Source organism: Rhodococcus sp. NPDC060176 (assembly GCF_042728675.1).
Lineage (GTDB): Bacteria > Actinomycetota > Actinomycetes > Mycobacteriales > Mycobacteriaceae > Rhodococcus_F.
On the sequence record NZ_JBHWYS010000011.1, the window covers coordinates 1 to 115,343 of the forward strand.

Below are 115,343 nucleotides of genomic sequence, written 5' to 3' on the forward strand. Positions count from 1 at the left end.
GCGTTTCCGGGGTGCGGGACACCGCCGGGGTGGTGCGATGCTCATCATATTGTTCACTGGAACGATGGTGGCCCAACGGATCTCGACAACCTGATTCTGTTGTGTGGCCATCATCATCGGACACTGCACCACACCGAATGGAGAGTGGAGATCGGCCCGGATCGGAAGACTGTGTTCTATCCGCCGATGTCGATCGATCCGTTCCAGCATCCGATCGGTGGGAACAGTCCACCGACAGCGGCGTGAACCTCCACAACTGAAGGCTCGAGCACCGGGGCATCACCATGCCCCGGTGCTCACCGCTGTCTACTGTCAGAACGCTACTGTCAGAACGTGAGCGTGAGTCGCCCGTTCTCGTCGCTGATGTGAACAGTTCGCCCGATCGCCGGCGGGTTGTCACCGCGAAGCTGCGTCAGTTCGGCGGCATTCTCGGGACCAGTGTGACCGGCGACTCGGCGGCCGTCCTGCGTCGTCGCGATCACGAACCCGATCTCAGGCTCGCCGGTGCGGCCGTATTCGACAGAGGCCGTGACTATTTCCGCCGCGCCCGTGTAACCAGTGATCAGTTCCGGAACCTCCGCAGTTAGCGCGCGTGCGTCGGGATCGCCGACGTACCCGTCAGCATGAGCAGCGGCGGACAACAGTACGCAGTGCTGGTAGGTGAGGAATCCACCGTTGCCGTGGACGAGGGCAAGGTTGGCGCCGTCACGAATTTGCCTGGTGACCTCGGCGACGGAATGCAGGGTGTAGCTGTTGAGTGGCCCACCGAAGAACGAGTGACCTCCGGTGACACTCGGGATCGCGGTATCCGGGAGTCCGAGTTCGCGGATCAACAGCTTGGGTACGATCGGGAAGCAGCTGTAGGCATCGACGATGTCGAGTGCGTCGGCACCGACTCCGGCACCATCGAGTGTGCGATGCACGGCGTCATGAATCGCGGCTGAGCTGTCGAAGCTGTTGCGGCTGAGGATGTCCAACGGATCATTCGCACCAGCGCCGCCCCAGAGGTACACCAGTTTGCTTTCATCGATCCCGAACTCGCGGGCCGTCGACAACGAGCAGACGACAACGGCCGCAGCCTGATTGACGAAGGGCATGGCGTTGAGCATCAGCGGGTACGGCTCGGAGACCATCCGATTGCCAGGTCCGACGGTGCCGATCTCGTCTGCCGATCGGATCTCCGACGTCCAGGAGGCTGGATTCTTCGATGCCAGCTCCGAGAACGCGGCGTACATCCTGGCGGACCAGGCGAGCGATTCGCGGGCGCCGTGGCCCTCGGCCGCACTGAAGCAGTTCTCGAAGAGCGGGTAGACGCGCGTCGGCACGATGAAACCGGCGCGCTGCATTTCAGGGCTTCCCAGGTCGGTCGGATCGAATCCGGGAGGCCCTCCGGGCGCTGCCGTCCACCCGATCGAGTCGGGAGCGACTCCGGACTTTCGCAGCGCGGTGCTGCTGGCGTGCGATTCGCCGCCCACGAGCAGAGCAGCCGAGGATTCACCGCGAGCGATGGCCGCGCCGATCCGATCGAGGAGCGCCGCGGGCCAGTGGCCACCGATCGGCGAGGTAGAGGTGACCTTGGGGGTCGCGCCTAATCGTGAGGCAAGCAGCCCGGGGAGATCGTCGTACGACCAGCTGACTGTCTTGATCGCGAACACGGAATCGATCTGTGTTCCCAGTTCAGCGTGTCCACTGTCGTTCAATGCGGAGACGGTGGCATCGTGAATCAGATCGAGAGGTTCGCGGTGCCCGTCGGCTGGGTTCCAGCGCAGATCGCCGACGCCGACGATGACCGGGATTCGTGATGCGTCAACCATCGTGTGCCTCTCGTTGCCGACCCGTAGCCGGGAGTTGCAGTCACGATATCGGGGCCCGCGGTATGTGTAACTCGCGGGTCACAGTCAACATTTTTCAGGTTCCTATTTAGGTATGCCTAACGAAAGTCCTATACTCGTCATCATGACAGCTGTGGCAGAGAGAATTTCGGTGCCCGTGGGGCCGCGTTCCATCGATCACCCCTACTCGATGACAACGGTTACTCTGAAGCTCTCTCACCAGCGGCAGTGGGCACCGCACCGTCACCCTGAACATGAGCTGATCTGGGGAAACTCCGGTGGAATGCTCACGGTTGTCGCTGACGGCATCACTTGGGAGGTTCCGCCTTCGGCCGGACTGTGGCTACCCGCCGGCGCGTTGCATGCCGTGAAGGCAGGTCCGGGTACCGAGTTCTTCTGCACCTACTTCCGGCCTGAGGCTCATGCTGCCCCCTCGGGCGTTCCGGGCTTGTTCGGTGTCAGTGCTCTCCTACGTGAGGTACTCCTGCACATGCATCGGCGGAACATGCCCGACGAGGCGCGTAGTCGCGCCGAGCGGGTGGCATTCGACATGCTGCAGCCGCTCGAAGTTGCTGCGGTGGAGGTTCCGATGCCGACCGATCCGCGGGCGCTGTTCGTTGCCGAAGCATTGGTCGCCAATCCGGCAGACCAGCGGTCGCTGTCGGAATGGGCACTGACGGCTGGCGGCAGCGTCCGTACGTTGACGCGAGTGTTCGCTCAGGGCACGGGAATGACCTTTGCACAGTGGCGAATTCAGGTTCGAGTCCGCGCAGCCCTGACGTATCTGGCTGCTGGAGTGCCGGTTTCGGTTGTCAGTAGGCGAGTCGGGTACGAAACTCCGAGTGCGTTTGTCGCAGTGTTCCGTCGGGTCACCGGTCGTACGCCCGGCAGCATGATGAACAAGGGGAGTGTGGCGCCCGAATCGGTGCCGTACCTTCTGCACGCTTGAGGTAGGTCGCACCGGGCGGTAGTGCCCGGTGCAACCGTCGCGGTCAACGTCGCGGCGCGGACCACGCTTCCCACAGTTCCGCGTACCGACCCCCGAGGTTGACCAACTCGTCGTGAGAGCCTTGCTCGACGACGCGGCCGTCGTTCATGACCAGGATTTGGTCGGCGTCGACGGCCTGTGAGAGTCGGTGTGCCACTGTTACAGCAGTGCGACCCCGGGTCAGGGCCAGCGCGGCATCGTCGAGGACCCTGGCTCCGGCGCTACCCGCTTCGGCGGTCGCCTCGTCGAGAATCAGCAGCGGCGGATCCAGCAATTCGATTCTTGCCAACGCGAGTTGCTGTGCCTGAGTCGCGGTCAGCCGGTGTCCACCGTCCCCGATTACGGTTTCGAGCCCGTCCGGCAGGGCCCGCAGCCAATCCGACGCACCGACGGTATCGAGCGCCGCGGTGATGTCGTCGTCGGTTGCCGACGGGTCAGCCAGCCGTAGATCCTCGGCCAACGTGCCGGCAAAGACGTGGACCTCCTGAGTCACGAGGGCCACCGCGCTCCGAGAAGTCGACCGTGGCAATTCGTTCCGGGGCACCGTCCCGATCTTCACGGTGCCTTCGGTCGGCTCGTAGGTACCCGCGATCAGTTTTGCGACCGTCGATTTTCCGGCTCCGGTTGCGCCCACGAGTGCCGTGACGGTCCCGGCCGGAATGGTGATGTCGATGTCTCGCAGAACAGGAGCGTCGCCGCTGCGGTACGAGAACGTCACCTCCTCCAAAGACGCTGAACTGTCGACAGGTTCATGTGGATCGGACGGCGCGGGTGGCACGGGTGCAAGGGTGACTCCGACCAGTCGAGCCAATGCGATTGTGCCTTCCTGCAATTCGTCGAACACGCTGAGAACCGCGCCGACCGGATCGAAGAGCCGGTGGAAGAACAGTGCTGCGGCGGTGGCGGCACCGATGCTGATCTGGCCGTCTCTTACCAGCCAGAAGCCAGTGATCAGCACGGCGGACAGGCCGATGAATTCGGCGATGTTGAGTCGGCCGAAGAACCTGGTGCGTAGACGCGTGGTCAACAAGCTGAGCCGGACCGCTGCCATCGATCGAGATTCGATCTGTTCCAGGTGGGGCTGAGCCAGACGAAGTGATCCGACGGTATCGGAGTTGCTCAGTGAGTCCAGGAGTTGTTGCGCACGTGCACCTTCTGCCTCCCGCTCCTCGCGGTAGACCGGTGCCGACTTCGAGAGATACCAGCGCAGCGCCTGGATCTGGATGGGCGCCGCGATCACCGCGGCAATGGCGAATCGCCAATCGAGGCTGCCCAATCCGATCAGGGTCAACACGATGGTCAGTGCCGCGGTGGCAAAAACCGGAAGTGCTTCGGATACAGCGCGGGTCACCAAGCGGACGTCCCCGGTGATGCGGGAGACGAGATCTCCGCGCCCGGCTCGTTCGACGTCGCTCTGCGGAAGATCGAGAACCCGGACGACAACTTCTTCGCGCAGGTCGGCGACAACCCTTTCGCCGACGCCGGCGAGCAGGTAGTTGCTGACTCCGACGAGAAGGGAGGAGGCAACCGCGATGGCGACCAACGCGAGAGTCAGCGTGCCGATGCGCGAGACAGCGTCGCCGTCTCCGTCCGTCACAGCGTCGACCATCGCGCCGAGGACCAGCGGCGTGAGCAGGCCGATCGCGGTCGCAGCAGTCAGAGTGACGACGGCGGCGACGGCGGATATCCGGTGCGGACCCATCAACCGAAGTGCTGCGCGACGTGCCTGTTTCGGTGTCGCGGTGGGGAGTAGTTCGTTCACAGCTCGATCACCCGATCGCAGATATCGAGCAGCACGGGGCTGCTGGTCAGAAGAAGAGTCGCGTGAGCACCGCGTACCTCGGCGATCCCGCGTGCAATTCGCGCTTCGGTGACGGAGTCGACGGCAGTGGTGGGATCGTGCAGCACTAGAACTGGAGCTTCGCTCGCCAGTGCCCTTGCCAGGGCGATGCGCTGACGCTGACCGCCGGAGAGCGAATTTCCCTGCTCGGTGACTCGGGTGGCGAGGCCGAGTGGAAGGACCGAGATCACCTGATCTGCGGCAGCGGCGGCGATTGCGTCGTCACTGCGGCTGCCGATCGGTGCGAGTGCCTCGATGTTGTCACCGACTGTGCCGATGAACAGTGCCGCGTCGTGCGGCGCAGCCAGAACATGGGTCCGGAGCTCGTCGATGTGCAGTTCGTGAATGGCGTTGTCGCCGAGATGAATCGTTCCGCTCGAAGGCTCGATTCGACGAGCCAACGCGTCGACCAACGCATCCGCCCAGGCCGCATTCTCGGTGACGATGCCGATGATCTCGCCGCGTTTGACATCCAGGTCGACTGGTGACGCTCCGGCCAACACGACGTCACTCAGCGTCAGGAACTCCGAGTGGTTCAGAGGTGCAGGATCACTCGCGGGAGTGACAGCCTCGCCGGTCCCGAGAAGCGCTGCGACGCGGTTGGCGGAAGCGCGGGCCCGTGCCAGGCCGGCGCCGAAGTAGATGATGTCGATCAACGGACCTCGAAGGAACTGTGCCAGACCCACCACGGCCACGAATTCACCGACCGAGATGCTCCCGGATGCTGCCATCCGTCCACCGACGTACGCGATGACGGCCAGGAAAGCGCCGGCGATCGCCACGTTCGCGGCGGAGTACATCGCTTGGTATCGCTGTGCGCGAAGGGTTGCTTCCAGCGAAGTCCGGCTGGCTCCCCGATAACGCTGCGCTGCAGCGTCTCCGGCGCCGATTCCGGACAGGATCCGGAGCCCCGACAGGAGGTCTGCGGCCAGTGCACCGGCTTTGGCTCCCTGCCATTGATCGGTTTCGGCTCGGCGTTCGAGCGGTCGGCTGACCACCTGCATGAGGGCGAGCACCGGGGGAGTGCCGACGATGACGAGGAGGCCGAGCGGTACCGAGATCACGAGTAGCGAGATCGCTGCGGTCAGTACTCCGCAGGCCGCGGCGAGTTTTGTGCTCAGTGTGTGCGTGAATCCGGCCACCGAACCCGCGTCGGATGTTGCGATCGAGTAGACCTCGCCGGGCATGCGCCGCGGTGACATGCCGTGCGGATCGAGGCCTCGGCGCGCGATGTCCATCCGCAAGCGGTGTGCTCCGTGCTCGGTGACGGAATCGGAGATGCGCGCCGCAAAGCGCCAACTGAGCAACAAACCGGTGAAGAGAATTCCGAGAACGAGGATCCACTTTCCCAGTGCTGCCGCATCGCTGGTCGCCACAGCTCGGTCGATGACCGCACCGATCACCACCGGCACCAACGCTTCCGCGACCTGGTGGCCCGTGAAGCCGATGGACGCTGCCGCCAGCTTGGCTCCGCGTCCGTCGGAGGCGATCGCGCGTGTGATTACCTGGCGCGGCGTGATCGCCGGGCTGGTTGGGGGACCGTTTGTATCGGCCGAAAGAAGTGGTGTCGAAGGCACTGGGTCCACGCTAGGGACCGTGGGCGGTAGTCAGAAGTCACACAGGTGCCAATACTTGTCGTGAACAGGCCATACGTCTGGCGGTGGCCGAATCGCGATAGTAGTTGGCCCCGTTGCGGCGGGGAAGGCATCGACTCATCGACAACACTGCAATAAATTAAGGTCTACCTTACTTAGCGCGGGTTAACTATGTCCGGAAGTCGGATTGATCCTCGTGTTCGGGTCCGGTTCATGTTCCATCGATGTTGGAGATTGTTGTGAGTCTTGTGTTCGGCGAGGTACTTCACAAGGAGTACGTGACCCCGGGAATGGTTCGTATCGTGTTCGGTGGGGAGGAGCTGACCGCGTTCGAAACCACCGGCACCGGCGACGAATACCTGCGTCTGCACTTCCCGGTCCCGGCCACGGGCAAGTTCGTTCTGCCGGCCGAAGATCCGGACGCTCCGCGCGGTTGGCGGTACCCGGAGGGCGAGGAACCGTCCCCGTGCCAGCCGTACACCGTGCGACGGTTCGATACCGAAGCCAGCCGCATGACGATCGACTTCGTCGTTCACGAGGGCGGCATCGCCAGCGACTGGGCACAGAAGGCCGAGATCGGCGACAAGTTGGCGATCGGCGAATCTCGCGGGCTCTACGAGCCGCCGGCCGACGCACGCTGGCAGGTATTCGTCGCCGACGCGACTGGACTCCCCGCACTCGGGCGCCTGATCGAACAATTGCCCGCCGGCATCTCGGCAAAGGCAATCGTCGAGGTGGTGGACGAGTCTCACAAGCAGCAGATCACCTCCGCGGCCGACGTCGAGTTCATCTGGCTTGTCGGCAGCGGCAACGGTATTGCACCGTCGAAACTCCCGGACGCGGTCCGTGCGATGAACCTCCCCACCGATCTCGGATACGTGTGGGTGGCCGGCGAAAGCACGATGCTCCGTGACATCCGCAAGTACCTTCGCCACGAACTGAAGTTGCCGGGTGAGCAGTACAAGGTCATCGGTTACTGGACCTACAAGGCCGAGGTGTGGAACGCGAAGTACGAGGCCCTCGACGAAAGTGTCCGTGCGGCACTCGATGCGGCCTGGGAATCGGACCGCGACGAGGAAGAGATCCGCGACGAGGTCGAGAAGACTCTAGAGAGCGCCGGCTTGTGACCGTTGGATTCGACAAGAGCGCTGTCGACAAGAGTGCTGGCGACAAAAGTGCTGTAGACAAAAGTGCAGTCGACAAGAGCGCCGTCGACAAACACACCGAAGAGCTGATCGACGAGTCGCTGCAAGAGAAGCAGAAGCAACCCGACGGGCTGGTATCGACCAACTCTCGTCGTATGGCAGGTCTTCTGGTGTGCCTGGTAGTGCTCGCCGCCGTGCTCCTTCTGAGCATCGCGGTGGGTTCGAAGACCATTCCGTTCGGCACCGTGATCGACGCTTTGGTGAACTACGACGACTCCAATGATCACGTGATCATCCGCGACCTGCGGCTACCGCGAACTCTGCTCGGTCTGATAGTCGGTATGGCGCTCGGTGTGGCGGGCGGCCTCATCCAGGCGATGACGCGAAATCCCTTGGCTGATCCCGGAATTCTCGGTGTCAATGCCGGCGCGGGGTTCGCGATGGTTGTTGCCGTCGCGGTCTTCGGATTGACCAGCATCTGGTCTTACATCTGGTTCGCTTTCCTCGGCGCGGTGATAGCCACGGCGATCGTCTACACGTTGGGGTCGATCGGCCGAGGTGGTGCGACGCCCATTCGGCTGACCCTGGCCGGTGTTGCCATCGGCTCGGTGCTCGGCGGCATCTCGTCCGGCATCACCCTGCTCAACCCGACCGCCTTCGACCAGATGCGTCAGTGGAATGCCGGCTCACTCAGCGGACGTTCGTTGGAAATCGTTCTGGCCGTTGCCCCCTTCATTCTCATCGGACTCTTCCTGGCGCTCGCGTTGGCGCGCCAACTCAACGCCGTGGCCTTGGGTGACGATCTGGCACGTTCGCTCGGTGCCAACATCACCCGCACTCGTATCCTCGGTGTCATTGCGGTGACCTTGCTGTGCGGCGCGGCGACCGCTGCGGCCGGCCCGATCGGATTTGTCGGTCTGATGGTTCCCCACGTCGCGCGATGGTTCGTCGGGCCAGATCAGCGATGGATTCTCCCGTACACGTTGGTGTGCTCGCCGATTCTTCTTCTCTTCTCCGACGTCGTCGGCCGAATCGTGCTGCGCCCGGGTGAACTTCAGGTCGGCATCGTCACGGCCTTCGTCGGTGCTCCGGTGCTGATCATGCTGGTGCGTCGAAGCAAGGTGAGCGGTCTGTGAGCATCGATTTCGGGCGCCCCACCACGGTGGTGCGCTCACCCAAAGAAGGCTGGTCCGCGCGGATCGACGTCCGTACGGTCACTGTCTGCCTCATCCTCGTTGCGCTTGCACTGGCGATCGGTGTCATCGCCCTCGGCAGTGGTGATTACCAGGTGCCGATCGGGGACGTCCTCGGCGCCCTGTTCGGCGAAGCTCCCGCGCGTATCCACATGGTCGTCGTGGAATGGCGTCTGCCCCGAGTTCTGTTGGCGCTGATGCTCGGTGCGGCACTGGGCATGAGTGGTGCGATCTTCCAGTCGCTCACCAGGAATCCGCTAGGTAGCCCGGACATCATCGGCTTCAACTCCGGTGCGTACACGGGCGCTCTGGTGGTCATCCTCCTCATCGGTGGCACTTATTACGAGATCGCAGTCGGCGCTCTGGTGGGCGGAATCGCCACCGCAGCAGTCGTTTACCTTCTTGCGTACAAACGTGGCGTGCAGGGATTCCGGCTGATCATCGTCGGTATCGCCATCAGCGCGATGTTGGGCTCGGTCAATACCTGGATGATCCTCAAGGCGAAGCTCGACGACGCCATGGCTGCCGCAGTGTGGGGTGCCGGTTCGTTGAACGGTCTCGGCTGGACTCAGGTGTGGCCGGTGGTTGTCGTGCTGGCCATCCTCATTCCGCTGATCCTGGTGTTGGGCAGGCGGATGCAGATGCTCGAGATGGGCGACGACGCCGCCAAGGCGCTCGGCGTCCGGGCCGAACCGACCCGGCTTTCCCTGGTTGTTCTCGGTGTTGCATTGACAGCCATGGTGACGGCTGCGGCCGGGCCCATCGGGTTCGTTTCGCTGGCGGCTCCGCAGTTGGTCAGACGATTGACCGGTAGTGCCGGAGTGACCCTGCTGCCGTCGGCGGCGATGGGTGGAGCACTGCTGATGATCAGCGACTGGGTGGCGCAGCGAGCTTTTGCACCGACGCAGTTGCCGGTCGGCGTCGTCACCGTCTCCATCGGTGGCATCTATTTTGTTTGGCTTCTCGCGCGAGAGGCACGTAAGCAGTGATCGGTGAAGGAACGAGGAACAGTGTGAACGAGACAAGTGCGGCCGCCGTCGTGCCTGAAAGGACGAATCGGCTTCGCGCCGAGGACGTCACGATCGGTTACGACAAGCGCGTCATCTCGGAGCACCTCGACGTCGAGATCCCCGACGGCGGCTTCACCGTCATCGTCGGTCCCAACGCCTGCGGCAAGTCGACGCTTCTGCGTGCATTGTCGCGGTTGCTCAAGCCGACGACCGGCAAGGTCCTCCTCGACGGCAAGGCGATAACGTCGTACCCGGCCAAGGAAGTTGCGAGGCGACTCGGGCTTCTGCCGCAGACGTCGATCGCTCCGGACGGCATCAAAGTCGCCGATCTGGTTGCGCGCGGACGTTATCCGCACCAGAAGCTGATCCGCCAGTGGTCCCGAGAGGACGAGGCCGCCGTCATCAATGCGATGGAGGCAACCAAGGTCACGGATCTGTCGGCCAGACCGGTCGACGAACTGTCCGGCGGTCAGCGCCAACGCGTCTGGGTCGCTATGGTTCTCGCGCAGCAGACCCCGTTGGTGCTGCTGGACGAACCGACGACCTTCCTCGACATCGCTCATCAGATCGAGCTGTTGGAGCTGTGCCGCGATCTGAACGAGAACGACGGACACACGTTGGTGGCCGTGCTTCACGATCTCAACCACGCGTGCCGCTACGGAACTCACATCATTGCGATGAAGGACGGCGCGGTGGTCGCCGAAGGCCCGCCCGCGGAGATCATCACCGAAGAACTGGTGCAGGAGGTGTTCGGCATGGCATGCCGCATCATCGACGATCCGGTTTCCCACACACCGCTGGTCATTCCGCTGGGACGCGAGCGTCAGCGAAACAACGAAGGAGCAAACGTATGACACTCGTCCTGGATACGCAGGTTACCGACACGGAGTGGGCTCAGATCGTCGACCGCATTTCACGACGCCGATTCTTCGGTGGCGCTGCCGGTGTGGCTGCAGCACTGGCGCTGAGCGCCTGCGGAAGCTCCGATGGCGAATCCGACTCGGCCAGTGACACTCTCCCGTACACGTGGGCCGAGTTCAGTGGCGACGTTCCACGCGACCCCAAGCGTGTGGTGGTGCTCGACGGCCGGGTCGACCTCGAATTCGCGATGATGATGGACTACCCGATCGTCGGTTCGGGCAACTTCTGGTTCCCCGACGCCAAGGCGGGATTCCAGTTTCCCGGCCGCACCATCGAGGACGCGAGCTTCGTCAACGTCGCCGGCGACTTCTCCACCAACTTCGAGGCGTTGCTCGCTCTCGAGCCCGATCTGATCGTCATCACTGCGATCGGATACACCAGCGACTGGTACGGCACCGAGCGCTTGTCCTCCATCGCGCCGCTGTTGGTCGTCGGCGACGACGTCGAACCGATCGCCGGACACCCGGTCGACTGGCGAGGTGCGCTGATGGCGCAGGCGAGCCAACTCGACCGGGTTGCGATCGCCGAGGCTTCCATCGCGGAGTACGACGACAAGCTCGCGAGACTGCGTCCGATGTTGCAGGAGAAGCTCGGCGGAAAGAAGATCGTGTTCGGCGTTCAGACGCCGACCGGATTCCTGGTGCACCAGCGGAATCTGCGGATCAGCGTCGCAATCGATGCCGGCCTCGACGTGCTTTTCCGTGACGACGACAATGCAGAGAACTCGTTCGAGTTGTCTTTCGAGCAACTCGACACCTTGGCTCCGGCGGATGTGATCATCGCGCAAGCACGCGATCAGGAAGCACTCGACGCGATCAAGACGCAGCCGACGTGGCAGCGGTTGCCTGCAGTCCAAGCGGGCAACGTGTTGACCAGCGACGCGCGATATAACCAAGGATTTGCGCTGACCGCGGCCATCTTCCTCGACGTTCTCGAGGAAGCGGCCGGGCGAATCACCGCTGGACAGTAATTCAGGCGACGTTGCGGGCCTGGTCGAGTAGTTGTGCAACCCCCTCGAACCAGGCACCGTAATTGGCGTAGGTGTTGGGACGCTTGTCGTCGAAGTCGATCACCTGGTTCGCGGTCACCGCGGGCAGCTTGACGAAAACGGGTGATGCTGCGAACGCTTCCGCCGACTTCGCGAACTGGAAGACGATGTCCGCCGGATAATCTGGGACCTGCTCCCAGCTGAGGTCGGCCCAGCCTTTGTCACCTCCCGGGCCGGTGAACTTCACGCCGAGTTCCTTCAGGTAGCCGAACTGAGCGAGTGCGGTTGTGCCCGCGTACAACTCGGAGCCGTCGCCGTTCAGAGCGAGTACTTCGATGTCGTCAACCTTGCCCGCGGCGGCTCGGATGCGCGCTGCCCCGGATTCGAATGCTTCCTTGCCTTCGCGCGCCGTTGCTGTGTCGGTGTCTCCGCCGAGAGCTTCGGCGAGTGAGGCGTATTCGCTCAACACGTCCGGCGTCGAAGAGCCGGAGAACTTCACACCGACAAACGGTGCAACATCGTTGACGGTCTTGCCCATCGGCTCGTCCCACCAAGTCCATCGGGTCGGGTCGTCGCTGTTTCCGTACCCGATGACCAGGTCTGGGTCCAGCGCCGCAAGAGCTTCCGCGCTGAGTTCACCTTCACGACCGACGACGGTCATCGTCGACTCGTCAGCGTGATCGGTGACGTCGGGATTGCCGACGCCGTAACCGAAGATGCCGACCGGCCGAATGCCGTAGTCCCACAGCGCAGCAGCGGAGTACGCGTCGACGACGATCCGCTCCGGGGCGTGATCGAGGGTGATCGTGTTTCCGTATCCCGTTGTGTAGCTCCAGGACTGGTCCGTCGAACTGGCCTCGGTAGAAGTTGATGCGTCGCTGCTGCCGCAGCCGGTGAGTAGGAGTGCGGCAACGACGGGTAGTGCGGCGAAGCCTGCGAGCCTGCGAGTGATTTTCATGAGAACCTTCCGAACATGGCGAAATAAGCTAGGTAAGCCTAACCTGACATGTTGTTCGGGTGTCCTCAGGGTCAGTTGCTGCCCTGCCACATCTGAAGCCATTCGCTCCAGGACGGGGGAGTGGTCGACGGTTGAGGTCTTCCGTGACGAAGTCCGTCGAGCATGAACTCGAGATAGCGCGTGTGTATTTCGGTGGCGCGAACCCCCTCGATCGGCAGGGTCGGTCGTAGATGCACCGTCATGAGCATGACGTCTGCAGAAGTGAAGTCGGGCGGGACTTCGCCAGTATCGATGCAGATGTCGACCATCGATTGCAGCGCGGCCTCCAATTCTTCTGCGGCGCGGGTGACTTCGGTGTGTTCGGGCAACCTGCCGCCGAGGACGGGAATGAGCGGTCCCACCGATTCGGCAAGGTATCGCGAGAAGAACGTCTTCAGTACGGCTTCATCGGTGTCTGCGTTGCTCACGCACTCTCGTGCCAGGGTGGCGAGGTGGTCGATCGCCCAGACGCGTAAGGATTGCGCCAGTTCCTCTTTGCCGCGGTAGCGGCGATAGATGCTGCCGACGCCTACCCCGGCCCGGGTGGCAATCGCCGATACCGGTGCATTCCAACCCTGTTCGGCGAAGATCTCGCGCGCTGCTCGCAGTACGGTGACGTCGTTGTCTGCGGCTTCTCGGGCGCGTCCGGGGAGGCTCGCATTCTCTTTCGCCATTCCCACAGGCTAGCAATGCGTGGTTTACTCAATCGGAACGGAGTGCTCCGTTCCGATTGAAACCATGATTGGAGGAAGGTGTCGATGACAACCTTGGCGGAGGCGCCCACGCGATCCGGGAGTCGGGTGATCGCCGCACTTGCGGGGGCGGTGCTCGTCTACTCGCTCATGCAGACCATGTTGGTGCCGGCGTTGCCGGTGTTGGGTGAGCATTTTGATACGTCCGTGGCGGTGACCGGCTGGATCCTGACGGCATACCTGTTGGCGGCCGCGGTGATGGCTCCGATCGTCGGGGCGATGGGGGATCGATTCGGCGACAAGCGAGTCCTGGTGATCGTCCTGATCATCTTCGCTCTCGCGACATTTGCCGCGGCGGCCGCCCCGAATATCGGGGTGCTGCTTGTCGTTCGAGCTGTCCAGGGAGTGAGTATGGCGAGCTTCCCGCTCGCGATGGCAGTGCTGCGAAGAACGGTGGCCGGTCCCGAGTTGTCTTCGGGGATAGGTTGGCTCGCTGGGACCTTGGGAATCGGTGCCGGAAGTGCACTGGTGATCGGTGGTGTCATTCTCGAGTACCTCAGCTGGCAGTGGTTGTTCGTGATCACCGGGATCCTGATCGTGCTTGCATTGGTCGCAGTGGTGGCTGTGGTTCCGGGTTCGCATCGCCGGCCGGGTATGCCGACGGACTGGGCCGGTGCCGGCGCTCTGGCGTTCGGGTTGGTGAGCCTGCTCCTGGCGATCACCAAAGCCTCCGAGTGGGGAGTTCTGTCGCTCGGATTCTGGGGTCTGGTGGTTGTCGCGTTCGTCTCGTTCGCAACTCTGATTGCCGTCGATTCCCGCCACGACGCTCCGATCGTCGACATGCGAGTTTTTCGGGACAGGCCGATGATGATCACCAGCGCACTGACCCTGGTGTTCGGGTTCGTGCCCTACATCTTCTACCTCTGCCTGCCGCGGATCCTCCAGGCGCCGGAAACCTCTACGTATGGAAGTGGATTCACCGTTGTGCAGACCGGGTTGGCCCTCTTGCCCGCCGCTGTCCTCGTCTTCCTCGGTGGCCGTCTGACGCCGGCTCTCGCGCGGCGATACGGGCCGCGAGTGCCGGCAGTCCTAGCGCTGGCACTCATGGCGACGGGCGCGGTCGGACTCGCGATCTGGCCGAGCTCGGTGGTTGCGATCGTGCTGTTCTTCTCCCTCGTCGGATTGGGGAACGGCGTGGGGTTCGCGGTCTGTGCTCTGCTGGTTGCTTCGATCGTCCCGCCATCGGAAATGGCAGCGGCCAGCGGTGTCAACAGTGTGATCAGAACCGTCGGTTCGGCGGTGGGTGCTCCGGTGACCACAGCGGTCCTGGCGATCGGAGTTTCCGGCGACTCGTTCGCGGTGGCGTTCGTGATGGGCGCCGTCATCAGTGTTGTTGCATGTCTGCCGGCGATTGCACTTCCCGTGACGAGGGCTGCATAAACGGCTTGAGTTATTGTAGGCTCCCCTAATCGAGACAGCATGTAACTAAGGCAGGGAGAGATGATGCGGCAGCAGTGGGGCCTACAAGCCGCGGCACTCACGCTCGTGGTCAAGCCCGATACGGCCTTCGCCACCCTGCAATCACAAGCCGCGAAGGGGTTCGCATCCGACGCCGACGCAGTCACCCGATGGAAGGCGTTCTCGAAATGACGACAACACAGGAAAAGTCAGCAGACGTTCCACCCGAGGAGGCAAACGCACCGCATGGATCTGCGGCCGAAGCCTCACTGGCCAAGGCCGAAGCGGCGGCGCACAAGAGCGCGCTACGCGAACTCCTTGCGCCAGTTCGCACACGGACGACCATCGCGATGGTGATGCAGGTGATTGCCGCGGTTGCTGCCATCGTCCCGTACGTGGCCATCGCCGAACTGGGCAAGACGCTGATCGTGGGCGGCGACATCGACTCGTCTCGCGTCTGGACGATCGTGTGGGTGGTCGTCTTCGGCCTGGGTGTGCGTGCGTTCTTCGGTGGCGGTGCGTTGATCGTGACGCACTTCGCCGATGTGAATCTCCAAGCTGTGCTTCGACGCCGAATCGCCGCGACACTCGGTCGACTTCCTCTGGGCTGGTTCACCTCCCACTCGTCCGGAACCGTGCGCAAAGCTGCGCAGAACGACATCTCCGATCTCCACTACCTGGTTGCACACAGCGCCGTCGAGACCACCGGAGCGATCGCGGTGCCGCTGGTCGGACTCGGCTACGTGATTTCGATCGACTGGCGTCTGGGATTGGTCGCGATTGCCACGCTCCCGATCTACATGATCGCCTATGCGACGATGACCAAGGACATGGCCGTCAAGATGAGCCGGATGAATGAGGGTATCGCGGCTATCAGCAATACGATCGTCGAGTTCGTCACCGGCATCGCAGTAGTCAAGACTTTCGGTCAGGACAAGCAGTCACATTCTCGATACCGTGATGCCGCCAAGGCTTTTGCCGTTTCGTACGAGGGTTGGGTTCGCCCGATGCTTCGGACCGAGGCGCTGGCCTCGATTGCCTTGAGCGCGCCGGTAGTGCTGGTGGTGAACCTTGGTCTCGGCTCGTGGTTCGTCCACTCCGGGTGGGTGTCACCCATCGACGTCCTGACCAGTTCTCTTGTCGCGATGGTGATTCCGGTATCGGTGACGACCATCGGTTTCGGCATGCAGGCCCGCCGTGAGGCTGCCGCCGCTGCGGCGCGGCTGATCGCGCTGTTCGCAACCGACGCACTGCCGGAAACCGATCATCCGAAAAAGCCCGCGGGGAACGAAGTTCGATTTTCCGGAGTCTCTTTCGCCTACGACGACGGGGCCGACGTTCTGTCCGACATCGATCTGACGCTGCCGGAGGGTACGGTGACGGCGTTGGTCGGGCCTTCGGGTTCGGGTAAGTCGACACTGGCGACGCTCGTTCCCCGATTCCATGACGTGCGTACCGGATCCGTGGCCATCGGCGGTGTCGACGTCCGGGACGTCGCTACCGACGAGCTGTACCGCCACGTCGGATTCGTTCTGCAGGACGTGCAGCTGGTCGAAGCAACTGTTCTCGACAACATTCGGCTTGCCCGCCCTCAGGCGTCGCAGGCCGAGGTGAAGACTGCTGCCGCAGCCGCGCAGATCGACACCCGAATCGAAGCCCTCCCGAGAGGGTACGACTCTGTGGTCGGGGTCGACGCCAGGTTCTCGGGCGGTGAGGCGCAACGAGTCTCCATCGCGCGGGCGATTCTCGCGGACACTCCCGTTCTCGTGCTCGACGAGGCGACCGCGTTTGCGGACCCGGAGTCCGAAGCCGATATCCAAGAAGCATTGTCGCGTTTGACGGTGGGGCGCACTGTGCTGGTGATCGCGCACCGGTTGGCTTCGATCGTGAGTGCCGATCAGATCGTGGTCCTCGACGCCGGGCGGATCGTGGAGAAGGGCACGCACGATCAGCTCGTGGCGAATGGTTCGACGTATGCCCGGATGTGGGCGAGTCACAGTCGGGCCGACTCGATTGAACACAGTCGGGCCGACAGCATCGCAGGTACGTCTGACGCAGCAGGAAAGGCCAACTCATGATTCGCGATCTCTTCCGGATCCTCGGCCCGCAGAATCAGGGACGCTATCGAGAGTTCCTGGTGTGGGCTGTGTTGTACGGCGTGATGCAGGGTTTGGCAGTGGCATTGCTGGTGCCGACCGTGCGGGCACTGTTCGAGCAGGACTGGGGAAGTTTCGTTCGGTGGCTCGCCGCCATGGCTGTGTGCGCGGTGATCAGTTCGATTGCGCATTACCTGCAGGCCATCAAGGGATTCGAGTCGGCGCTCACCCTGCTGCGGACGATGCATCTGCGCCTCGGTGATCACCTCGTCGCGCTCCCTCTCGGTTGGTTCGGTGCCGGCAGACTCGGCCAGGTATCGCAGGTCGCCAGCAAGGGCACCATCTCGGTGATGGGGGCGGCCGCGCATCTGATGACACCGATCATCTCCGGAATTGCCAGCCCGGCAACCATTGTCGTGTGCATGCTGTTCTTCGACTGGCGGCTCGGGCTCGCACTGGTGGTCGGCGTTCCGATTCTGTTCGCAGCAGCACGCTTTGCTTCGGCGATGACCGCCAAGGCCGACGATCAGGCACATGCCGCGGCGGTCGAATCGAACAATCGAGTACTCGAATACGCGCGTTGCCAACCGGTCCTGCGTGCTTTCGGACGCACCCACGGGGTGTACGAACCGCTCGACGACGCGATCGAAGCTCAACACACCGCGGGTCGTTCACAACTGTGGTTCGTGGTGATCGGTTCCGTGGTCAACGGAATCGCCCTGCAGTTCGTGTTCTCGGCCGTGATCATCCTGGGTGCGTTCCTCGCGCTCGGCGGCGACATCGACCCGGTCACGTTGATCGCGCTACTGGGGCTCACCGCACGGTTCATCCAACCGCTGGGTGAGATCGGCGAGTTCGGCGGCGCAATCAGAATGGCACGCAACGAAATCCGTCGGATGTCCGAGATCCTCGAAGTGGAACCACTGGTCGAACCCGAAACCAGCGGGACGGCGACGGGGGAGACAGCCGTGCAGTTCGACGCCGTCGACTTCGGTTACGCCGACGGCGGGCAGGTTCTGCGGAACATCTCCTTCGACGTGCCGCGGAAGTCGCTGACGGCGTTGGTCGGTCCGTCGGGTTCTGGCAAAACCACCGTCACCCGGCTGATCTCGCGCTTCTACGACGTCGACTCCGGGGTGGTGCGTGTCGGCGGCGTCGACGTGCGTGACCTCACGAGCGCCGATCTGATGGCGCAGTTGTCCCTGGTCTTCCAGGACGTGTATCTCTTCGACGACACGTTGATCGCGAACATCCGCCTCGGCCGCCCCGAAGCCACGGACGAGGAAGTCTTCGACGTCGCTCGGATCGCCGGCGTCGCGGAAATCGTCGAGCGACTTCCGCGGGGTTGGGACACCCGCGTCGGTGAGGGCGGGACGGCACTGTCCGGTGGAGAGCGGCAGCGAGTCTCCATTGCGCGTGCACTCCTCAAACGTGCACCCATCGTGCTGCTCGACGAGGCGACGGCCGCGCTCGATCCCGAGAACGAGGCACACGTTCAGCGTGCGATGCAGGAACTCGCCAGCGAAAGCACACTGCTCGTGATCGCTCACAAACTGTCGACCGTCGTGGCCGCAGACCAGATCATCGTGCTCGGTGACGACGGATCAATCGTCGAAGTGGGAACTCACGAAGTTCTGCTTGCCGCCGGTGGGAACTACGCCGCGTTCTGGAATCAGCGCCACCGTGCGTCGGGATGGCGGTTGGTAGCAGGCTGAGCAGGTGGCAGGCTGAGCAGAATGCAGACCGGAAAGAAGACAGGGCGGCCGCCGACGTTGTCGAGAGTGGACATCGTCGAGGCCGCCCTGGCTGGTGATCTGAGTGAATTGACCATGCCGAGTGTGGCAAAGCGTCTGGGCGTCAGTCATTCTGCGCTTTATCGATACTTCGCCGACCGTGAAGCGCTGCTGCGGGCCTGCTCGGATCACGTTGTGCGTCAGACTGTGTGGCCGGACACGGATCGTCCGTGGCGTGAATTTCTGAAGGACCTCTGCGACGTTCTGTGGTCCTCGTTCGAACGCTATCCCGGTCTCGCCCAGGTAGGTCTCGCTGTTCCGGGCACGCCGCCGGCGATAATCGAGATCGTGGAGAAACTGGTCGGTTCGTTGACTGCGCAAGGCTTCACACCACACGACGCGGTGCTGGCGGTGGACTTCATCTCCGAGGTGACGATGACTCAGTTCGCGATGATGGCGGCGCTGGACAAGACTGTCAGTTCCGCGGATTCGCGTTCTGCACGCCAGGCGTATCAAGAGAGTTGGAATGCGTCGGAGTCGTTGATCGAGGGGATCGGCGACGAATCGACGTGGCACGGACGCGGTTGGTTGGACGAGAAGATCACGATCATGCTCGACGGCCTGGAAAAGCGTGTTATCGGCTGACATTTCTACTAGCTTTGAGAGTAATGCCCGTTTATGCGTGATACAGGCTAATGTGCACACATAGGACGGGTGGTTGCTGCACCGGGAGGCGGGGATCATGGATCTCGAAGCGATTGTTCTCATCCAAAGACTCAAGTACCGATACGCACGCGCCTTGGACACCAAATCGTGGGTCGAATTCGCCGACACTCTGACCGTCGACGCCACCGCGATCTACGGAGAGCAACTCAGTTTCGATTCCCGAGATTCATTCGTCTCCTTCCTCGAGAACACCCTCGGCTCGCACATCATCACCGAACATCAATGTGGGCAACCCGAGATCGACGTCGACGGAGACACTGCAACCGGGATCTGGTGCCTTGCGGACACGGTGGTCATCCCCGAGGACGGCATGCTGCTTCGTGGATCGGCTTTCTATCACGACAGATACACCCGCTGCAGCGACGGTGAATGGCGAATCTCCCACACGAGCTACGAGCGCACCTGGGAATCGGTGGTGGCGCTCGCCGACATGCCGAGTTTTCGATTGACGTCCAACAAGTGGGCACTGCTGCAGCAACCCTCGTTCGGTGACTCGATCGTTCGCAACGTCTCCTGAAGCCGCCCGCGATTAGAGTCGGCTCATGGTTGACGCAGATTTCTCGCGGCCGGACGTCCGGGCATGGATTCGCGGTATTCCCGCACTGACCGGAACTCCGCCGCCCGCGCCTGAACGTTTTCCGGAGAACCCAGGAGAGTTGTTCCTCGACTGGCTCCGTGCCGCCGTGGCCTTCGGGGTCGTCGAGCCGCACGTGTGTGCGCTCTCGACCGTGGACGGCGACGGCATGCCCGATTCCCGCTTCCTCATCCTCAAGGACGTGACTGAGGGTGGGTTCTGGTTCTCCGGTTCGGCTGCATCGCCGAAAGGTGTTGATCTGAAAGAAAATCCGCGGGCATCGTTAGCGTTCTACTGGCGTGAGACGGGCCAGCAGGTCCGGATTCGCGGATTGGTACGCGAGGGCGACGACGCACTTCGACGCCGAGACTTCGTCGAACGCTCCGTCACGGCGAGAGCGGTGGCGACGGCAAGTAAGCAGAGTGAAGTGCTCGAAGACTTCGACGCGTACGACACGTCGGTGGCCGCTGCGGAAGCAAGAATCGGCGACGACCCAGGGTTCGTGTCGAAGGACTGGCGTGCGTGGTGCCTCGAGCCGGAGTCTGTCGAGTTCTGGCAGGCAGACTCCGGGCGTCGGCATCAGCGGTGGTTGTACCGGCGTGGCTCGAACCGAGCATGGACACGCGCAGTGCTGTGGCCCTGAATAGCGGGGCCCTGAACAGCTGGGTCGAGCTCAGCTGGCGCTGATTTCCGGCGACACGAGGTTGACGACGATCGACTGTCCGCCGAGCTTGGCGTGGATTTCGGGATGTTCGAACCCCGAGGACAACAGGTAGCTGCCGAGCATCGTGAGCAACTCGTCCAGATCCATCGTGGGATCGGAGGAATGCGTGCTCGAGGGTGAGGCCTGATTCGCGATCAGTTCGGTGTGGGTGAGACGCCCGGCCACTCGAACTGCGGCTACGCCCATCGCGTCGCGCCGTACGACGGTACGACTCCGAGTTTCGAGCGTCCTCGATGATTCACGTGTTGAAGCTGGCACTGAAAGGTCCTCTCCGCTGCTGTGTGCGGCCGTGGTCCGGGAGGGGAGCGGAAACGTGAATGCATCCGACTGCTTGGGTGCGGTCGACAGAAAATCAGCTGTGGCGGTGGCGCTGCCGGAACCGTTGCCAGTGGAAACGCTGCTCGCAGAACCATTACCCGCGGAACCATTACTCGCGGAACTACTGGCTCTCGATCCGTTTCCGGAACCGTTGGGACCCGTTATTCCGTGAGAATTCTTGTCTTCCATTGTTTCGCTCCTGATGCCCGTAAACAGACCGCTGGTTTGCTTAATCGACGCAAACATACCAGGAGTTCGTTTACGGTCGCACCCCTTGTGGAGTTCGACGTTGAATGCGCAGCCACATCGCGAAACCCCACAGTACGAAGAATGCGTAGACCAGATAGAGGATTGCCGACGGGTAGTACCCGGCCCGGAAAAGAAGGGGAACACCGACGGCGTCGACGCCGATCCAGATGAGCCAGAACTCGGTCCAGCCGCGTGCCATGCCGTACGTCGCGAGGATGGAGCCGGTGAAAATCCAGGCCTCCGCCCACGCCCCGTACGAGCCGAGAAGGTCGAAGATCCAGGCGAAAGCGATTGTGCCGCTTGCCATGACGGCGATCATGGCGAAGCGCTCGCGAGTTGTCGCCCAGTGCGGCAGGACTGCGCGACCGGAGTCGCGTGCCCCACGTCGCCACTGAGTCCATCCGTAGACGCTGACAGTGATGAACAACAACTGACGGCCGGCTTGGCCGTAGAGATTGAGCTCTTGCGGCGTGTGGAAAAGCGCGCCCATGAACACCGTGAACAACAAGGCATTTCCGGCTATACCGACAGGCCACGCCCATACCGAGCGTCGTGCGCCGGCGATCGCGGAGCCTATTCCGAACGCGTTTCCGATGATCTCTCGCCAGAGAATCGTGGCGCTGCCGATGTGCAGTTCGGCGTCGAACAGCGCCTCGATCAGGCTCATCAGTCCGCAGCAGCGACGAGGGGTTCGAGCGTCAGATCCGGAAGTTCCTTCTGGATGTACTGCAGGCGCCACTTGTCGCTGACAAGAGCGAGCAGAACACCGTCGGATCGGGTGAAGACCTCCACACCGCGCTGACGGTTCAGCTCGACCTCGGACGCGGCGTCGGTACGACGGGCCAACGCATAGCCGAGGGGTTCCATCTTGGCCTCGACGTTGAACTCGGCCTTCATGCGTGCCGCGACAACTTCGAACTGCATCGGGCCGACGGCCGCCATGACGGGGGAGGCGTCGCCGCGGATGTCGTTGCGAAGAATCTGGACGACGCCCTCGGAGTCGAGTTGGTCGACGGCGCGGCGGAACTGCTTGTACTTGCCTGCGCTTTCGGCGCGCAGGATCGAGAAGTGTTCCGGCGCGAACGACGGAATCGGCGGGAACTCCACCTTCTTCTCGGTGTACAGCGTGTGGCCGGGCGCGAGGGCGGTGGCGTTGACGAGGCCGACGACGTCGCCGGGGAACGCGGACTCGACAGTGGAACGTTCGCGGCCGAACACCGTCTGCGCGTACTTGGTCGTGAAGGGCTTGCCGGTCTGTGCGTGCGTGACGACCATGCCGCGCTCGAACACGCCGGAGACGATGCGCATGAAGGCCAGACGGTCACGGTGCGCGGTGTCCATACCGGCCTGCACCTTGAAGACGACCGCACTGAACGGATCGGTAACCTCGCGCGGCTTGCCGCTGAGGTCTTCGCGGCTTCGCGGCGGCGGCGCCAATTCGACGAGGGTGTCGAGGATCTGGCGGACACCGAAGTTGAGCATCGCGGACGCGAAGATCACCGGGGACGTCTGACCGGCGAGGAACATCTCTTGGTCGTGGTCCTGGCCGGTAGCGGAGAGCAGTTCACTCTCCTCGGCCGCGGTCTCCCACTCGGATCCCTCCTTGGCGAGTGCGGCTTCGGCGTCCATGACCTCTTCGGGGGCGATCTTCGCGCCGCCGGCGGTACGGGTGAAGCGGACGTACTCGCGAGCCTCACCGTCTTCGCCGCGTCGCAGCAGTCCGCGGAAGTCGCCGGCGATGCCGACGGGCCAGTACAGGGGAGTGGGTGTGAGGCCGATCCGCTCGCTGATCTCGTCGAGCAGTTCGAGCGGAGTCTGGCCGGGGCGGTCCCACTTGTTGATGACCGTGATGACCGGGATGCCGCGGTGGCGACACACCTGGAACAGCTTGAGCGTCTGCGGTTCGAGACCCTTGGCAGCGTCGATGAGCATGACGGCTGCGTCGACCGCGGTCAGGACGCGGTACGTGTCCTCGGAGAAGTCGGAGTGACCGGGGGTGTCGACGAGGTTGATGACGTTGATCTGCTCGTCCGGGGTCTCGGACGAGTGGTAGTTGAACTGCAGTGCGGTGGAACTGACGGAGATGCCGCGGGCCTTCTCCATCTCCATCCAGTCCGAGACCGTCGACTTGCGGCCGGCTTTGCCGTGGACAGCGCCTGCCTCGGAGATCTTCTTCGCGTGCAATGCCAGCGCTTCGGTGAGCGTCGACTTACCGGCGTCAGGATGCGAGATGACGGCGAAGGTGCGGCGACGCTCCGCCTCGGCTGACAAACCCTTGGTGGTCGTCGTGACCGCAACCGACCCGCTCTCGGTGGAATCGGGGCCTTCGGTGTCGGACTGGACAGTCGAGTCGGAAGGGACGGTCGAGTCGGACGGGGTAGTCAACGAAGAACCTCTCGAAGTGGGCGTCAGTGCCGGCGACGTGCCGGTGCGCGGACAGGTGGAGAGTGCGGCAGCACAACAGAGAAAGGATACTCGCAGACCACGATGCAATAACCACTGCGGCGTAACACTCGGCGAACGATCGCTGATTATCCAAGTATGTGTGTGTTCGAACACACAGCCATTTGTGTCCTGCGAAGAGTTGCACTGATCGAAGAGTGACACTGACCGAGGAGTTGCGTTGAGCAAGTTCACCGAAGAGATGTATGCGACCGCCGCAGTCACCGACCGCGGCCTGGTGACGGGAGAGCCCGACAACGCTTTCCGTCAGACCTGGGGCGACATCCACCAGGAGGCGCGGCGCATGGCCGGCGGCCTGGCCGAGGTCGGTATCGACCGTGGCGTTGCGATCGGCATTCTCGCTGGACAGCCAGTCGACATCGCGCCTGCCTGCCAGGCGACGTGGATGCGCGGTGCGTCGGTGACGATGCTGCATCAGCCGACCCCCCGAACGGATCTGGGTGTCTGGGCTCAGGACACCGAGACGGTGATCGACATGATCTCGGCAAAAGCCGTGATTCTGGGCGCGCCCTTCGATGCGGCAAAGCCGCTACTCGAAGAGCGCGGCATCACCGTCGTGACGGTGGACGAGCTTCGTGGCGGAACGTCGATCGATCCCGTGGAGACGGTCGAATCGGATATCGCACTCCAGCAGTTGACGTCCGGTTCCACCGGTTCGCCCAAGGCCGTGCAGATCACGCACGAGAACTTCTACACAAACGCATACGCGATGATCAACCGCATCAAGTTCTCCATCGAAGACGACGTGATGGTGAGCTGGCTTCCGCTGTTCCACGACATGGGCATGGTCGGGTTCTTGACGGTTCCGATGCAGGTGGGCGCCGAGGTCATCAGCATCACGCCGATGGATTTCCTCCGCACCCCGGTGCTGTGGGCGGAACTGATAGGCAAGTACGGCGGAACTGTCACGGCCGCACCGAACTTCGCATACTCCCTCTTGGCGCGTCGACTCGGACAGGCAGAGGACGGGGCGGTCGACCTGTCCAGCGTCCGATACATGTGGAACGGTGCCGAGCCGGTGGATCCCGACACGATGGATGCTCTCGCCGCGGCCGGCGCGCGTTTCGGTTTGAACCCGACAGCGCTGGCTCCCGTGTACGGAATGGCGGAAACCACCCTGGCGGTGTCGATTCCGGATCCCGATCAGGGTCAGGTTCTCGACTACGTCGATCCCGATTTCCTCGAGTCGATGTCCCGCGCGGTGCCGTCCAATCGCCCCAATGCGCGCGCCCTTGCGACGCTCGGAAAGATGGTGCCTGACCTCGAGGGACGCATCGTCGACCGTGACGGCCAGGTGCTGCCGGCCCGAGGCGTCGGAATCATCGAGGTTCGCGGCAAGGCAGTCACCCCCGGATATGTCACAGTCGACGGACACAAGCCGGCCCAGGACGCCGACGGTTGGCTCGACACCGGTGACGTCGGTTATTTCACCGAAGAAGGCCTGGTTGTGGTGTGCGGGCGAGTCAAGGACGTCATCATCATGGGCGGCCGGAACGTGTATCCGACCGACATCGAGCGGGCGGCCGGAAGCGTTGCCGGTGTGCGCCCGGGAAATGCAGTCGCCATTCGCCTGGATGCCGGCCAGAAGCGTGAGAGCTTTGCCGTCGCGGTCGAGACCAACGCTTTCGAGGATCCGGAAGAGGTCAAGCGCATCGAGCGCGAAGTGGTCCACGCCGTGGTCGCCGACGTCGGCGTGCGCCCTCGTGCCGTTGCGGTCCTTGGTCCCGGCAGTATCCCGAAGACGTCGTCGGGAAAGCTTCGCCGCGCCAATTCAGCTGCCCTGCTGGGTAACTGATTGTCAGTGCAGACGGTTCTGGGCTGCCTCGAGCCCGAGTTCGAGCAGTAGCTCCACTGCATCCGCAGCTTCTTCGCACACGAGATCGAGTTCTTTTCGCTCCGTGGACGAGAACGGCTTGAGAACGTAGTCCGCCGGGTCCATGCGGCCCGGCGGGCGACCGATCCCGACGCGCGTGCGCAGGTAGTCCTTGGTGGTCAACGAGCTCGAAATGGACCGGAGCCCGTTGTGGCCGCCTTCGCCGCCGCCGAGTTTGAGCCTGACGGTCCCGAAATCGAGATCCAGTTCGTCGTGGACGACGATGATGTTCGCGGCATCGACCGAGAAGAATCGTGCGAGACCGGCGACCGCGCCGCCCGAGAGATTCATGTACGAGCGCGGCTTTCCGAGGATCACGCGTCGGCCGGCGAGGCGACCTTCGACGATCTCGGCGCCACTCTTCTTGTGTACGTTGAACTTTCCGCCCATGCGTCCGGCAAGGGTGCCCGCGACCATGAAACCGACGTTGTGCCGGGTCTTCTCGTACTGCGGGCCGGGGTTGCCCAGGCCGATGACGAGGGCGGTATCTGTGCTCAACGGACGCTACTTTCTGGCTTGTTCTTTTTCCTGCTACGCGCGAACGGCGCGTCACTCCGAATCGGAATGACGCGCCGCGCGCAGTGAGTTCTGTAGGAACCGAGAGGATCAGGCCTCTTCTGCAGCCTCGTCGGCGGCGGGAGCTTCTGCGCCCTCTTCGAGGTCAGCCTCGGTCGGTGCAGCAACGACGTTGACGATCAGGGTGTCAGCGTCAGCCTGCAGGACGGAGCCGGTGGGCAGTTCGAGCTGGCTTGCGAGGATCTGGGTGCCGATTTCGAGGCCCTCGACCGAAACCTCGATCTGCTCGGGGATGTGGAGGGCGTCTGCCTCGATGGAGATGGTGGATGCATCCTGCGCGACCATGGTGCCTGCAGCAGCGTCACCGACGACTACGACGTGAACGTCGATGGTGACCTTCTCGCCCTTCTTGATGACGAGGAGGTCAGCGTGCTCGATGTAGCTGCGGATGGGGTGCACGACGACCGACTTGGTCAGTGCAACCTGCTCCGTGCCCTCGATGTCGAGGGTGAGGATGGCGTTGGTGCCCTGCGCGCGGAGGATGCGAGCGAAGTCGCGAGCCGGCACGTTGAGGTGGCGGGGATCTTCGCCGTGGCCGTACAGAACCGTGGGGACCTGGCCGTCGCGACGTGCGCGGCGAGCTGCGCCCTTGCCGAATTCGGTGCGGACGACGGCGACGAGGTTGTTTTCTTCAGACATGATGAAACGGCTCCTACAACTCACGGGGTTCGTGCTCGGTTTACTGACGTGTGGTTTTGCCTGCGAAAAGGGGGACAGGCGCGCACACGGCCAGGAGCGAAACGCTCGAGCTGAGCCGTAGCCGCGTCGATCACGGTAAACCTGCAACGTGTGGAACTGCTGCGATTCACCCTCGCCGAGACAACTTTGGATACGTTACCGGAGTTTGCTCCTCGCCGCTAATCGCAGGTCGCGGCGACCTGGCCGTGTGGACGTGGTTCGCGTCACATCGAAAGCGGTAGCCTGACGGAGTGACCACCCTGGGGAACGCTCCCGAAGGCAGTCGGCTCGGTGCCGTCGTGCCGGGTACCGATCTGTCGCAGCATGCTCGCCTACTCAGTCGGGTGCACGACGCAGTTCTCTCCGGGCAGGAACCACCGGCGCAGCCGCGGACCGTCGTGGCACGGTCGTGGTCGAGAGTGGCTGCGGGCGGGCTCACACCGGATCACTGCGGCGCGTCTGTTGTCGCTGATTTCTCCGAGTTGGAGTCGAGGCGTTCGCGTACCGCACTGCGCTCGGTTCTGCCCGAGTTGCGAACCACTCTGACCGAGGTGGCCGAGGACGCGGGCTTCATCGTGGTCGTTGCCGACGCCGACGGTGTCCTGCTCTGGCGCGAGGGCGCGAAGGCAGTCAAGCGGGCGGCCGACGCACTCGGATTCGCCGAAGGTGCGCGATGGTCGGAGCAGTCGGTGGGTACCAATGCGATAGGTACCGCGCTGATCGAAGATTCTGCGGTGCAACTCTTCTCGGCCGAGCACTATGCACCGACTCACCACAATTGGTCGTGTACCGGTTCACCCGTGCACGATCCGCGGACGGGCGAGATCCTGGGAGTGGTGGACATCAGTGGGTCCGCAGCCTCGGTGCATCCCACCACCGTCGCGCTGGTCCGCACCGCGGTTCGCCTCGCGGAGGCGACGCTGTGGCGCGAGCACGCAGCTCAGCTCGAGCGCCTTCGTTCGCGGGCAGCACCGTTGTTCGCGGCCGGGACCGGACCGGCATTGGTGGTCGACGAGTTCGGTTGGGTGGCCGGCGCCAGCGGGATAGCCGCGCCCGACCGAGTTGCAGCGCCGAGCGCGGGAAAGCCCGTCATCGTGCCAGGGCTGGGGATGTGTCTGCCCGAGCCCCTCGGGGACGGCTGGCTGTTGCGCACCGGCGTCGGCGGGCCGGTGATCGAGCTGGAGCTGTCCCTCGGCGTATCGCCGCAGGTGACGGTGCGTGGTGACGCCAACTGGACGCGAGCGCTCTCCCCGCGGCACGCCCAGATCTTGAGGGCCCTGGCAGCGGTCGGTTCGGCGGGCGTGGACGCCGCAGGCCTGAGCGAAGTGCTCTTCGGTGATCGCGAGCATGTGGTGGCAGTGCGCGCCGAGGTGTCCAGACTGCGGAAACACCTCGGCGCGGTCCTGCAGACTCAGCCGTACCGCTTTGCCGACGGCGTGCGGGTCGTGGTGATCTAGCGCGCCGCGGTGATTCCGGCGCGTCGTCCGAAGAAGCTGCCGTCGCCGAGGCTGGTTCCGCTGGCGTAACCGCCCGCGCACACACCGGAAGTGCACCGGCCCGCCGCGAACAATCCTGGAATCGGCACACCGGAGACGTGCAGGACCTCGGAGTCGACGGTGGTCTTCAACCCGCCGAGCGTGAATCCGCCGGTGCGTCCGCGCAGATCGATTGCCGCGAACGGGCCGACAATCGGCTTCACCCACTCGCCCTTCTTCCCCAGCACCGGGTCCGACCCTTCAGCCGCGTGCCGGTTGTAGAGGTCGACGGTCGATTGCAACGATCCGGCGGGCAACCCCATCTCGGCTTCGAGTTCCTCGACGGTTTCCGCCACCCAGCTCGGCTGCGCCCGCAACTGCGCACTGGACGACTCGGCATTCATGCCTTCCTCGTATGCAGCTTCGTCGATGACGAGGAATGCCTGGTTGTCCTGCTGAAACAGCGTTGCCTGGCCGATGCGGCCGGGGTAGGTGTCCTCGGGGATGTATCGCTGACCGCGGCCGTTGACAAGAATGCCGCGCACCATCAACTGCGGGTCGCAGAAGAACGCGACCTCGGTGGCGTCCATGTGCGCGGTGTCGGCGCCGAGTGCCTGACCGATCTGGATTGCGCGGCCGTCGTGCGCCTCGATGGAGGCCGCCGGGTGGCCGAAGATGCGCGGTGCATTCGAGCGCACCATCTCGTTGTTGTACGCGAAGCTGCCCATCGCCAGCACGACGCCCTTGCGTGCGCGAATCGCGACGTCTTTGCCGTAACGCTTGGCGGCGACGCCGACAACCCGATCGCCGTCTACCACCAGAGTTTGGACGCGCAGATCGTATTCTGCTCGGACACCGAGCTTTTCGGCCGTCTCGACGAGTGGTTTCATCAGCATGTAGCCACCGCCCCGCTCACCGGTGTTCTTCTCGGACATCTGCGGAACGTGTCCGCGGGGCGCGGGATCGACGAGGGTGTTGAACGGCGCGGCGTTCTCGCCTCCCGAGTACATCAGGCCGTCGTCGTACGGCGGTTCCCAGCCGGGCTGACCCCAGAAGGACTCCTTGAACGGTACGCCGGCATCGACGAGCCAGTTGTAGTGATCGACACTGCCCTCGCAATACGCGTCGATCTTTGCGTCGTCGGTTCCGGGGCCGAGCGCTGCCTTCATGAACGTCTTCATGTTCTCGACCGAATCCTCGAACCCACACGCCTTCTGCAGCGGCGTTCCACCGCCCAGATAGATGAATCCACCCGCCAGCGAAGCTGCTCCACCCCAGCCGCCCGTTCGCTCCAGGACGAGAACCTCGGCGCCGGACCGCGCTGCTTCGATCGCAGCGGTGACGCCGGCGATGCCGTATCCCGCGACGACGACGTCGGCCTCGTAATCCCAGGTGGTGATGTCGGCAACGGAGATCGGTTTGACGGTGGGGTCGGCCATGCGAAGCGTCCTCTCGGAAGGCGAAACTACTGGTCACCACACAGTTGCAGTTTCGACTTCCGCAGATCAGGCAAGGTCCCGGTCAACGGGAGGTTTGCAAACTCCTGACCGCGCCCAGAAATGTGTCCAGGTCGGCTTCGTCAACGAAGTAGTGCGGCGATGCGCGAACTACAGCGTCGAGTCCGCGGGCATCCATGTCGAGGAGCGTGGACCCGCGACCGCTGACGGTGACGGTGATGTTCTGTGCTGCAAGCTGATCCCGAACCAGGTGTTCGGAAATACCGTCGACGGTGAAGGAAACGATGCCGCTCAGATGGGTTCCTCGATCGCGGACTTCGACTCCGGAAATCGCTGCCAGACCTTCCCTCAATGCGCAGGCTCGGGATTCGATCTGCTCCCACACCGTGTCGGTGCCGATCGAGAGCAGATAGTCGGCGGCGACGCCGAGACCCAGGCGCGCAGCGACACTCGTTTCCCAGAGTTCGAATCGTGTTGCATCCGGGGCAGGAACGAAGCTGTTCTCGCTGGTCCATTCCGCTCCGTGCAGGTCCATTGCAGCGGGTTCGAGCGCGTCGACGAGTCCGGGGCGGACGTACAGGAATCCGGTTCCGCGTGGCCCGCGGAGCCACTTGCGGCCGGTGGCGCTGAGCGCGTCGACGCCGAGTTCGGTGACGTCGATGGGCAACTGGCCGACGGACTGGCACGCGTCGAGCAGGACGAGAGAGCCGTGGGCTCTGGCCAATTCGACTACCTCACGGACCGGGTTGATCAAGCCGCCGTTGGTGGGGGCGTGTACGACGGAGACGAGTCGAACCCGATCGTCGAGCATGTTCTCGAGTGCCTCGAGGTCGATGCATCCGTACTGATCACTCGGAATGACCTCGACGCCGGCGCCGGTGGAACGCGCCCGCCCCAGAGCGGCGATTGCGTTGCTCGCGTATTCGACTCCGCTGATGAGGATTCGATCACCAGGTCCGAGTGGAACGGCAGCGTAGAAGTCGTTCCACGCGCGGGTTGCGCTGTCCGTCAACGCGATATCGGTTGCCTGGGCGCCGATGACGCGGGCCAGTGAATGCGGAACAGCAGCCAGTGCGCCGCTCTGGCGAGCAGCGGCGACGTACCCGCCGACGTCGGCTTCACGTCGCAGGTGCTCGATCATGGTGGTCAGCACCGGCTCGGGCGGGAGCGAGGATCCCGCGCTGTCGAGGAACACCTTGTCGAGGCATCCGGGAGTGTCGCGGCGGATCGTGTCGAGATCGAACATGGCACCTTCCGTTCATGTCGGTGTGGTTCAAACTACCTGTGAACGAAGCTGTCCCGATGGAGCGAAGACTGAGCACGGCCGATGCCGTGGTGATCGGCCTCGGCGCGATGATCGGCGCCGGAGTCTTCGTGGTGTTCGCGCCCGCTGCCGCCGTAGCGGGTACCGGGTTGCTGCTCGGCCTGGCGATCGCAGCGTTCGTCGCCTACTGCAATGCGACGTCGTCGGCGCAGCTCGCGGCCAGATACCCGACGTCAGGTGGGACCTATGTCTACGGACGTGAGCAGCTCGGACCCTGGTGGGGGTTTGCCGCCGGCTGGTCGTTCGTGATCGGGAAGATCGCGAGTTGCGCGGCAATGGCTCTGACCTTCGCGACGTACGTTGCTCCTGCGGCCTGGCGTGTTCCCGCCGCGGTACTGGTAGTCGTGGCCCTGGTAGCAGTCAACTACCGCGGAGTGACGCGGACGGCGCAGATGGCCAGGGTCATCGTCGCCGTGTCGACGACGGCATTGTGTGTAGCGCTGGTGGTTGCCGTCGTGGGACCTGGTGCAGTGCGTGAGCTCCCGGACCTCGTGTTCGGGTCGTGGTACGGGATTCTGCAGTCGGCGGGGCTGTTGTTCTTTGCCTTCGCCGGTTACGCCAGGATCGCGACGCTGGGGGAGGAAGTGCGTGATCCGCGCCGCACGATTCCGCGGGCGATTCTGATTGCACTCACCGCCGCGGTTGTCCTCTATGCGCTGGTAGCGGTGGTGCTGTTGGTGACGTTGGGGCCTGATCGGCTGGCGAAGTCGGCGCGGCCCCTGGCCGATGCGGTGGGCGCAGCCGGGTGGAACTGGGCCGTTCCCGTGGTGGTGATCGGTGCCGCGGCGGCGTCGGCGGGGGCGCTGCTGGCTCTGATCGCCGGGGTGAGCCGTACGGCGATGGCGATGGCCCGCGAGAGTGATCTGCCCGTTGCTCTCGCTGCCGTCCATCCACGGTTCGCAGTCCCTCACCATGCCGAACTTGTGGTCGGGGCTGTTGTGATCGCTTTGGTCTCGACAACCGATCTTCGTGGCGTGATCGGCTTTTCGTCGTTCGGAGTGCTGCTCTACTACTTCGTCGCGAACGTGAGCGCGTACAGCCAGCGCGGAGTGGACCGGATGTATCCGAAGTGGCTGCAGGCAGTCGGGGCGGCTGGTTGTGTCGTTCTGGTGGTCACACTTCCGTGGATCGCGGTTGTTTCCGGGGTAGGTGTGGTTCTGGCCGGTTGTGGGTACCGGTGGATACGACTGAAGAAATTCAACGACACGTAACACCACAATGGGTGCATCTCGGACGTAGGCGTTCTATCGTCGGTAACGACCGCGAAGACCGCCCGAAGGGGAAGTCGAATGGTGACAGCAGCGTTGACAGCAGCACAGACCACGCAGGTGGATTCGCGTCCTGCGGCCGAGGCCTACGTCGGTGGTGTGTGCTTCAAACAGGGGCCACCCCGCTTGGTCGGAGCCGAGATCGAGTGGCTGACCAGGCAAGATCCCGGTGGGGAGCGGCCATCCGCCGCGACGCTGGCAAGAGCGCTCGGGCGACACGCACCCACCAGCATCGACCCGGATTCACCGGCGGTTCCGCTTCCTCGTGGCAGCCTGGTCACCGTAGAACCCGGCGGACAGATCGAACTCTCGTCCGCACCGCGCACGTCCGCCCGCGAACTGTGTGACTGTCTCGACGAAGACCGTCGGACTCTCGAATCTCTTCTCGCGTCGTACTCGATCGAAATCAGTTCGGCTGCCGCCGACGTCGCCCGCCCCCCTTCCCGCATTCTCCGGTTGCCGCGTTACTGCGCAATGGAATCCCGCTTCGCCGGGATAGGCCCGTACGGCACCTTGATGATGTGCAATACCGCAGCAGTGCAGGTCAGTGTCGATGCCGGCGGGAGTCCGGAGTCGATCGCCCAGCGTTGGCGGCTCCTCGGGGACATGGGTCCGGCTCTCGTCGCGGCGTTTGCGTGTTCTCCACGCTTGCAAGGGGTTCCGAGGGGAGATTGGGCTTCTCAACGCATGCGGACGTGGCTCGAACTCGATTCCTGGCGCACCGCCGCAATCCCGGAAGCGCAGGACTACGCAGCCTGGGCGCTCGACGTTCCGCTCATGTGTGTGCGAAACGAAGGCGATGATTGGACGGCTCCGCGGGGCGCGACTTTCGCGGACTGGATCGCCGGCGCCCTGGATGCCGAGATCGGACGTCGCCCCGTCTGGGCGGACTTGGACTATCACCTGTCCACGCTGTTCCCGCCGGTTCGCGCTGTCGGCCATCTGGAGGTTCGCTACATCGACGCACAACCGGGAGATTTGTGGCGAGTGCCGATAGCAGCGGTCGACGCGTTGCTGTCCGGGCCAGCCGTGATGCGCGAGGCGAGTGATGCTGCAGCGTCGACGGCCGGGAGGTGGCGGGATGCGGCAGAGTACGGTCTGGACGACGTCGAACTGCGTTCGGCGGCAACATCTCTGATGTCGCTTGCCGCGTCTTATGCGCCGGAGCCACAGTTTGTCCGTCTTCTCGATGCCGCAGCCGAACGGTGTTGTCGCGCAATTGTGCCCGGTGAGAGCGACACATGACGGGGGAGATCACCAAGGAAGCGGTCGAGGCCGTACTTCTGCGAGCGCGTGAGCGGTCGACGCTGCTCACCGACTGCGTCGACGATACCGAATTGATCGCTCAGCATTCTCCGTTGATGAGTCCGCTGGTGTGGGACCTGGCGCACATCGGCAATCAAGAGGAACTCTGGCTGGTGCGCGATGTCGGTGGCCGTGATCCGGTGCGTAGCGACATAGACGAGCTGTACGACGCTTTCAAGCATTCGAGATCGTCGAGACCGACACTTCCCCTGCTCAACCCGGCCGAGGCGCGCGAATACGTACGTACGGTTCGTGGGAAGGTCTGGGATGTGCTCGAAGCCAGCACGTTCGGGCGCACAGAACTCGACGTGGACGGCTTTGCGTTCGGGATGATCGCGCAGCACGAACAGCAACACGCCGAGACCATGCTCGCGACACACCAATTACGTTCGGGGCCCACGGCACTCGTTGCGACACCCGCTCCGCAAGCGGCCCGCATGCCGGAACTCGACGAGATCACCATCGCGGCCGGCTCCTTCGTCATGGGGACCGACGACGAGCCGTGGGCACTCGACAACGAGCGCACTGCACATCAGGCCTATCTCACCGATTTCGCAATCGACAGATTCCCGGTCACCAACGGGCAGTTCATCGAATTCATCGAGGACGGCGGCTATTCCCGACCGGAACTGTGGTCCCGTGACGGTTGGCGGCATCGCGTCGACGCGAAACTTCGTGCGCCTCTGTTCTGGGAACATGACAGTTCGGGTTGGTGGCACGAGACTTTCGGCGTCGAGGCTCCGGTACCACCCGACAAGCCGGTTGTGCACGTGAGCTTCTACGAAGCCGAGGCCTACGCGTGCTGGGCAGGCAAACGGCTTCCCACCGAGGCGGAATGGGAAAAGGCCGCACGGTGGGATCCGGAATCCGGGAGATCACGACGGTTCCCGTGGGGGGACGCGTCCGCAGACGAGAATCTTGCCAATCTCGGTCAGCGCCATCTTGGTCCAGCGGGCGTCGGCTCGTACCCGGCGGGTGCGTCGGCAGCAGGTGTCGAGCAGTTGATCGGCGACGTGTGGGAGTGGACCTCTTCGGGTTTCCATCCGTATCCGGGTTTCCGGGCCTTCCCGTACCGGGAGTATTCGGAGGTGTTCTTCGGCGGTGACTACAGAGTGTTGCGAGGGGGATCGTTCGGGACCGACAGCGTTGCCTGCCGGGGGACGTTCCGCAACTGGGACCATCCGATCAGACGCCAGATCTTCTCGGGTTTTCGCTGCGCCAGAACGATTTCGGGTAGATCCTGACATGTGTCGGCACCTCGGGTATCTCGGGCCGCCGCGTTCGGTTCGTGAACTCATCCACGACGGCGAGAACTCACTGATGCGACAGTCGTGGGCACCTCGCGAGATGCGTGGCGGCGGGACCATCAATGCCGACGGATTCGGCACGGTGTGGTGGAACGACGGAAGGCAGGGGCGGTATCGCAGCATTTCGCCGATCTGGTCGGACCCGACCATCGACGAGACGTTGTCCCACATCGTTTCCGGATCCGTTCTCGCCGCCGTTCGTTCCGCGACGGAGGGGATGGCCGTCGAGATCGGTGCCTGCGCACCGTTCGTCGACGGAACCTACGCATTCAGCCACAACGGAGCGGTATCCGGTTGGCCTGGTTCACTTGCCGAATTGGCGGCAGAGGTTCCGGCCGTCGAACTGCTGAAGATGCCCGCCCCGACGGATGCTGCCTTGTTGTGGACAGTGCTTCTGCATCGGTTGACCTCGAAGCCCGCGGAGGCCGCCGTGACGAGCCTCGTTCACGATGTGGCTGCGGCGGCACCGGATTCACGACTGAACCTCCTGTTCGGCGACGGGCAGGAACTGTGGGCCACGGCCTGGGGCCACACGTTGTACACGCGGGTCGACGAGTCGCGGGCCCTGATCGTCTCCGAACCGTTCGATCGATCGCCGGACTGGGAGCAGGTGCCGGACCGGCACATCGTCTGCGCGCGTCCAGGCCACTTGATCATCACCCCGATACCGATGGGAGAACAATGAAAACCCCTACGCTCGAGGTTTATCTGACACCGGCCGAATCGGTCGACGCATTGCGAGCCGAGGCCAGGGAGGGTCTGACCGCTACGCCGAAGTGGCTCTCGCCCAAATGGTTTTACGACGCGCGTGGAAGTGAATTGTTCGAGGAGATCACGGCCTTGCCCGAGTATTACCCCACCCGTACCGAGCGCGGCCTGCTCACTCGGTACGCCGACGAGATCGCTGCGTTGACCGAACCTGAGATCCTGATCGAACTGGGTTCCGGTTCCTCGGAGAAGACGCGTTTGCTGCTCGATGCGATGACCGCGCGCGGAACTCTGCGAACGTATGTACCGCAGGATGTTTCGGTGACGGCACTGGAAGGCGCGGCGCGGCAGGTCGGTGCCGAGTTCCCCGGCATCGATGTGGTCGGGGTGGTCAGTGACTTCACCGGCTCGCTGCATCATCTGCCCGGTGGTGGACGGCGGGCGCTCGCGTTTCTCGGTGGAACTCTCGGCAATCTCGTTCCGGCGGAACGTGCCGAGTTCCTCTCGGGCATTGCAGCCGTGCTCGATCCCGGTGAGAACCTGATCCTGGGCGTGGGATTGGTGATCGATCCCGCAGTCCTCGTGCCCGCATACGACGACGCTGCCGGTGTGACTGCACAGTTCAATCTCAATGTTCTCTCGGTCCTGAACAAGCAACTGGGAGCGAACTTTCCCTTGGAGGACTTCCGTCACGTCGCGCTCTGGGATGCCGAGAACGAGTGGATCGAGATGCGGCTGGAAGCACTTCGTGAACTCTCGGTCCGGATCGACGACCTGGATCTGGAGATCACTTTCGCAGCGGGCGAGCAGCTGCGCACCGAGATCTCGGCGAAGTTCACCGAGGACAGGATTGCCGCGGAGCTGGCGTCCGCGGGCTTCGGGGTACGGAAGGTGTGGACGGACGAGGATCAGCGCTTCGCGCTGTTGTGCGCGCAGCGGGCGTGAGCGTTCACAAATCGACTCGAAACGCGGGTTTCCGCGTCCGGGAACGACTTCTGTGCGCTCAGTTCGGGCAGCGCAGACCGATTTGTCTGTTTATAGTGAGGCGCAGAACGGTTTCCGACCCGAGGAGAACGCGTGCGTCATCCGAAGCTCGCCGCATTGACCGTGGCCCTGACTGCAGTTCTGGTGATGCCGGTAACGCAGAGCGTGGCCCAACCCTTCCCCTTCGACCCCGGCAGTTTCGGCAACGGAAGCACCGGATCGTTGGGGAGCGACGACCCGGACATACCCATCGAGGACACCCTCCCGCAGCTGTCGGTCACCACACTCGTCGACGGACTCGACCACCCCTGGGACGTAGTAGCGGCCCCGGACGGTGCAATCCTGACCGGACAACGATCCGGCGGATTCTTCGTGCGCCGAAGCGACAACACGACAGGTCCAGTCGCTGCAGATCTTTCGGATCTCTACGCTCAGTCCGAAACCGGCCTCATGGGCATCGCGCTTGCCCGCGACTTCGCTCAGTCGCGCACCTTGTACACCTGCCAGGGGTTCAGCGCTGGGGGAGTCACGGACGTTCGAGTGATCTCGTGGACCGTCGACGCCGGATGGACCGCGCTCACTAGAACCGGAACTGTGTTGCCAGGAATCCCGGTCTCGTCCGGGCGCCACGGGGGTTGCCGAATTCTTGCGGCCCAGGACGGAACGCTGTTCGTCGGGACAGGTGACACCGCGACGCCGAGCGTTCCGCAGGATCCGAATTCGCTGGGCGGCAAAGTCTTGCACATCAACACCGACGGAACTCCGGCGGCGGGAAATCCGAATGCAGGCAGCCCCGTCTACACGCTCGGGCACCGCAACGTGCAAGGTTTGGCCGTGCAAACCGGAACCGGCCGGGTGTACTCGGTTGAGCAGGGCACGAGCGTCGACGACGAAGTCAACCTGCTTACCCCCGGCGGAAACTACGGCTACCGTCCGGATCGTCTTCCCGGAACGTACGACGAATCCGTGCCGATGACAGATCCCGTGCGCGTGCCGGGAGCAATTGGGGCAGTGTGGCGTTCAGGTAGCTCCACGTTGGCCACCGCCAGCGCCGCCTTCACCGGCGGAGCCGCGTGGGGTGCCTGGGACGGTGCACTCGTGATGGGTGGTCTCAAGAGCAAGGAACTGATCTTCCTCCGCCTCAGTGCCGACGGCCGTTCGGTCGACGCTCAGACCTTCGGACTGGTGAACCAGTTCGGGCGCTTGCGCTCGGTGACTCCGACGGCGGACGGCTCGCTCCTGGTGACCACGGACAACGGAACAGGCGACAAGGTGCTGCGGGTGACACCCACGCCCTGATCTTCAGTACCAGGCGATAACCCGGCACGGACCACCGGATCCGCCAGCATGCGTCGGCGCTCCCACCATCACGGTAGCGCCGACGGCTGGAAGTGCGGACAGGTTTGCAAGGGCTTCGACCGCGTACTTTCCTGAGCCCAAAGCGCTTCGGTGAGCCCCGTGGGTCGTGCTTCGGCCTGCGTCGATGCTGAGGGTGTCCGATCCCACGGCGACTATGTCGCGCTCGGACACCAAGAAGTCGATCGCCTCGGGATCGAACCCCGGTGTGTGTTGCACGCCCAGTGCATCTCGATTCGTGAAGGCCCCGCCGGCGCCTGCCCGGGTATCCCAGCCCGAGTTCATCGCCACCAGGCTGCGGGGAGCGATAGTCCCGTGGAGGGTCTCCCAGTCGAGGACGTCCTGGCGGGTGAGCAGTGTGTCGGGGTCGACGGAGGCTCGGGTGCTGATATCGATGACCGCAATCGGCACGACGAGGTCGGCGACCGGGATCTTCTCGACGGTGATTCCGTCCGCACTGGCGTGTGCGGGCGCGTCGATGTGAGTGCCGGTGTGTTCCTCGAGGCGGAGTTCGTTGAGGTAGAAGTTTCCGCCGAAACCAGCGGACCCAAGCGGGCCCAGAGACCCGCCGGCGTCGGCGATCTTCGCCAGGTTCCTCATCTCGAACGAGCGCGCGCCCGGCCACACCGGGAATTCGGGCGACAGCACGTGCGTCAGATCGACGATGGTCCGACCCGCCGGCGCTGCCGACGCAGTGGGCTGCACCGCGCCGGCCACGACGGTTGCGCCTAGCGCCGTAGTGCCAAGTGCCGCGAACATCGATCGTCGGCTGACCTTCCTGCCTTCTCGTCCGATCGATTCGTAGACCTCCGACAACACCTTCGGTGAGCACATCAGAAACTCCAGATCACTGGGATCAACACTGTGGCAACTACCAGGAACCACAACAACATCGGGAGCCCGAGCTTCCAGTAGTCGCCGAACTTGTACCCGCCAGGGCCCATCACCATCATGTTCGCGGGAGTGGCCACGGGCGTCAGGAAGGAGGCCGCGGCAGCGACGGTGACCGTCATCAGAAGAGGCAGCACCGAGATGTCGAGTTCGATGGCGACCGAGATGGCGATCGGCGTGATGATCAGCGCGGTCGCGGTGTTGCTGATCAGCTGACCCAGAGTCGCCGTGACGACAAAGAGTCCGGCCACAACGACATAGGGGCTTGCACCGCCGACGACGTCGACGAAGGCATGAGCGAGTTTTTCGGCTGCACCGGTCTGCTGGATCGCGGTCGAGAGCGGGATCATTCCGCCGACGAGAATCAACGTGGTCCACGAGATGGACCGATGCGCCTGCTCCACGCTGATGACTCGTAGCAGCACCATCGCACACGCAGCGAGGAGTCCGGCTATCGCCGACGGCACCAGTCCGAAGGTCAGCAACACGACCATCGCCGCGACGACGACGAGGGCGATGACCGCGCGGGTTCCCAACGGGGCTGCCTGCTTACGGATCTGGGCAGGCGCGTCGACCACGAGGACGTTCGGATCGACCGCGGTGTGGGTGTCGAGATCGTCCCAGCTTCCTTGCAGGAGAAGCGTGTCACCGGCCGCCAACTTGACGCCCTTGGGGCCGCAGTCCTCACCGGCGCGCTGGACTGCGAGTATCACCAGATCTCCGCTTTCGGTCACCATGCCCGGAAAAGCCCTGTCGCCGATCATTTCCGAGCGTGGCGGGATGATCACTTCGACCACGCCGTCGTGCTTGGTGATCAAGGGCTCTGCGGACGGCGCATCCTTTCCCATGAGCTGATACTGCTTGGCGAGGGTCTTGGCATGCCGGCTCAGGTCAGGCGACATCGACGTCCCCGCACGATGGGGGAGAACGTGAGGACCGAGAAGTAGGGCGATCGCAATCGTTCCCAATACGAGCGGCGCACCGACCAAGGTGAAACTGAAGAACCCGAAAGCACCGGCCCCGGATTCCTCGGCGGCTTCGGAAACGATGATGTTGACCGGTGTTCCGGTCAAGGTGAGCATCGATCCGGCATGGGCGGCAAATGCCAACGGGAGAAGCAGTTGTGACGTCGATTTGCCGAGACGAACCGCCAAGACGACCACCATCGGTACCAACGCTGCTACGGCCCCGTTGACGCTGATCAATGCGGTCAACGCGGCAACCAGCAACATGATCGCACTCACGAGACGGACTCGGGATTCGCCGACTTTCGCCAGCAGTTTCTCGCCCGCCCACGTGGTGACACCGGTGGCGTCGAGGGCTTCGCTGACGACAAAAAGCGCGGCGATGAACACCACCGTGGGATCGCCGAATCCGGCGAGCGCCTGCTCCATCGTGATCACACCGGTGGCGTACAGCGCCAGGGCAGTGCCGATCGCGATGATGCCGACCGGGATTCGGCCGATCACGAACAGCGCCACGACCAGTGCAAGCACGACAAAAGTGATGGTGATGTCATTCACGATTCGTAAAGGTACCTGCTCAGACAGAACGGCCCCGTCTCGCAAGTGAGACGGGGCCGTGGGATGGACGCGAGGAGAATTAGTTGGAGGCGGCGATGCGGGCCTTCTCGAGAGCGGCCAGCGTGCGAAGAACCGTGGCCTTCTGCTTGTTCAGATCGCTCAGTCGAGCGCGAGCCGGCAACCCTTGTGCGAGTTCGGCGACCTTGATCTGCTCGTCGATCGAACCGAGCTGATCGAGAAGCCCCAGAACGCGCGTCTGGAGCGTGTCGATGTCCACGGTGTCTGTCTTGACCGGAGCGGCAACGCGCGTCGCTGTGCCCGTGCTGGAGGGGCGAGAAGCCCGCGCGGGTGACGTGTCGGCGACAACCGTTGCGGCGCGGGGCCGAATTGCCTTGCGAACAGCGGCCGCATCGGGAAGGACGTCCATGCGGATCTCGTTCAGGACTCGGCGTGCCTCGCGTGCGTTGACGCGGTACTCGCGCTCTTCGTCGTCGTCGGACTGCAGCGTGCCGCCGAGCGGGCGCAGACCGTACATCCCGAGGAAGCGCTTGGCGTCGTCGATGATGCCTTCGTTTTCACGGCATTTTCCACAGCGAGGTTCGTTGCGGAACATGTCCACGGAGTTGTCGTCTCCGCACCAGACACAAGATCCTGGGCGCCACCGCCGGATCGTCGGAACTGATGAATTCAGGGAATGAGATTCGGGCCGGGATTCCAGGGTTTGCGCGTCGATCACGACGAGCCACACTAGGCGAAGATTGCGGCGCGGTGAACACCACCCCAACATCGACCTGGGTTTCTCGACGCGGGCGTGATCAAGATCATGCTGTTCAACGCATTTGCTGGTATTCGTGTGTCGCACAGGTGGTTTCATGATGACCGGGTGGTCTGTTTTCGTGGGGTTCGCGAAGACGACTACGGGCGCGTACCGGTGACCGTGAAGTCACAGGTACGCGCCCCTAGTGCAGCGGAAGACTAGGCGCTGCCGTTGAACAGCGAAGTCACAGAACCGTTCTCGAAAACTTCCTTGATGGTGCGAGCCAGCAGCGGTGCGATGGACAGCACCGTCAGCGTCGGGAACTTCTTCGACTCGTCGATCGGAAGTGTATTTGTGACAACAACTTCCTTCGCGCCACACGTCGACAGACGCTCGGCCGCAGGGTCGGAGAGGACGCCGTGGGTTGCGGCGATGACGACGTCACCCGCGCCGGCCTCCTTGAGCACCTTGACCGCGCCGGCGATGGTTCCGCCGGTGTCGATCATGTCGTCGATCAGGATGCAGGTGCGACCTTCGACCTCACCGACGACGCGGTTGGACTTGACCTGGTTGGGCACCAACGGATCGCGCGTCTTGTGAATGAACGCCAGCGGCGCTCCGCCGAGCGAGTCGGCCCACTTCTCGGCGACACGAACGCGGCCCGAGTCGGGGGAGACCACCGTGATGTTCTCGAGGTTGTATCCCGCGCGAATGTGGTTGGCCAACTGGCTGTGTGCGTGCATGTGATCGACGGGACCGTCGAAAAAGCCCTGGATCTGGTCGGTATGCAGGTCGACCGTGATGATGCGATCGGCGCCGGCGGTCTTGAGCAGGTCCGCGATCAGGCGAGCGGAGATCGGCTCGCGTCCGCGGTGCTTCTTGTCCTGGCGGGCGTACGGGTAGAACGGAAGAACGGCAGTGATGCGCTTCGCCGATCCACGCTTGAGCGCGTCGATCATGATGAGCTGCTCCATCACCCACGTGTTCAGCGGTGCCGGATGACTCTGCAGGACAAAAGCGTCGGAGCCGCGAACCGACTCTTCGAATCGAACGAAGATCTCACCGTTCGCGAAGTCGCGCGCGGTCTGCGGGGTGACGCGGATGTCGAGTTCCTTCGCCACCTGCTCCGCCAACTCGGGATGTGCGCGACCCGAGAACAACATCAGGTTCTTCTGGTTGTCGATCCAATTCGCAGTCACTGGTTCATGCCATCCTTTTGTACTTGCCGGTCGATCTGGTGGTGATCTGTGCTGTCAGGTTGTGCAGCCGCTGCAGCGGCGTCGGCTGCAGGAGTTCCGGGTCGATTTTTCTGGACCCAACCCTCGATGTTGCGCTGCGCTCCACCCGAGACGGCAAGCGCCCCAGGCGGTACGTCGTTCTTCAAGACCGTGCCCGCACCCGTGTAAGCGCCGTCTCCCACGACGAGAGGGGCGACGAACATGGTGTCGGAGCCTGTTCGGACGTGCGACCCCACCACAGTACGGCTCTTGTTCACCCCGTCGTAATTGACGAAGACGCTCGAAGCTCCGATATTGCTGTGATGGCCGATGGTGGCGTCGCCGACGTAGGTAAGATGCGGAATCTTCGAATGTTCGCCGATGTCGGCGTTCTTGGTTTCCACGTAGGCGCCGATCTTGCCGTGGTCGCCGAGACGGGTATTCGGCCGGAGATAGGCGAACGGACCGACAGTTGCGTCCGCGCCGATCACGGAGTCGGTCCCGTGCGAGCGGACGACAGCCGCACGCTCCCCGACGCTGACGTTGTCCAAGGTGGTGTCAGGGCCGATCACGGCGTCTTCGCCCACAGACGTCGTGCCGGTCAACTGAACTCCGGGCAGGAGCGTCACGTCCTGTGCGATTCGCACGCCGCAATCGATCCACGTGCTAGCGGGATCGACGACGGTGACGCCGGCACGCATCCACGTCTCGAGGATCCGACGGTTCATCTCGCGGGCAAGTGTCGAGAGCTGCACGCGGTCGTTGGCGCCCGCGACGAGAACCGAATCCGCGATGTGCTGCGCACGAACACGCTTGCCTGCGCGGCGGGCGATCATGATCACATCGGTGAGATAGAACTCGTGCTGTGCGTTGTTGGAGTCGAGAGACGCCAGAGCGTCGCGCAGAGTCTCGAAGTCGAAGGCGTACACACCTGAATTGACCTCGGTGATCGAGCGCTGCGAATCGGTGGCTTCCTTCTCCTCGACGATGGCGTTGACTTCGCCGTCCGTCGTACGAAGGATCCGTCCGTAGCCGGTGGGGTCCAGCGCCGTCGACGTCAGCACCGTTACTGCAGCCGCGGGAGCGGCAGTGTGCTGAGCGAGGAGGTCTGCGATTGTCTTGCCGTCGAGCAGCGGTACGTCGGCGGCTGTGACGAGTACGGTTCCGGCGAAGTCGGCAGGCAGTCCCTCGAGTCCGCAGCTGACGGCGTGCCCGGTGCCCTTCTGCTCGTCCTGAACGGCGACGGTGACGGGGCGGCCCAGTTCACCCGCGACTGCGCTGACCGCTTCGGTGACACGCTCACGATCGTGACCGACGACGGTCACCAGGTGCGTGGGGTTCAGTGAGGTTGCCGCGTGAAGCGAATGTGCCAGCATGCTGCGTCCGGCGAGAGTGTGGAGGACCTTGGGAGTCTTCGACTTCATTCGTGTACCGGCACCCGCTGCGAGAACGATCACGGCGGTCTGCACTGGTTTGAGCTCCCTCTGTCGATCAAGCTGTCGATCAAGCTGTCGATCACGACATGCATTTCCGCTCGGAAAACCCATGTTGTTCACCGGCTCCGCCGCCAGGACTCGAACCTGAACTATCTGAACCAAAATCAGAGGTGCTGCCATTACACCACGGCGGATTGCCACGCATTGCCGAGCCTTGCGGCCGAACGCGCGAAAGAATAATCGCATGCCGACCCGCCGTAGGTCGAACCGCTCCTCCGATTCGGCCCCCGAAGTCCCGATAGGCTGAGCGTCCACAGCAGTAATTTGTGTGTCGGCGAGAGGAAGACAATGGCGACGGTGTCCGGTTCGGGTGGCGGGGATCCAGTTCCCGAACGAGCGACACGGATCCGGATGACCGGTACTCAACGTCGGCAACAACTGATCGAGATAGGGCGGGCACTGTTCGCCGAACGGGGATACGAGGCGACCTCGATCGAGGAGATCGCCCAGCGAGCGAACGTGTCCAAGCCGGTCGTGTACGAGCACTTCGGCGGCAAGGAGGGGCTCTACGCCGTCGTAGTGGACCGGGAGATGTCGCGGCTTCTCGAAATGATCACGTCTTCGCTCTCACAGAATCGCTCGAGAGTTCGAGTCGAGCGGGTTGCGTTGGCTTTGCTCACCTACGTGGAAGAGCACACTGACGGATTTCGGATCCTCGTGCGTGATTCGTCCGTTGTCGCTCCGAGTGGGACGTATTCGAGCTTGCTCAACGACGCGATCAGTCAGGTGGGCTACCTGCTCGCTGGCGACTTCTCCAGACGCGGTTTCGACCCCGGACTAGCAACGATGTACGCCCAGGCGCTTGTCGGCATGGTGTCCACAACGGCTACGTGGTGGCTCGACGAACGGACTCCGTCCAAAGAAGTTGTCGCCGCTCACCTCGTGAATTTGTGTTGGAATGGCCTGACGAATCTGGAAGCCGACCCACAATTGGAGGGTTAACCAGGCGCGCCTGCCACGCAGAGATGGATCGCGGTCTAAGCTGTGTTCGCTGTATCACGATCGTTTGATGGGCAAATGTCTCATTTGTTTGCAGGGTGGGTTGAATGCCGAACCGTGCCTTCCATTTTGACGCTGTGAACGGGTAAGACCAAGGATTCGTTCGATGTGTGGTGATTGGAGGCCGGATCGATGGTGAGGCAAGAGCGGGCAGAAGCCACCCGTGATTCGGTGCTGCGCGGAGCAGCGGGGGTGTTCTTGCGCCTGGGCTATGCCAATGCCAGCTTGAGCGAGATCATCGCCGAATCACAGGTGACCAAAGGCGCCCTGTACTTCCATTTCGGGTCCAAGGAAGAACTCGCGCGGGCGGTGATCGACGAGGGTTCGGCACGTTTCGACGCGAAATGTGAACTCTGGTTGGACCGTCGCACTCCCGCACTCGAGTCGTTGATCGGTATTTCGTCCGTCATCGTCGACATCGGTGCGCATGACGCCATGGTTCGTGCGACTTTCCGCTTGTTGGTCGAGATCGGGGACTATCGGGGATCCGGGCCGGCAACGCTGGATGTCTGGCTCGACATTTACCGCGAACTTGCCAGCCGTGCGGCCGACGAAGGTGATCTGCGTTCGGACGCGGATTCTGCCGATATCGCGCGTTTCCTGTTGGAAGTGGCGTCCGGAGTTCGGCTGATGGCAGCGGCGACCGGGACTGTTCGTGAGCTTTCGGACTCCATGAAGGCATCGTGGAACCTGATACTTCCGATCGTGGTCCCGGAATCCAAAGTGGAGTATTTCAGACAATTCGCAGCTAGGCGTCTCGCCAGCGATCACTGAAAGCACTGGATCTCCGCGCAGCCCCATTGGTGAATTTGTTGCAAATGTCCTGGTAGGGAGATTGTTCTCTTTGTTCTGCATTCGAAACAAACTGAGAGTATGTTTATAGTGTTGATGGGAATCTGGAGGTCCGATCTTGCCGACAATCTTCGGATTGCGGTATGTTCTACCGGTAGCTGAAGAATTGCTGAGTTTGCAGGTTTGTCAGGGCAGGGTGACGGCGTCGACGCACCGGGCAGCATAGGGGGCTGCCCGGCGTGTACGACCCCAAAAGGGGGAGTCAGAAAATGGGTGACACTGCACCGACGCCGATGCTCGACATCGGTCCGCGGATCGGCTGTGACGTCGTGAACGTCGTGGATGTCACTCGAAGTATCGACCTCTTCGGGCGAAGGTATCTCGATCGGACCTTCACTCCTCATGAATTGCAGACGTGCGCCGGGCCGGCCCGGGATCAACGACTGGCTGCGCGTTTTGCTGCCAAAGAGGCCGTTGTGAAGGTGCTCAGGCCGGGTGACGTTCCCGTTCCGTGGAACTCCATAGAAATCACTCGGGCCGAGTGGGGTGGTTGTGGGGTGACTCTGTCCGGCAATGCCGCGGAACTCGCGTGGGCTCAGGATCTGAACGACTTTCAAGTATCTATCTCGCACGAAGCAGACGTGGCCATCGCAATGGTGATCGCAACACGCTCGGGCGCTCGCATCGAAAAGAAGGACGACATCGCTGATGATTGATCAGGCAATTCGGAAAGTGCTCGTCGAGCACGGTCGGCTAGCAGTCGACGTGAGCACGATCGACGGCGAGGCCGATCTTTACGAGTTGGGTTTGACATCGCACGCGAGCGTGAATGTCATGTTGGCGCTGGAGGACTCGTTCGACATCGAGTTTCCGGACGAGTTGTTGCGGAAGAGCACCTTCGCGAGTGTCAAGGCGATAGAGGGCGCGTTGGCAGAGTTGGGTGCTGCATGAACGCTCCGCAAGCGCAGTGCTCCACCGGGACGGCTCTCGAGCGGGCCGTACGGTTAGCCGACGAAGTTGCAGCGGTGTGGGCCGACGAAGTTGATACAGAGGCGAGGTTTCCGCGTGAAGCCGTCGACGCCATGCGAAGCGAAAGGCTGCTGTCCGTCGCGGTACCGAGGGAACTCGGCGGTGAAGGTCTCTCGCTGCAGGAGGTGTCGCAGATCGCCCGCGTGATCGGAACACGCTGTGCTGCAAGCGGAATGATTTTTGCGATGCATCAGACGCAGATCTACTCGCTGGTCAAGCATGGCAATACCGAAGCGCTCCGCGAGTTCGTCGAAGAAACTGTCGACAAGCAATTGCTGTTGGCATCGGCGACTACCGAGCTGGGAATCGGTGGCGATGTCAGCCGGAGTTACTGCGCTGTAGAAGATTTGGGCGGCCATCTGCTACTGATCAAGAATGCGCCCGTCATTTCGTACGGTGAGCATTCCGACGCGATAGTCGTGACGGCTCGGCGAACGCCCGAGAGTCAGCCCAACGATCAGGTTCTCGTGGTGTGCCGTACCCCAGACCTGACGCTCGAACGCACCACCGAGTGGAACACGCTGGGGCTGAGGGGAACTTGCAGTCTCGGTTACATCCTTCGGGCCACCTCGACGCCCGAGATGGTCGCCGACGTACCGTATTCCGATATCTCCACCCACACGATGCTCCCGGTCTCGCACGTCGTGTGGAGTTCGGTGTGGTTGGGAATCGCCGACGCGGCAGTCGAGAAGGCGCGCAAGTACGTGCGTGCCGCCGCCCGCAAGCAGCCCGGAGTCACGTCCCCCGGAGCGCTGCGTCTCGCCGAAGTTGCTGCTTCGGCACAACAATTCGCCGATCTCGTCGACGCTTCTGCGCGTAGGTACGACCGCGCAGTCCGCGCTGAGGCAGGCGCTGCCGATTTCGAGGCGACGGGCGCGGTGGGCTTTTCGCTCGCGATGAACAACCTGAAAGTCACAGCCTCCACTGCGGTGGTGGAAATCGTGGGGCAGACAATGTTGATCTGCGGAATCTCCGGATATCGCGAGGACACCGAATTCTCGCTCGGCCGCCACCTTCGTGATGCGCACGGCGCAGCGGTGATGGTGAACAACGATCGAATCATGGCAGGTTCAGCTCACATGGCTATTGGATACCGGGGAACGCTATGACAACCGAGATTGTGACAACCGAAACCGCGACAATCGAAACCGATTTGGATCGGGCCCGAGCTGCATTTCAACGCGAACTGCTTGTCGAAGGACTTCTCGTAGAGACGGAAGTACCGGGACTGTACGGGCGTTCCGGTGTGTTCGAGGACATCGTCGACGGCATCGATCGAGTGGTGGTTGCAGCGGGGCCAGGCGCAGCTGCGACCCGCCTGCGGTTCCCGCCGGTGTTCCCGCGGAGCAGTTTCGAGCGCACCGACTACATCGCTTCGTTTCCCAACCTCACCGGCGCCATCAACACCTTCGCCGGTTCCAATCGCGATCACGCGCGACTGCTGGCCGATCGCGCCGATGGGCAATCGTGGGATCGCCATCTCGAACCGACCGAGACCATGCTCGTGTCCGCAGCGTGCCATCCCGCCTATGCGCGGTACACCGGAGTTCTCCCCGAAGGTGGGGTATTGCTGGACATCTACGGTTTTTGCTTCCGGCACGAACCGGCGATCGATCCGGCTCGTATGCAAGCGTTTCGGATGCACGAGTTCGTGACGATCGGTGACGCCGCAGCAGCGCGAGCGCATAAAGAGCACTGGATCGAGCGGGGACTCGAGGTGCTCGGCCTACTCGAGCTAGATGCCACCCCAGTGATCGCCAATGATCCTTTCTTCGGGCGCGCCGGAAAGATGCTTGCAGCCAACCAGCGTGAAGAGAATCTCAAGACAGAACTGACAGTTCGGCTCTACGGAGACCTCGACGAGGGCACGGCCATCGTGTCCTCGAACAACCATCTCGACCATTTCGGGGTCAACTTCGACATCCGAACGGCCGAGGGGGAGGTGGCGCACAGCTCGTGCGTCGGGTTCGGGATGGAGCGAATCGCGTTGTCCCTGTTGCGGACTCATGGTCTTGATGTGGCTGCGTGGCCAACTTCCGTTCGTGAACGAATGGGCATCTGATGTCACGTCTCGTCGATATTTCACCTGATCGCTACCGGCCACACGCGTTGCATCAGGACGACCGGGTGTGGGCGCAGACCAACTGCTACACGGATCTGTGGATCGAAGTGTTGCATTCGCTGGGATTGGACCCCGTCCCGGCATTGGCGTGTGCCTTCTCGTCGCGGTTCGACGGGACTCAGTGGACGTTCCTCAAGCTCAAGGCGGAGGACATCTACGCGTTGTACGGAATCGAAGTCGCCGAGATGAACGTCTGGCGGGCACCGCTGATCCATGTCGAGGACAACCTCGCGGTCGGGATGCTGTCGACGGTCGAGGTAGACGGATACTGGCTTCCCGACACTCTCGGAACGAGCTATCACGAGGGGCACACCAAGACCACGATCGTGCCCAATCGGATCGATCGCGTTGCCGGCGAACTCGAGTACTTCCACAACAGCGGGTACTACATGTTGCGAGGTGAAGACTTTTCCGGCGTTTTCGATCTCGATCGTTCCTCACTTCCTTCGTTCGTACCCTACGTCGAACAGATCCGGCTCAATCCGGTTCACGCGACCAATGCCGGAAACATCGCTGAAGTGGCTCGACGGAACGTGGCGGTTCGAGCGGCAGGTAATCCCGTGCGAGAGCTGGGCCGCAGGGTGATCGACGACCTGGAGTGGGTGCAGGGGGCTGGCATGGATGCCTTTCACCTCTGGTCCTTCGGGCTTCTTCGTCAATGCGGTGCCAGCGCGGAGCTGGCGGCGGACGCCAGTGAGTTCCTGGACACTGCAGGTTTCTCCGGGATGGTCGAGGCTGCGCCGGATTTCCGCAAAGTGGCGTCCGGGGCCAAGAGCGTGCAGTTCCAGATGGCGCGTGCCGCCAGGGGCCGCGTGGTCGACCCACGTGAGCAACTCGACGAGATGGCCGTGTCGTGGAAGAGGGCGATGGAAGTCGTTGCCGACACAGTCGGCGTCGACTCGCATCGACACCTGAGGTTGGTCTAGCAGTGACTCGCTCGTCAGCGGACCTGCTGGCCGGCGCGATATGGCGATGCGCTGCAACCGAACCCGGTTCCGTGACCGATCCGGCTGCCCTCGAAACCGTGACCGAGTGGATGACAGCGCCCGTGCCGGGAACAGTCGCCGGCGCGTTGCGTAAGGCGCAATCCGATGCCAGACAGGCAAAGTCTGTTACAGCGTCCTCCGACTGGTGGTTCGTGACTACCGTGGTTACAACCGGTGAGGGGCCGTGGTTGCTCCAGTTCGACGGTGTGACGGCGTTTGCCGACGTCTGGATCGACGGTGTCCTCGTCGCGTCCACCGAATCCATGTTCACGCCTGGGGAAGTGAGCATTCCGGGCGGAGACGGCGTAGGCAAACGTGTCCAGGTGGCTGTTCATTTTCATTCTCTCTCCGCGACTTTGAGATCGAGGCGCCCACGAGGTCGTTGGCGCTCGTCGATGGTCCGCGAACAGGGTCTTCGGTGGATCCGAACCACGATGCTAGGTATGGCTCCCGTATTCAGTGGTGCGCCGGTACCAGTGGGTCCGTGGCGAGGTATCCGGCTGTTGGACAGGGGAGTCGCCACCGTCGTCTCTGCCGTCAAGCAGGCGAGTGTCCACGGCACAACCGGTCGCGTTGCCGTCAGTGCTCGGCTCACCGGCTTGCCGGTCTCGCTGGAGTACGTCACCGTGCGTGTCGGCGAACACTCGCAACAATTCGCTACGGCTACCGGGCCGGACGGATACCTCGAGGTGTCCGGCATCGTCGAAGTGCCGGACGCGCAGTTGTGGTGGCCGCACACTCATGGCCCCCCTTGTACTTATCCGGTCACGATAGAAACGGACGGAGTCGCCGAGCACCTCGGTTCGGTTGGTTTCCGGACGGTGGAAGTTGACAGATCCGATGGTGGATTCCGTTTGTATGTCAACGGCATCCGGGCGTACTGCCGTGGTTCGGTGTGGGTGCCGACTGACCCGATCTCGCTTCAAGGCGACGGCGACACCACACTTGTATTGGAACGGCTGGCCGAGGCCGGTCTGAACATGATTCGAATTCCGGGAACGATGGTCTACGAGAGCGACCACTTCTGGGACGAATGCGCGCGTCTGGGCATTCTCGTGTGGCAGGACATGATGTTGGCGACGCTTGACCCGCCTGACACTGACGAATTCTTCGAACTTGTTGCCGCCGAGGTCACTGCGTTCCTGCGCAGGGTGCGTGGAAATCCAGCATTGGCAGTCTTCTGCGGGGGCAGCGAGACCGAACAGCAGCCCACCATGTTGGGCTTGGTCGATCAACACATTCCGCTCATTCATTCGAGACTGCCGGAGCTGATCTCGACGCTGGCACCTGAACTCGAGTACGTGACGTCGTCGCCCTCCGCGCCTCCCGGGGGGGAGCAATTGGCTACGCATGTCGGAAGCGGGGTCGCTCACTACTTCGGGGTGGGTGCCTATCGTCGTCCACTGGCCGACGTGCTCAGCGCGCGAGTTCGTTTTGCGACCGAATCATTGGCATTTTCGATTCCACCGTCGAATGCGGTGATCGAGAACGAATTCGGTTCGATCGCCGTCGCAGGGCACCACCCGGCATGGAAAGCCGCGGTGCCGCGGGACAACGGATCGTCGTGGGATTTCGAGGATGTTCGGGACCACTACGTCCACACCCTTTTCGGCGAAGACCCTCGTGAACTCAGGTGGTCAGACCCGGAACGCTATCTCGACCTGGGACGCGCAGCTGTATGTGAGGCGTTCGCATCGACGCTCGGCTACTGGCGTCGCCCGGACTCTCGGTGCGACGGCGCCTTGACACTCGCACTGCGAGACCTGGAGCCCGGACCAGGATGGGGGGTCCTCGATTGGAGCGGCAGTCCCAAGGCTCCGTGGTTCGTGCTCCGTCGGAGCGCCAAACCGATCGCGCTTCTTGTCACGGACGACGGTATGGATGGATTGAGGCTCGACGCGATCAACGAGACCGCGAATCCTGTCGTCGGCGAGATCAGGTTTCGAGCACACAGTCGGTCAGGTGTCGTCCCGGTCGACGTCGCGATACCGGTCAAGGTGGAAGCGCATTCAAGTCTGACCTGGTCCGTGGACAGTCTTGTCGGCCGTTTCACCGACCTCACCCACGTCTTTCGGTTCGGGGCGCGGACGTACGACGCCGTCACCGTCACACTCGAAGACGAGGACGGCGGTTTGGTGGACGAAGTGGTGCATCTCCTGGGGGGTCCGGCGCGGCCCCTCGAGCGGTCGGTCGGGCTTGTCGCTACTGCTCGTAGCGTCGGCCGGCCTCGAGGCCTCGGGGACGAAGAGTGGGTCGTCGACGTCACGACGGATGCTGCCGCCCAATACGTAGCCCTCGAACTGCAGGGCTTCGAGCCCGAAGACTCCTGGTTTCACCTCGCGCCGAACGGTCGCAGAACCGTACGTCTACGGAGAACCGGCAAGGCAACGAAGGTGATCGGCCGGGTTCGGGCGCTCAACTCTCACACCAGCGTGGCCGTGACGCCGCCGAGTGCACCGGCCACGCAATCCTCTCCGGCTAAGCGGACGTCGAAGAAGACGAGTGCTAGGGGAAACTGAACGGATCGGACTGCGCTTCGAGATCGCGCACCGATAGAATCGAACCGGCGCACAACTCTGCCTCGGTGGGGATCTTGCGCTCGGGCTGTGCGTCCGCAACCCGTCATCACTGTTCAGGAGCGCGTTCGTTGACTTCCTTGTCCTCTGCCCAGACTGCGCTCGCTGGACTCGCCGAGGTCGCCCTCGCAGACGCCGCATTCACTTCGGTGATCGACGCCATCGGCGCGGCCGCTTTGGACATCGTGGCGCCGCAGCCGGCTCGGCCATTCATCGCTGCTGCTCTTGCCGCTCGGACGCCAGTGCTGCTGGTGACCGCCACCGGTCGCGAAGCCGACGACCTGACGTCAGAACTCACCGAGATGCTCGGCGGAGGTGTCGCGCAGTTCCCGTCGTGGGAAACATTGCCGCACGAGCGACTGTCGCCGAGCGCGGACACCGTCGGGCGACGGGTGGAGGTACTGCGCAGACTCGCCAGACCAGACGATGCCTCGTACGGTTCGCCTCTTCGGGTGATCGTCACCACGGTGCGCTCTCTCGTTCAGCCGATGGCACCAGGTCTGGGCGAGATCGAGCCGATAACGTTGCGCGTCGGCACCGAGATCGATTTCGATTCCGTTCTCGTACGTCTGGTGGAGATGGCGTACAGCCGTGTCGACATGGTGGGAAAGCGTGGTGAGTTCGCGGTCCGCGGCGGCATTCTCGACCTGTTCTCGCCGACGGCGGATCATCCGGTGCGAATCGAATTCTGGGGTGACGAGGTATCGGAGCTTCGCTACTTCTCGGTTGCCGATCAGCGTTCGCTACCGGACGTCGACGTCGATTCCGTGATTGCGCCGCCGTGTCGTGAGCTGATTCTGACAGCTGATGTTCGCGATCGAGCTGCGGCACTCGCTGCTGAGAACCAGGCTGACGCGTCGTTGGTCGAGATGCTGGACAAGATCTCGGCAGGCATCCCCGTCGAAGGTATGGAAGCTCTGCTCCCGGTTCTCAAACCCGGTGAACTGCAACTACTTTCCGATGTTATTCCCGAAGGGGCGCACATCCTTCTGTGCGATCCGGAGAAGGTGCGCACCCGCGCCACCGACCTGGTGCGCACCGGCCAGGAGTTCTTGGAAGCGTCGTGGACGGCGGCGTCGATCGGCGGCGCCGCACCGCTCGACACGTCGATCCTCAACGGCGGAGGAGTCGATCTCGGCGCCTCCGCGTACCGGTCGCTTCGCCATGTTCGCGAATCTGCCGAAGCTGCCGGCCGACCCTGGTGGACGGTCAGCCCGCTGGCGTCGGGAAACGGTGAAGAACTCGAACTCCCGGTTCAGGCGGCACCGCAGGTGCGTGGTTCCGACGACCTGTTGGCCGAACTGTTCGTCAGCCTCCGGGCACACGTGAGCACGGGCGGTCGCGCGGCGATCGTGGTGGCAGGTGCCGGAACGGCAAGCCGCGTAGTGGAGCGACTCGGTGAAGCCGAAGTGCCCGCCAAGATGCTCGACGCCGGCGCTACCCCCGCCCGCGGACAGGTCGCGGTGCTCCGCGGATCACTGCATGACGGCTTGGTACTCGCCGGCGACGACTCGACGCCCGGGATGGTGATCGTCACCGAGTCAGATCTGACGGGCAACCGTGTTGCCGCGGTCGGCGACGGTAAGCGCTTGCCGGCCAAGCGCCGCAATCAGGTCGACCCCCTCGCGCTGTCAGCTGGGGACATGGTCGTGCACGATCAGCACGGTATCGGCCGGTTCGTCGAGATGGTCGAACGAACCATCGGCGGGGCGCGTCGTGAATACCTGGTCATCGAGTACGCGCCGAGCAAGCGTGGTCACCCGGGTGATCGTCTGTTCGTCCCGATGGAATCGCTCGATCAACTCTCCCGGTACGTCGGCGGAGAGTTGCCGGCGCTGAGCAAGCTCGGTGGATCCGACTGGGCAAACACCAAGCGCAAGGCCCGCAAGGCCGTTCGTGAGATCGCGGGTGAGTTGGTTCAGCTCTACGCGGCGCGTCAGGCAGCCCCCGGGCATGCGTTCGGCCCGGACACGCCGTGGCAGAAGGAACTCGAAGACGCATTCGCATTCACCGAGACCATCGACCAGTTGACCGTTATCAGTGAGGTCAAAGCCGACATGGAGAAGCCGGTTCCGATGGACCGAGTGGTGATCGGTGACGTCGGTTACGGCAAGACAGAGATCGCCGTTCGTGCCGCGTTCAAGGCAGTACAGGACGGCAAGCAGGTGGCTGTGCTGGTGCCCACGACTCTGCTTGCACAGCAACATCTTCAGACCTTCACGGAGCGAATGGCGTCCTTCCCGGTGAAGGTGCGAGGGCTGTCGCGTTTCACCGATGCCAAGGACTCGAAGGAAATCATCGCCGGCATGGCGGAAGGTGAGATCGACATCGTCGTCGGCACTCACCGGTTGCTGCAGACCGGAATCCGCTGGAAGGACCTCGGGCTTGTGATCGTCGACGAGGAACAGCGATTCGGAGTCGAGCACAAGGAACACATCAAGGCGCTACGCACCCACGTCGACGTCCTGACGATGTCGGCTACCCCGATTCCTCGTACTCTCGAGATGAGCATGGCCGGGATCCGCGAGATGTCCACGATCCTCACGCCGCCGGAAGAGCGTCACCCGATCCTCACCTACGTCGGTGCGTATGCGGACAAGCAGGTAGCCGCGGCCATTCGGCGTGAACTTCTGCGCGACGGCCAAGTCTTCTACGTGCACAACCGCGTCAGCTCGATCGACAAGGCAGCCAAGAAGATCCGCGAACTCGTTCCGGAGGCTCGCGTCGTCGTGGCGCACGGTCAGATGAACGAGGACACTCTCGAAAAGACCGTGCAGGGCTTCTGGGAGCGCGACTTCGACGTGTTGGTCTGTACCACGATCATCGAAACCGGCCTCGACATATCGAACGCGAACACGCTGATCGTCGAACGTGCGGATTCACTGGGGCTTTCGCAGTTGCATCAGCTGCGCGGCCGAGTCGGGCGTAGTCGCGAACGTGGATATGCCTATTTCCTGTACCCGGCCGAAAAGCCTTTGACGGAAACGGCGTACGACCGACTGGCAACGATCTCGCAGAACTCCGACCTCGGCGCAGGTATGGCAGTCGCGATGAAGGACCTCGAAATTCGTGGAGCCGGAAATGTCCTCGGCGCCGAGCAGTCCGGCCACGTGGCGGGCGTCGGGTTCGATCTGTACGTCAGGCTCGTGGGAGAGGCAGTCGAGGCCTTCCGGGCGGCAGCTGACGGCAAACCGATCACGATGGACGAGGGCACGAAGGAGGTCCGGATCGACCTGCCTGTGGACGCACACATCCCGCCCGATTACGTCACCAGCGACAGACTCAGGTTGGAGGGCTACCGCAAGCTCGCGGCCGCGACGGATTCCGACGGTATCGCTGCCGTCGTAGAAGAACTGGTCGATCGCTACGGCCCACTGCCCGAAGAGGTTCGACGGCTGATCTCGGTGGCCAAACTTCGACTGCTCTGTCGCGAGTACCAGCTGGAGGAAGTCGCCGTCACCGGAACTCAGCTCAAGATCTCGCCCATGGCACTGCCCGATTCCAAACAGATCAGGCTCAAGCGGATCTATCCGAGCGCGCAGTACCGGGCAACGACCGGGCTCGTGCAACTCCCGCTGCCACGTACCGGCGGAGTCGGCTCGGATCGCCTCCGCGACGTCGAACTGCTGCAGTACATCGCGGACTTCATCCTTGCGATAGACGGCCGAGCCGCGGGTGCAGTTCTTGTCGAGGCGTGAGGGCATGATGAAGGCAACATCAGATGACGACGAACGTGCGATCGTGGTCGTGCTCGATCCGTTCCGTCCTATGTCCGTTCCAATCGAGGCTTTGACTGCTCTCAGCGGTCCGGTCGAGATTGCCGAAGATGTGCCGGCGCAGATTCGGATCCGATTTACCGACTCGTTCTCGGGTGCGCGGGTGTTGGTGACGACCGACCTCGAATGTGAGGCGGCGCGCACCAGGCTCCAACTTGGTGCCCGTTTGATTACCAGCGAACCAGTCAAGGGCGACGCACTTGTCGCAGCGACTGCGTTGATGGATCGGATGTGGAGCTTTGGAGGCTGGGAGGTTGCTCAGACTCATGAGAGCTTGTCCAGATATCTTCTGGAAGAGACGTACGAGGTGCTCGATGCGATTCTGGCCGGCGACAGTGAGGCATTGAACGAAGAGCTTGGGGATCTCCTGTTGCAGGTGTTGTTCCATGCTCGGATAGCGGAGTGCGGGCCAACTGCAGGGACAGTTGACATTGACACAATTGCCAGAGCATTGGTGGCCAAACTTTGCCACCGGAGTCCACACCTGTCCGGCGAACCTTCGGAGTCGGTCGACATTGCAGCGCAGGAGCGCGCCTGGGATCAGCGAAAGGCAGAGGAAAAGTTGCGTGCCTCCGAACTCGACGGCATCGCGCAGAGTCAGCCCGCAGTGATGTTGGCTGAACAGTATGTGAAGAGGGCTGTTCGTGGCGGGTTTCCTGAGGACTTGGTTCCAGTTGAGTTGTCGGAAGCGGTTGCTCGGTCACTCGAGGCTGACGAGGCTCTTCGCCGCGAGGCTCAGCGCTTCGCTGAACACTTCCGCGCTGCTGAGTCGATGTTGCGGGCGGCGGCGAGTGAACCGGTGAAAGTGCGGGGCGAGGAGTCTTCGGCTCGCTCGACTGCAGGGTGGGCTGACGCATGGCGATCTCGACGATTCAATTGAGCCGATTGCCATTTTGTAGCTGAGGGGAACATCACCTGCTCTTGAGGCTGCGAAATAAACAAACTCAAGGTATGTTTATCTCCAGACAAGCGAACCGTACTGCTCTGAGGGTGCGGTTAGGAGTACCAACCGTTGGTTCGGTACAAGTCGAGCGAGTGGCGAGCCAGTCACTGTCGGACGACGGGGCGTTCGGCGATTCGCCAACTATTTGCTTGAAGCTATCGTTCGCCGTTGTTGAGATCTGGCGGGGGACGCAACCGGGGAGACAGAGGACCAATGAGCGTGGACACAACTGACCGCATCCAGATATCCGAGCAGGAGCACGCACCGGCTTCAGAGCGACCCTCTGTGACGGTTGTCGTGCCAGCGATGAATGAGGCGAAAAACCTGCCATACGTCGCAGAACGGATGCCTGACGGAATCGATGAGATCGTTTTCGTCGACGGTCATTCGGTCGACGATTCGGTAGATGTTGCCAGGCGATTGTGGCCGCAGGCGACGATCGTAACCCAGACGAGACGAGGCAAGGGAAACGCACTTGCATGCGGATTTCGGGCGGCAACGAGTGACATTGTCGTCATGATCGATGCCGACGGTTCGACGGATCCTGCGGAAATTCCATTGTTCGTCGAGGCGCTGGTGCGGGGAGCCGACTTCGCCAAGGGGACACGGTTTGCGCAAGGAGGGGGAAGCGATGACATCACTTTCTCTCGCAAACTCGGAAACAAAGCGTTGAATGGAATCGTAAACATCAAGTTCCGTGCGTCATTCAGCGACCTTTGCTACGGCTACAACGCATTCTGGCGCCGCCACATCCCCGTAATGAACCTGCCAGAGACGGGTACTGCCGAGGCGCAGTGGGGAGACGGGTTCGAGATCGAAACTCTGATCAATGTTCGGGTAGCCAACGCGGGATTGAAAATATCCGAAGTACCGAGCTACGAGCGTGACCGCATCTTTGGCGAGAGCAATCTCAATGCAGTACGTGACGGATTTCGAGTACTGAGGACCATCCGGAGCGAGCGTCGGGTCCCGCTGAGAGAGACAGCTCGCGCAAAGTAGTCGGCACCTACGAAGGCCCTTCCGTCTGCGAGGCGGGAGGGCCTTCACACGTCCAATCGTCCTACGAGACGATCCGGATGTGTCAACATTGTTGAATGTCTACATCTCGTCCCACCGGTTCCGATCTGCAGTGTCGCTGCGGACACGCAAATGACGCCCACCATCACCTGCGTCCGGGGAGCGATTGCGGGTTGTGCGAATGCAGGCGATATCGGCGCAGCAGTAGTCTCCTGAGTCGAGTCACTCACCGCTTGCTGCGGCGTTGAGGTAGTCGTAAGCTCGCGAATGAGGTATTCCAAATGTGGACAAAATCGAATGCGTCATTTCCTCGCGTACAGAGGCGCGAATCCTCGGACCGATAAGAGCGTGATCGCCCTGCGCGAGCTGTCCAATCTCAATACTGCCGGACGCATTCCGTAGGCGTTGGACCCCGCTGGGACCGCGATTCTCGTTAAACCATTCTTCGTCGGTCGGTGACACAAGCACTGTAGTTGCGACGCCTGCTTCAGCCAACGGCGCGAGGAGCACCTCTGGTACTTGCACGAGACCGATTTGTCCCAAGGCGAGCCAGACCCGATATGGCAATCGGTCACGAATCTTGTCCTTGGACTTGACAGCCCAGTTGTGTACTCGGAGCGCGACGTTTGCCTTTGCGCTTTCTGCATGCTCGAGGGACTGGCTTCGCGTGAACTCGAGTTGTCGGGTAGTCCACCGAAGCGGATTGATGAGTATTGCTCGATTTGCTCCGAGATCTGCGGCAGCGATCGCAGCGCTCCATGATCCGGAGCACAGACCCGCAACAACCAGATTTTCTGGGCGTACGCAGACGTTTCTGGCTACGTCTACTGCATCGGCGCGCTGCTCGGGTGTGTAGATGGTGCTTATTTCCTGATCCTGCGCCACGGTCGTCTCACCAGTTGAAGTTCGGTCGAAGCGGATGGTCGTGATCCCGTAGACAGCCAACTCCCGTGCCAACTCGACCCATAGGCGACTGGGACCGATCCGGTGCTCGGATGCGGTGCCGTACAGAACCAATGTCGGGCCGCCTGGGGCACCTGTGATGGGTGCTGTGTGGACAGTCAGCATATTGTTCGAGCCGACATGGGAGATGTATTCGGTGATCGGGGTCTTGAACCGGCTGTCCAACATCGTCGCGGAATGACGGAAATGTGCAGTGACACTTGTCCTTCGCGAGTGTGTCGAATTGTCAACCCATTTCGCCAGGGAAGACACTGTACGCCATGGTATTTGGATTGCGAAGTCGACTGGCTCGATGAAGGGGATTTGGCCGTCGACGACCACGTGTTCGGCTGACAGCGATTCCACGAGTTCTACTACTTGCGCGGTTTCGGCGTGCTCTGGCCGGGAAGCAACCAGGACCCTTATTGAAGGGTCGATTGGTAGCCCAGCGAGATTCATGCCTGAAAGACGTTGTGCAGCCGATGGGTGAATCGACATGCCGACGAGCGGGACGAGTGGATCGTCTGGATCAGCGATGGCCGTGAGCCGATTCAAAGCCTTCTGCTGCTGTACGAAAGCGCGCCCACGGATGACCGGGTCCCAAAGAACCAGCGTGGTTACCGCTTGTATCCGCGACGCCGCGGAAGTTGCGACCAATGCGCCCACCCGGAGACCGATCAAAATGATCTCGTTGACTCCGCAAGAGCGGAGAAACTCAGCAGCTTCCGAGACCGACGACTCCCACATTTCTACAGCGTCTTCTCGGGTCTGTTCTCCCGATGAGTCGCCTGTGCCTCGGTAGTCGAACCGAAGGACCAACATGCCCTCTGAGCAAAGCTTTTGGGCCAGGAGCATGAGGCCGCGATAGGAGTCGACGTGTTCCTTTCCGATCGGCGGGCACAGCACGACCCCTCCGCGTGCTGTGCCCCCGGACGGTACGTGCAGTGTGCCGAACAATGGCGACGACTCTTTACCGAACCAAGTTGTGAACTTTCCACCATCGCTGACAGCATGCGAAGTGAGTGCGCTGATGTCGGTGTTGGTCATGTTTCCAGCAGCGTTCGGTGACGACCCGATATGGCATGTCGAACTCGCCAGCTCGGTGTGGCCGCGTGCTAACTGCATCTGAATCCTTATGCATCCGAGTGGACTGAAGGGATGCTCTCAAACGAGAACATACCTCGGGACACTTAATCTGCCCAAAAACAAGATACAGGTCTGTTTTGAGAATTGCCACATAGTTGCGAGAAGTCGAATCCTGTCAGCGCTCTACTAGTGTGCTCACGATAGCGAGGTGGTCGGAGTGAGTGATTTCGACGGTTTCGAACGCCGTTGTCGTCAGTTCAGGCGGGACGAGGAGATGGTCGAGAGCGGCGAATGGCGGCCATGACCAGTTCGCGGGGAATGTGCCTTTGTAGGACCGGCCAGCCTGCCTCGCGGCGTCCTGTGTTCCATCGTGTAGCAAATCTCGAAATTGTCTGTGATCGATGGTTGCATTGAAGTCGCCGGCGACAATGACTGGGTTGGGATTCGTATCGAGAAGTGCACGTACCCGTGCGAGGTCGGTGATCCAGCTTGTAGAGTCGTGGTCTTGGATCGGAGCAGTGATATGTGTCGCAACCACGTCGTATTTGGCATTTTTGAATTCGATGGTGCCGGCGACACAGGCGAACCCGAACCCGTTCAATTGTCGGGGTTCGCTGATCGGGAGCCGGCTCCATAGTCCGGTTCCTCGTGCGTCGTGGTCCGGCCGGATGACGTTGAACGGGAAAATTTCGGGCATCCCCGCGGCTTCCAGTGCGGCGGCGAATGCGGGGGTCAATTCCTGCACTGCGACAGCGTCGACTTTGTGTAGTCTCGCTGCTTCGACGACCGCATCTACGTCGGCCGCCCCCTTTGCGACGTTGATCGACATAATTCGCATAGCCTCGCCCGTTCGAGACGGTGTGGCAGGGAGCGCAATCTGTGTGCTGATCGCCAGCATGATCATCGCCAGTCCGGTGGTCGACCCAACCCACTCGCGAGTGGCGAGCAATGTCACTGTTGCAGGCACCATTACGAGCGGTAGGTATGGCACCGCGATCACCAGTGAGAGCAACGCAGGACTGCGTAGCGGCAAGTATCGAAGGATGAGAAGCCCTGCGCTCACGACGAGCGTGGCCCAACATGCCCATTTCAGAAACGTCACAACCTCGGTTGTACCGTATCGGCGAAATGATCGCTGAGACGTTACTGGGGTACATTGGCTCACGACAGTTGGCGGGTGAACCGTCAGTTAACTGGCCGATAAACAGACTGAAAGTCTGTCGATCTGGGCTTTTATGGCGACCAAGTAGCTTGGGTGCCGTGTGTCTAGGGGGTGGTCTGGAGGCGGGCGGGACAGGAATCCGGCCAGCGCAATGATTGGAGACGTGATCATGCTCACACGACATGGCCTCAATTCGAAGAGCGATGCGGTAAGCGTCGTGATGGCTTGCTATTCGATGGAGAGGCTGCAGGGGATCGTTGCTGCTGTTGATTCGATTGCCGCGCAAACCTTGCAGCCTGCGGAGATCATCGTTGCGGTCGACCACAATCGTGCGCTCGCGAACACCTTGCGCCGCGAAATGCCGGGCATCTGTGTGATCTCCTACGAGGACGGGCCACGGGGCGCGTCCGGCGCTCGCAACGCCGGAGTTGCGGTCGTCTCGACGCCCTACACTGCCTTCATCGATGACGACGAGATTGCGGACAGTTATTGGTTGTCCGAGCTCATCCATCCTTTCGCGGACGATCGGGTCGTCGGAACTGGCGGACGGTACAGGGCAGTATGGCGATCGCCAAAGCCCAGTTGGTTTCCAGAAGAATTCGGTTGGGTCGTCGGAGAATCGTTTCAAGGCATGCCGATCGAGACCTCCCGTGTTCGCAACGTCTGGAGCGGCAACATGGCCGTTCGAACGGCGGCGTTCCGCGCAGTCGGAGGATTTCGAGTCGGGTTCGGCAAGAGCGGGGAGAGGTCGCAACCCGAGGACACTGACCTGTGTATTCGAATGGCGGAACTCGGTGACGACTTTCATTGGGTGTATGTGCCGGCCTCGGTGATCGATCACGATATTCCATTCGAACGCAGCACATTTCAATTCTTTCTAGCGCGCTGCTATTCCGAAGGAAAAGGAAAGATCGAACTACGGAACGACCGGAACGGCTCCGAGGAACTCGACGACGAGCGCGAGTACGTGCGTGGTGTTCTCACCAGTGGGCTTCGGAGATATGTGTTCGGTGACAGCGTCTCCCTGTCCAAGGCCGCGACTGTAGTGGCCGGCATCGTCTCGGCAGGTATGGGCGCCCTGTCCGCCATTGTGTGCAAGCGTGGGCAATTTGTAGGGTCGCGATGACGAACAAAGGGGCGCGGATCTACGCAGATGCAGCATCAATGGCTTCGTCTCAGGTCATCAATGCCGCACTCGGCATGGGTTTTTGGGCAGTTGCGGCTGTAGTTCTGCCGCCGGCAGAGCTAGGCGTCATGACGGCGCTGCTTGCGCTCGTCACTGCGCCGGCGATGGTAATCGGTACGGGTGTCGGTGATGTTTTCAATTCGATGATGCCCGCAGCAGGTGCAAGCCTCGGCGCCGTATACCGGCGAGGTCTTCGTGTGTTCTACATATTGTCAATTCCTGTGGGCGTCATTGCAGCAGTCTCTGCGGTTTCCTTCATTCCGGGAGTACGAGGCTCGACTCCGGTTGCCTGCCTGGTGTTTGCGGGCGTTGTCGTCTGGGGCATGTTCATCCTGCAGAACAGCACCTTGACCAGCCTGGACGAGTCGCGGAAACTGCCTTTGATCAACGGGCTCGTCAGTGCTGGCCGTATTGGAGTTCTTCTCGCGTTGGTGTGGTTGGCGAATTGGCAACCGGTGGTCATGTCGACGGTCGTAGTAGGCGGAGTTTCGGTTGTGTTCATGCGGTTGATGATCAGCCGCATCGTCGAACGGCGTTCGTCCACGTCTCCGCGTGGCCTGTGGACTGAAGACAGTGCGTCGGCAGAGGTCGTGAGAATGTGCAGGCAGGCTGTCCCGACTCAAGCCATGGGCGTCGGAGTGATCCTTCTGATGCCTTTTCTCGTTACCGCCTATTCCGGTCCAGTTCAGGGCGCGGTTTTCTCGCTTTCGATGAGCATCGCACAAACTCTCGAATTCGTCGGCTCCGCCATGGGGACTTCCCTTGTGGTTCACGCGTCGAAGAACCCCAGGGAGGGTTCGAAGATGGCATTGGTGCTGTTTGTGCGCGTTTCTCTTCTGGTCGCTGTGGGCGGTGTGCTGATCTCGTTGGGCGCACCGATTGTTTTCGGAATACTCGATCCGGAGTACCTGGATTTGAATGCTGAGCTTGTCGTGATCATCCTCGCGATCGGGTCTTTGATGAGAACGATGTTCGTGGTTTGGTCTGCGTTGCAGCGAGCGAGGCGCGAAATCGGACCGTTGGTGGTCATCAACGGTCTGTTCGCTGGACTTCTCATGGTGGTCTTGCCCTTCGCATGCTCTCTCTGGGGAGCAGTGGGTGCGGCGATTGCTGTCGGTGTGGCGCAGACGGCGGCAAGCATCGCCGCAGTCTTCGGGATAGCTCGGCGTCGAGATGCAATAAGAAGGCGGGTGTTTCAGTATGAGGTTTGAAGAACATGATGAGAATCAAGGCTCCGATCGGCCGGCCACACAGAATATCCGGCGCGATGGACTTCCCAGTCTCGATCCGGTGATGACGCCGACTGCCGGAATCGAACTGTGGGCAGGGGCCATTTGGATCGGTCAGGTCGACGAGTGGGAGCTACTTTCGGCGAGTGTCATCGAATTGGCCGGCGGAACTGCCTACTCACAGGCTCGCCTGCTAGTCTCCCGACTCAACGGATCCTTTGCCTTCGTGGAAGCTCAAGTCGCGAATGGAATGATCAGATCCAAAGAATTGCTCGCCTACTTGCCGGATTCCGATCCGGTGCTTCCCTTGTCGATTCCCGAAGTGTCTGTCACATTGATCATTTGCACGAAGAATCGCCCTGACATGCTCCGTGAAGTCTTGACCTCGCTCTCCGCTCTCGACTACCGAAACTACGATGTGCTCGTGGTGGACAATGATCCTTCGTCTGGTTTGACACCGCCGATAGTGGGCGCTTTCGCCGGAGTTGGGATCGTCGACGCTCCAGAGCCTGGATTGTCCAAGGCGCGAAATGTCGGATTACTAACGGCTACAAATGAATTCGTGGCATTTACTGACGACGATGTCGTGATTGACAAGAACTGGCTCCGTGAGCTGGTCGGTGGATTCGCAGTCGCGGACGACGTCCACCTCGTCACAGGCCTCGTACCGACAGGTGAGGTATCGACTCCTGCTCAAGCGTTTTTCGATCGTCGCGTGAGTTGGTCGAAGAATCTGAAAAGAACAACGTACCGCTTGTCAGATCCCCCTGAGCACGACGCTCTGTTTCCTTTCCGTGTGGGCGATTTCGGGACGGGCGCCAACTTCGCAGTAAGACGATCCAAGATGCTCGAACTCGGTGGATTCGATGAAGGGCTTGGGGTCGGATCGCCATCAGGTGGCGGTGAAGACATCGACATGTTCGTTAGGGTCATTCTCGACGGGGGTGCACTGGTCTACGCACCTGCTGCGCGAGTCTGGCACCGCCATCGCATCGATCCGGCCGGATTGAACAAACAGATGGCCGACTACGGCCTTGGCTTGGGAGCCTGGTTGACGAAACTCGCTATGGATCCACGAATAGCGATCATGCTGGGTACCCGTGTGGTCAAGGGACTTTCGCACTTCGGGAGCGTCTCGCAACCTGAAGAAGGTCAAGTCCGACTTCCATCCGATCTTGACAAATTGCCTTGGATAGAGCGTCGAGCTTTGTTGTGGGGTCCCGCAGCGTTGTTGCGCTCGCGTATGGGGGGGTTGAGAGGGCGACCACTGCTCCCGAGGGGAACGCGCCCGGCGCGCCGTCAGGTGGCAGTTGAATTTCCCGGTGCGAGGCCGATTCGTCGGGCGATCGCGACGGTTGATGCGCGATGGCCGACCGGCGAGCACAGGCTCGCAGTCTTGGGTTTGGTCGGCGGAGTCTGTGGACTTATTGGTGCCGGCCTGGGCGCGATCGGCACTCTCACTGGCATCGCGGTGGCAATTTTCGTTGCGATAGGCCCGGGTGCGGCAATCATGTCGTACATGCCAGATCAGCCAGGGTACGTACGGGTTGCAGCTGTTCCGGCTTTGGGGATTTCGACCGTCGTGCTGATGACATTTCTGATGACCACCGTCGAGGAGTACTATCCGTTTTCGCAGCTCGTGATACCCAGTATCGCTACGGTTGGAGCATCTCTAGTTCGACTCTTCACCCTCGAACATCGCCCGGATGGTTTCGGCCGTGGAAACGTCGTACGTCGTATCGGATCTGTCCTGTCGGGGTTCCGGCGATCATGACGAGTCTGAAAGAGCGTATCGACCGTTCGGCGGCGAAGCCCTCTGATGCTCCGACGGACCGGCTGACGATTGTTGCGGTAGCCGAGAAGACGAGGCGAGATTGGGTTTCGTGGGGGATTCTCGTTGCAGCTCTTGCGAGTTGGTGGATCGCTGTGCCCTCGCTGTCCACTGCGGAGGCGTCGGATTTCGGGCTGTTGTTCGCGGCATCGCCCTTCTTTGCCGGTGCAATCATTTTGTCAGTGATTGGCTTCGCAGTGGCAATGTCGCGACGAAACAACCGTGCAGCGTTCTTTGCGGTGATATCAGTTGCGCTCGTGCAGAGGACTGCAACACTGATTGCGTCGGATGTGCCGCTCTATACCTGGACATACAAGCATCTTGGGGTCACGGATCTGATCCAACGAAGCCATTTCCTGGCGCGAGGTGTCGACGTGTATAACGGGTGGCCTGGCCTATTCACGGCAACGGCTTGGTTCTCTCGCGTTACGGGGGTGCCAGACGTGACGGTTGCGAACTGGTTCGCGACAGCTGCGCATCTACTCATGGTGATTCTGTTCTACTGCATGGCCAGAGCTTGGCGTCTGGATGTCCCGACCGCGATTTCCGCGACGTTTCTCTTCGAAGTGCTCAATTGGGTGGCGCAGGATTACTACGCACCTCAGGCGTTGGCTCTGATCCTTGTTCTGGCGTTCTTAACTCTCGTTGGATCCTCGCGAGATCGACCCAACCTTGTCATCGTCATGATCGTTGTCTTCAGCGCGATAGTAGTCACGCACCAACTCACTCCGTACTGGATGGGATTAATAGTGGTGACCCTCATGGTCTTCCGAATGTTCCGGCCGTGGTGGTTGACATTCGTATTCGCCGCGATCGCGATAGGTTTTCTAGTCTACAACTGGGATAGCGCAGGCGATTTTGCGAAATTTTCGTTCGACGTTACGTCGAACGCGAAGTCCAACCTCGCCGGGGCGAATCTCACGCCGACTGCGGGGCAGGCATTTGCAAGTAAGACGATGCGTTTCCTGACTGTCGGGCTGTTGGTTTCCTCCGCAGTCACGGCATTTGTTATGTGGCGCAGGAAGATGCCCGTCTTCGCTCTCGTGATCGTCGCATTTGCGCCGCTTGCCATTCTGGCAGGGCAAGGCTACGGCGGTGAAGCGATCTTTCGTGTGTATCTTTACTCCTTGGTAGGTTGTTCCTTGCTTCTTGCATTTCCGGTCACCGCAGTGCTCCGTGCGTCCAATGCCGCGAGGGTAAAGCTATTCATCGCGAGTATCGTGCTTGTCGGTGTCACGCTGTCTTCATCGGAAGCGTACTTCGGCGCGTGGTTCGCTTACTTGACCAAACCCGCAGTGGTCAAGGCCGCTTCCGAGGTGCTGGAGTCGGCCGATCCTTATGGCGTACTGAGGCTTCCGTCGCCCGCATGGCCCGATCGACCCAGCCAGGCGTATCTGCGATTGGCCGGTCTCGATCCTAAATTTGACGTGCAGCCGGAGGCTGCGACTCTCTTCTACGGTGCAGACTTCGCATCTGACGATGAGTATGAGACGTTCAATGAATACTTTGTTGCTGATCGCCGGACGACGTACTTCGCAATCTCCGATCAGATGATCTTCTACAACTGGTACTTCGGGCTTTCCCCACGGGACGCGCTGCCGAATCTGGAGGCCCGAATGAGGTTGGACCCGATGTGGAAAGTCTTCCTCGAAGGTAATGGATTCGTAGTCTTTGAACGTGCGGCCGGTCAGGATGAGGGTGGGAACGATGGCTGATCGCAGGTTGCGAGTTCTTGCATCGACGCTGACTCGTGATGTCACGGGCATCGAGCACAGCGTTATCAGGTTGCTCCCTCGTCTTCGCGAGCAGGGCGTGAATATGGTCATGGCCGCGCCCTCTGGTGGTGAGCTTGAACAGGTGTGGAACGAGATGGGACTCGAATTCATACCGATGCCAGATGGACTGCGTGTGGGTCTGCGCGATGCCTCGGGTGTTTCCCAGTCTCCGTCGGCGTTGTTGTCTCAGATCCCGCGGTCCGTCACGTGGATTTCGAGGTTGCTCGGACATGCTCGGCGTGCCGATGTCGTTCATTCGAATTCGCTGTTGTCGCATCTGGATTGCGTTGTGGCTGGCAGGCTGGCACGAACGCCTGTCGTACTCGAAATTCACGACATACTCGACCCGGGGCGAGGTCGTAGTCTGCTGAGTGCAGCTGTTCGTGGAGCTTCGGCCTCGATCGCAGTGAGTAATGCTGCACTGCAGCAACTTTCGAATTCTGCTCAGGGCAAGACGACCGTAGTGCCTCAGGCCGTCGATGCGGTGGCCTTTGCGCCCGGACCAGCAACTGTGCGAGCTGAGCTGACGGACGCTCCTGACTCGGCTTTGGTCGCAGTCATCGGACGCGTCGACCCTGTCAAAGGAATCGACACCTTGATCGAAGCAGTGTCCCAAATACGTGCGCGCGGTCGAGATTTACATCTGGTGATCGTTGGTAGGCCGAGTCCGGGGAACGAACAATATGGCGAGAACCTTCGCAGAAAAGCTGCCGAGCTGGCTCCGGGCGCAATCAGGTTTGTCGGGCACAGGTCTGATGTTGCGTCGGTTCTGCGATCGGTTGACATCCTGTGCGTTCCCTCCGTGCGGGAACCATTCGGGCTCATAGCGATCGAAGCGATGTCAGTTGGTACCCCGGTGGTGGCCAGTCGGACCGACGGTTTCCTCGATTACGTCGTCGATGGGGAGAACGGACTGCTGTCCGTCCCGGGCGATCCGGCAGACGTGGCCGGGAGAATTCTGTCTCTCCTGGATGGCAGCCAGCTTCGTACTCGGTTGGTGGCCCGTGCACGCAGGTCGGTAATGGAGAACCACGAGGTGTCGGTGCGAGCTGATCGACTGATTGACGTCTATCGAAGGGTTGTGAAATGAGTGGGAGTACGCGTGCCGTGGTTCGGGCCGGGATGATTTTTTCGATGGCCTCACTACTATTGGCTACTTCGTGCACCACCGGTGAACCCCGGAGTCCAGTGATGCGAATGGTCTCGAGCGATTTCGGCACAGACGAATTCGATGGTGTTGCAGGGGATTCTCCTGACCCGGCGATGTGGGGATTCGATGTCGGGGGCGGCGGTTGGGGAAATCAGGAGAAGCAGATCTACACAGACAACGCCGAAAACGCGCGTTTGGATGGAAACGGTAACCTCGTGCTCGAGGCTCGTCGCATCCCGGGAGGATTCACGTCGGCGAGGATCGTGACGAGGGACAAGTTTTCGTTCACCGAGGGCACGATTTCTGCCCGGATAAAGTTCCCGATGGCGCAGGGAATCCATCCGGCATTTTGGTTACTAGGCGAGGATCTGGCAACGGTGGGCTATCCGGAGAGCGGCGAGATCGATGTAATGGAGTTGGTGCACAACGCCACCGAGTATCACAACGCAATACACGGTCCGTGGTCCGATCCTTCTGCACACACGGACGGCAAGTGGAAGATGTCGTCGGATGGTTATCTCGGCGGTGATGCCTCGACTACCTTCCATGTTTACGAGGTGACGAGAAGGTCTGACTCCATCTCGATCTTCATCGACGGTGTAATGGTGGGCGAGTACTTGCGCAGCGAGGCGCCGGACGGCTCGAAATGGGTTTTCGACAAGCCGTTCTATGTCGTGATGAACATAGCAGTGGGCGGGGAATGGCCCGGGCCAACGGATGCAACCACCCCGGATGTGTCGACCTTGACCGTCGACTGGATTCGATTCACGCCTTGAGAGTGATCAATGTCTAGTTACAAGGTTTCTGCAGTTGATCAGATGCGGGTTCGTGATCGTGCGCTCGTCATCGGCGGACCCGTTGGTGTCATCTCGCCGAGTGACCTGCGTAGTGCGCTGATCGAGATTGCTCGGATCGGCCCGCAGGCGAGGTTCGGATTGCGCGCGGATTCCTCTCGCCGTCGTTGGCTGTTCGATCCGGATGCCGTTGGCGCGGCAGTCGAAGAAGTTCCGCCCACCGACGCGGCTGACATTTCGAGATTTGCGACCACCGTATTCAATTCGGATTTGACTCACTCGTCGATTCGGATCGTTGTGTCGGGGGAGTATGTTGCATGTTTGGGTTCGCACGGCATCTCCGACGGGATCGGTGGTTCGCGATTGTGGGCCGCCCTTGTCAGCACCGCTCAATCAGGGCAACTACCCGCAGCTCTGCATTCGGCGGAGTCGAGATTTCCTATGTCGCGCACAATTATTCGTGCGTTTGGAGGCGATCCTCGGCGGCTCGGAGCGGCCGTTCGATGGCATTCGCACGTGCGTGGAACAGAGGTCGAGCCAGTTCCGGCGACTCGCCGAATGCTGTGGCGGCCCAATCCGGTCAGTCTTTCGCTCCCGATGGATCCGCACGTTGCGCATCGACTAGTTTGCTGGCGCGACGAGCACGCACCGTCGGCGTCGTTGCGCGCGATAACACTGTTTGTTTTTCTTGCTGCCTTGCGAAGTCATGGAGTGGAAACCGCATCCAATGCGCTCGTGTTGATGGACGCGCGCAGATATGCGCATCCGTCGACCGTGATCAACGGTAATTTTGCTGTGGGGCAATATGTTCCGGTGGCTGAATCCGTGACTCTGTCGGAGGTCAGTCGGGGTATCGCGGGGGCACTCGCCTCGGGTCACCCGTTGCTGACCCTTTCAGCGATCAGTGTGAAGGCGACTGTCGCTTCGGTTCTCGGGAGGTCTCACACCACGGTCGCCGAGGCGAGTGTGAGTATCAAGCCTCACGCCTTGGTTTCATACTCAGACATCGGTCGCGTTCCCCATTCGGATGAAATCAGATGGACAGGCGATCAGCTGTGTGTGGCGGCTACCGATCCATACGGAGCGGAAGGTATCGCGTTCCTCGGTGCAGAGATCGATGGGCAACGTCACCTCTCAGTCACCTTCCACGGCAACGTATTCGATACCGAAACGATCAGGAGGGTGCTTCGAACGGTCGCTTGCGATCCCATCGCACTGCTGGATGAATGTCGGTAACTCCGCGTATCAGTTCTCGTGGAACCAACGTACGTAGTCGATAGTCATCGTGGATGGCCAAGGTGTGGTGGAATCGGTTAAGCCTGGCCAGGTTCCACCAACGGCGATATTCAGTAAGGTGTATGCAGGAGCGTCGAACACCCATGCTTCCGCTCCGGATACCTGTGACCGATCGAGGTATAGCATTCGAACGCCGTCGATGTAGGTCTCGATTCGTCCGGGTCGCTTGAGTATCCCGTAGGTGTGGAATGCAGTGAAATCGGTGCCGGGTCGGGCGCCGCCGACACTGCGGTCCCAAACGCCGGTCACTCGGGTTCCGGATTTGGTAGGACCGTGCACGGCACTCGTGTATGTTTTCGCATCGTTGATGGTTTCGATTGCGTCGATTTCGCCACAGCCGGGCCAACCCGCGGTATATAGGTTCGTGCCGAGCGTCCAGAATGCCGGATGCATGCCCTTTCCTGCTGGCAGTTTTATTCGCGCCTCGACCAATCCGTAGGTGAAGTCGACCTTACCGAAAGTTCCAAGTCGTGCGGAAGTGATTGTGCTGCCTACTTTTTGGGCCTGAATGAGTAGATTTCCTTGCCCATCCAGTCTCGAGTTGGACCGTGAGTCGGTGTACACCTGCTTTTCGTTGTTCCCCCAACCTCCGCCGGTTTCGTAGCGCCAGATGGCTGGGTTGGGGGCTGAATTGGCAGGTCCGTTGAACTCGTCGTACGCATAGACACTGAAACGATCTGCTGCGCGTGCTGGCGATATAAGAGGGGGCAAGGTAATCGCCGCCGTCGCCAGAGTCGTTGAAAGAAGGGCAATTCGAAGAAGTGCTGAAGTTCTCATGCGCAGATCGTATGGGCGAGTTGTCACCTTTGGGACCATAGATTCCAGAATTGTTATCACTTCGATATATAAATTAACTCGAAGTTTGGTAGTAAGTGTGGTAGCGGACCGAATGATCGACTATTTGGGGTCGAACAGTGTTGCGCCCCAATAGTGTCCGTCGGCGAGACCTCCGGGGCAGGCGAAGACTGCAGAACCGACGTGCTGGATGTATTCGTTCAACGCATCGTGTCGTGAAAGGTTTTGCTGCATCGGAACAAACTGCTCGACTGGATTGCGGCAATATGCGACGAAGAACAGTCCCGCGTCCAGGTGGCCGAAGCCGTCGGAGCCGTCTGTGAAGTTGTATCCGCGGCGCAGGATCTGAATCCCACCGAGTTCCTCGGCCGAGGCCAGACGCACGTGTGAATCCTCCGGGATGACGAAGTCGTGCCCCATTTTGGAATCGAGGTCGAGTTCGTCGAACTCGTCCTTGCCACCGAGCGGCGCTCCGCTGCGTTTGGATCGGCCGATGACGGCTTCCTGCTCCTTGAGAACTGCGCGATCCCACTGCTCGATCAGCATCCGAATGCGTCTGGCGACGAGGAACGATCCGCCTGCCATCCAGGCCTGATCGTCGTTGGGGTCGACCCAGACGTGCTGGGCGAGTGCGTCTGGATCCTCTGCCTTGATATTGGCGGTTCCGTCCTTGAACCCGAACAGATTTCGTGGTGTCGCCTGCGTGGTCGAAGTCGAGGACGTTCGTCCGAACCCGAGTTGTGACCACTTGACCGACGCGGTCCCGAAAGCGACTCGTGCGAGGTTGCGGATCGCATGCACGGCAACCTGGGGATCGTTGGCGCACGCCTGGATGGCGATGTCACCCCCGCTGCGATTCGCATCGAGGTTGTCAGCACGGAAGTGGGGGAGATCCAGTAGGGCAGCAGGTTTCTTGTCAGCGAGCCCGAAACGGTCGTCGAAAAGGGACGGTCCGAATCCGATGGTCAGGGTGAGTTGCGACGGCGCCAGATCGAGTGCCTCGCCGGTATCACTCGGTGGCGCGTACGGACCGTCGCCGGTCGCGCCGTCCTCGGTTGCTTCCTGACCCGCAGTCATTCGTTCGGCCATCGCCGTCCACGTCTGCAGCAACGAGATCAGTTCGTCACGTGATTGCGTCGTCACGTCGAAAGCGACGAAGTGCATGCGATCCTGGGCCGGCGTCGTGATGCCTGCCTGATGTTCACCGCGGAAGGCCACCACATCTGCGTGATTTGCGCCGGAATTGTCGTCGGCGGTTACCCGTCCGATGACGGCGCCGGCACCGGCCAGGACAGCGCCGGCACCCACGGCGCCGAACAGTCGGCGTCGTGAAACTGCATGCGGTGCTGCGTTTTCCGCGGCGGGTGTGCCTTCTGGTGAATCTGTCATCTACTGTCCCGCAACTACTTCCTGGACCTGGCTGACCTCGGCGGACAGGGCATCGATTTTACGCGAGAGTTCCTGACGCTGCGCCTCGGTAACGGTGTCGTAGTACACGAATCCGTCGCCGACGCGGAATTGTGCCAGCGCGGCGTCGAGGTCGGCGAATCGGTCGGCGATGCGCTGGGCGAGCTCGGGATTACGTTCCTGCAGAATCGGATTCAGTGCCGCGATCGCAGCTTGTGAGCCGTCGACGTTGGCCTGGAAATCCCACAGGTCGGTGTGCGAGAAGATGTCTTCCTCGCCGCTGATCTTGGAAGTCGAGATCTCGTCGAGCAGTCCTTGGGCATCGCCGGCGATCTTGGTGGGATCGATCGTGTAATCGTCTGCGTTCACCTGGTCGGCAAGGTACTGGATGTCTTCGAGTAGCTGATCTGCGACTGCGTTGGTGTCCGGCTGCAGCCCGGTGACCCACAGATCCTTCTCGAGTCGGTGGAATCCGGTCCAGACCTGACCGGGCTCGAGATCCGCTTCGCGAAGGTCCAGCTTGGGATCGAGTTCGCCGAAGCTCTCGGCCTCGGGCTCGATGCGCTCGTAGTAGGTACGTGCAATCGGGAAGAGTGCCTTTGCCTGATCGACGTTGCCGGACTGGACGGCGGCGACGAACTGCGCTGCGGTGTCCTGCAACGCGACGATCTGGCTGCGGATATACCGACGGTAACCGTCGGCGGCCTCGGCGAGCTGGCCGCTCTCGTCGGTAGCCGCCTGCGAATCACCGGTGACGACGAAGTCCTGACGAATTCCGGTTCCGACCATGCCCGGCTTGCACGCGAGCTGATACGTCGCGGCCTCGGGGAGGGAGACGATCAGCTGACGGGTCAGGCCGGGACCGATGTTCTCGACCTCGCCCATCGCTCGATCACCCTCGGCGAAGACGTAGAACTCGGTGACCTTGGAGCCGTTGTTCGTCACCTGGAAGGTCGACGTGCCGGTCGTCCCCGTCGTGGCGCTGACTTCGCACGAGTCGTCGGTGGCGGTGACGACGATGTCGCCGTCGCTCGCCGTCGTCTTCTCGGTGCATGCGGCGAGGGAGAAGGGAAGTACCGCGGCCGTGGCCAGTACGAGGGTGGATTTACGCATGTCGGCAATGCCTCTCAGGATTTTTCGGGAACATGTGTGTCGTGCGCAGGCGGGGCCGTCGGCTCGGACGGCTTCGACGGAAGCGGACGAAGGAAGAGCGCGAGAACGACGACGAGGTACACAACCCACGCGGTGGCTTGCAGGACAGTCGGATCCGGCCGGAAATTGAAGATTCCGGCAAGGACGGTGCCGTACCAGGTCGACGGGTCGTAGCCGGGCGTCAGGTTGAACGCGAGAGAGGATCCGCCCGGCAGGACGTTTCCGGTCTGTAGAGCACGAACACCGTACGAGAGGATTCCGGCGGCAACGACTATGAGGAAGATCGCCGTGTACCGGAAGAACGTCGTCAAGTTGAGGCGGAGGGCGCCGAAGTACATGGCCACGGTCAAGGCTGCGGCCAACAGAATTCCGAGGAGCAGTCCGACCAGCGGCCAGGAGCTGCCTGCGGTGTTCTCGGCGTATCCGACCATGAGCAACGCCGTCTCGACGCCTTCACGACCAACCGCGAAGAACGACAGCGACAAAATGGCGACGGGGCCGGCGATCAGCGCCTTTTCCATTCCGGCTTTCAGATCCCCGGAAATGTTCTTCGCTGCCGTGCGCATCCACAGGACCATGATCGTGACGATGACGACGGCGATCAGGGAGGCAACGCCTGCGATGATCTCCGCGGTCAAGCCGTTGACCGTCGACGTTCCGTAGTGAATCGCGAAGAAGATGATCGCCACCATCGCGACGGCGATCGCGACGCCGAGCCACACCCATTTGAGTGCGTCCTTGCGCTGAGCTTTCACAAGGTAGGCAGCGAGAATCATCACCACGATGCCTGCTTCGAGGCCTTCACGCAGACCGATCAGGCCACTGCCGAATAGCTGAGTGGCAACTGACGGTGTGCTCGCGGCAGCGAGTACCGACACGGGCACGGGCGACTCCTGACTGAGTGAGTGCAACAGCTTCTGACGAACGCATGAGGCTAGGCCAGCCTTAACTCAGAAGAAGATACTCCATCATCGACGGCGAACCATGCTCTCACCTGTACTTTTGCTGTTCTTTACCAATGGAATCGGGAGTAGTTCGCTCGCATGTGGATGATGGAAGGGTGTACCGAACCTCCGCTGCCCGCAGAAGTCCCCGGCGCCTCTCGCGAGCCGTCGCCGCAGTAGCTGTCGGAACAGCTTTGCTGGGCGCTGGCGCCGTGGCGTGTGGATCGAACGAACCGAAAGTGGCCATTCCCGAGGGCATACCCCCAGGTAGCGGCTCTCCGACGCCGCCGATCGACATCAATGCTCCCGGTCGCAGTGCCGATCAACTTGCCGATTGGGCGGCGGGATTGTCCGACGACATCGGGATCGGTACGACTGCGCTCGAGGCATACGGGTATGCCGCTGCGGTCATGACCGAGACGCTTCCCGGCTGCGGAATCGGATGGACAACTCTGGCCGGCATCGGCAGCGTCGAGAGCCGACACGGGACCTACGACGGTTCGTCTGTCGACGCGTTGGGCCAGGTGGCCCCGATCATTCGGGGAATCCCTCTCGACGGTGGCCCGGGAGTTGCCGAGATCCCCGACACCGACGGAGGTGCGATGGACGGCGATCCCATTCACGACCGTGCCATGGGGCCCATGCAGTTCATCCCTGAGACGTGGCTCAAATGGGGCGTCGACGCCAACGGCGACGGCCGGGTGGACCCGGACAACATCGACGACGCCGCCCTCACCGCTGCCCGCTACCTGTGCGCACGCGGGGGCGACCTCACTACCGCAGCCGGCTGGCAGCAGGCGCTGATGGCGTACAACCTCTCGGGCGACTATCTCGCGCTGGTCCGTGATCGTGCGTCGGCATATTCAGTCGGGGTTCGGCCGGACTGACGGTGATCGACCGCAGGTCGGGGCCATGACCGCGCGTCGATAAAGAAGCCTTCGGCCGGTGCGGTTAGGCTGTGTGCTGGCACTACAGAGGTGCTGGCACTGCAGAGGCCCAGCCGCGATCGTGGTCCTCTTTCGACCGGAGGGGTCGGAGCCCAAGTGTCAAGCACGCAGTGCGTGCCCCAATGCGAAGCCCATTCGAAGGAGAACCACACAGTGGCCAGTATTGAGCAGGTCGGAGCTCGCGAGATCCTTGATTCCCGTGGCAACCCCACGGTTGAGGTCGAGGTTCTGCTCGAAGACGGAAGTTTCGCCAGGGCTGCGGTGCCGTCCGGCGCTTCGACCGGTGAGCACGAAGCCGTCGAACTGCGCGACGGTGGCGCGCGCTACGGCGGCAAGGGCGTCGAGAAGGCCGTAGAGGCTGTGCTCGGCGAGATCGCTCCTGCCATCATCGGCATCGACGCGACCGAGCAGCGCACGGTCGACCAGGCGCTGCTCGACGCAGACGGCACCCCGGACAAGTCCCGCCTCGGCGCAAACGCTTTGCTCGGTGCCTCGCTTGCCGTCGCTCGCGCCGCTGCCGAGTCCTCGGGCCTGGAGCTGTTCCGTTACGTCGGTGGCCCCAACGCTCACGTACTCCCCGTCCCGATGATGAACATCCTCAACGGTGGCGCACACGCCGACACCGGTGTCGACGTCCAGGAATTCATGGTTGCTCCCATCGGCGCACCGAGCTTCAAGGAATCGCTGCGCTGGGGCACCGAGGTATACCACTCCCTGAAGTCGGTTCTCAAGGAGAAGGGCCTCTCCACCGGTCTCGGTGACGAAGGCGGATTCGCGCCGGACGTCGCGGGCACCAAGGAAGCACTCGACCTCATCACGATCGCCGTGAACAAGACCGGCCTCAAGCTGGGTACCGACGTCGCGCTCGCTCTCGACGTCGCCGCCACCGAGTTCTACACCGACGGCACCGGCTACAAGTTCGAGGGCAAGAACCGCACGGCGGCCGAGATGGCGGCGTTCTACGCCGACCTCATCGACGCATACCCGCTCGTGTCCATCGAGGATCCGCTCGACGAAGACGACTGGGACGGCTGGGTTGCGCTCACCGATCAGATCGGCAACAAGATCCAGCTCGTCGGCGACGACCTTTTCGTCACCAACCCCGAGCGTCTCGAAGAAGGCATCGTCAAGGGCGCGGCCAACGCACTCCTGGTGAAGGTCAACCAGATCGGCACCCTGACCGAGACCCTCGACGCCGTCGATCTCGCTCACCGCAACGGCTACAAGACGATGATGAGCCACCGGTCCGGCGAGACCGAGGACACCACCATCGCCGACCTCGCAGTTGCCGTCGGCAGCGGCCAGATCAAGACCGGTGCTCCGGCCCGCAGCGAGCGCGTTGCCAAGTACAACCAGCTGCTGCGTATCGAGGAGAACCTCGGCGATGCAGCACGTTACGCCGGCGAGGTTGCGTTCCCGCGCTTCGCTTTCGAGGCCTGACGGAAATCTAAGATTCAGTAGTGTCTGCACAGCGCGGTAAGCCACGATCCCCCGGCGGAAGTCCGGGGGGTCGTGGTTCCCGTCGTGGAGACACACCGTCTCGTGCGCGTCGCGACAGCGCCCGACGCCCACGGGCGTCGGAACCTTCGGTAGATCCGGCAGCCGTTGATTCCGCTGTGACAGACCCCGCGCAGTCGGGTGCCTCGACAGAGAAGGCGTCGGCACGCGGGTCGAAGTCGGCTCGAGGGAAGAGCGGAACCAACAAGTTCTGGTCTCGGCTTCCCAAGTCGGACAACACCATTTTCGGGTTGTCCACCAGCCGGGCCGTGGTGCTCGCGATGGTTGTACTCATGTTGGCGCTGACACTGGCTGTGCCGCTGCGTACTTACATCAGCCAGCGATCGGACGCCGCGCAGGTGGCGGCCGAACGTCAGGTGCTCGAGGAAGAACTGCGAAAGCTGCAAGGGCAGAACGCACGCTTCGACGACCCTGCGTACATCGAAGCTCTTGCACGAGAACGCCTTCGGTACGTCAAACCGGGCGAGACCCCGTTTCAGGTTCAGCTTCCCGGTGACTACAAGGAGCCGGAGAAGAAGCAGGAAAAGGAAACACCGCTGACAGGTCCGTGGTATCGCGATCTGTGGCAAACGATTTCGGAACCGCCAGTGGTTCCCGAGACGACGACACCGGCCCCGATGCCGTTGGCGCCGATAGAGCCAGAAGAACAAGGAGTACCCACCGGGTGAGCAACACGTCCGAAAATTCCCCACAGGTTTCACAGGCGGACCTCGACGCCGTTGCCGCTCAATTGGGCCGTGAGCCACGCGGAGTGATCGAGATCGCGTACCGCAGCCCGGACGGTCAGCCGGGCGTCGTCAAGACTGCCCCCAAACTTCCGGACGGAACACCGTTCCCGACGTTGTACTACCTCACCGACCCGCGACTGACGGCCGAAGCGAGCCGTCAGGAATCCGCCGGCGTCATGCGTGAGATGACCGAACGTCTGACGCAGGATCCCGAACTTGCCGCGGCTTACCGCCAGGCGTACGAGTCGTACCTCGCCGAGCGTGACGCAATCGAATCTCTCGGAACCGACTTTGCAGGTGGTGGGATGCCGGATCGCGTCAAGTGCCTGCACGTGTTGATGGCGCATTCGCTTGCCAAGGGGCCCGGCGTGAACCCGCTCGGTGACGAGTCCGTGGCGTTGGCTGGTCACGGAAAGCTTCGCGGCACTGCAATTCCCGCGGACTGGCCTGGCATCGACGATGCCGACAACACCGACCAGTGACTCGCCGTGTTGCCGCAGTTGATTGCGGTACCAACTCCATTCGACTGCTGATCGCCGACGTCGGCGCCGACGGTCGTCTGGTGGATGTCCGACGTGAGATGCGCGTCGTCCGACTCGGTCAAGGCGTTGATGCAACAGGGACATTCGCGGCCGAAGCTATCGAACGCACCCGGGTCGCGCTGGTCGAGTACGCGTCGATGATCGCCGACGCCGGAGCAACCGCCGTTCGTATGGTCGCCACCTCGGCTACTCGCGACGCTGCGAATCGAGAAGACTTCTTCACGATGACGCGTGACGTGCTCGGTGCGGTGATTCCCGGATCCGGAGCCGAGGTGATCACCGGCGACGAAGAGGCACGTCTCTCGTTCAGCGGTGCTGTGGGAGAACTCGATCCATCCGAGGGGCCGTTCGTGGTGGTCGATCTCGGCGGCGGATCCACTGAAGTTGTCCTCGGTGATGCCTCTGGCGTCCAGGCTGCGTACTCCACCGACATCGGCTGTGTGCGCGTCACGGAGCGGTGCTTACCGTCGGATCCGCCTACGGCAGAGCAGGTTTCCGAGGCGACGGCTTTTGCGACCGCGAAATTGTCCGAGGCGTTCGAGGCCGTACCCGTCGAGAAGGCGCACACGTGGGTGGGTGTCGCTGGAACCATGACGACTCTGGCCGCAATCGCGCAGGATCTTCCGGAGTACGACGCCGAGAAGGTGCACCTGTCGAGGATTCCGTTCAAGCAACTGTTCGACGTGTGTGAGCGTCTCATTGCCATGCCGCGGGTTGATCGTGCTGCCTTCGGTCCGATGCATCCGGGGCGGGTGGACGTCATCGGCGGCGGAGCGATCATCACCACGGTGCTGGCTCAGACCTTCGAGGCCAAAGCCGGGATCACCGAACTGATTGTCAGCGAACACGACATCCTCGACGGCATCGCGATGTCGATAGCCCAGACCGACCCGATAGTCTGATCCCTGCCGCACCCGACCAGTCGGGTGCGTCAAGGCCCCCATAGCCCAATTGGCAGAGGCAACGGACTTAAAATCCGTCAAGTGTCGGTTCGAGTCCGACTGGGGGCACCAAGTAATCCGCCTGCACAACGAATCGAAAAACCCCGCTCGTCCTCATGCGGACGGGCGGGGTTTTTCGTGGAGCAACGACTGGTTGTCGGGGCTACTGAGCCCAGACGGTCGTCCCTGCAGGAGCATTCAGCGTGTTGACGAGATCGATACCGGCCACGACTGCCGCGCCGCCGCCGCCGAGGATCGTTCCGGCGACACCGCCGATGCCGGCTCCTGTCGCGAGACCACCCAAGCACAGTGCCGCAGCGACGGGGAGACCGACGATGGTCAAGCCCAGCGGAGCGCCGACAGCGCACCCGATTCCGGCGCCGACGATGGTGCCAAGCAGACTGCCAACCTGAGTGCCGAGACCGAGCTGGCTCTGGAAGTGTGCGATTGCTCGATCATTTTCCTCGGGCGAGGCGACGGGCGTCCATTCCTTTGCCGCAGGCGCACTCTCGGGCCGAGGGGTGGCCTTCGCCGAATCGGTGATCGGTGTCAGCGTGAGGGTCTTACCGTCTTCGCTGATCGCACGATCGAAGGGAAACTGCAGATCTCCGAGGTTGTATGCGAGAGGCAGGGAAACCAGGTCGGCTCCCTTGCTGTCCTGCAAGACAACGGACTTGCCGTCGCCGGAGACCTTGAACAGCCCGGCGTCGATGGTGGTGACGATCGACTTGTCGACGACCTTCGCTTCGTAGTTCACGTCGGTAGACGGATCAGCCGATGCGATCCCTGTTGATGCTCCGACTGCAGCGACCGCCAGAGCAGTCACAGCCGCTTTCTTGAAGAAACCCATAGTTCATACCCCGTGTTCGCCTGCGTGTACTCGCAGAAACTCGACAACTTCGGACATTGGTAAACCCCCGACAAAGCCTTCGTATTAAAGCAGACCGAAGTGACGGAAGGGATAGTTGCGCTCGGGCCGACCGGAAGCTGCCGGTGTAGTCGAATGTGCCGTTTGCAGTACCAGGTTATCGAACATGTGTGCGAAAATGTGGAGATGCGGTTGACCGAGCGATCCCCGGACCGCTGCCCGAATGGACATCGACTCACGGCGAATACGTGCCTTGTCGGCTGGGAGGTCTGCGGGTGTGCCTCGACGGAGAATGGCGGACACAGGACGCATTACTGCAGGCGATGTGGTGAAACTGTCCGGACGCCGGAGTGTGTCGGCGTGGATCCGCAGAAAAGTCGATGGAGTTGAAGGGGTGCCCTGCCTGCTTGGGTGGGGCAACCAGGCAGGGCAGTGGTTGGCCGTCCCTCTCAATACCGACCTACGGCGAACCATTGGCGTTGAAGGTACCCACACTTCGTGATGCGCGCCACTTACGTACCAGTACCTTCGTTAGCCGAGGTCAGTGGTGGCGACGACGGAAGTCGCCGACGTCCCCGCGGGGACGTGGTTCATGGAGAAATCGCGGTCCCGGTCAGGGTTGACGACGCTCGCCAGTAAGAGCATTGCGGCGACGAAAAGAATCCCCGCGGCGAGGTAGGCGATTCTCACGGGCAGGCGAGGGCGGCGATCTGAATTCGTGGACATTCACGTTCTCCATCAGTGCAGTGGTGAACGTTTAATTTAACAATCAACTAGTACGAGCGCGGCGAACAGTGACGCAAGATACGAAAAGACCCTCGATCTCGGGGGAAATCGAGGGCCTTTCCGGTCGAACGTCGGCGTCGCCAAGCACATAGCGTCACCGACCCACTATCGGTGTCGAGCGTGACCCCTCATGTCCGACCCCACTTCTCGACACTATCCAGTAATTTGCGACATTGGGGACGATTCGGACTTTGTCCATCGGATGGGGGACGCCCCGGCCGCGACACCTACTTTCGTCCGGCTGCCCATTTCATTCCCCAGTTGTATGCCCGATCGAGATCGGACTGACTACCGTTGATGTACCGCACCTCGCGGGTAACCGTCACGCCCTGACCTGAACTTTGGATGAGCGCGATCGCGCACAGTCGCTCCTGGTTACTGGCGGAGTCGAGTCGCACTTCCACCTCAGGTCCGTTGGTGGGATACAGGGTGACGACGCCGTCCACGGCCGCCCAGTTGGGGGCCCCGTCGTAGATCATCGCGAAGATGAGGATTCGCCGGAAAGCGCTGGGGTCACCGAGATTGACGTGCATGTTCTCGCCGCCGGTGTTCGCGCCACTGCGGTCGTCACCGTCGAGCGAAATGTACGGCGGGGAAGTCAGCGAGCCGAAACTGTTGCCCAAGGCCTGGACTACTCCTTTGGACCCGTCGGCGAGTTCGTAGAGGCATCCGAGATCCAGGTCGACCGCACCGGAGCCTGCGCCGGCGAGCTTGGCGAGGAAACCGGTCTTCTTCGGTGGCGCTCCCTGTGACCAGTTGAGGTTCACGCGCATATTGCCTTGTCGTTCACCCGCCTTCGCGAGGTTGACCGTCGGCGCTGATTTGGTGAGCGTGATCTTGCTCAGGCTGACCGGTGCCTGCGACGATGTGGACTCGCCGGAACGTCGGGTGTAGTCGATTGCCATCGTGATAGTCCTTGTCTGAACTCGAATGAGTCCGATCGTGTTACCCGTCGAGGAATCTCCACCGACGTGATCGGCGATCTCCGGCCATTGTCCCTCATGTCCGGATTTCAACCCGAGGACGCGCAACTCGCTGCGCCAACCACCGCGCAGACCAGCAGTTTGCTGATTACTGTGTCTATGGGCGGACCTCGCTCCGAAACAGGTCGGACGTACTGGTTGACACGGCAGTGTCCATTTACGGGAGAATTGCTCAGTCGGACGTCCGACTCAATTTTCGAGTGGGAGAGGGAGGGTAAGTGATGTCGGTCCTCTCTCGTCTGCAACCGCACCCGAGAGAAAGACTGACACCTGCGCAACGCGATGACGTAACGCGTGAACAGATGGCCGTCACCTTCGGCGTGCTGCCATGGGCTGCAGCTGTCCACCTCGTCGTCACACTTGGGTTGGCGCTGTTTGTGATTCCACCGGACAGCGGGCTGTTGCCGCGCCTGTGGCCGATCCTTTCCGCGGTGATCGGGTTGGTGGGTATGTTCGTCGGACTCGCTATCCGCTTCGAACTGATCGCACCGACGTACCGGATGTCGTACGTGTTTCTCATCGTCGAATTCGCCGTCGTCGGGATCCTGTATTCCTCGCTTGCACTGGTCCTCTACCCGATCCTGGACGATTCCGGCGATCTGATCCTGATAGCGGTCACCACATCCATCACCGGGGCCGGAGCCGTGGCCACCGCGATGTTGCGGGTGGTGGGGCTCACCTGGGTGCTGTCCAATCTCGTCATCCTCGGGGTGGCATTTTGGCTTCAACCTGGACCCGAGTTCGAACGAATACTTATTGGAATGATCGCCTACGGAGCCGCTCTGATCGGCGGCACGATAGTGGTCTCGGGCAATTTGGAATCGCGTTACCGCGCTGAGCTGAGCGCAGCGTCGGAACGATCGGTCGTGCAGATGCTTCTCGAAGATTTCGAAGGCAACGCCGGGGATTTCGTGTGGGAGACGGACCAGAAAGGAAAGTTCAACCGAATCCCGACGCGGCTCGCGGTCGAAGCGGGGCTGGACTCCACCGAGCTGCAAGGAACGGCGTGGCAGGACCTGTTCATGGAGCTGGGCACGTTACGAATCCCGGGCGGAATCGATGCGCTCATGGAGTTGCAGCAAGCCCGCCACACGAAAACTGCATTCGTCGACGTCCTCGTTCCTGTCCGAGTGCACGGAGAAATCCGGTGGTGGCAGGTGTCCGGACGGCCGCGCCCTGGCCGCACACCCGACGAGTTCGTCTGGCGAGGAGTCGGTTCCGACGTCACCGAAGTGAAACTGCAGAGCGACGAAATCGTGCGGATGGGTCGGGTCGACGCACTCACCGGAATGCCGAATCGGCACAGCTTCTGGACCGAGCTGGAACGACTGCTGCGCGATCCGTACACAAGCGAGAGCGGCCTCGCGTTAGCCATGCTCGACCTCGACAACTTCAAATCGGTCAACGACACACTGGGACACACCGTTGGCGACGCGGTTCTGCGGGAGGTCGCGGATCGCCTGTCCGAAGCCGGAGGGGTGTCACAGTTGTTCGCGCGCTTGGGCGGAGACGAGTTCGCGATTCTATTCACCGATGTGGGTGACAGTTCGCACGTGCGAACTCTGCTCGGCCGCTACATCGAAGCTCTCCATGAGCCGATCACAGTGGCAGGCACGCGGTTGGAGATCGGGTGCAGCATCGGGTACTACCGCCCTGACGCTCTCCCGGCCTCCGCCGACGAGTTGATGGGCGCAGCAGACTTGGCGTTGTTCGCCGCGAAGGAATCCGGGCGTGGCGCTGTACGCGAGTATCGAGACTCGATGAAGTCCGTGGCAGATCGGCGCGCCCGCCTCCTCGAGGATCTGGGGAACACCGTGTCCGACAAGGACCTCGAACTCGAGATGCTGCCCCGGATCGACGTCGTCTCCCGCGAGATCGTGGCTGTGGAGGTGCGTGTGATCTGGCACAACGCGCGGCTCGGGGCTGTGACGTCCGCAGAATTCATGAGTGTCGCCGACGACACCGGTTTGGCGTACTCGCTCGGGACAACAGTTTTCGAGCTGGCCTGCGCGGCGGCGTCACGCCTACCCGATCACTTGCGGGTAGCAGTCGCGGTATCGACGCGTCAGCTCGAATCGGATTCCTTCGTCGACTCGATAGGGGATTCGCTTCGACGATCAGGTGCCAGTGCCGACCAACTCGAACTCCAACTCAACGAATCCTCGGCCATCACCGACGAGTCCAGGGCCGCGTTGCACGCCATCGCGGAAATGGGGGTATCGCTGACGGTGGACGAGTTCGGCGCCGGATTCTCCTCCCTGGCATCACTGTCCGGGCTTCCGTTCACGAGAGTTCGGATCGAACGCTCCATCTCCGGTGCGGCGCCCGGCGGCCGGCCGATTCTCGAAGCTGTCGTGGATCTGGTCGGCGCACTGGGAATGGAAGTCGTCGTCTCGGGAGTGGACAGTGAGGAGGACCTGAAGTCCGTGGCCGCAGCAGGAGTGCGGACTGTCCAGGGATACGCCGCCGGCGGAGTCATGTCGGTCGACGAGGTTGCACTGGCGACAGCAGGCCATCATGGATGACCCGGCAGCACTCCGTAGGCGTCGTGTCGAGACGTCGGTGCGCAAGCTCGGTCGAAGCGGCTCGGAACAACACCTTTCGGATTACGATCGCCGTCGTCTACTCGATCGACGGCTGCGGTTCACCGCGCGGGTTCTTCCGTGGTCGTTTCTGACCGCAGCTGTTGCGTTGTCAGCGATCGTGGTGCTCTTGCCGGTGGATGCCGGATGGTTCAGCTTCGCCTGGTCGAGTGTCATGCTGTTGTCGAGCGCCGGATTCAGTGTTTATTGGGTGCGACGCGCGCGTCTCGGCGTCTCCGAGTCGCAGACCACCGAATTGGTGGTGCTCACAGTCGAAATCGTTGTCTGGGGAGTGCTCCTGGCATGCTTGGCTCTCGTTCTCTTCCCGATGCTCGACCCTGGTGACGAATTGGTACTGAGCTCGACGTTGATCGGCGGGATCGCGGTCGGCGTATTTCCCACGATGATGTTTCGCGGAATCACTGTCGTCTGGATCAGCCTCGTCGGGGCCGGTCTGGCCGGAGCGTTTTGGACAGAACCGGGCACGTCGCGTTACGTACTGATCGGGGTGCTGGTCATCTTTCTGGGTTCGCTCTACAGCGGAACATTGCTGTTGGCCAACCTTTTCGAGAGACGGCTACGCGCCGAGCTCGTCGCCGAGGACGAACGAGATCTCGTGGAATTGTTGCTCAACGATCTCGAAGACGGTGCCCAGGATTGGCTCTGGGAGACGGATTCGCGCGGTATCGCCAGTACCGTGTCGTATCGATTCGCCGAGCAGGTCGGTTTACCGGCAGCGAAGATCCGGGGCCGCACCATGCACGAGATTCTGATCGGGATCGGCGCATCCCGAACAGACGCGGGCAGGAAGTCCCTAGCTCTCCTCGCTGCGAATTTCGAAGCAGGGACGGCGTTTCGGGACCTCACACTGCAGGTCGTCGTACGGGGCGACACTCGCTGGTGGTCGATGTCAGGGCACCCCGGCAGCGGTGAGCGGTCGGACTACGGATGGCGCGGTGTCGGATCCGATATCACGCACTCCTATCACCAGCGTCAGAACATCTTGCGACTGGCGGAGGTCGATTCGCTGACCGGGCTCAGAAATCGGTACAGCTTCAACGCTCAACTGTCGTCGCGGCTTCGGGACGGGCGCAGAGTGTGGTTGGCGATCTTGGATCTGGACAACTTCAAGTCGATCAACGACCGGTTGGGCCATCACGTCGGAGACGACGTGCTTCGTGATGTAGCGAGCAGACTGCGCAGCGTTCTGCGATCGAACGAGATCTGTGGACGACTGGGGGGTGACGAGTTTGCCATCGCCTTCGACGACATCGCCTTCGACGACATCGCCTTCGACGACATCGGGAATGCAGACGAGGTGCAGGAGCGATTCCAAACAATTCTCGACGCATTCGAACGACCATTTTCACTGGTCGGCAATCAGATTCGCATTCGCGCGAGCCTGGGCTACGGCTCTATGCCCGACGACGCCGACAGCCTCGAAGACCTGGTGATTGTTGCCGACCTCGCGCTGTACCACGCAAAGGAGAGCGGTCGGAACCAGATCCGCGCCTTCGATGCGAGTTTGCGCGATCGTGCGACCGGTAGGGCCAGGGCACTGCTGGATCTTCGTCGTGCGCTGATCGACGAAGAGTTCGAGTTGGTCTATCAACCGCAGGTTTCAGCCGCGACGGGAGTTGTCGTCGGGTTCGAGGCTCTGCTGCGGTGGAACCATCCGACTTCAGGTCTCGTCTCGCCGGGAGACTTCATTTCGGTCGCCGAGGAAACTGGCTTGATCGTGCCAATTGGTGCGGGCGTTTTGCGGGCTGCCTGCACGGCGGCGACAAGGTGGCCGCAGGACATTCGGGTTGCCGTCAATGTCTCTCAGGTTCAACTGCGTTCGAGTCGATACGTCGAATCGGTACGCCGGACACTGAACGAGGTGAACCTCGATCCCAGCCGACTCGAGATCGAGGTGACCGAATCGCTGGTCATCGACGACGCGGACCGAGACGTATTGGTACAGCTGTCGGCGCTCGGAATCGCCATTGCGATGGACGACTTCGGCACAGGGTTCTCCTCGGTTGCCAGCTTGGCCCGCCTGCCACTCGATCGGTTGAAGATTGACCGGGCGTTCGTCGCACCACTGGACGCGGATCCCTCGAATTCGAGGTTCGCTGTCCTGCGAGCCGTCATCGCGATTGCCAAATCTCTCGGGCTCGACACCGTCGCCGAGGGTGTCGAGACTGAGCGGCAGCGCGCGATAGTGATCGAGTGTGGATGCGACGTGATCCAGGGGTACCTGGAGGGAGTGCCGATACGGGCAGCCGAAATTCCGGACTACTTGAATCGGCGACTCGGCGGTCCGCCCAGGCTGGGTGCAGCGGCTACCACTGAGTGAGAACGTAGTGCCCGTTTTGCGAATCGATGTGTGACGGTACGCCGAAGTGATTCACATCGAACTGCAGAAGGGTGTCTTCGTGGAGGTCGGATCGGCGTACTCCCCAGGGCCGATGTTGGTGGGTAAGAAGGCAGTGGTCACAGGTGGCTCCCAGGGAATCGGAGCAGCGATAGCTCGGTCATTCGCATCGCACGGCGCGTCAGTTCTGGTTGTCGACGTGGCTCCGCTGAACGAGAGCGAATTCGACTCCGCTGCAGGTGGTTCGATCAACCATCTCGAGTACGACGTGCGGGCGCGGGAAGTCCCCGTCGCGTTGACCGAATTCGCGCCAGATGTCCTGGTGAACAATGTGGGGCATTTCCTGAATCCGCCGACAGCGTTCACCGGTACCGATCCGGGTTTCTGGTCCGAGGCGGGCAACATCAATTTCGATCACGTCGTGCGCCTGACCCATGCCCTGCTTCCCGGCATGATCGACCGCGGAACCGGTGGATCGATCGTGAACCTGACGACGGTGGAGGCGCATCGAGCGATCCCCGGCCACACCATGTACTCGGCATACAAAGCGGCGCTGACGCAGTTCACTCGGAGCCTGGGCGTCGAGATCGGTCGAACCGGAGTGCGCGTCAACGCCATTGCGCCGGATCTGATCGAGTCGGTACAGGTGCCGTATCGCAAGATCGTTTCTGCGGACGACTGGGACAAGTGGCCGGGGTGGGCGCCGTTGGGTGGACCAGGCCAGCCGGTCGACATTGCCGGTCCCGCACTGTTCCTGGCTTCCGACCTGTCGAGATACATCACCGGAACTGTCATCCACGTCGACGGCGGCTCGCACGCTGCTGGTGGCTGGTTCCCCACAGAAGAGGGCGGCTGGACCAACCGGCCCCGAAAGGCTTGACACATGACAACTTTCAGTCTGAATGTTCCCAATTTCGGCACCACTCTCGCGGAGGGCTCCTACGGCAAACTTGTCCAGGTCTGTCAGAGCGCGGAAGCCGCCGGCTTCGACCGGGTCCTCGTGACCGATCACGTGGTGATGGGCTCGGACAACTCGGCGTACACGTGGTCGGCGTTTCCCACCGAGCCTGACGCCAACTGGCTCGAACCGCTGACCGTGCTGGCTTTTGTTGCCGGACAGACACAAACGATTCGTCTGGGTACCGGAATCGTCATCGCCGCACTGCGCGGGGGAGCGGTACTGGCTAAAACTGCCGCGACACTCGACCTGCTCTCCGGCGGCCGCCTCGACCTGGGCGTCGGAACCGGTTGGCAGGAACGCGAATACGAAGCTGCCGGTATGGACTTCGGCAAACGAGGACCTCTGCTCGACGACGCTCTCGCCGTGTGCCGGGCCCTGTGGAGTTCGGCGCCCGCGAGCATCGACACTCCTCGACTGACATTCGACGACGTGTACTGCGCGCCCCGGCCGTCCGCAGGAATCCCGATCTGGGTGTCGGGTTCGCTCTCCAAAGCGGTCGTACGACGCGTCGCAACCTGGGGCGACGGATGGATTCCGATCATGGGCGCCGTCGACGACGACCTACGTGTTGGGATCAACGTCATCGGCAAGGCAATGGCAGATCTCGGACGCGATCCGGCGGAACTGCAGATTCGGGGGCGATTGACCGTCGTTCGCGGGGCTGACGGTTCGATCGACCTCCCGGCGACGATGCTCAGTGCCGAACAGCTGCTCGAATCCGGAGCTACCGATGTGCTGGTCGCGCTGGCAGCGGTTGATCCCGACCCGGATGCGGCGATCGAGGAGTTCGGCGAACTGGTGGGTGCCTTCGCAAAGGTGACCCGCTGACCATCGCGTCGAGACGGTAGTTCTATCGTGCGAAGTGTTGTAGTGCAGCCTGATCGAGGAGAGAACAAATGACCGAGAGCATCGTCGTGGATACGAGCCTGGAAGCCTTGCTCGATGCCCGGATCAGCTGCCGCGCCTACCAGGACCGCCAAGTGCCGCGTGAGGTGATCGAGGAGATCCTTCGGCTGGCGCAGAAGACGCCGTCGTGGTGCAACACGCAACCGTGGCAGGTCGCGATCACGGAAGGGGAGGGCACCGAACGATTCCGCGCCGGCCTCGGTGAGTACGTGATCGCCAACGCCCAGGAGTCGGACTTCGAGTTCCCACGCCAATACCAGGGCATCTACAAGTCGCGTCGGTTCGACTGCGCGATGGCGCTCTATTCGAGCGTCGGAATCGAGCACGGAGACCGCGCCGGGTCCGCGGCGCAGACGATGAAGAATTTCGAGCTCTTCGGCGCTCCCCACGTCGCGATCATCACCACCGACGAGGCATTGGGCACCTATGGAGCCGTCGACTGCGGGTTGTACGTGAACAGCTTCTTGCTCGCGGCCCAGAGTCTGGGTGTGGCCACCATTCCGCAGGCGGCACTCGCAGGCAGTTCCAAGTTCATTCACGAGCACTTCGGAATCGACGACACCCGCAAGGTGGTCTGCGCGATCTCGTTCGGATACCCCGACACCGACCACCCGGTGAACGGATTCCGCACCGAACGCGAAACCGTCGACAACGTCGTGCAGTGGATGTCGAACTGATCACCCGCACTTCCAGGATTGAGTGTTGAGCTGATTCACCTGAAAGACTGGTGGCATGTCCGACACACCCGAACTGTTCGATCGTCTGCGCCGATTCCCCGATGTCGAGGCACCCAATCTCTTTGCCGTCGACGCGGCTGATCGTCTGATCCTCGACGAGGCCGCCGATGCTCTTGCCGCGGCACCGGCGGGCACCGTCGTCGTGATCGGCGATCACTACGGTGCGCTGACCGCCGGTGTTGCGCTCGTTCACGGAATTGCCGGCGTGCGGGTTCACCAGGATCCGCTCACCGGAGAGTTGGCCCTCGCGAACAATGCGCGCGAACTCGGTTTCAGTGACGCCTTCACCTCCCACGGACTGGACGAGGAGTTGCTCAGCGGCGCCCGCGTCGTGCTCATGCAATTGCCGCGTAGTCTCGCCGAACTTGCCGAGATCGCTCAACTGATCGCACTCCATGCCGACCCGGCAGTACGGGTCTTCGCCGGTGGGCGTGACAAGCACATCACCCCGGCGATGAACAAGGTTCTCGGCGAATCGTTTTCCGACGTCAGCGCCTCTCGTGGGCGTCAGAAGTCGCGCGTACTCAAGGCTTCGGAACCCAAGGCCGATGTTGCGATCACGTTCCCGTTGACCGAACGCCTCGACGAGTTCGATCTCGACGTCGTTGCTCACGGCGCAGTGTTTGCCGGTGCGAGCCTGGACATCGGCACCCGGTTGCTCCTGGAGAATCTCGGCAAGATAGCGGTCGACCCGTTGAGCGATGTGGTCGATCTGGGTTGTGGCAGCGGCATTCTCGCGACGGCGATCGCACGCAAGTTCCCGGACGTGCACGTGATCGCGACGGATCAGTCCTCGGCAGCCGTCGCTTCGGCACTGGCGACCGCGTCCGCAAACGGCGTCGGCGATCGGGTGAGCGGTCTGCGCGACGACGCGATGAGCTCGCTGCCCGACGCGAGCACGGATCTGGTTCTGTTGAACCCGCCGTTCCACGTCGGCGCGGCGGTTCACACCGGTGGAGCGCTCAAGATGTTCGAAGCCGCCGGTCGCGTCCTGCGCCCCGGCGGGGAGCTGTGGACTGTCCACAACGCGCATCTGGGTTATCGCGAACCGTTGAAAGCCGCGGTGGGTCCCAGTGAGGCGATGGCGAAGAACGCGAAGTTCATCGTGATGAAGTCGATCAAACCGTCCTAGTATCGAAAAGGGACGAGTGTCGAAGAGTGTTGACCTTCCGGAAACGCGCCGGGAACTACAACGGATGCTTCGACGTTGTAAATTACGAGTGCTTTACTTTTAGTTAGGTACACGGACCGTGTCGGAAACTCGGATCCGTCCGGCGAACCCGCGACGCACCCGTCGTAGGCCACCACGATGAAGGGATGATCACGGTGCGCACCACCAGCAACCCGGTGTTCCGCAATCTGCCCAAGCAAGAGGGCAACGGATACGCCTCGTTCGGATCTGCGACGGCGGGCGCCTCGCAGGCAACCCAGCAGTTCGGTCAGCCGCAGTACGCTCCGGCTGAGCCGTACCAGACCGGTCCCACCTCGCGGGCCATGACGATCGACGACGTCGTCACCAAGACGGGCATCACGCTCGGTGTGCTGACCATCTCGGCATTGGTGTCGTACTTCCTGGTCAACAACAACGCCGACCTCGCAGCCCCGCTGGTCATCGGCGGCGGTCTCGTCGGCCTGGTACTGGTTCTGGTCGCCACGTTCGGCCGCAAGATGGACAACCCGGCAATCGTGTTGGCATACGCCGTCGCGGAGGGTCTGTTCCTCGGTGCGCTGTCGTTCATGTTCACCAGCGTCGAATTCGGTGGCGTCGGCGGATCTGCACTGATCGCGCAAGCAGTCCTCGGAACGTTCGGCGTGTTCTTCGGCATGCTGGTCGTCTACAAGACCGGTGCGATCCGGGTGACACCGCGTCTGACGCGAATGATCATCGGCGCGTTGATCGGCGTTGTCGTTCTGGCGCTCGGTAACCTCGTCGCGAGCTTCTTCGTCGACGGCGGACTGGGGCTGCGTGACGGCGGTACGCTCGCCATCATCTTCAGCCTCGTCTGCATCGGCATCGCAGCCTTCAGCTTCCTGCTCGACTTCGACGCCGCTGATCAGCTGATCCGCGCACAGGCGCCGGAGAAGGCAGCCTGGGGCGTCGCATTCGGCCTCACCGTCACCCTGGTCTGGCTGTACGTCGAGATCCTGCGTCTGCTGAGCTACTTCAACAACGACTAATTCTCGAGTCGTTCCGGAACACGAAGAAGGGCCCCGCGAGGGGCCCTTCTTTTGTCGTCTGTGGGCGGTTACGGTGCTTGGATGCCTAGCAACTGCTTGGTTTGGAACGAAGGGGAGCGAATGTCGACAAACACCTCTGAACCCATCCTGGTCGCGGATGCCGGAGCAGTGCGAACGCTGACCTTCAACAATCCGAGCCGCCTGAACGCTTTCAATGCGGCCGGCTTTCGAGCGCTCACCAAGGCGCTCGACGACGCGGCGTCGGACGATGCCGTGGCCGTGGTGATCCTCGAGGGCGCGGGCAAGGTATTTTCCAGTGGTGTCGACCTACGCGCACTGGCCGAACCCGGCACGGACAATACCGACTTCGGCGACGCATTCGCGCCGCTGATCGTAGCGCTGGTGGAGTTTCCGAAGCCTTTGATCGCCGCGGTGCACGGCGCCGCCGTCGGCATCGGCCTGACCATGCTGCTCTACTGCGACGTCGTCTACGTTGCCGAGAACGCACGCTTGCGGGCACCGTTCACCTCGCTGGGCACGGCGCCCGAAGCGGCCAGTAGTTGGTTGCTGCCCAAGGTGATCGGAACACAGCGCGCCGGCGAACTGATCCTGTCGGCCCGGTGGCTCAGCGGCATCGAGGCGGCTGACTACGGCTTGGCGACCGCAGCGGTACCTGCCGACGAGGTTCAGGCCCGCGCCCGCGAGAGTGCCGAGCAGATTGCCGCCAACGTCGGTCCGGCAGTCTTGGCCGCCAAACGACTGCTCCGTCAGGGTTGGGCGGAAGAGGCTCGCGCCGCCGTGCAGCGTGAGGACGAGGCTGCGCGAGAGTTGATTCGCGAGTTGGGGAGTTTTGCTCGGAAATTCACGACAACATGAAAAACCGCGAACATTGAACACGACCACACGAAAGCGGCCGCCCGGCAGAAACCGGGCGGCCGCTTTCGACGTGCTCAGGGGATCAGCTGAGGCGCTCGATCACCATTGCCATGCCCTGTCCGCCGCCGACACACATGGTCTCGACACCGAAGGTCTTGTCCTGCTCCTGCAGGTTGTTGATCAGGGTGTTGGTGATGCGGGCACCGGTCATACCGAAGGGGTGGCCCAGTGCGATCGCGCCACCGGAGATGTTGAGCTTGTCTTCTTCGATACCCAGTTCGCGAGCGGATCCGAGGACCTGCACGGCGAATGCCTCGTTGATCTCGAACAGGTCGATGTCGGAGATCGACTTGCCGGCGATCTTCAGGGCGTTCTTGACGGCCTGAATCGGGCCGAGGCCCATGATCTCGGGGGACAGGCCCGAAACGCCGGTGGAGACGATGCGAGCGAGCGGGGTCAGGCCGAGTGCCTTTGCCTTGGTGTCGGACATGATCACCAGTGCGGCTGCGCCGTCGTTGAGCGGGCAGGCGTTGCCCGCTGTGACGGTGCCGTCGGGGCGGAAGACGGGCTTGAGGCCGCTGATGCCTTCGTAGGTGGTGCCGGCGCGGGGGCCGTCGTCCTTGGAGACGACGGTGCCGTCGGCGAGGGTGACGGGGGTGATCTCACGCTCGAAGAAGCCGCGAGCGATAGCTTCCTCGGCGCGGTTCTGGCTGCGAACTGCCCAGCGGTCCTGGTCTTCGCGGGTGATGCCGGTGGCGGAAGCGACGTTCTCCGCGGTCTGGCCCATGCCCAGGTACACGTCGGGGATCAGGCCCTCTTCGCGAGGATCGGTCCAGGCGACTCCACCTTCGGCGAGCTTGGCGCTACGGGCCTGCGCTGCGTCGAAGAGCGGGTTCTTGGTGTTGGGGAGGCCGTCGGCGTTGCCCGTGATGAAGCTGGAGACGGACTCGACGCCGGCGGAGATGAAGACGTCGCCCTCGCCTGCGCGGATGGCGTGCAGAGCCATGCGGGTGGTCTGCAGCGAGGAAGAACAGTAACGGTTGACCGTGACACCGGGGAGGAAGTCGTAGCCGAGCTGAACGGCGACGACGCGGGCGATGTTGAAGCCCGACTGACCGGCGGGCTGGCCGCAACCGAGCATGAGGTCGTCGATCTCGGTGGGGTCGAGCTCGGGGACCTTTGCCAACGCGGCGGCAACCATCTGAGTCGCGAGGTCATCCGGGCGGATGTCCTTGAGCGAACCCTTCATTGCGCGGCCGATGGGCGACCGTACTGCTGAGACGATTACTGCCTCGGGCATGAAAACTCCTTTTGTGTACTGCTCGGGGGCGGCTTGAAACGCCGTCGAGCAGGGCAAGTTGAATGCAGCTTCGACTTACAATTTACGTTGCCACTCCCAGATGGTGGTCACGCAGTCTCACTCAGTTGACGTCGTGGCGCTGAACTGCAGGTTTTGTGCGTCGTGCGAAGGCTTTCCATTGGGTTGCCGCCGCCGTCAGTCGGGCCGCGACGGTGCGAGCTTGCGCCGCCTCCGAGACGTGGGGGAGTTCGGGTAGCGGGCCACCCTGCCACTCGCCCAGAGCCGACGCGAGAACCGGGACGATCTGCTTCGCCGCGAGTTCGTATCCGGCCGCGGACGGGTGGAAACGGTCGGCCGAGAACATCGTGTCGGGCGAGGCCAGGAATTCCTTGGCCAGCAGGTCAGCTAGTGGAACGGGATGACCCCCCGCGTTTCTGGTCGCGGCCGCCTGGGCGAGTGCGAGGCGATGGCCCCATTCACGCACCACGGAGCGCAGCGGTTGCGGGATTGCCGTGACCACCCCCAGATCCGGGCAGGTGCCGACAACAACGACGGCGCCGCTCTCGCGCAAGCGTCGTACCGCGTCACCGAGGCGTTTTGCCGAAGCGTGAATTGCGTTCTTGGCGGTGACGTCGTTGGCGCCGATCAGGATCACCGCAGCGTCCGGGGGAGGGCCGGCGACGAACATGGCGTCGACCTGCCCGCTCAACCCGCGTGAGGTGGCGCCGCCGATAGCCTTGGTGCTCAAGCGGATTCGTTTCCCGGTTTCACTCGCGAGCTGCTTCGCGACCTGCACACCCGGAACTTCCGACGCCGTCAGCGCGCCGACGCCGGCCGCAGACGAATCACCGAAGATCATCAAGTGGAGATCGAAGGGCACGGCCCGCCACCAGAGTTCCGGGTTGTCGGCGCCGGGTGCGTACACACCGTCCGCCTCGGGTGGCTTGGCGATATTGCGACCGATCACCCCGCGCGCCGCACCTGCCTGCGACATCAGATAGTTGTAGCCCAACCAGGAGAGCGTGCCTGCACTCGATCCGGCCACCACCGTGGCCACCGACGCTTTCAGTCCGGTTCGACTCACACTTGCCAATCTAGCCGGATTGCACCGCCTTCGCCCGACGTCCGCGCGCACCGTTTTCTTCTATCTGGGAACATGGACGAATGCGCATCGCGGAACACGTCGTCGACCTCATCGGCAACACCCCACTCGTCAAGCTCACGTCCGTCACGGGCGAAAACTTCGGCACGGTGGCAGCCAAGGTCGAGTACCTCAACCCGGGCGGTAGCTCCAAGGACCGCATCGCCGTCAAGATGATCGACGCAGCCGAGGCTTCGGGTGAACTGAAGCCGGGCGGCACCATCGTCGAACCGACTTCGGGCAACACCGGAATCGGCTTGGCGCTCGTGGCGCAAAAGCGTGGATACAAGTGCGTTTTCGTCTGCCCCGACAAGGTCAGCGAAGACAAGCGCAACGTCCTGCGTGCCTACGGCGCCGAGGTGGTCGTGTGCCCCACGGCCGTCGCGCCGGACAACCCGAACAGCTACTACAGCGTCTCCGACCGCCTCACCCGTGAGATCCCCGGCGCCTGGAAGCCCAACCAGTACTCCAACCCGGGCGGACCGGAGAGCCACTACGAGACCACCGGTCCCGAGATCTGGGCCGACACCGACGGAAAGATCACGCACTTCGTCGCGGGCGTCGGCACCGGCGGAACCATCACCGGCACCGGCCGCTACCTCAAGGAAGTTTCGGGCGGCAAGGTCAAGGTCATCGGCGCAGACCCCGAAGGCTCCGTCTACTCCGGCGGCACCGGTCGCCCGTACCTCGTCGAAGGCGTCGGCGAAGACTTCTGGCCGACCGCATACGACCCGTCCATCCCGGACGAGATCATCGCTGTCTCGGACGCCGATTCCTTCGAGATGACACGTCGCCTCGCCCGCGAAGAGGGACTGCTGGTCGGCGGTTCCTGCGGTATGGCCGTCGTCGCCGCCCTCGAAGTAGCCAAGCGCGAGGGCCCCGACGCCCTGATCGTCGTCCTCCTCCCGGACGGTGGCCGCGGCTACCTGTCCAAGATCTTCAACGATCAGTGGATGGCGTCGTACGGATTCCTGCGCACCCCACTGGACGGCAAGACGAACGTTCCCACCGTCGGCGACGTGCTGCGCGGCAAGTCGGGCGAGCTGCCGGACCTCGTTCACACTCACCCGTCGGAGACCCTGCGCGATGCGATCGAGATCCTGCGCGAGTACGGCGTGTCCCAGATGCCCGTCGTCGGTGCGGAACCGCCGGTCATGGCAGGCGAGGTCGCCGGAAGTGTGTCCGAGCGAGATCTTCTGAGCGCGGTATTCGAAGGCCGTGCGCACCTTGCGGATTCCGTCGAGAAGCACATGAGCAAGCCGTTCCCGCTCATCGGTTCCGGCGAGCCGGTCTCGGCGGCCACGAAGGCGCTCGGTGACACCGACGCACTCATGGTGGTCGACGACGGCAAGCCGGTCGGTGTCATCACGCGCCACGATCTCCTGGGTTTCCTGAGTTCGGATTCCTGAGTTCGGATTCCTGCGCCGGCACCGGCGCCATTAGGCTGGGGACCATGAGTGAGCAACGCAGCAAGGCCGACAACATCAGCTGGCAGGGTTTCTCCACGAAAGCGGTGCATGCGGGTTACGAACCCGATCCGCTGACCGGTGCGGTCAACGTGCCGATCTACGCGAGTTCCACCTTCGCCCAAGACGGCGTCGGTGGAATGCGCAGTGGCTTCGAGTACGCGCGAACGGGTAACCCCACCCGTCGCCCACTCGAGGCGAACCTCGCCGCGCTCGAATCCGGAACCTACGGTCGAGCGTTCAGTTCGGGAATGGCGGCCACCGACTGCCTGCTCCGTTCGGTACTTCGACCCGGCGATCACCTGGTCATCCCCGACGACGCGTACGGCGGAACCTTCCGTCTCATCGACAAGGTCTTCACGCAGTGGGGGATCGAGTACACCCCGGCTCCGGTGTCCGACGTCGATGCGGTGCGCGCGGCGATGAAGTCCAACACCAAGCTGGTCTGGGTCGAGACCCCCACGAACCCGCTGCTCAACATCGGTGACATCGAGCTCCTCACCGAGGTCGCCCACGAGGGCAACGCAAAGATCGTGGTGGACAACACCTTCGCGTCGCCGTACCTGCAGCAGCCGCTGCAGCTCGGTGCCGACATCGCGCTGCACTCCACGACCAAGTACATCGGCGGACACTCCGACGTGGTCGGTGGCGCTCTCGTCTGCAACGACGAGGAACTGGACGCGGCCTTCGCGTTCCTGCAGAACGGATCGGGCGGCGTTCCCGGCCCGTTCGACGCGTTCTTGACGTTGCGCGGAATCAAGACTCTGGCGCTGCGCATGGAGCGTCACAGCGACAATGCGGAGAAGATCGTCGAATTGCTCGACGGTCACCCCGCTGTCGCCAGCGTCATTTACCCCGGCCTGGCTTCGCACCCGTCGCACAAGGTCGCGGCCAAGCAGATGCGACGCTTCGGCGGCATGATCTCCGTGCGTCTCAAGGGTGGCAAGGCGGCAGCTCTCGACCTGTGCTCACGCACCGAGATCTTCACGCTGGCAGAATCTCTCGGCGGAGTCGAATCCCTCATCGAGTTCCCCGGCGCGATGACCCACGCCTCGACGGCCGGTTCCGCTCTCGAGGTTCCCGACGATCTGGTTCGCCTGTCGGTCGGCATCGAAGACGCCTCCGATCTGGTCGGCGACATCGAGCAAGCACTGTCCTGATCTTCGCTCTACAGTAATTCGACTTCGAATCTGCAGTGCGCCTTCACACCTCACGAGGGTGTGGAGGCGCACTTTCTGGAGGCATGCGTGAATCTCGAACAGATAAAGGCTGCACAGCAACTGCTCGCCCCGGTCATGCGACGCACCCCGGTCGTGGCCTCGCGAGTGTTGTCCGAAACCACCGGCTTCGCCGTGAGCTTGAAATGTGAAAACCTGCAGCGCACCGGCTCTTTCAAACCGCGCGGTGCGTACAACCGCATTGCCAATCTTTCCGCAGAGGAACGGGCAGCGGGCGTGGTGGCCGCCAGTGCCGGTAACCATGCGCAGGGAGTTGCCTGGTCTGCAACAGAATTGGGAATCAAGTCGACCGTCTTCATGCCGACGGGTGCGCCGCTGCCGAAGTTGGTGGCCACCAAGGCATATGGAGCTCAGGTCCACCTGCACGGTTCGACTGTCGACGAAGCGCTCGTGGCCGCTCGCGAATTCGCGGACCGAACCGGAGCAGTTCTGGTCCACCCGTTCGACCACGAGGACGTCGTGGCGGGCCAGGGCACGGTGGGCCTGGAAATCCTCGAGCAACTCCCCGAGGTAGGCACGATTCTCGTTCCCACCGGCGGCGGTGGATTGATCGCCGGAGTGGCTGCAGCAGTCAAAGCTGTACGCCCGCAGGTGCGCATCGTCGGAGTGCAGGCCGAAACTGCGGCCGCCTGGCCGGCGTCGTTGGCGGCCGGGAAGCCGACGGCCTTGGCGTCGATGTCAACGATGGCGGACGGTATCGCCGTGGGCTGCCCTGGCGAGGTTCCGTTCGCCGAAGTTGCCGCACACGTTGACGCGGTGGTCACGGTCAGCGAGGAAGCGCTGTCCAAGGCGCTGCTGCTGTGCCTCGAACGCGCCAAATTGATTGTCGAACCGGCAGGCGTCGCGGCCGTTGCGGCGTTGATGACGTGCTCGCCGGAGGAATTGGGGCTGACCGGGCCGGTATGCGCTGTGCTGTCCGGCGGCAACATCGATCCGCTGCTGCTCACGCACGTCATCTCACACGGACTGCGGGCAGCCGGACGGTTCCTCGGCGTTCACATCACCATCGACGATCGGCCGGGTGCGCTGGTCTCGCTGCTCGAAGTGGTTCGGGCAAATGGTGCCAGCGTGGTCGACGTCATCCACTCCCGTACCGGTGGCGAACTTGCACTCGACGAAGTGGAGGTCTTCCTCACCGTCGAGACGCGTGGTCCGGACAACAAGGCGGAACTTCTGACGGCCTTCGACCGCGCCGGCTACGCAGTACGCCTGCAGAACTGACGCGTGTTACTCGTCAGGCCAGCCGCCCAGAACCGTCACGCGGAACTCCTGGTCGACCAGCCTGGCGGGTACGTCGAGTTGATGTAGCCAGTCGATGGCCGAACCGCCCATGCCGACCGCAACACGACTCAGTGCGGCGGCCTGGGCGCACGAAGATGCAATCACCGACACCGTCCGCCACATCGGCGTCGCCGTCGATTCGCGATGCAATGGTTTGACGGTGCTGGCCGTGGCGATGCCGCAGTCGGACGGGAGAGCTACCTGGCACGTCGGATCCCCGGGTAGGTCTTGAACCTGAATCTGCCAGCCGTCTTCCGGCGCCCCGCCGGCAACGGCGATGTCGCCGCCGAGGCCGACCAACACTCCGCACCCGAGAAGCGTGGCAGTGGAGGCCGCGCAGTGGTCCGCCGAACTGGCGCGGGCCGTCGCGGACAGGTCGAGAACGACGTCGTCCGGGCTGTAGACACGGTTGTTCTCGACGCGAATCTTCCACCAGGAGTGAGGGTCTGCCGAGCCGGCCGTTGGGGAGAGTTTGCCGTCGGTCAATCGTGCGACAGCCAACGCGTCCTCGAGAAAGTGCGCGAACATGGGTGTGACGGCGACGCCTTCGACGTTGCTTGCGGCGCTGACGTAGGTCCGAATCTCGGAGTCGGCACGATCTCGATTGGTGGCGGCGTCGGCAGCGGTGAGGTACCCGCGAACCAGGCTGGCCGCGGAGGGCAGGACTTCAGGATCGGTGACGACGACCCGAGCCTGCACACCCCAGGTGAGCCACTCGGACGCCGAGCGCGGAGTGCTCACGAACCGTTGGAGACGGCGTCCGGGGTTCCGAATCCGGCGACCACGACGGGCCGCTTCGCTACGGGATTCTTGGTGTGAGAAGCCGAGGTGTCCGGCGCGAGCGCCGTGGCCGTAGGAGAAGAAACGAGAGAAAGTCCGCCGCTTGCGAGTGCTCCCGCCACAGCCGTGGCTGCGAGGGCGAGGCGAACGGGTCGATACACCGTAGTGCGTCCCCGGGCGGGTCGTGGCCGATCGTCGCTCATGGACTCAGCTTGCACGCCGAACCTGAGAAAAGCCTTGGCGTCTGTAGTCATTTGCGTAACGCCCACCGAGATAAATGAGACATTGGTTACAGGAGTAGCGAGACTTAGCCGTGTCGAATGCATGTTCGAAAGAGTAGATGTTCGCACCGACAAGTTTCGGGTACGACCACGTACATGGGTTTTCAGAGGTTTATCGGAGGTTCGGATGGCAGTCGGTGTCCTGGCGATCGCTGTGTCGATCGGCACCGCACTGGGCGTGATGAGTGGAACTCTCGGCGCGCCCGCTCAAGTCGAGAAGAACGAGTCTTCGCATGCTGCAGTCTCACTTGCAGCCTGGAACGGGCCGGCGCGAACACAGGACACACCTGAGGGAATCGTGCCTTCCGTGCCTTCCAACTTTCCGGGAGCGACGTTGGCGCCCGTGGGAGCGGTGGCAGTGTTCGCGCCGTGGATCAAGAAGGCGGGTGCTCTCTGCTCGGAGATCACGCCCGCGGTGATCGCCTCGCTGTACTCGGTCGAGAACGGATTCAAGTACGGACCCGACACCGACATCTCACCTGAGGGCGGACGCGGGCCTGGCCGCTTCACCACCGCGGCGTGGACTGCCTACGGCAAAGACGGTGACGGCGACGGGAAGATGGACATTCTGGGCGTCGCTGATCCGGTGATGACAACCGGCTACCGGTTGTGCGATCTCGTGAAGCAGGCGCAGTCCTGGCAGAAGTCCGGTGAAGTCGAGGGCGATACCGTCGACCTCGCCCTCGCGGCATACGACGTCGGGCCCGACGCCGTTCGTGAAGCGGGCGGCGTTCCGGCAGACAAGTCAGGTGACGTTCCCGCCGAGCAGGCGGCCGCCGCTCCGTTTGTCGCCCAGATCAAATCGTTGCAGGACTCGTTCGCCCTCATGCTCGCACCCTTCGACTACAACAACCTCGCCGCTGCGGTGGGCGGCGTCGTCGAGGCCGGTCTGAAGTTTCTCGGATTGCCCTACGTGTGGGGCGGCGGAAACGTCAACGGGCCGTCGATGGGCGGGTTCGACTGCTCGGGCTTGACGTCGTACGCGATCCACGCGGCAACTGGCGTGACGCTGCCGCGGACCTCCGAGACGCAGTGGGGCGTCGGCGTCGAGATCCCGCTCGACCAGGCGCAGCCCGGTGACCTGTTGTTCGGCAATTGGCAGGCAGGCGGACCCGGCCACGTGGCGATCTACGTCGGCAACGGTCAGATGCTTCACGCACCCACGTTCGGCGACGTCGTGAAGGTCGGCCCGATCTTCGCCGGAATGAAAGCTCGCCGCGTGGTGTGAGTGCGCCGGAACTGCAACGCCGATCGAGCAAGAAGCGCCACCCGACCGAGTCGGGTGGCGCTTCTTTTCAGAGCTGGTACTTCTTCAGGGCTGGTGAAGGCGATCAGCTGTGGTAAGGCTCCGCGCTCAGCAGCGTGACCTTCATGGTGCTGCCGTTGGGCAGGTTGTACTCACGCGTGTCGCCGACCTTGGCTTCGAGCAATGCGCCGCCCAGCGGTGAGTTCGGGGAGTAAACCTCGAGCTTGGCGTCACGTGCGCCTTCTTCGCGGGTAGCGATGAGGAACGTCTCGGTGTCACTCTCGTCGCCGTCGTAGTAGACCTTGACTACGGATCCGGGCAGTGCAACACCGGACTGCGTGGGGGCTTCGCCGACCTTGGCGCTGTTCAGCAGCTCCTGGAGCTGGCGAATGCGGGCTTCCTGCTGACCCTGCTCTTCGCGGGCAGCGTGGTAGCCGCCGTTCTCTTTCAGGTCGCCCTCTTCGCGACGCTCGTTGATCTCGGCGGCGATGACAGGGCGATTGGCGATGAGCTGGTCGAGTTCGTTCTTGAGCCTGTCATGTGATTCCTGGGTAAGCCAGGTCACCTGGGTCTCGGTCATCTCGATCACTCCCTAGTAGTCGGAGCCGGGGGCTCCCTCGACGATCGCTGCAACAGCAGCGAACAACGACGCAGAAGCACCACCAGGGGTGCAGCCTTGCCGTCAAACCTTGCGTCAATGCAGCAATACACGGTTCCACCCGGAACCGTGTATCGGGCAATTCTATCACGCATGACTACCCGCCCTGTCCGGCGCCAAACGTCCGGCAGGGTGGGTGCGTCCGAGGTCAGCTCTTGGTCAGGTACTCCGGAACGTCGAAGCTGCAGCCGTAGACGTCGGCCATGCCGGGCGGCTGGGACGTCTTGACCTCGGTGTTGAACTCGAGGGTCTGATGTTCCGAAGGCGGGACGTAGACCTCGCGTCGACCGGTTTCGGAGCCGTCCTTCGAGCGGGCGCGCACGATGCACATCGCTTCACGTGACGAATCGTCACGGGTGACGGTGAAGCGGATCTTCACCGTGGCGTCGTTGGCGATGTCGAACGAGATGGTCTCGGTCTCGATTTCCTTGACTGCGAATTTTCCGTACGCGTAGTACGCGATTCCGCCGCCGACGACGATGACGAGAGCGGTCAGAGCCCACACCATCCACTTGCGGGGACTGCCCGTGCGAGTAGTGCTCGGGTACCGATCTTGGGGAAGCGGTTTGCTCATCACTCTGCTCTCGAAGACTCGAGTTCACGTGTCGTGCAGCAACTGACTGCGCCCCACCGAACTACTGAAGGGGTCACGGCTGCGCCAGGAACTCTCGGGTGGAACTATAGAGGACGTGTCCCGTCGCGCCGTCGGTAGGTTTGACGGCAGTCGGTACGTTTGACGGCAAAGGCTCGGAGCAATTCGAGCGGTACAAAGCGTGTTGGTCGAAGACTGCCGGCGACGGCAATAGGTGAAGTTGAGGTGAACGAACACGTGAGCGGATTCCGGCTCATGGCCGTCCATGCCCATCCCGACGACGAGTCGAGCAAGGGTGCGGCCACCACCGCCCGTTATGCAGCCGAAGGCCACGAAGTGATGGTCCTGACGCTCACCGGGGGTGAGCGTGGCGACATTCTCAACCCGGCCATGGACGTTCCCGGCGTCCGCGATCGAATCAGCGAAGTCCGCCAGGAGGAGATGGCCGAGGCCGCTCGCATCCTGGGCGTGAAGCAGCGCTGGCTCGGTTTTGTCGATTCCGGGCTCCCCGAGGGTGACCCTCTTCCGCCGCTGCCCGAAGGGTGCTTCGCCCTCGTTCCGCTCGAAGAGTCCACGCGCGCTCTGGTCAAGGTGATTCGCGAATTCCGTCCCCACGTCGTCACGACGTACGACGAGAACGGCGGATACCCACATCCGGACCACATCCGGTGCCACGAGGTGTCGATGGCTGCGTACGAAGCCGCCGCCGATCCCGAGTACTTCCCCGAGGACGGTCAGCCGTGGGAGATCAAGAAGCTCTACTACTCGCACGGATTCATCCGTAAGCGCCTCGAACTCTTCCAGGAGGAGTACGAGCGCCGGGGTGAGCCGTTCCCGATGGCGGACTGGCTCAAGAAGTGGAAGACCGAGCGTGGCGACATGATGGTTCGGGTGACCACTCAGGTCACGTGCGGCGATTACTTTCCTCAGCGTGACGACGCTCTGCGGGCGCACGCGACGCAGATCGATCCCAACGGTTCGTTCTTCGCTGTGCCGCTCGACATTCAGCAGAAGATCTGGCCCACCGAGGAATTCGAGCTCGCCAAGACGCGGGTCACCACGTCCATTCCGGAAACCGACCTGTTCGCAGGTCTCGAAGAGGACGCTCAGAAGTGAATGCTCTGTCCGCCGAGGTAGTTCTCGGCACCACACAATTTCTTGCTCAGACCCCGAGTAATCCATCGGGTCCGGAGTTCGGAAAGTCGTCTCCGGTCGGATTGCTGGTCATTCTGGCACTCCTCATCGGTGTGATCCTGTTGGTTCGGTCGATGAATCGCCAGCTCAAGAAGCTGCCGGAAACCTTCGAACCGGATCATCCCGAACTCGATCAGCAGGCGGACGAAGGCACCGATCGGGGAGCGATCACAGCTCCGAGCCCGGCGGAACCGAACGTCTCTACCGAGAAGAAGCCGAAGCAAGAATCCTGAGACGGACGAGGTAGCGACGATGGACCCACGGATGCGGAACAACCTGGGTGGGTCCTCGAGTCCTTACCTGCGTCAGCACGCCGACAATCCGGTCCACTGGCAACAGTGGGGCGAAGAGGCGATGGAGTGGGCGCGCGAGCGCAACGTGCCGATCCTCCTCTCGATCGGGTACTCGGCGTGCCACTGGTGCCACGTCATGGCGCACGAGTCGTTCGAGAACGACGAGATCGCGGCGATCATGAACGCGAACTTCGTCTGCGTGAAGGTGGACCGCGAAGAACGTCCGGACATCGACGCCGTCTACATGAACGCGACGGTCGCGATGACCGGTCAGGGCGGCTGGCCGATGACCTGTTTCCTGACTCCCGACGGTTCGCCGTTCTATTGCGGTACGTATTACCCGCCGACGCCTCGCGGCGGAATGCCCTCGTTCACACAGCTTCTCGAAGCGATAGCGGACACCTTCACCAATCGGCGCGACGAGGTCGACAACGCGGCACAGTCGATCGTCACGGAACTTCAGCGCGCGTCCGGCGGAATCCCGTACGGCGGCGCGCCCGTCGATGCGGAGCTGCTGGATGCGGCGGGTCTGTCGATCCTCGGCGACGAGGACATTCCGCGCGGGGGATTCGGCGGGGCACCGAAGTTTCCGCCGTCGGCACTTTTGGAGGGAATGCTCCGACAGTTCGAGCGCACAGGTTCGAACGAGATTCTCGGAGGCATCGAGCGCACCGCCGAAGCAATGGCACGTGGCGGCATCTACGACCAGTTGGGTGGCGGTTTCTCGCGGTACTCGGTCGATGCCGAGTGGGTGGTTCCGCACTTCGAGAAGATGCTCTACGACAATGCGCTGCTCCTGCGGTTCTACGCGCATTGGGCGCGGCGAACCGGATCGGACCTGGCCACCCGCGTCGCCGTGGAGACCGCAGGGTTCCTGCTCGCCGATCTGCTGACCGAGAACGGTTGCTTCGCTTCGGCTCTCGATGCCGACACCGGCGGCGTCGAAGGCCTCACGTACGTATGGACGCCGGCGCAACTGGTCGAGATTCTCGGCGAGGACGACGGGCAGTGGGCGTCGGAGTTGTTCCGGGTCACCGATACCGGAACCTTCGAAGAGGGTGCGTCGGTATTGCAGTTGCTCCATGACCCCGACGACTGGTCGCGCTGGCAGAAGGTCTCCGACGCTCTCCGTGCTGTCCGGGCTCAGCGTCCACAGCCTGGCCGCGACGACAAAGTGGTGACTGCCTGGAACGGGCTGACCGTCACGGCTTTGACGGAAGCGGGCCTTGCCCTGGACCGGCCCGACTGGATCGACGCGGCAGCCGAGTGCGCCGGCGCTCTTCTTGACCTTCACCTGGTAGACGGTCGTCTGCGCCGTGCTTCCCTCGGCGGGACTGTCGGCACCCCGACGGCAGTGCTCGAGGATTACGCAACGCTTGCGACGGGCCTCCTGGCTCTCTACCAGGCAACGGGAACTGCGCGATGGCTTGATGCGGCGCAGCAGCTGCTCGACGTCACTCTCGATCATTTCGCCGATCCGGCCGAGCCGGGAAGCTGGTTCGACACAGCCGATTTCGCGGAGTCTCTCGTCACCCGGCCCCGAGACCCGTTGGACGGCGCGACGCCTTCCGGTGCGTCGAGCATCGCCGAGGCTCTGTTGACCGCATCGGCGTTGACCGACGCCGAGCGCTCCTCTCGTTACGCCCAGGCCGCGGCGGACGCGATGGCGAGGGCCACGCTGGCGCTCGAGCGTGCGCCGCGCTCGGCGGGACACTGGCTCGCGGTGGCGGAAGCGTCGTTGCGTGGTCCGATACAGGTGGCCGTCGTCGGTGAAGGATCGCTGTTGGCCGCTGCCCGCCGGCTTGCCCCGGGTGGTGCAGTGGTGGTGGGCGGATCGCCGGATTCTTCACCGCTGCTTGCCGATCGACCCCTTGTCGACGGTGGTGAAGCCGCGTACATCTGCCGGGGATTCGTGTGCGATCGGCCGGTGACGACGGTGGTGGAGTTGGCGAGTCAGTTGAACACGACGAGCCATACCGCGATGTAGTGGCAGATCGCCGCGACGACCGTCGCGGCATGGAAGAACTCGTGGTGACCGAACGTCGTGGGCCACGGGTTGGGCCATTTCGTCGCGTACAGAATTGCGCCGACGCTGTAGAAGATTCCGCCGACGAGCAGCAGGACCATCGGGGCGACGCCGACCTGGTGTGTCAGTTCGCCGACCACTGGGACGATCGCCCAGCCGAGGAGCAGGTAGAGGGGAACTCCCACCCATTTCGGGGCGGTGGGCCAGAGCATCTTGAGCGCGACGCCGGCGAGCGCGCCGGCCCACACGATCGCAAGAATGATCTTGCCGGTGTCAGCGGGGAGGCCGAGCATGGCGAACGGAGTGTAGCTGCCGGCGATGAAGAGAAAGATCATCGAATGGTCCGCACGCTTCATCCACGTACGGCCCTTGACCGTCTGCCACTGGATGCGGTGATACGTCGCGCTGATGCCGAAGAGGCCGCAGATCGTGATGCTGTAGATCGCGGTTGCCCAGGCCGCCTTGGCGCCTACCTGAGCGCCGGCCACGGACACGAGAACGATGCCCGCCACGACGGAGACACCGAGCGCCCACAGGTGGATCCAACCGCGCATGCGTGGTTTGACCGGAAGCTCGTCGAGCCCGAATGCCGTCATGTGCAACCCCTCTCGTTCCGTGCTGTTGCGAACCGCGTAACCTACGGTACCGTAGGTTACGCACCAGTAGCATAACCTACCTGCGGGTTTTCGACGCGTACAAAAAGCGTGACGGCGCTCGCATGTGGCTGTCACTGCCGGGCGTAGTCTTTGACACCATGGTGATGTCACGGTGAATCTGCGCGGACTGCTGTACAGCATCTACGAGCGACGGCTCCTCAGTCATCTCGACGGTCTCGCGCACCCCCGGCACGTAGCCGTGATGTGTGACGGAAACCGGCGATGGGCTCGCGAGAACGGCTTCACCGATGTCAGTCACGGGCACCGCATGGGCGCACTCAAGATCGCCGAATTGTTGGAATGGTGCGACGCCGCCGGAATCGAGATGGCAACCATCTATCTGCTCTCGACCGAGAACCTGCGCCGCGAACCGGAAGAGTTGGACACCCTCCTCGAGATCATCACCGACGTCGTCGAAGAGATCTCCGGGCCCGGCAAGAACTGGAGCGTGCAGATCGTCGGTGCCCTCGATCTTCTGCCCCCCGAGCAGTCCAGGCGATTGCGGGAAGCTGCAGCCGGAACAAGTGGCCGAACCGGAACGCATGTCAACGTCGCGATCGGATACGGCGGGCGGCAGGAGATCGCCGACGCCGTCCAATCGCTCCTACGCGACAAGATCGGTGAAGGTCTGAGCGGAGACGAACTGATCCAGGCCGTCACGGTCGACGGCATCGACGGTCACCTCTACACGTCGGGGCAGCCCGATCCGGATCTGGTGATCCGCACCTCCGGCGAGCAGCGGCTCTCCGGATTCCTGTTGTGGCAGAGCGCCTATTCGGAGATCTGGTTCACCGAGGCGTACTGGCCCGAGTTCCGCCGAGTCGACTTTCTGCGGGCCCTGCGTGACTATGCGGCGCGCCACCGCCGGTTCGGCGCCTGAGTCGTCTCAGAGCTTGCGCAGTCGGAGCCGGTTGATCGTGTGATCGGCGTCCTTGCGCAGCACCAGGGTTGCGCGAGGGCGGGTGGGGAGAATGTTCTCCACCAGGTTCGGGTGATTGATCGAGTTCCAGATCTCCTTCGCCGCGATGGTCGCGTCACGGTCGGAGAGGCCGGAGTAGTGGTGAAAGTGAGCGTTCGGATCGGCGAACGACGTCTTGCGTAGTGCGAGGAACCGCTCGATGTACCAGGCTTCGATGTCCTCGATGCGGGCGTCGACGTAGATCGAGAAGTCGAACAGATCGGAGACCATCAGACGTGGGCCGGTCTGCAGGACGTTGAGGCCCTCGATGATGAGGATGTCCGGCTGGCGGATCAGATGGTACTGGCCCGGGATGATGTCGTACGACGTGTGCGAATACACCGGCGCCGCTACTTCTTCCGCGCCGGACTTGACTTCCGTGACGAAGCGCAACAGCTTGCGACGATCGTAGCTTTCGGGAAAACCCTTGCGGTGCATGATGCCTCGACGCTGGAGTTCCTTGGTCGGATACAGGAATCCGTCCGTGGTGACGAGGTCGACGCGTGGGTGGTGATCCCAGCGGGCCAGGAGAGCTTGCAGCACACGAGCTGTCGTGGATTTTCCGACCGCAACCGAACCGGCGACACCGATGACGAAGGGCACCTGGCGATCGGGATGCTTCTCACCGAGGAACGTGGCGGTGGCCGCGAACAGTCGTTGGCGCGCCGCCACCTGCAGGTGGATCAGACGTGCGAGGGGGAGATAGACCTCGGCGACCTCTTCGAGATCGATCTGCTCGCCGAGACCGCGCAGTCCGTACAACTCGTCCTCGGTCAACACCAGCGGCGTCGACTTACGCAGTGTCCGCCACTGCTTGCGGTCGAACTCGACGTAGGGACTCGACTCGTTGGTACGCGCCATCAGCCCAGCTCACCGGCGCGTAGTGAACCCGGAGCCCGGCGGACGAAACAGCTATGCGAGCAAGCCAGGCGCGAGTGCGCACGATCCGAGTGCATAGTCGGATTGTGCTCGGTGCCACGTCCGGGACTTTCGCCGGGTGGCATTCCGGAGCGAGCGGCTAGGCTCGGTCGTTATGGATCCAGACACACTTGTTCGCCAATATCTGCTGCTCGGACTGGGTTTCGACCGTCTCGAAGACGGATTCGTCGATGCGTTCACCGGTGACCCGGCGTTGCGGAAGCAGGTCGAGAGCGCCCCGAAGCCCGATCCGCGCGAACTTGCCCGCACGGCACGTCAATTGCGGGGCGAACTGGCCGGAAGTGGTCTGAACGCCGAGCGCGCTCACTTCATCGACGTTCACTTGCGCGCCCTCGAATGCTCCGGGCGCAAGTTCGCGGGTGAGGACATCGGCTTCGTGGACGAGGTGGAGGCGTACTTCGACGTACGAATCGCCAAGGGAAACGAGGACGCCTACAGCGACGCTCACCGGTTGATGGGTGACGTTCTCCCCGGTCCGGGACCGTTGGCGCAGCGGGTGCAGGCGCATCGCAAGGCCGACGAGATCCCCCCAGCAAGACTGAACGAGTGCGTCGAGGCAATGTCGAGTGCGCTGCGTGATCTGGTTCGCGGCACGTTCGGGCTTCCCGCGTCGGAAACCGTCGAATACGAAGTGGTGGGGGACAAGCCGTGGTCCGGCTTCAACTACTACCTCGGTGACTACCGCTCCAAGGTTGCGATCAACTCGGACCTGCCGCAGTTCATGGCTAACTTGCCGCGGCTGATCGCGCACGAGTCCTACCCCGGCCATCACACCGAGCACTGCCGCAAGGAAGCCGGCCTGGTCGGGACCGGCCAACTCGAGCAGACGCTGTTCCTGGTCAACACGCCGCAGTGCATCATGGCCGAAGGCCTCGCGGATCTGGCGCTCGAAGCGATAGTCGGTCCGGAGTGGGGCCTGTGGGCGCAGGAGATCTACGCCGATCTCGGATTGTCTTTCGACGGGGAGAAGGCGCAACGGCTCTCCACCGCGTCGGGGCAACTGCTGAGCGTTCGTCAGGATGCTGCACTGATGTTGCACGACGAGGGCCGCAGCCTCGACGACGTGGCGCTCTTCCTCGAACGGTGGTCGCTGTCGACGCCGGAACGCGCTCGCCAATCGCTCAAGTTCCTGTCTTCGCCGCTGTGGCGGGCGTACACCAGCACGTATGTCGAGGGATATCGGCTGCTCGGTGGCTGGCTGGACGAGGTGCCGGTGGGCGCAGAGCGCACCGAACGCTTCCGCAGGCTGCTCGACGAGCCGCTGGTCCCCAGCTCTCTGCGTGCTGCCTAGTGCCGGGTGGAGGCGGCGGGAGCGAACTTCGTAGACTGGACGCATTCGTTTCCGCATCCAGCTTGGAGATTCTTCGATGACCGCTGTGCCCGGCTCCGACGTCAACTCTGCATCACTCGCCGAACTCGACCCCGAAGTCGCCGAGGCGATGGCTGGTGAATTGGCTCGTCAGCGCGACACGCTCGAGATGATCGCGTCGGAGAACTTCGTTCCCCGCTCGGTTCTGCAGGCTCAGGGCAGCGTCCTGACCAACAAGTACGCCGAGGGCTACCCTGGACGTCGTTACTACGGCGGTTGCGAGCACGTCGACGTCATCGAGGATCTCGCGCGCAACCGTGCGAAGGAACTCTTCGGCGCGGAGTTCGCGAACGTTCAGCCGCACTCGGGCGCACAGGCCAATGCTGCTGTCCTGATGGCACTGATGAACCCGGGTGAGAAGCTGCTCGGCCTCGACCTTGCACACGGCGGTCACCTCACGCACGGCATGAAGCTCAACTTCTCCGGCAAGTTGTACGACGTCGCGTCCTACGGCGTCAGCAAGGAAGACCACCGCATCGACATGGACGAGGTGCGCTCGATCGCCCTCGCCGAGAAGCCGAAGGTCATCGTCGCCGGCTGGTCCGCGTACCCGCGTCAGCAGGACTTCGCGGCCTTCCGTGCGATCGCGGACGAGGTCGGGGCGTACCTGTGGGTCGACATGGCTCACTTCGCCGGATTGGTTGCGGCAGGCCTGCACCCGTCGCCCGTCCCGTACGCAGACGTCGTCTCCTCGACCGTCCACAAGACCCTCGGTGGACCGCGTTCCGGTCTGATCCTGGCGAAGAAGGAGTGGGCCAAGAAGCTCAACTCCGCTGTCTTCCCCGGTCAGCAGGGCGGACCGCTCATGCATGCCATCGCGGCCAAGGCCGTCACCTTCAAGATCGCTGCGGGAGAAGAGTTCAAGGATCGTCAGGCACGCACGCTTTCCGGTGCGCGCATCCTGGCCGAGCGTCTGGGGAACAAGGACGTCGCAGATCAGGGCATCAGCGTCCTGACCGGTGGCACCGACGTCCACCTCGTTCTCGTGGACCTGCGTAACTCGCAGCTCGACGGCCAGCAGGGTGAGGATCTTCTGCACGAAATCGGCATCACGGTCAACCGCAACGCTGTTCCGTTCGATCCCCGCCCGCCGATGACCACCTCCGGTCTGCGTATCGGTACCGCAGCGTTGGCCACCCGCGGATTCGGCGATGCCGAGTTCACCGAGGTCGCCGACATCATCGGTACCGCTCTGGCCGGCAACGCGGATCTGCCGGCGCTGCGTGCGCGCGTCGCCAAGCTCGCCCTCGACCTTCCTCTGTACGACGGTCTCGAGAACTGGGGCCTGCTCAGCAAGAACGTCTAGGAATTTCTTCACCGACGGCCCGGTCCCTTTCGAGGGGCCGGGCCGTCGGTGTTCATGGATTTGCGGTTCATGGACTTGTGGCATCGGTCACATGACCGATGGTGGCGGAGTTCGGCGCTCCCTAGCCTGAGAGCATCACCCCTCCGGCGAAGGAAATCCCATGACCGAACAGAATCTGCATTGGCTCTCCGCTACCGAGATGGCGGCGGAGGTCGCGTCGAACAGTCTCTCGCCCAACGAGATTGCCGAAGCGATGATCCAGCGCGTCGACGCCGTCAATCCGTCGATCAACGCGATAGTGCAGTTCGATCGCGAGCAGGTCACGCGCGACGCGGCCGAACTCTCCCGGCAGCAGGAATCGGGCGAGAAGCTCGGCCCGCTGCACGGTGTTCCGTTCACGATCAAGGATCTGACGGCAGTGGACGGGCTGCCGACCACGTTCGGGATGAAGCCGATGGCCGACAACATCGCGACGGGAAATGCCGTCGTGGTGGACAGGCTGCGCGGCGCGGGCGGACTGTTCCTAGGAAAGACGAACACTCCCGAAAGCGGTTACTACGGGGGCACGGACAACCACCTGTACGGGCCGACGCACAACCCGTGGAAGGTCGGCAACAGTGCGGGCGGGTCCAGTGGCGGTGCGTCGGCTGCTGTGGCTGCCGGCCTCGGGCCACTCGCCGAGGGCAGTGACGGCGCCGGATCGGTGCGAATCCCATCGGCTCTCTGCGGGGTTGTCGGGCTCAAGCCGACCACCGGTGTCATCCCGCAGACCATCCTGGCCGGCCGGTTCTACAACTGGGCGTACCACGGTCCGATCACCAGGACGGTTGCCGACAACGCGCTCATGCTCGACGTGATGGCCGGGCCGCACAATGCGGATCCGCTCTCGATCGAGCGTGCCGAGACCTCGTACGTCGAAGCGGCGAAGGGTGACGTGAAGGGACTTCGTGTTGCGTGGTCGACGAATCTCGGTCTCGGCCATGTTGATCCGGAAGTACTGGCCGTGTGCCTCGACGCGTTGTCGGCATTCGAGGAATTGGGTGCCCAGATCACCGAGGCGACCCCGCCGTGGGGAAATCCGTCGAAATCGATGTGGAACGGCATCTGGGTTCCGGGTTTCGCTTCGGAGTACGACTTGCTCGACTGGGAGAACCAGCGCGGCGAGGTCGATGACAACCTCATCGAAATCATGCACGAGGCCGAGCGGCTCACCGGTGTCGACGTCGGGCGGGCCGACGCCTTCCGCGGCGTCATGTGGGACACGTGGACCACGTTCATGAACGACTACGACGTACTGGTTTCGCCGACCTTGGCGTCGCCCACGTTCCCGCTCAGCCAGTTCGCACCGTCGTGGCTCGAAGGTGCGTCGCTGCGTGAGCAGTTGCTCGATTGGCTCTTCACCTACCCGTACAACATGCTCAACAACCCGGCGATCACCGTGCCCGCCGGATTCACCGCCGACGGCCGACCGGTGGGGCTGCAGATTGCCGCACGCCACCGTCAGGATGCACTGGTCTTGCGGACGGCCGCGAACTTCGAGGCAGCTCGTCCGTGGGCCGACAAGAAGCCTGCCGATTCGCTGGTGGTGGCCTAGCTCACACAACTGACTAGATTGGTGTGATGACGTCTGTACTGCCTGATCGCGGCGCTGGACCTGACATGTTCGCGCCGCGATCGCCGGCGGCGGGGGCGTACGGCATTCTCGGTCTGTGCGCCGAAGAACTCCGAGCACGCGGGCTCGAGTACGCGGCAGCAGCGGTTACGTACCGAGATCCGTCCACCGGACGGCATCGGGCCCTGGCGAGTTCCGGATACAACACCAGGGTGCTCGAGTTCCTTCTCGACGACTTCGTCGCCGATCGAGACCTGTTCGGCATCGTTCGCGAGGCTTCGGGCGTTCCGGTGTTCTGGCAGGACGTGCCACGCTTCGAGCAGGTCGAGTTGATCACCGATGTTCTGCGGCCGTCCGGATATGCCGAGGGAGCATCGGTCGCGTTGGGGTTTGCCGGCCGTGAGGTGACCGGAATGCTGCACATGAGCTTCGCGGATTCGGGCCTCGTCGATCGTGTGCGAGAGGTGGTGGCGGCGTCGAGTACAGCCTGCTCCCGGGTCGTAGGGGACCAGGTGGCGCTCGATCGCGTTCACCTGAGCCCGCGGGAGATTCAGGTTCTGCAATTGGTGGCCAAGGGCGCGGGCAATGTCGAGATCGCCGAAGAGCTGTTCGTCAGCCGACGCACTGTCGCCACCCATCTCGAGAACATCTTCGTCAAGACCGGAACCAATTCGCGGGTTCAGGCAGCGGTGCGCGCCGCCAAGTGGGGTCTGATCGAGTCCTGAGTGACTCCGAATCACACGTGTGGCATTTTGTTACCTGGCGTTCACCAGATGTGCGGCTCGTTCCGTGGCGCGAGTGTCCGATCCGCAGTACCGTCGGCAGTAACGAGTAACCAGAAGTTACTTGTGCGGGAGGTTCTGATCGTGACTGAAACACTCAGTACGAGAGGGCCGGCGCCCGGCCCTTGTTTCAGCTGACACTGCGTCACCTGACACCAGAGCCGTCCGGCCCAGCGAGCTGAGTTTGCGCGGGTGCCGCGTAGACCTAGGAGCCCAACGTGACTGCATCACGCTCCGTCTCTGCCCACTCGGCCCGGGCTGATCTATCAGCCGGGAATCATTCGGGAGATGCACTTCGCACGTACGTCTTGGATACCTCGGTACTACTGTCCGATCCATGGGCTGTCACTCGATTCGCCGAACACCACGTGGTGCTCCCACTGGTCGTGATCAGCGAACTCGAAGGCAAACGACACCACCACGAACTGGGATGGTTCGCCCGAGAATCGCTCCGCATGCTCGACGATCTTCGGATCGAATACAGCCGACTGGACCGTCCGGTGCCGATCGGCACCGAGAACGGGACACTGCAGGTTGAACTCAATCACACCGACCCTGCGGTCTTGCCCGTCGGATTCCGCACGGACAGTAACGATTCGAGGATCTTGGCGTGCGCCTTGAACCTTGCGGCAGAGGGCAAGGACGTAGTCCTCGTCAGCAAGGACATTCCGCTTCGTGTGAAGGCAGGCGCGGTGGGGCTACCCGCCGACGAGTACCACGCTCACGACGTCGTGCCCTCCGGATGGACGGGCATGACCGAACTGGACGTCGCATCGACGGACATCGACGAGCTTTTCAACGAGGGATTCCTGGACCTCGACGAAGCGCGAGATCTGCCGTGTCACACGGGTCTTCGCCTGTTGGGTGGTTCGTCGAGCGCGCTCGGACGGGTGACTCCGGACAAGCGCATCCAGTTGGTGCGCGGTGAGCGCGAGGCGTTCGGGTTACACGGCCGCTCCGCCGAGCAGCGCATTGCGCTCGATCTCCTCATGGACGAGAGTATCGGCATCATCTCTCTCGGTGGTAAGGCAGGCACCGGTAAGTCGGCCTTGGCTCTGACGGCAGGTTTGGAAGCCGTTCTCGAGCGCCGCACTCAGCGCAAGGTTGTCGTCTTCCGTCCGCTGTATGCCGTTGGCGGACAAGAACTCGGCTACCTTCCCGGTAGTGAGAGCGAGAAGATGGGCCCGTGGGCTCAGGCCGTCTTCGACACTCTCGACGGGTTGGCCTCGCCAGAGGTTCTCGAGGAGGTTCTCGCCCGCGGAATGCTGGAAGTGTTGCCGCTGACGCACATTCGCGGTCGGTCGCTGCACGATTCGTTCGTGATCGTCGACGAAGCGCAGTCGCTCGAACGAAATGTTCTGCTGACAGTGCTTTCTCGTCTGGGAACCGGCTCGCGAGTGGTCCTCACGCACGACGTCGCGCAGCGTGACAACCTGCGAGTGGGCAGGCACGACGGAGTTGCAGCCGTCATCGAAAAGCTCAAGGGGCACCCGCTTTTTGCGCACATCACACTCACGCGCAGTGAGCGTTCGCCGATCGCCGAGTTGGTGACCGACATGCTCGAGGAGTTCGGCCCCACTTCCTGAG

General features: G+C 62.5%; 100 protein-coding genes, 2 tRNA genes and 1 pseudogene. 67 read left to right on the forward strand and 36 right to left on the reverse strand.

What is annotated here, in order from left to right; genetic code table 11:
- A partial coding sequence (locus tag ACFWEM_RS30530; protein ID WP_378539459.1) for an HNH endonuclease signature motif containing protein occupies positions 1-246 on the forward strand: 246 nt, incomplete at its 5' end.
- An 80-nt stretch (positions 247-326) separates the two neighbouring features.
- Here the strand turns inward: ACFWEM_RS30530 and ACFWEM_RS30535 are convergent.
- Positions 327-1,814 carry an acetyl-CoA acetyltransferase gene (locus ACFWEM_RS30535; RefSeq protein ID WP_378539460.1) on the reverse strand — a complete coding sequence of 496 codons (1,488 nt, stop codon included), beginning with the start codon at positions 1,812-1,814 and terminating at the stop codon, positions 327-329.
- A gap of 142 nt (positions 1,815-1,956) precedes the next feature.
- Here ACFWEM_RS30535 and ACFWEM_RS30540 point away from each other — a divergent pair, with 142 nt between their 5' ends.
- Positions 1,957-2,781 (forward strand): AraC family transcriptional regulator, encoded by an 825-nt coding sequence (locus ACFWEM_RS30540; protein ID WP_003946247.1) that lies wholly within the window; start codon positions 1,957-1,959, stop codon positions 2,779-2,781.
- 43 nt (positions 2,782-2,824) lie between these two features.
- On the opposite strand, the gene ACFWEM_RS30545 is transcribed toward ACFWEM_RS30540, so the two are convergent.
- Both ACFWEM_RS30545 and ACFWEM_RS30550 read right to left on the reverse strand, forming a co-directional pair.
- Entirely contained in the window at positions 2,825-4,582 is a 1,758-nt protein-coding gene (locus ACFWEM_RS30545; protein ID WP_378539461.1) for an ABC transporter ATP-binding protein, read from the reverse strand.
- On the reverse strand, positions 4,579-6,237 hold the full coding sequence (locus ACFWEM_RS30550) for an ABC transporter ATP-binding protein (RefSeq protein ID WP_378539462.1): 1,659 nt from the start codon (positions 6,235-6,237) through the stop codon (positions 4,579-4,581). Before ACFWEM_RS30550 ends, ACFWEM_RS30545 begins: the two co-directional genes overlap by 4 nt.
- 242 nt (positions 6,238-6,479) lie before the next feature.
- Between ACFWEM_RS30550 and ACFWEM_RS30555 the strand changes: the two genes are divergently transcribed.
- The 5 genes from ACFWEM_RS30555 to ACFWEM_RS30575 all read left to right on the forward strand — a co-directional run bounded on the left by ACFWEM_RS30555 (position 6,480) and on the right by ACFWEM_RS30575 (position 11,494).
- On the forward strand, positions 6,480-7,382 hold the full coding sequence (locus ACFWEM_RS30555) for a siderophore-interacting protein (protein WP_378539463.1): 903 nt from the start codon (positions 6,480-6,482) through the stop codon (positions 7,380-7,382).
- Positions 7,383-7,555: 173 nt separating this feature from the next.
- On the forward strand, positions 7,556-8,536 hold the full coding sequence (locus ACFWEM_RS30560) for a Fe(3+)-siderophore ABC transporter permease (RefSeq protein ID WP_378539564.1): 981 nt from the start codon (positions 7,556-7,558) through the stop codon (positions 8,534-8,536).
- A complete protein-coding gene (gene fepG / locus ACFWEM_RS30565; protein ID WP_378539464.1) occupies positions 8,533-9,582 on the forward strand; it encodes an iron-enterobactin ABC transporter permease in 1,050 nt (349 codons plus the stop codon). Before ACFWEM_RS30560 ends, fepG begins: the two co-directional genes overlap by 4 nt.
- A gap of 23 nt (positions 9,583-9,605) precedes the next feature.
- Positions 9,606-10,457, forward strand: a complete 852-nt coding sequence (locus ACFWEM_RS30570) for an ABC transporter ATP-binding protein (RefSeq protein ID WP_378539465.1) — start codon at positions 9,606-9,608, stop codon at positions 10,455-10,457.
- Positions 10,454-11,494 (forward strand): ABC transporter substrate-binding protein, encoded by a 1,041-nt coding sequence (locus tag ACFWEM_RS30575; RefSeq protein ID WP_378539466.1) that lies wholly within the window; start codon positions 10,454-10,456, stop codon positions 11,492-11,494. Before ACFWEM_RS30570 ends, ACFWEM_RS30575 begins: the two co-directional genes overlap by 4 nt.
- A 1-nt stretch (position 11,495) precedes the next feature.
- On the opposite strand, the gene ACFWEM_RS30580 is transcribed toward ACFWEM_RS30575, so the two are convergent.
- Positions 11,496-12,470, reverse strand: a complete 975-nt coding sequence (locus ACFWEM_RS30580; protein WP_378539467.1) for an ABC transporter substrate-binding protein — start codon at positions 12,468-12,470, stop codon at positions 11,496-11,498.
- 71 nt (positions 12,471-12,541) lie between these two features.
- Positions 12,542-13,183 carry a TetR/AcrR family transcriptional regulator gene (locus ACFWEM_RS30585; RefSeq protein ID WP_378539468.1) on the reverse strand — a complete coding sequence of 214 codons (642 nt, stop codon included), beginning with the start codon at positions 13,181-13,183 and terminating at the stop codon, positions 12,542-12,544.
- 84 nt (positions 13,184-13,267) lie between these two features.
- Here ACFWEM_RS30585 and ACFWEM_RS30590 point away from each other — a divergent pair, with 84 nt between their 5' ends.
- The 7 genes from ACFWEM_RS30590 (at position 13,268) to ACFWEM_RS30620 (ending at position 20,431) form a co-directional block, all read left to right on the forward strand.
- A complete protein-coding gene (locus tag ACFWEM_RS30590) occupies positions 13,268-14,641 on the forward strand; it encodes an MFS transporter (protein ID WP_378539469.1) in 1,374 nt (457 codons plus the stop codon).
- 60 nt (positions 14,642-14,701) lie between these two features.
- Positions 14,702-14,851 (forward strand): hypothetical protein, encoded by a 150-nt coding sequence (locus tag ACFWEM_RS30595; protein ID WP_378539470.1) that lies wholly within the window; start codon positions 14,702-14,704, stop codon positions 14,849-14,851.
- Positions 14,848-16,737 (forward strand): ABC transporter ATP-binding protein, encoded by a 1,890-nt coding sequence (locus tag ACFWEM_RS30600; RefSeq protein WP_378539471.1) that lies wholly within the window; start codon positions 14,848-14,850, stop codon positions 16,735-16,737. Before ACFWEM_RS30595 ends, ACFWEM_RS30600 begins: the two co-directional genes overlap by 4 nt.
- Positions 16,734-18,470, forward strand: a complete 1,737-nt coding sequence (locus tag ACFWEM_RS30605; protein ID WP_378539472.1) for an ABC transporter ATP-binding protein — start codon at positions 16,734-16,736, stop codon at positions 18,468-18,470. The genes ACFWEM_RS30600 and ACFWEM_RS30605 overlap by 4 nt, the downstream gene beginning before the upstream one ends.
- Positions 18,471-18,491: 21 nt before the next feature.
- Entirely contained in the window at positions 18,492-19,133 is a 642-nt protein-coding gene (locus tag ACFWEM_RS30610) for a TetR/AcrR family transcriptional regulator (protein ID WP_378446472.1), read from the forward strand.
- Between the two features lie 97 nt (positions 19,134-19,230).
- On the forward strand, positions 19,231-19,731 hold the full coding sequence (locus ACFWEM_RS30615; RefSeq protein WP_283301938.1) for a nuclear transport factor 2 family protein: 501 nt from the start codon (positions 19,231-19,233) through the stop codon (positions 19,729-19,731).
- A 25-nt stretch (positions 19,732-19,756) separates the two neighbouring features.
- The gene (locus tag ACFWEM_RS30620) at positions 19,757-20,431 is read left to right on the forward strand and encodes a pyridoxal 5'-phosphate synthase (RefSeq protein ID WP_378539473.1); all 675 of its coding nucleotides are present in this window, start codon (positions 19,757-19,759) and stop codon (positions 20,429-20,431) included.
- 30 nt (positions 20,432-20,461) lie between these two features.
- Here ACFWEM_RS30620 and ACFWEM_RS30625 read toward each other — a convergent pair whose 3' ends face one another.
- The 3 genes from ACFWEM_RS30625 to ACFWEM_RS30635 form a co-directional block, all read right to left on the reverse strand.
- A complete protein-coding gene (locus ACFWEM_RS30625) occupies positions 20,462-20,770 on the reverse strand; it encodes a hypothetical protein (RefSeq protein ID WP_283301934.1) in 309 nt (102 codons plus the stop codon).
- A gap of 319 nt (positions 20,771-21,089) precedes the next feature.
- Complete coding sequence (gene pnuC / locus ACFWEM_RS30630) at positions 21,090-21,746, reverse strand: nicotinamide riboside transporter PnuC (RefSeq protein ID WP_378446474.1); 657 nt, start codon at positions 21,744-21,746, stop codon at positions 21,090-21,092.
- Positions 21,746-23,350, reverse strand: coding sequence for a peptide chain release factor 3 (locus ACFWEM_RS30635; RefSeq protein ID WP_378539565.1), 1,605 nt, complete (start codon positions 23,348-23,350; stop codon positions 21,746-21,748). The genes pnuC and ACFWEM_RS30635 overlap by 1 nt, the downstream gene beginning before the upstream one ends.
- Positions 23,351-23,702: 352 nt before the next feature.
- Between ACFWEM_RS30635 and ACFWEM_RS30640 the strand changes: the two genes are divergently transcribed.
- Positions 23,703-25,337, forward strand: a complete 1,635-nt coding sequence (locus tag ACFWEM_RS30640; RefSeq protein WP_378539474.1) for a fatty acyl-AMP ligase — start codon at positions 23,703-23,705, stop codon at positions 25,335-25,337.
- Between the two features lie 3 nt (positions 25,338-25,340).
- Here ACFWEM_RS30640 and pth read toward each other — a convergent pair whose 3' ends face one another.
- Together pth and ACFWEM_RS30650 are read right to left on the reverse strand one after the other, a co-directional pair.
- Positions 25,341-25,913, reverse strand: a complete 573-nt coding sequence (pth, locus tag ACFWEM_RS30645) for an aminoacyl-tRNA hydrolase (protein WP_317554351.1) — start codon at positions 25,911-25,913, stop codon at positions 25,341-25,343.
- Positions 25,914-26,021: 108 nt separating this feature from the next.
- A complete protein-coding gene (locus ACFWEM_RS30650; RefSeq protein WP_230814263.1) occupies positions 26,022-26,630 on the reverse strand; it encodes a 50S ribosomal protein L25/general stress protein Ctc in 609 nt (202 codons plus the stop codon).
- 290 nt (positions 26,631-26,920) lie between these two features.
- Between ACFWEM_RS30650 and ACFWEM_RS30655 the strand changes: the two genes are divergently transcribed.
- The gene (locus tag ACFWEM_RS30655) at positions 26,921-28,126 is read left to right on the forward strand and encodes a GAF domain-containing protein (protein WP_378539475.1); all 1,206 of its coding nucleotides are present in this window, start codon (positions 26,921-26,923) and stop codon (positions 28,124-28,126) included.
- Here ACFWEM_RS30655 and ACFWEM_RS30660 read toward each other — a convergent pair.
- Positions 28,123-29,583, reverse strand: a complete 1,461-nt coding sequence (locus ACFWEM_RS30660) for an FAD-dependent oxidoreductase (RefSeq protein WP_378539476.1) — start codon at positions 29,581-29,583, stop codon at positions 28,123-28,125. The two genes, ACFWEM_RS30655 and ACFWEM_RS30660, sit on opposite strands and share 4 nt — an antisense overlap.
- An 82-nt stretch (positions 29,584-29,665) precedes the next feature.
- A complete protein-coding gene (locus ACFWEM_RS30665; protein ID WP_378539477.1) occupies positions 29,666-30,847 on the reverse strand; it encodes an aminotransferase class V-fold PLP-dependent enzyme in 1,182 nt (393 codons plus the stop codon).
- Positions 30,848-30,861: 14 nt separating this feature from the next.
- Between ACFWEM_RS30665 and ACFWEM_RS30670 the strand changes: the two genes are divergently transcribed.
- The 6 genes from ACFWEM_RS30670 to ACFWEM_RS30695 all read left to right on the forward strand — a co-directional run bounded on the left by ACFWEM_RS30670 (position 30,862) and on the right by ACFWEM_RS30695 (position 37,796).
- Positions 30,862-32,136: an APC family permease gene (locus ACFWEM_RS30670; protein ID WP_378539478.1), complete on the forward strand. Its 1,275-nt coding sequence runs from the start codon at positions 30,862-30,864 to the stop codon at positions 32,134-32,136.
- Positions 32,137-32,214: 78 nt separating this feature from the next.
- Positions 32,215-33,438: an ergothioneine biosynthesis glutamate--cysteine ligase EgtA gene (gene egtA / locus ACFWEM_RS30675; RefSeq protein WP_378539479.1), complete on the forward strand. Its 1,224-nt coding sequence runs from the start codon at positions 32,215-32,217 to the stop codon at positions 33,436-33,438.
- Complete coding sequence (gene egtB, locus ACFWEM_RS30680; protein WP_378539480.1) at positions 33,435-34,742, forward strand: ergothioneine biosynthesis protein EgtB; 1,308 nt, start codon at positions 33,435-33,437, stop codon at positions 34,740-34,742. Before egtA ends, egtB begins: the two co-directional genes overlap by 4 nt.
- 1 nt (position 34,743) lies before the next feature.
- On the forward strand, positions 34,744-35,490 hold the full coding sequence (egtC, locus tag ACFWEM_RS30685) for an ergothioneine biosynthesis protein EgtC (protein WP_378539481.1): 747 nt from the start codon (positions 34,744-34,746) through the stop codon (positions 35,488-35,490).
- The gene (gene egtD, locus ACFWEM_RS30690; protein ID WP_378539482.1) at positions 35,487-36,458 is read left to right on the forward strand and encodes an L-histidine N(alpha)-methyltransferase; all 972 of its coding nucleotides are present in this window, start codon (positions 35,487-35,489) and stop codon (positions 36,456-36,458) included. Before egtC ends, egtD begins: the two co-directional genes overlap by 4 nt.
- A gap of 132 nt (positions 36,459-36,590) precedes the next feature.
- On the forward strand, positions 36,591-37,796 hold the full coding sequence (locus tag ACFWEM_RS30695; RefSeq protein WP_378539483.1) for a PQQ-dependent sugar dehydrogenase: 1,206 nt from the start codon (positions 36,591-36,593) through the stop codon (positions 37,794-37,796).
- 3 nt (positions 37,797-37,799) lie between these two features.
- Here the strand turns inward: ACFWEM_RS30695 and ACFWEM_RS30700 are convergent, their stop codons facing one another.
- From ACFWEM_RS30700 to ACFWEM_RS30725, 6 genes are all read right to left on the reverse strand, one after another.
- The gene (locus ACFWEM_RS30700) at positions 37,800-38,687 is read right to left on the reverse strand and encodes a cyclase family protein (protein ID WP_378539484.1); all 888 of its coding nucleotides are present in this window, start codon (positions 38,685-38,687) and stop codon (positions 37,800-37,802) included.
- Positions 38,687-40,267: an SLC13 family permease gene (locus ACFWEM_RS30705; RefSeq protein ID WP_378539485.1), complete on the reverse strand. Its 1,581-nt coding sequence runs from the start codon at positions 40,265-40,267 to the stop codon at positions 38,687-38,689. The genes ACFWEM_RS30700 and ACFWEM_RS30705 overlap by 1 nt, the downstream gene beginning before the upstream one ends.
- A gap of 79 nt (positions 40,268-40,346) precedes the next feature.
- Positions 40,347-41,003 carry a hypothetical protein gene (locus tag ACFWEM_RS30710; RefSeq protein WP_378539486.1) on the reverse strand — a complete coding sequence of 219 codons (657 nt, stop codon included), beginning with the start codon at positions 41,001-41,003 and terminating at the stop codon, positions 40,347-40,349.
- Positions 41,004-41,242: 239 nt separating this feature from the next.
- Positions 41,243-42,223, reverse strand: a complete 981-nt coding sequence (locus ACFWEM_RS30715) for a ribose-phosphate diphosphokinase (protein WP_003946284.1) — start codon at positions 42,221-42,223, stop codon at positions 41,243-41,245.
- Entirely contained in the window at positions 42,220-43,710 is a 1,491-nt protein-coding gene (gene glmU / locus ACFWEM_RS30720) for a bifunctional UDP-N-acetylglucosamine diphosphorylase/glucosamine-1-phosphate N-acetyltransferase GlmU (RefSeq protein ID WP_378539487.1), read from the reverse strand. The genes ACFWEM_RS30715 and glmU overlap by 4 nt, the downstream gene beginning before the upstream one ends.
- A 90-nt stretch (positions 43,711-43,800) precedes the next feature.
- Positions 43,801-43,871, reverse strand: a tRNA-Gln gene (locus tag ACFWEM_RS30725).
- Positions 43,872-44,025: 154 nt separating this feature from the next.
- On the opposite strand from ACFWEM_RS30725, the gene ACFWEM_RS30730 reads away from it, so the two are divergent.
- From ACFWEM_RS30730 to ACFWEM_RS30780, 11 genes are all read left to right on the forward strand, one after another.
- A complete protein-coding gene (locus tag ACFWEM_RS30730; RefSeq protein WP_095972137.1) occupies positions 44,026-44,679 on the forward strand; it encodes a TetR/AcrR family transcriptional regulator in 654 nt (217 codons plus the stop codon).
- A gap of 189 nt (positions 44,680-44,868) precedes the next feature.
- Positions 44,869-45,510: a ScbR family autoregulator-binding transcription factor gene (locus ACFWEM_RS30735; protein ID WP_003946317.1), complete on the forward strand. Its 642-nt coding sequence runs from the start codon at positions 44,869-44,871 to the stop codon at positions 45,508-45,510.
- A gap of 287 nt (positions 45,511-45,797) precedes the next feature.
- Positions 45,798-46,244, forward strand: a complete 447-nt coding sequence (locus ACFWEM_RS30740; protein WP_378539488.1) for a holo-ACP synthase — start codon at positions 45,798-45,800, stop codon at positions 46,242-46,244.
- The gene (locus ACFWEM_RS30745) at positions 46,237-46,479 is read left to right on the forward strand and encodes an acyl carrier protein (protein ID WP_283301892.1); all 243 of its coding nucleotides are present in this window, start codon (positions 46,237-46,239) and stop codon (positions 46,477-46,479) included. Before ACFWEM_RS30740 ends, ACFWEM_RS30745 begins: the two co-directional genes overlap by 8 nt.
- The gene (locus ACFWEM_RS30750; RefSeq protein WP_378539489.1) at positions 46,476-47,666 is read left to right on the forward strand and encodes an acyl-CoA dehydrogenase family protein; all 1,191 of its coding nucleotides are present in this window, start codon (positions 46,476-46,478) and stop codon (positions 47,664-47,666) included. The genes ACFWEM_RS30745 and ACFWEM_RS30750 overlap by 4 nt, the downstream gene beginning before the upstream one ends.
- A complete protein-coding gene (locus tag ACFWEM_RS30755) occupies positions 47,663-48,619 on the forward strand; it encodes an amino acid--[acyl-carrier-protein] ligase (RefSeq protein ID WP_378539490.1) in 957 nt (318 codons plus the stop codon). The genes ACFWEM_RS30750 and ACFWEM_RS30755 overlap by 4 nt, the downstream gene beginning before the upstream one ends.
- Positions 48,619-49,605 (forward strand): DUF1839 family protein, encoded by a 987-nt coding sequence (locus tag ACFWEM_RS30760; protein ID WP_378539491.1) that lies wholly within the window; start codon positions 48,619-48,621, stop codon positions 49,603-49,605. Before ACFWEM_RS30755 ends, ACFWEM_RS30760 begins: the two co-directional genes overlap by 1 nt.
- A 2-nt stretch (positions 49,606-49,607) precedes the next feature.
- Complete coding sequence (locus ACFWEM_RS30765; RefSeq protein ID WP_378539492.1) at positions 49,608-52,184, forward strand: glycosyl hydrolase; 2,577 nt, start codon at positions 49,608-49,610, stop codon at positions 52,182-52,184.
- A gap of 128 nt (positions 52,185-52,312) precedes the next feature.
- Positions 52,313-55,939, forward strand: coding sequence for a transcription-repair coupling factor (mfd, locus tag ACFWEM_RS30770; protein ID WP_378539493.1), 3,627 nt, complete (start codon positions 52,313-52,315; stop codon positions 55,937-55,939).
- A gap of 4 nt (positions 55,940-55,943) precedes the next feature.
- Positions 55,944-56,897, forward strand: a complete 954-nt coding sequence (locus ACFWEM_RS30775) for a MazG family protein (protein ID WP_378539494.1) — start codon at positions 55,944-55,946, stop codon at positions 56,895-56,897.
- 276 nt (positions 56,898-57,173) lie between these two features.
- Positions 57,174-57,959 carry a glycosyltransferase family 2 protein gene (locus tag ACFWEM_RS30780; RefSeq protein WP_378539495.1) on the forward strand — a complete coding sequence of 262 codons (786 nt, stop codon included), beginning with the start codon at positions 57,174-57,176 and terminating at the stop codon, positions 57,957-57,959.
- Between the two features lie 240 nt (positions 57,960-58,199).
- On the opposite strand, the gene ACFWEM_RS30785 is transcribed toward ACFWEM_RS30780, so the two are convergent.
- The 3 genes and pseudogenes from ACFWEM_RS30785 to ACFWEM_RS30795 all read right to left on the reverse strand — a co-directional run bounded on the left by ACFWEM_RS30785 (position 58,200) and on the right by ACFWEM_RS30795 (position 61,107).
- On the reverse strand, positions 58,200-59,108 hold the full coding sequence (locus tag ACFWEM_RS30785) for a hypothetical protein (protein WP_378539571.1): 909 nt from the start codon (positions 59,106-59,108) through the stop codon (positions 58,200-58,202).
- Between the two features lie 375 nt (positions 59,109-59,483).
- Positions 59,484-60,044: pseudogene (locus tag ACFWEM_RS30790) on the reverse strand (serine aminopeptidase domain-containing protein); the annotation flags it as partial.
- 136 nt (positions 60,045-60,180) lie between these two features.
- Positions 60,181-61,107 (reverse strand): endonuclease/exonuclease/phosphatase family protein, encoded by a 927-nt coding sequence (locus tag ACFWEM_RS30795; protein WP_378539496.1) that lies wholly within the window; start codon positions 61,105-61,107, stop codon positions 60,181-60,183.
- Positions 61,108-61,336: 229 nt separating this feature from the next.
- On the opposite strand from ACFWEM_RS30795, the gene ACFWEM_RS30800 reads away from it, so the two are divergent.
- From ACFWEM_RS30800 to ACFWEM_RS30830, 7 genes are all read left to right on the forward strand, one after another.
- Complete coding sequence (locus ACFWEM_RS30800; protein WP_378539497.1) at positions 61,337-62,293, forward strand: glycosyltransferase; 957 nt, start codon at positions 61,337-61,339, stop codon at positions 62,291-62,293.
- Positions 62,290-63,564 carry a lipopolysaccharide biosynthesis protein gene (locus ACFWEM_RS30805; RefSeq protein WP_378539498.1) on the forward strand — a complete coding sequence of 425 codons (1,275 nt, stop codon included), beginning with the start codon at positions 62,290-62,292 and terminating at the stop codon, positions 63,562-63,564. The genes ACFWEM_RS30800 and ACFWEM_RS30805 overlap by 4 nt, the downstream gene beginning before the upstream one ends.
- A gap of 82 nt (positions 63,565-63,646) precedes the next feature.
- Positions 63,647-65,356: a glycosyltransferase family 2 protein gene (locus tag ACFWEM_RS30810; RefSeq protein ID WP_378539566.1), complete on the forward strand. Its 1,710-nt coding sequence runs from the start codon at positions 63,647-63,649 to the stop codon at positions 65,354-65,356.
- A gap of 152 nt (positions 65,357-65,508) precedes the next feature.
- A complete protein-coding gene (locus tag ACFWEM_RS30815; RefSeq protein ID WP_378539499.1) occupies positions 65,509-67,128 on the forward strand; it encodes a hypothetical protein in 1,620 nt (539 codons plus the stop codon).
- On the forward strand, positions 67,121-68,278 hold the full coding sequence (locus ACFWEM_RS30820) for a glycosyltransferase family 4 protein (RefSeq protein ID WP_378539500.1): 1,158 nt from the start codon (positions 67,121-67,123) through the stop codon (positions 68,276-68,278). Before ACFWEM_RS30815 ends, ACFWEM_RS30820 begins: the two co-directional genes overlap by 8 nt.
- Positions 68,279-68,385: 107 nt before the next feature.
- The gene (locus tag ACFWEM_RS30825) at positions 68,386-69,114 is read left to right on the forward strand and encodes a glycoside hydrolase family 16 protein (protein WP_378539501.1); all 729 of its coding nucleotides are present in this window, start codon (positions 68,386-68,388) and stop codon (positions 69,112-69,114) included.
- Positions 69,115-69,123: 9 nt separating this feature from the next.
- Positions 69,124-70,368, forward strand: a complete 1,245-nt coding sequence (locus ACFWEM_RS30830; RefSeq protein ID WP_378539502.1) for a hypothetical protein — start codon at positions 69,124-69,126, stop codon at positions 70,366-70,368.
- 9 nt (positions 70,369-70,377) lie between these two features.
- Here the strand turns inward: ACFWEM_RS30830 and ACFWEM_RS30835 are convergent, their stop codons facing one another.
- The 4 genes from ACFWEM_RS30835 to efeU all read right to left on the reverse strand — a co-directional run bounded on the left by ACFWEM_RS30835 (position 70,378) and on the right by efeU (position 74,660).
- Complete coding sequence (locus ACFWEM_RS30835) at positions 70,378-71,205, reverse strand: glycoside hydrolase family 16 protein (RefSeq protein ID WP_378539503.1); 828 nt, start codon at positions 71,203-71,205, stop codon at positions 70,378-70,380.
- 120 nt (positions 71,206-71,325) lie between these two features.
- Entirely contained in the window at positions 71,326-72,612 is a 1,287-nt protein-coding gene (efeB, locus tag ACFWEM_RS30840) for an iron uptake transporter deferrochelatase/peroxidase subunit (RefSeq protein ID WP_378539504.1), read from the reverse strand.
- Positions 72,613-73,743, reverse strand: a complete 1,131-nt coding sequence (efeO, locus tag ACFWEM_RS30845; RefSeq protein WP_378539505.1) for an iron uptake system protein EfeO — start codon at positions 73,741-73,743, stop codon at positions 72,613-72,615.
- A 14-nt stretch (positions 73,744-73,757) separates the two neighbouring features.
- Positions 73,758-74,660 carry an iron uptake transporter permease EfeU gene (gene efeU / locus ACFWEM_RS30850; protein ID WP_378539567.1) on the reverse strand — a complete coding sequence of 301 codons (903 nt, stop codon included), beginning with the start codon at positions 74,658-74,660 and terminating at the stop codon, positions 73,758-73,760.
- A 140-nt stretch (positions 74,661-74,800) separates the two neighbouring features.
- Between efeU and ACFWEM_RS30855 the strand changes: the two genes are divergently transcribed.
- From ACFWEM_RS30855 to ACFWEM_RS30880, 6 genes are all read left to right on the forward strand, one after another.
- The gene (locus ACFWEM_RS30855; protein ID WP_378539506.1) at positions 74,801-75,613 is read left to right on the forward strand and encodes a lytic transglycosylase domain-containing protein; all 813 of its coding nucleotides are present in this window, start codon (positions 74,801-74,803) and stop codon (positions 75,611-75,613) included.
- Positions 75,614-75,826: 213 nt separating this feature from the next.
- On the forward strand, positions 75,827-77,113 hold the full coding sequence (gene eno / locus ACFWEM_RS30860; RefSeq protein WP_347874312.1) for a phosphopyruvate hydratase: 1,287 nt from the start codon (positions 75,827-75,829) through the stop codon (positions 77,111-77,113).
- A 20-nt stretch (positions 77,114-77,133) separates the two neighbouring features.
- On the forward strand, positions 77,134-77,859 hold the full coding sequence (locus ACFWEM_RS30865; RefSeq protein WP_378539507.1) for a septum formation initiator family protein: 726 nt from the start codon (positions 77,134-77,136) through the stop codon (positions 77,857-77,859).
- Entirely contained in the window at positions 77,856-78,401 is a 546-nt protein-coding gene (locus ACFWEM_RS30870; protein ID WP_378539508.1) for a DUF501 domain-containing protein, read from the forward strand. Before ACFWEM_RS30865 ends, ACFWEM_RS30870 begins: the two co-directional genes overlap by 4 nt.
- Positions 78,398-79,363, forward strand: coding sequence for an exopolyphosphatase (locus tag ACFWEM_RS30875; protein WP_378539509.1), 966 nt, complete (start codon positions 78,398-78,400; stop codon positions 79,361-79,363). The genes ACFWEM_RS30870 and ACFWEM_RS30875 overlap by 4 nt, the downstream gene beginning before the upstream one ends.
- A gap of 34 nt (positions 79,364-79,397) precedes the next feature.
- Positions 79,398-79,474 (forward strand) — tRNA-Leu (locus ACFWEM_RS30880).
- A gap of 91 nt (positions 79,475-79,565) precedes the next feature.
- On the opposite strand, the gene ACFWEM_RS30885 is transcribed toward ACFWEM_RS30880, so the two are convergent.
- From ACFWEM_RS30885 to ACFWEM_RS30895, 3 genes are all read right to left on the reverse strand, one after another.
- Positions 79,566-80,252 carry an ammonium transporter gene (locus tag ACFWEM_RS30885; RefSeq protein ID WP_214885212.1) on the reverse strand — a complete coding sequence of 229 codons (687 nt, stop codon included), beginning with the start codon at positions 80,250-80,252 and terminating at the stop codon, positions 79,566-79,568.
- A gap of 549 nt (positions 80,253-80,801) precedes the next feature.
- A complete protein-coding gene (locus ACFWEM_RS30890) occupies positions 80,802-80,996 on the reverse strand; it encodes a hypothetical protein (RefSeq protein ID WP_378539510.1) in 195 nt (64 codons plus the stop codon).
- A gap of 287 nt (positions 80,997-81,283) precedes the next feature.
- Positions 81,284-81,961, reverse strand: a complete 678-nt coding sequence (locus tag ACFWEM_RS30895; protein WP_378539511.1) for a tellurium resistance protein — start codon at positions 81,959-81,961, stop codon at positions 81,284-81,286.
- Positions 81,962-82,260: 299 nt separating this feature from the next.
- On the opposite strand from ACFWEM_RS30895, the gene ACFWEM_RS30900 reads away from it, so the two are divergent.
- The 8 genes from ACFWEM_RS30900 to ACFWEM_RS30935 all read left to right on the forward strand — a co-directional run bounded on the left by ACFWEM_RS30900 (position 82,261) and on the right by ACFWEM_RS30935 (position 92,638).
- Positions 82,261-84,564: a putative bifunctional diguanylate cyclase/phosphodiesterase gene (locus tag ACFWEM_RS30900; protein ID WP_378539512.1), complete on the forward strand. Its 2,304-nt coding sequence runs from the start codon at positions 82,261-82,263 to the stop codon at positions 84,562-84,564.
- A complete protein-coding gene (locus ACFWEM_RS30905) occupies positions 84,557-86,962 on the forward strand; it encodes a putative bifunctional diguanylate cyclase/phosphodiesterase (RefSeq protein ID WP_378539513.1) in 2,406 nt (801 codons plus the stop codon). Before ACFWEM_RS30900 ends, ACFWEM_RS30905 begins: the two co-directional genes overlap by 8 nt.
- Before the next feature lie 46 nt (positions 86,963-87,008).
- Positions 87,009-87,860, forward strand: coding sequence for an SDR family NAD(P)-dependent oxidoreductase (locus ACFWEM_RS30910; RefSeq protein WP_378539514.1), 852 nt, complete (start codon positions 87,009-87,011; stop codon positions 87,858-87,860).
- 3 nt (positions 87,861-87,863) lie between these two features.
- Positions 87,864-88,769: a TIGR03619 family F420-dependent LLM class oxidoreductase gene (locus ACFWEM_RS30915; RefSeq protein WP_378539515.1), complete on the forward strand. Its 906-nt coding sequence runs from the start codon at positions 87,864-87,866 to the stop codon at positions 88,767-88,769.
- A 68-nt stretch (positions 88,770-88,837) separates the two neighbouring features.
- The gene (locus ACFWEM_RS30920; RefSeq protein ID WP_378539516.1) at positions 88,838-89,524 is read left to right on the forward strand and encodes a nitroreductase; all 687 of its coding nucleotides are present in this window, start codon (positions 88,838-88,840) and stop codon (positions 89,522-89,524) included.
- A gap of 55 nt (positions 89,525-89,579) precedes the next feature.
- Positions 89,580-90,716: a class I SAM-dependent methyltransferase gene (locus ACFWEM_RS30925; protein ID WP_378539517.1), complete on the forward strand. Its 1,137-nt coding sequence runs from the start codon at positions 89,580-89,582 to the stop codon at positions 90,714-90,716.
- A 194-nt stretch (positions 90,717-90,910) separates the two neighbouring features.
- A complete protein-coding gene (locus tag ACFWEM_RS30930; RefSeq protein ID WP_378539518.1) occupies positions 90,911-91,762 on the forward strand; it encodes a Bax inhibitor-1/YccA family protein in 852 nt (283 codons plus the stop codon).
- Positions 91,763-91,882: 120 nt separating this feature from the next.
- The gene (locus ACFWEM_RS30935; protein WP_378539519.1) at positions 91,883-92,638 is read left to right on the forward strand and encodes an enoyl-CoA hydratase/isomerase family protein; all 756 of its coding nucleotides are present in this window, start codon (positions 91,883-91,885) and stop codon (positions 92,636-92,638) included.
- Positions 92,639-92,720: 82 nt separating this feature from the next.
- Here the strand turns inward: ACFWEM_RS30935 and ACFWEM_RS30940 are convergent, their stop codons facing one another.
- Together ACFWEM_RS30940 and ACFWEM_RS30945 are read right to left on the reverse strand one after the other, a co-directional pair.
- On the reverse strand, positions 92,721-93,938 hold the full coding sequence (locus ACFWEM_RS30940) for an acetyl-CoA C-acetyltransferase (protein ID WP_277377443.1): 1,218 nt from the start codon (positions 93,936-93,938) through the stop codon (positions 92,721-92,723).
- 121 nt (positions 93,939-94,059) lie between these two features.
- Positions 94,060-95,022 (reverse strand): SGNH/GDSL hydrolase family protein, encoded by a 963-nt coding sequence (locus tag ACFWEM_RS30945; RefSeq protein WP_378539520.1) that lies wholly within the window; start codon positions 95,020-95,022, stop codon positions 94,060-94,062.
- 80 nt (positions 95,023-95,102) lie between these two features.
- Between ACFWEM_RS30945 and ACFWEM_RS30950 the strand changes: the two genes are divergently transcribed.
- The 3 genes from ACFWEM_RS30950 (at position 95,103) to ilvA (ending at position 99,004) form a co-directional block, all read left to right on the forward strand.
- Positions 95,103-96,488, forward strand: a complete 1,386-nt coding sequence (locus ACFWEM_RS30950; protein WP_230814199.1) for a cystathionine beta-synthase — start codon at positions 95,103-95,105, stop codon at positions 96,486-96,488.
- Between the two features lie 44 nt (positions 96,489-96,532).
- The gene (locus tag ACFWEM_RS30955; RefSeq protein WP_378539521.1) at positions 96,533-97,705 is read left to right on the forward strand and encodes a cystathionine gamma-synthase; all 1,173 of its coding nucleotides are present in this window, start codon (positions 96,533-96,535) and stop codon (positions 97,703-97,705) included.
- Positions 97,706-97,840: 135 nt separating this feature from the next.
- Positions 97,841-99,004, forward strand: coding sequence for a threonine ammonia-lyase (ilvA, locus tag ACFWEM_RS30960; RefSeq protein ID WP_223257899.1), 1,164 nt, complete (start codon positions 97,841-97,843; stop codon positions 99,002-99,004).
- A 6-nt stretch (positions 99,005-99,010) separates the two neighbouring features.
- On the opposite strand, the gene ACFWEM_RS30965 is transcribed toward ilvA, so the two are convergent.
- Positions 99,011-99,805: an FAD:protein FMN transferase gene (locus ACFWEM_RS30965; RefSeq protein WP_378539522.1), complete on the reverse strand. Its 795-nt coding sequence runs from the start codon at positions 99,803-99,805 to the stop codon at positions 99,011-99,013.
- Positions 99,802-100,047, reverse strand: coding sequence for a hypothetical protein (locus tag ACFWEM_RS30970; RefSeq protein ID WP_153211881.1), 246 nt, complete (start codon positions 100,045-100,047; stop codon positions 99,802-99,804). The genes ACFWEM_RS30965 and ACFWEM_RS30970 overlap by 4 nt, the downstream gene beginning before the upstream one ends.
- Before the next feature lie 205 nt (positions 100,048-100,252).
- Here ACFWEM_RS30970 and ACFWEM_RS30975 point away from each other — a divergent pair, with 205 nt between their 5' ends.
- The gene (locus tag ACFWEM_RS30975) at positions 100,253-101,353 is read left to right on the forward strand and encodes an NlpC/P60 family protein (RefSeq protein WP_378539523.1); all 1,101 of its coding nucleotides are present in this window, start codon (positions 100,253-100,255) and stop codon (positions 101,351-101,353) included.
- Between the two features lie 103 nt (positions 101,354-101,456).
- Here ACFWEM_RS30975 and greA read toward each other — a convergent pair whose 3' ends face one another.
- The gene (gene greA / locus ACFWEM_RS30980) at positions 101,457-101,951 is read right to left on the reverse strand and encodes a transcription elongation factor GreA (RefSeq protein WP_007726385.1); all 495 of its coding nucleotides are present in this window, start codon (positions 101,949-101,951) and stop codon (positions 101,457-101,459) included.
- A gap of 226 nt (positions 101,952-102,177) precedes the next feature.
- Entirely contained in the window at positions 102,178-102,603 is a 426-nt protein-coding gene (locus ACFWEM_RS30985; protein WP_230814194.1) for a DUF4307 domain-containing protein, read from the reverse strand.
- Between the two features lie 255 nt (positions 102,604-102,858).
- Between ACFWEM_RS30985 and mca the strand changes: the two genes are divergently transcribed.
- The 3 genes from mca to ACFWEM_RS31000 are packed head-to-tail and all read left to right on the forward strand — an operon-like array spanning position 102,859 to position 106,095.
- Entirely contained in the window at positions 102,859-103,737 is an 879-nt protein-coding gene (mca, locus tag ACFWEM_RS30990) for a mycothiol conjugate amidase Mca (RefSeq protein ID WP_378450041.1), read from the forward strand.
- Complete coding sequence (locus ACFWEM_RS30995) at positions 103,734-104,048, forward strand: hypothetical protein (protein ID WP_007726381.1); 315 nt, start codon at positions 103,734-103,736, stop codon at positions 104,046-104,048. Before mca ends, ACFWEM_RS30995 begins: the two co-directional genes overlap by 4 nt.
- 19 nt (positions 104,049-104,067) lie before the next feature.
- Positions 104,068-106,095, forward strand: a complete 2,028-nt coding sequence (locus ACFWEM_RS31000) for a thioredoxin domain-containing protein (protein ID WP_378539524.1) — start codon at positions 104,068-104,070, stop codon at positions 106,093-106,095.
- Here ACFWEM_RS31000 and ACFWEM_RS31005 read toward each other — a convergent pair.
- Entirely contained in the window at positions 106,062-106,730 is a 669-nt protein-coding gene (locus ACFWEM_RS31005) for a hemolysin III family protein (RefSeq protein ID WP_378539525.1), read from the reverse strand. The genes ACFWEM_RS31000 and ACFWEM_RS31005 overlap by 34 nt on opposite strands.
- Positions 106,731-106,902: 172 nt before the next feature.
- Between ACFWEM_RS31005 and ACFWEM_RS31010 the strand changes: the two genes are divergently transcribed.
- On the forward strand, positions 106,903-107,670 hold the full coding sequence (locus ACFWEM_RS31010; protein WP_214885238.1) for an isoprenyl transferase: 768 nt from the start codon (positions 106,903-106,905) through the stop codon (positions 107,668-107,670).
- 6 nt (positions 107,671-107,676) lie between these two features.
- Here ACFWEM_RS31010 and coaA read toward each other — a convergent pair whose 3' ends face one another.
- On the reverse strand, positions 107,677-108,609 hold the full coding sequence (gene coaA / locus ACFWEM_RS31015; RefSeq protein ID WP_378539526.1) for a type I pantothenate kinase: 933 nt from the start codon (positions 108,607-108,609) through the stop codon (positions 107,677-107,679).
- Between the two features lie 172 nt (positions 108,610-108,781).
- On the opposite strand from coaA, the gene ACFWEM_RS31020 reads away from it, so the two are divergent.
- From ACFWEM_RS31020 to ACFWEM_RS31040, 5 genes are all read left to right on the forward strand, one after another.
- Complete coding sequence (locus ACFWEM_RS31020; RefSeq protein WP_378539527.1) at positions 108,782-109,978, forward strand: DUF885 domain-containing protein; 1,197 nt, start codon at positions 108,782-108,784, stop codon at positions 109,976-109,978.
- 76 nt (positions 109,979-110,054) lie between these two features.
- Positions 110,055-111,362 (forward strand): serine hydroxymethyltransferase, encoded by a 1,308-nt coding sequence (glyA, locus tag ACFWEM_RS31025; RefSeq protein WP_003945195.1) that lies wholly within the window; start codon positions 110,055-110,057, stop codon positions 111,360-111,362.
- Positions 111,363-111,522: 160 nt separating this feature from the next.
- Positions 111,523-112,956 (forward strand): amidase, encoded by a 1,434-nt coding sequence (locus ACFWEM_RS31030; protein WP_378539528.1) that lies wholly within the window; start codon positions 111,523-111,525, stop codon positions 112,954-112,956.
- Positions 112,957-112,982: 26 nt separating this feature from the next.
- Positions 112,983-113,699, forward strand: coding sequence for a LuxR C-terminal-related transcriptional regulator (locus tag ACFWEM_RS31035; protein WP_378539529.1), 717 nt, complete (start codon positions 112,983-112,985; stop codon positions 113,697-113,699).
- A 275-nt stretch (positions 113,700-113,974) separates the two neighbouring features.
- On the forward strand, positions 113,975-115,342 hold the full coding sequence (locus ACFWEM_RS31040) for a PhoH family protein (protein WP_003945274.1): 1,368 nt from the start codon (positions 113,975-113,977) through the stop codon (positions 115,340-115,342).
- Position 115,343 lies beyond the last annotated feature (1 nt).

Coding starts and splice junctions, on each gene's coding strand:
- ACFWEM_RS30755 (WP_378539490.1), top strand. CDS start 47,663: ATGACAACCGAGATTGTGACAACCGAAACCGCGACAATCGAAACCGAT.
- ACFWEM_RS30740 (WP_378539488.1), top strand. CDS start 45,798: ATGGGTGACACTGCACCGACGCCGATGCTCGACATCGGTCCGCGGATC.
- ACFWEM_RS30605 (WP_378539472.1), top strand. CDS start 16,734: ATGATTCGCGATCTCTTCCGGATCCTCGGCCCGCAGAATCAGGGACGC.
- ACFWEM_RS30595 (WP_378539470.1), top strand. CDS start 14,702: ATGATGCGGCAGCAGTGGGGCCTACAAGCCGCGGCACTCACGCTCGTG.
- ACFWEM_RS30575 (WP_378539466.1), top strand. CDS start 10,454: ATGACACTCGTCCTGGATACGCAGGTTACCGACACGGAGTGGGCTCAG.
- ACFWEM_RS30615 (WP_283301938.1), top strand. CDS start 19,231: ATGGATCTCGAAGCGATTGTTCTCATCCAAAGACTCAAGTACCGATAC.
- ACFWEM_RS30540 (WP_003946247.1), top strand. CDS start 1,957: ATGACAGCTGTGGCAGAGAGAATTTCGGTGCCCGTGGGGCCGCGTTCC.
- ACFWEM_RS31005 (WP_378539525.1), bottom strand. CDS start 106,730: ATGACGGCATTCGGGCTCGACGAGCTTCCGGTCAAACCACGCATGCGC.
- ACFWEM_RS30775 (WP_378539494.1), top strand. CDS start 55,944: ATGATGAAGGCAACATCAGATGACGACGAACGTGCGATCGTGGTCGTG.
- ACFWEM_RS30935 (WP_378539519.1), top strand. CDS start 91,883: ATGTCGACAAACACCTCTGAACCCATCCTGGTCGCGGATGCCGGAGCA.
- ACFWEM_RS30555 (WP_378539463.1), top strand. CDS start 6,480: ATGTTGGAGATTGTTGTGAGTCTTGTGTTCGGCGAGGTACTTCACAAG.
- ACFWEM_RS31000 (WP_378539524.1), top strand. CDS start 104,068: ATGGACCCACGGATGCGGAACAACCTGGGTGGGTCCTCGAGTCCTTAC.
- ACFWEM_RS30660 (WP_378539476.1), bottom strand. CDS start 29,583: ATGGCCGACCCCACCGTCAAACCGATCTCCGTTGCCGACATCACCACC.
- ACFWEM_RS30970 (WP_153211881.1), bottom strand. CDS start 100,047: ATGAGCGACGATCGGCCACGACCCGCCCGGGGACGCACTACGGTGTAT.
- ACFWEM_RS30665 (WP_378539477.1), bottom strand. CDS start 30,847: ATGTTCGATCTCGACACGATCCGCCGCGACACTCCCGGATGCCTCGAC.
- ACFWEM_RS30885 (WP_214885212.1), bottom strand. CDS start 80,252: ATGGGTTTCTTCAAGAAAGCGGCTGTGACTGCTCTGGCGGTCGCTGCA.
- ACFWEM_RS30915 (WP_378539515.1), top strand. CDS start 87,864: ATGACAACTTTCAGTCTGAATGTTCCCAATTTCGGCACCACTCTCGCG.
- ACFWEM_RS30700 (WP_378539484.1), bottom strand. CDS start 38,687: ATGTGCTCACCGAAGGTGTTGTCGGAGGTCTACGAATCGATCGGACGA.
- egtB (WP_378539480.1), top strand. CDS start 33,435: ATGACGGGGGAGATCACCAAGGAAGCGGTCGAGGCCGTACTTCTGCGA.
- ACFWEM_RS30855 (WP_378539506.1), top strand. CDS start 74,801: ATGGAATCGGGAGTAGTTCGCTCGCATGTGGATGATGGAAGGGTGTAC.
- ACFWEM_RS30785 (WP_378539571.1), bottom strand. CDS start 59,108: ATGTTGGACAGCCGGTTCAAGACCCCGATCACCGAATACATCTCCCAT.
- pnuC (WP_378446474.1), bottom strand. CDS start 21,746: ATGAGCCTGATCGAGGCGCTGTTCGACGCCGAACTGCACATCGGCAGC.
- glyA (WP_003945195.1), top strand. CDS start 110,055: ATGACCGCTGTGCCCGGCTCCGACGTCAACTCTGCATCACTCGCCGAA.
- ACFWEM_RS31035 (WP_378539529.1), top strand. CDS start 112,983: ATGACGTCTGTACTGCCTGATCGCGGCGCTGGACCTGACATGTTCGCG.
- ACFWEM_RS30975 (WP_378539523.1), top strand. CDS start 100,253: ATGGCAGTCGGTGTCCTGGCGATCGCTGTGTCGATCGGCACCGCACTG.
- ACFWEM_RS30955 (WP_378539521.1), top strand. CDS start 96,533: ATGAGTGAGCAACGCAGCAAGGCCGACAACATCAGCTGGCAGGGTTTC.
- ACFWEM_RS30590 (WP_378539469.1), top strand. CDS start 13,268: ATGACAACCTTGGCGGAGGCGCCCACGCGATCCGGGAGTCGGGTGATC.
- ACFWEM_RS30890 (WP_378539510.1), bottom strand. CDS start 80,996: ATGTCCACGAATTCAGATCGCCGCCCTCGCCTGCCCGTGAGAATCGCC.
- ACFWEM_RS30670 (WP_378539478.1), top strand. CDS start 30,862: ATGTCGGTGTGGTTCAAACTACCTGTGAACGAAGCTGTCCCGATGGAG.
- ACFWEM_RS30585 (WP_378539468.1), bottom strand. CDS start 13,183: ATGGCGAAAGAGAATGCGAGCCTCCCCGGACGCGCCCGAGAAGCCGCA.
- ACFWEM_RS30745 (WP_283301892.1), top strand. CDS start 46,237: ATGATTGATCAGGCAATTCGGAAAGTGCTCGTCGAGCACGGTCGGCTA.
- ACFWEM_RS30830 (WP_378539502.1), top strand. CDS start 69,124: ATGTCTAGTTACAAGGTTTCTGCAGTTGATCAGATGCGGGTTCGTGAT.
- ACFWEM_RS30800 (WP_378539497.1), top strand. CDS start 61,337: ATGCTCACACGACATGGCCTCAATTCGAAGAGCGATGCGGTAAGCGTC.
- ACFWEM_RS30895 (WP_378539511.1), bottom strand. CDS start 81,961: ATGGCAATCGACTACACCCGACGTTCCGGCGAGTCCACATCGTCGCAG.
- efeB (WP_378539504.1), bottom strand. CDS start 72,612: ATGACAGATTCACCAGAAGGCACACCCGCCGCGGAAAACGCAGCACCG.
- ACFWEM_RS30810 (WP_378539566.1), top strand. CDS start 63,647: ATGACGCCGACTGCCGGAATCGAACTGTGGGCAGGGGCCATTTGGATC.
- ACFWEM_RS30620 (WP_378539473.1), top strand. CDS start 19,757: ATGGTTGACGCAGATTTCTCGCGGCCGGACGTCCGGGCATGGATTCGC.
- ACFWEM_RS30805 (WP_378539498.1), top strand. CDS start 62,290: ATGACGAACAAAGGGGCGCGGATCTACGCAGATGCAGCATCAATGGCT.
- ACFWEM_RS30730 (WP_095972137.1), top strand. CDS start 44,026: ATGGCGACGGTGTCCGGTTCGGGTGGCGGGGATCCAGTTCCCGAACGA.
- ACFWEM_RS30985 (WP_230814194.1), bottom strand. CDS start 102,603: ATGAGCAAACCGCTTCCCCAAGATCGGTACCCGAGCACTACTCGCACG.
- ACFWEM_RS30820 (WP_378539500.1), top strand. CDS start 67,121: ATGGCTGATCGCAGGTTGCGAGTTCTTGCATCGACGCTGACTCGTGAT.
- ilvA (WP_223257899.1), top strand. CDS start 97,841: ATGCGACGCACCCCGGTCGTGGCCTCGCGAGTGTTGTCCGAAACCACC.
- ACFWEM_RS30600 (WP_378539471.1), top strand. CDS start 14,848: ATGACGACAACACAGGAAAAGTCAGCAGACGTTCCACCCGAGGAGGCA.
- ACFWEM_RS30750 (WP_378539489.1), top strand. CDS start 46,476: ATGAACGCTCCGCAAGCGCAGTGCTCCACCGGGACGGCTCTCGAGCGG.
- ACFWEM_RS30940 (WP_277377443.1), bottom strand. CDS start 93,938: ATGCCCGAGGCAGTAATCGTCTCAGCAGTACGGTCGCCCATCGGCCGC.
- ACFWEM_RS30905 (WP_378539513.1), top strand. CDS start 84,557: ATGGATGACCCGGCAGCACTCCGTAGGCGTCGTGTCGAGACGTCGGTG.
- ACFWEM_RS31030 (WP_378539528.1), top strand. CDS start 111,523: ATGACCGAACAGAATCTGCATTGGCTCTCCGCTACCGAGATGGCGGCG.
- efeO (WP_378539505.1), bottom strand. CDS start 73,743: ATGCGTAAATCCACCCTCGTACTGGCCACGGCCGCGGTACTTCCCTTC.
- ACFWEM_RS30835 (WP_378539503.1), bottom strand. CDS start 71,205: ATGAGAACTTCAGCACTTCTTCGAATTGCCCTTCTTTCAACGACTCTG.
- ACFWEM_RS30735 (WP_003946317.1), top strand. CDS start 44,869: ATGGTGAGGCAAGAGCGGGCAGAAGCCACCCGTGATTCGGTGCTGCGC.
- ACFWEM_RS30760 (WP_378539491.1), top strand. CDS start 48,619: ATGTCACGTCTCGTCGATATTTCACCTGATCGCTACCGGCCACACGCG.
- egtD (WP_378539482.1), top strand. CDS start 35,487: ATGAAAACCCCTACGCTCGAGGTTTATCTGACACCGGCCGAATCGGTC.
- coaA (WP_378539526.1), bottom strand. CDS start 108,609: ATGGCGCGTACCAACGAGTCGAGTCCCTACGTCGAGTTCGACCGCAAG.
- ACFWEM_RS30950 (WP_230814199.1), top strand. CDS start 95,103: ATGCGCATCGCGGAACACGTCGTCGACCTCATCGGCAACACCCCACTC.
- ACFWEM_RS30925 (WP_378539517.1), top strand. CDS start 89,580: ATGTCCGACACACCCGAACTGTTCGATCGTCTGCGCCGATTCCCCGAT.
- egtA (WP_378539479.1), top strand. CDS start 32,215: ATGGTGACAGCAGCGTTGACAGCAGCACAGACCACGCAGGTGGATTCG.
- ACFWEM_RS30825 (WP_378539501.1), top strand. CDS start 68,386: ATGGTCTCGAGCGATTTCGGCACAGACGAATTCGATGGTGTTGCAGGG.
- ACFWEM_RS30650 (WP_230814263.1), bottom strand. CDS start 26,630: ATGTCTGAAGAAAACAACCTCGTCGCCGTCGTCCGCACCGAATTCGGC.
- ACFWEM_RS30580 (WP_378539467.1), bottom strand. CDS start 12,470: ATGAAAATCACTCGCAGGCTCGCAGGCTTCGCCGCACTACCCGTCGTT.
- greA (WP_007726385.1), bottom strand. CDS start 101,951: ATGACCGAGACCCAGGTGACCTGGCTTACCCAGGAATCACATGACAGG.
- ACFWEM_RS31020 (WP_378539527.1), top strand. CDS start 108,782: ATGGATCCAGACACACTTGTTCGCCAATATCTGCTGCTCGGACTGGGT.
- ACFWEM_RS30920 (WP_378539516.1), top strand. CDS start 88,838: ATGACCGAGAGCATCGTCGTGGATACGAGCCTGGAAGCCTTGCTCGAT.
- ACFWEM_RS30900 (WP_378539512.1), top strand. CDS start 82,261: ATGTCGGTCCTCTCTCGTCTGCAACCGCACCCGAGAGAAAGACTGACA.
- ACFWEM_RS30610 (WP_378446472.1), top strand. CDS start 18,492: ATGCAGACCGGAAAGAAGACAGGGCGGCCGCCGACGTTGTCGAGAGTG.
- egtC (WP_378539481.1), top strand. CDS start 34,744: ATGTGTCGGCACCTCGGGTATCTCGGGCCGCCGCGTTCGGTTCGTGAA.
- ACFWEM_RS30560 (WP_378539564.1), top strand. CDS start 7,556: ATGGCAGGTCTTCTGGTGTGCCTGGTAGTGCTCGCCGCCGTGCTCCTT.
- ACFWEM_RS30535 (WP_378539460.1), bottom strand. CDS start 1,814: ATGGTTGACGCATCACGAATCCCGGTCATCGTCGGCGTCGGCGATCTG.
- ACFWEM_RS30780 (WP_378539495.1), top strand. CDS start 57,174: ATGAGCGTGGACACAACTGACCGCATCCAGATATCCGAGCAGGAGCAC.